Origin of the sequence: Streptosporangium sp. NBC_01639 (assembly GCF_045209755.1) — a bacterium.
Classification (GTDB): Bacteria; Actinomycetota; Actinomycetes; order Streptosporangiales; family Streptosporangiaceae; genus Streptosporangium.
Genome location: NZ_CP109272.1, coordinates 8,424,289 through 8,538,342, shown reverse-complemented (window position 1 = coordinate 8,538,342; position 114,054 = coordinate 8,424,289). Strand labels below are relative to the sequence as shown.

Below are 114,054 nucleotides of genomic sequence, written 5' to 3'. Positions count from 1 at the left end.
CGCCGGGCCCGAACAGGACGACAGGTTCCGGGAGGATGACGGGTTCCGGGAGGATGGGGCGATGACGGAGTTCGACGTGCCGGGTGGCGAGGCCGCGCGCACGGTGGCCGTGTCGGTGCCGGGGCTGATCTCCCTTCACGAGGACGTCGAACTGATCCTGGCGAGCACCGGCAAGCTGCTGCTGCTCGCCGCGGTGGCACGCGGGATCACCGCCGGGAAGCTCGATCCCGCCGAGATCGTGGAAGTGCGGGAGGAGGACCGCTGCGGCGGCTCCGGTCTCCTGGGAGCCCTGTCCGGCCGCCGCTGGACGGTCGGGGATCTCGCCGTACTCATCGCGTCGGTGAGCGACAACACCGCGACCAACGCGCTGCTGCGCCGGCTCGGCCTGGACCGGGTGGCCGAGGACGCCGCCGCGCTCGGCTTCGCGCGGACGCGGATCCTCGACCGGATCCGCGAGCCGCGACTGCCCGCACACCCGCCGGCCTTCGCCGTCGGCACGGCCGGCGAGCTCGCCCGGTTCGCGGCCGGGCTCGACGGCCGGCGGGAGTGGACCCGGCTCATGCTGGACTGGATGGCGCACAACACCGACCGGAGCCTGGTCCCCGCCCTGCTGCCGCACGAGCCGGAGGACCGGGAGGTCCCCGCCTCCGTTCCGCCCGGAAGGGTCTGGGTGGCGAACAAGACCGGCACCGACGCCGGGGTGCGGGCCGACGTCGGGGTGATGATCGGCTCCGGGCGCCGGATCGGCTACGCCGTGCTGGCCAACGGCCCCTGCGGAGACGAGCACGCCCTGGTGGAGAGCGTCCGCCAGGCCGGCCTGGCCATCGGCCACCTGGCCGGCCTGCCTCTCGACCGCTGACCCGGGACACGCCGGCCGACCGTGCCGGCGTGTCCCCCGGCACCTCGACGGCGACGGCTCCGTCCGCGCGGGCACCAACGGCGCCGCTGGAAGCCGGTGCGCACGATGGCGTCGCTCCACTCGACGGCTTCGGGACCGCGGGTCCGATCCCGGGTTCGGCCGGATCGTCGAGGAGTCAGCGCAGGGCGTTGCGGATCTGGGCCGAGGCGTCGCGCAGATAGTCGATGAAGGAGCGCAGCGCCGGGTTGGGATTGGTCGGACGGGTGGCGGCGCCGATCCTGCGGTAGAGGCGGGGCCCGTCCAGCCTGCACACCTGGATGCCCGAGGCCCCCTGCGCGCCGAGGCTGGGCACGAGCGCCACCCCCAGCCCGGCCCTGACCAGTCCGAGCGTGACCTCGTAGTGGTCGCTGCGGCAGCGGATCATCGGGTTGAATCCCTCCAGCGCGCTGGCACGCTCCAGCACCGAGACCGGGGTGTCGGTGCCGTACGTGGTGATCCACGGCTCGCCGGCCAGGTCGGCGAGCCGTACCGGCTGCCGCTGTCCCGCCGGATGGCCCGGCGGCACGACCAGCAGCTGCGGCTCGTCGAACAGGTGGATGACCTCGACCCCCTCTGGCGGCTTCCAGGGATCGAGCGCGTGCTCGAAGACGACCAGGACGTCCAGCGCGCCGCGTTCCAGGTCGGGCAGGAGCTCGTGCGGCTGGCCGAGCACCAGGTCGAGCTCCACGGCGGGGTGGCGGGCGGTGAAAGTCGACAGCGCCAGCGGCAGCAGCCGGTATCCCGCGGAGGCGAAGAAACCGATTCGCAGTTGCCCGGCGTCGGCCCTGGCCTGCGCCAGCAGATCCTTCTCCGCCGCCTCGATGATGTCGAGCACCTCCTGTGCCCGGGTCGCGAGCCGCCGCCCGGCCGCGGTCAGCCGCAGGCTCTGCGCGCCCCGCTCGACCAGGCCCACGCCGGCCTCCTCCTCCAGCTTGGAGAGCTGGTGGGACACGGCGGAGGGCGAGAGCCGCAGGGTTCGAGCGGCTCCCGCGATGCTCCCCGTCCTGAAGATCTCCAGAAGCACCCGCAAGCGTTGGCTGCTCAGCATCGTTCCAGTATCGGCGTCGGCGAAGCGGCCGGAACGCCGGGGGTCACGGAGCCGTTCCCATGGAAGGCGGCGCGGCGACCCGGCATGCTGGAGTCTTATGGACGACAGACGGCTCATCCGAGTCTCCAAATTCCTGTCCAGGCATCTGCGCCACCAGCCCGACCGCATCGGGCTGACGCTCGACCCGGCGGGCTGGACGGAGATCGGCCTGCTGCTGGCCGCCGCCGCGCGGCACGGCTTTCCGATCACCCGCGAGGAGCTCGCCCAGGTGGTCGCCGGCAACGACAAGCAGCGCTTCGCCGTCGAAGACGACCGGATCCGCGCCAACCAGGGCCACTCCGTCGCCGTCGACCTGGATCTCCCCGTGGCCGAGCCGCCCGAATTCCTGTTCCACGGCACGGTGGGTGATCACATCGCGGCGATCCGGGATGCGGGGCTGCGGCCGATGAACCGGCACGCGGTGCATCTGTCCCCCGACCGCGAGACGGCGATCCGGGTGGGCGCACGGCGCGGCAGGCCGGTCATCCTGGTGGTGCGCGCCGGGGACATGCACCGGGCCGGCCACGAATTCCGGATCAGCGCCAACGGCGTCTGGCTCGTCGACCACGTTCCGCCCGCCTCCATCGTCCTTCCCGGTTGACGACCCCGCGCGGCCGGGCGCGGATCAGGGCAGGCGCGGCGGACCGGCCGCGGCACCGGCCACCCGCCCGAACCTCAGGGTGATCATGCCGGCCGAACCCGGCGGCACGGAGTCGTCAAGATTCTGGACGGGTCGGAGGGCGACCATCGCACGGCGGTGCCACGCATCGGTGAAACCACCGGTTCTCCGCAGACCGGCCGGACGGCGGCGCAAACCACGGGACCGCTGTGGACAAGGTCGCCGTCGGGCCTTTTCAGCCGTGACATGTCGGCGTAACACTAGGACATGTCTTCCGCCTCCCCTGTCACCCGGTCGCCGGCGCTGTACGGCCGTGACGCGGAAAAGGACGTCCTTCGGCAGTTGCTCCACGATGCCCGTGGCCGGCGGGGAGGCGCGGCGGTCCTGCTGGGCGGACCGGGGACGGGCAAGAGCGCGATGCTCGGCTTCGCGGTGGACCAGGCGGACGGGTTCGTCGTGCTCAGGACCCGCGGCGTCGAGTCGGAGGCGGGCCTGCCGTACGCCGGACTGCACGGCCTGCTCCGCCCGGTCGTGAACCTGCTGCCCGCGCTGCCACCGGCACAGGCGGAGGTGCTCACCCGAGCGCTGGAGGTGGGGGCGGCCGGGGTCGGGCTGGCTCTGCCCGCAGCGGTTCTCAATCTCCTGGCGGCCGCGGGACAGCCGGTGCTGGTATGCGTCGACGACATCCACCGTCTCGACGTGCCCAGCCGCGAAGCGCTCCTCTTCGTGGCCAGGCGCCTCGCCGATGAACGGATCGTGCTGCTCTTCGGGGCCCACGATGGCGGTGCGGCGCCGGAGGGCATCTCCGGCATCCGGCTCGGGAGCCTCGGCCAGGACGCGTGCAGGCGACTGGTCGACGATCTGGCGCCGGCGGGACTCAGCGAGGAACTGCGGGCGTCGCTGATCGAGATCGCCCGGGGCAATCCGCTCGCCCTCGGCGAACTCGTCGGATCGCTCGACCCGGCGCAGGTGGCCGGCACCGCCGCCCCACCCGGCATGCTGCCGCCAGGCGGGCGGCTGTGGCGCGCGTACGCGGATCAGCTGGCCTGGCTGCCCGAGGAGACCGGGGACATGCTCCTGCTGCTCGCCGCCGACCCCGACCTGGACACGATCACGCTGGTCCGGGCCGCCGATCGGAGGTGCGCCCTCACCATGCTGGAACCGGCGGAGCGGGCGGGCGTCATCGTCCACGGTGCGGAAGACCGCTATGACTTCCGGGAACCGGCCATGCGGCCGGTGGTCTACTTCGAGGCCTCACTCGCCCGCAGGCGTGCGGCCCACCGCCTGCTCGCCGGTGTTCTCGACCACGATCACCAGCGCCTCCGGCGGGCATGGCATCGGGCCGCCGCGCTGGACGGGCCGGGTGAGCAACTGGCCGAGGAGCTGGCCGCGGCGGCCGCCGTCGGTTCCCACGGAGGCTATCCCGCGCCTTCTCTCGCTTTCGAACGGGCCGCCGAGCTCACGTCCCGGGGAGACGTCAAGGCCGCCTGTCTGGCCGCCGCGGCCATCCGCGCCTGGCACGCCGGTCTTCCGCAGCGCGCCAGATCGCTGCTCACCCGCCTGCGCTCCCTCACCGTCTCCGAAGGGGCACGGGGGCAGGCCGAACTGATCCGGGGCAGTCTGGAGTTGCGCAGCGGGAAGACCGACAACGCCCGTGACGAGCTCCTGGCTGCGGCCGGCTGGCTACTCGACCGGGATCGCGGGCAGGCCGTACGCGCGCTCCTGCGCGCGAGTGAAGCCAGTTACCTGGCCGGGGACAACTCCCGCTTCCTTGTCATAGCCCGGCAGGCCGCCGCACTACGCCGTCCGGATGATCCGGCGGCCACCCAGCTGATGTTCGAGTATCTGGCGGGCACCGCGGCGACCTTCCAGGGCCGGCACCGGGAAGCTGCGGATCCGCTGCACCGGGTCCTGCGGCTCGCGCCTTCGGTGCGCGATCCGTCGGTGCTGGTCTGGGCGGGCATCGCCAGTCTGCTGCTCGGTGACGACATCCAGGCCCTGCGGCTGTCCGCCCGCGCAGTGGAGACCGCTCGCGTCCGGCGAGCGGTCTCCACGGTGCCGCAGGTGCTGGAACTCATGATCCAGGCTGAGATCTGGACCGGCCGCTACGCTTCGGTCGCCGCCAACGCGGTGGAGGGACTACGGCTGGCTCAGGAGGCCGGCCAGCTCAACAGCGCGGGCCAGCACCTGGCCTGGCTCGCCCTCACCGCGGCCGTCGAGGGCGACGAAGAGACCTGCCGGATCAGGGCCGGCAGCGCCATCGAACTGGCGGGTGCCCACGGCCTGGGCATCACCGGAGCACTCGGCAACTGGGCACTGGCCCATCTCGATCTCGCGGCGGGACGTCACGCGAGCGCGGCGAAACGGCTGCGGGCGACGGCCCGCGCGGACGGGACGAACGGTCACCTCGTGGTACGGGTCATGGCGACCCCCCATTTCGTCGAGGCCTCCGTACGGACGGGCGAGCACGAGCAGGCACGGGCGGCGTTGCAGGTGCTCGACCGCTGGGTGAGCAGCACCCGCAGTCCCGATCGGCTCGCGTTGGCGGCGCGCTGCCATGCGCTCCTGGCCGCGCCGGGTGAGGCCGAGGAGCGCTTCCGCGACGCGCTGGACCTTCACCAACGGGGTCTCTGCGAGTTCGAGACGGCACGCACCCAACTGCTCTTCGGTAGTGCGCTGCGTCGTAACCGGCGTCCCGGTGCGGCCAGGGAGCACCTGCACGGCGCGCTGGAGACATTCGAGCGGTCCGGCGCGCGGCTCTGGATCGAGCAGGCGCGCGCGGAGCTACGCGGTGCGGGTGAGGCCATCCGGTCGCCTGGCCCCAGGACGGCGGAGAAGCTGACGGCGCAGCAGCTTCAGATCGCGCGGATCGTCGCCGACGGTGCCACCAACCGCGAGGTCGCGGCCCAGCTCTACCTGAGCCCGCGCACCGTCGAGCACCACCTCAGGAACATCTTCACCAAGCTCGACATCCGCTCCCGGGTGGAGTTGGTCCGGCTGCTGTCCTGACCCCCTGCGGCGGCGGTCCGCTCCGGTCACCCGGCTCCCGCCACGGCACCCCGACTGCGCCGGCCGATGGGGTGCCACGGCCCCGGACCGCGCGGAGACGGGTGATTCAACCGATGCGTGAATGACAACGCGATCTGACAATTGCGACTGTCGGTGGTCAGCAGACCATCCGGAGGCCGTCGCCGCATACCTCCCCCCGTATCGGCCGGTCCTCGGTGTGGGTGGCCGCCGAGCTGGTTCCCCTCCTCAGAACTGGAGTACAGCGACGTGCAGTCAGACCCCACCACCCCCCTCCGTCCGCAACCGCGTCCGTCCGGCCCGGCCCGGCGCGCGGGGACGGCCGCCAAGCTGACCCTCGCACTGGTCCTGGGCGGCGCCCTCCTCGCCCCCGCCGCCCAGGCCGCCCCCCTCACCGCTCCCACCGCGCACGTCGCGGCGAACCCGTACGAACGTGGCCCCGCTCCCACCAACGCCAGCATCGAGGCCCTCCGCGGCCCGTTCGCCGTCGCGGAGACGAATGTCTCGTCGCTGCTCGTGACCGGCTTCGGCGGAGGAACGATCTACTATCCGACCACCACCAGTGCGGGGACGTTCGGGGCCGTCGCCATCGCCCCCGGCTACACCGCCGACAAGTCCAGCATGGCCTGGCTGGCCCCCCGGATCGCCTCCCAGGGTTTCGTCGTCTTCAACATCGACACCATCACGCGGAGCGACCAGCCCGCCAGCCGGGGCCGCCAGTTGCTGGCCGCGCTCGACTACCTGGTCGAGGACAGTTCGGCCGCCAACCGGATCGACGCCGGCCGGCTCGGCGTCATGGGTCACTCCATGGGCGGTGGCGGCACGCTGGAGGCGGCCGACGACCGACCGCAGTTGCAGGCGGCGATCCCGCTCACCGGGTGGAACCTCACGAAGAACTGGTCGGGGGTTCAGGTCCCGACCTTGATCGTCGGTGCCGAGAACGACACGATCGCCCCGGTCGCCTCGCACTCCAAGCCGTTCTACAACAGCCTGCCGTCCTCCCTGAACAAGGCCTATCTGGAGCTCGACGGTGCCAGCCATTTCGCGCCCAACATCTCCAACACCACGATCGCCAAGTACAGCATCTCCTGGCTGAAGCGCTTCATCGACGACGACACCCGCTACGAGCAGTTCCTGTGCCCGGCTCCTCAGGGCGACCGGAACATCTCCGAGTATCAGGACACCTGCCCCCACTCCTAGACCGGACGACCCCGGTCCCGTAGGGCAAGCGAGCCTGGGCTCCTCCGGGCCTGCCGGCACCGCGCCGGCAGGCCCCTTGGGCCGCCGGGCACGAGTTTGATCGTCGCGGCGCGGTGATCTGATGGGCAGAGACAGCTCCTCGTGGTTGCGCCGTGCCGCGTCGCTGATCGCCGTGAGTGCTTCTGCTCCTTTCGGCGGGGTCGCGCCGACGCCGTCCGCTGCCGGGTGAGACGGTCCGGCCCTGCCGGTGCTTGCGCCCCGGGTCCGGGTCAGGGCCGGATGAGGACCTTGAGCGCTTCACGCCGGTCCATGGCGCGGTAGGCGCCGGTCACCTCGTCGAGATCCATGGTGAGATCGAAGACCTTGCCCGGCTGCACGGTGCCCTCCAGCACTCCCGGCAGCAGTTCCTCGATGTAGGCGCGGACGGGGGCGGGGCCGCCGGTCAGGGTGATGTTCGGCCCGAACAGGCTGGCGAACCCGACCGGCGCCTCGTCGTACTGCGGCACCCCGACCCGGGAGATCACACCACCGGGACGGACGATGCCGAAGGCCTGCTCGTAGGCGGGCAGGTGCCCGACCGCCTCCAGAACCTTGGCGGCGCCATGGCCGCCGGTGAGCTCACGGACCTCGGCGATGCCCTCCTGGCCGCGTTCGGCGACCACGTCAGTGGCGCCGAACTCGTGGCCCATCGGGCTGCCCTCGGCGGTGGCGGGCATGGCGTGGTACGGGTGCAGGTCCGAACCGCAGACACAGGATCGGACGACCCGCACCAGCGCGTCGGTCGGCTCCTGGAGCACCGGATCGGGGATCTGCTCGATCCGCACGTCACCGGCCCCGTACATGAATGTCGCACGCATATCGCTCCAGCTGAATAAACGTCGAAAGGTTCCCACCCAGACGCTGAGCATCCGGTAAGGGCCGGCCCTTCCGCGCGGCCCGACTCCAGCAAACGGTCTTTTACCGGCCGGCGGGAGTCACTGCCGTTCCAGGTAACGGCAGTACCTGCCTGGCAGCCGATTCGAAGCCATGACCCTTCCCTCCGAATCGCGATCCGCACCTCGGACGGATAGAGGCTGCGCAGGTAGCGGCAGAACGCCCCGCTCGGCCATGCCGAACGGTCTGACTCGGACGCGCCGGCCGGGAACAGACCCCGGCCGGCGCGTCGCCGGCTATGTCACCGGCGATAAGGCGGCGGCCTTACCCAAGGTGCCGGGCGAAGAACCGCAGCGCATCGTCGGTCTCGAACGCGGGGATTCCCCCGTGGTCGCCGGGGTTGGCGTGCAGCGTCTTGTCGGTGGAACCCAGGGCGTCGAACAGCGCCAGGGCCTGGTCTCTGGGCACTCGCGTATCGTCCCATTGGAGCAGGAACTGCACCGGCACGGTGACCCGGGCGGCGGGTGCGGCCAGCCCGTGCACGCCGAGCAGGCCCAGCACCGCGGCGCGGATCCGGGAGTCGGCGGCGAGCAGCGGCACACCGATCCCGCAGCCCATCGACACACCCCAATAGCCGGCCGGGCCGGCGCCCACGTGGTCGAGCTCCTGGACCGCGGTCAGCACGGCCTGCCAGTCGGCGACGGCCCGCCCGGCCAGCAGGTCGTGCATGGCCGCGACCAGCTCGGTCGGATCCTCACCGGCGGCCATACGGGCCCGCATGTCACCCGCGAACCGGATGAACCGCTCATCTTTCGGCCGGTCGCCGTGGTTGGGGGCATCGATCGCGGCGACGGCGAAACACCCTTCGGCGGCGAACCGGTGCGCGCTGGCCAGGACGCCGGGAGCCTTCTTGTGCTGGCCGCCGCCGTGTCCCATCAGGATCAGCGGGCGGGGGCCGGTAGCGCCTTGCGGCGTGAACAGCACACCGGTGATCTCGCCGAGGGTGAAGGACTGTTCGGTGACGCCGTCGGTCGACGTCTGAGAGGTCAAGCTGAAGCGCATAGCGTTTCAAAGCCTTTCGGGGGTGCCTTGTGTCGGCGCTCCCTAGACCATGCACAAGAGGGAGCCCCGATCTGTCATCACAGCGTTGATCGGTCTCACCTCCTCCAGTCGTACTGCTGCACGGCGCCGCTGAAGCTATCACACAGGCCTCGCTGGGCAAACGTTGCCCGACGCGGCACTAGTGTCCCGCGCCGGAAATTTGTCGGCTAAGTCTAAAATGCTGTCATGGCGCGGACGGGACGACCGAAGGCCGAAGTGACGCTGACCGACACCGAGCGGGCGACGCTGGAGCGCTGGGCGCGGCGGGCGAAGTCCTCACAGATGCTGGCGATGCGCTCCAAGATCGTGCTGGCGTGTGCGGACGGCAGAGACAACAAGGAGATCGCCCGGGATCTGCGGGTGCATCGGGACACGGTGTCCAAATGGCGCAACCGGTTCATCACACTGCGATTGCAGGGGCTGGTGGACGAACAGCGCCCGGGCCGGCCACCCTCCATCACGCTGGATCAGGTGGAACAGGTCGTGGTGGCGACGCTGGAGCAGACGCCTCAAAGCGCCACGCACTGGTCGCGGACCTCGATGGCCGAGCGCAGCGGGTTGTCGAAGTCGACGATCGGACGGATCTGGCGCGACTTCGGCCTCAAACCACATCTCTGCGACACCTTCAAGCTGTCGACCGATCCGCTGTTCGTGGAGAAGGTCGTCGACGTCGTCGGCCTCTACCACAACCCGCCCGAGCGAGCGGTAGTGCTGTGCGTGGATGAAAAGAGCCAGATCCAGGCCCTGGACCGTTCGCAACCGGTGCTGCCGATGATGCCCGGCACGCCCGAGCGCCGCACCCATGACTACGCCCGCAGCGGCATCACCAGCTTGTTCGCCGCGTTCAACATCGAAGACGGCACGGTCATCGGCGAACTGCACCGCCGGCACCGGGCCGCCGAATTCAAGAAGTTCCTGACCACGATCGACAAGACGGTCCCGGCCGAGTTGGACATCCACCTGATCTGCGACAACTACGGCATCCACAAGACCCCCGCGATCAGGGCGTGGCTGGCCCGCCGCCCGCGCTTTCACCTGCACTTCACCCCGACCGGATCCTCCTGGATCAATCAGGTCGAGCGCTGGTTCGGCTTCCTGACCGACCAGATGATCCGGCGCGGTGTTCACCAGAGCGTGCAGGCTCTGGAGAAAGACATCCGCGCCTGGATCGCCGACTGGAACACCCATCCCCGGCCGTTCATCTGGACCAAGACCACCGAAGAGATCCTCGAATCACTCGCCCGATATTGCCGACGAATTTCCGGCGCAGGACACTAGTTTCCGCTCACTGGTGTGCCGGCCCGTCGAACCGCGTAGTCGCCGAGTACGGGCTGCAGCAGGTCGAAGCCGCGGCGGGCGGGCTCGGCCACGTGGGTGCGGATTGATTCGTTCTCCTCGCCTGCCAGGATGCGCCGGAGAACATCGGCGAACAGAACACGGTAGACCGTGAGGAGGTGTCCGGCCGCCAGATAGGCGGTGAGGTCACCCTCGTGGGCCCGCGTCTCGTTGGCAAGGGTCCTCGCGAGCGTCTCCTCGGAAACCTCAAGACGGTGATCGGGTTCTCCATCGGATCGATCGGTCGCCAGGATCCTGAACTGATCGGACAGCGCCGTGCCGAACTGTGGAAGATGCTGGCAGCCGGTCAGCTCCGTCCGGCTCATAAAGCGTTTCCGATGGAACGGATCGCCGATGCCGTCGAACTGATCGAGACCCGCCGCAACCTGGGCCGAGTCCTCATACATACGACCTGACGAGCCACCATGCACCACCTCGCCCGGCACCTCCAGCGGGTTCTCGGGCAGGAACGTGCCGAGCATCGGCACCGGGCCCACCGCAACGCCAAACCCGGCTTCGTCGCCGGACGGCGCTTACCGGCCGGAACATCCGGTGCGCTGGCGTCCAGCCGGAAGAACCTCTTGAGCTCCGCCCCCGTCACCTCGGGCCGGAACCGGCGGTAACAGGCCACTTGCTCATCTGACCGGGAATCCACCGGCACGAGCAGGCCCGCCGGCCTGCTCCACCAGGACGAACAGCCGTCGTCATCGAATCGTCGTCAAGATCGCGCTTCTGGCGCCAAAATCCGGACTGATCCTCCCCGGAGGCCCGTACGGCACCGGTGGCACAGCGGCCGTCGGCCACCTGCCTGCTCAGGTCTTCCTCCGTGATCGACAAAAACGGCGGAAGCAATAAGGTTTACGGCCTATGTTGAGGAACGTAAAGGGTCATGACCTTAAGGCCGTTGTGTGGGTTATTGGCCTGCTTAATTTAGCTTTGTTGCTGGTCGGCGGCGGTGCCGTGCTGAGCGGTCATCCCACACCGGTCGCCGGCGGACCCCCGCAGCCCCCCGACCGGCCCGCACCGTCCGCGGTCGCCCTGCCCGAGATCTCGGTGACGCCCACCCCGCCGCCCGAGCCGGTGCGGACGTCCCAGCCCGAACAGACGTTCCTCATGGCCAACGGACGGCGCCAACCCGCGAAGGTGACCGTGCCGAAGGCGGCGAGCGGTCGCTACGCCGTCGTCCCCGGCGGCGCCCGTCCCCCCGCGGGCCGCAAGGGCAAGGTGATCAGATACGTGGTCGAGGTCGAGCGCGGCCTGCCGTTCGACGGGCGCGAGTTCGCCGACGAGGTGCACCGGATCCTCAACGACCGGCGGAGCTGGGGCTTCCGGTTCCAGCGGGTGGCGCGCGGCCCCGTGAAGATCAGGGTGTCGCTGTCCAGCCCGGCGACGACGGACCGGCAGTGCCTGCCCATGATCACCCTGGGCACCCTGTCGTGCTGGAACGGCAGGCGTGCGACCATCAACGCGGTGCGCTGGAACGAGGGCGTGCGCGGCTACGGCCACGATGTGGCCTCCTACCGGGAGTACGTCATCAACCACGAGGTCGGCCACGGCCTCGGCCACGGCCACGTGTCCTGCCCGGGACCGGGCAGGCGGGCCCCGGTGATGCTCCAGCAGACCAAGTCCCTGTACGGCTGCCGCCCCAATGCATGGCCGTCGCCCCGGCGCTGAGACGCTCAGCCGGCGGCGAACCGTTCCGTTTGGCGCAGTGGGACCGGAGCTCGCCGACCGGCTCGCGGACGAGGGCCGGGTTCGCCGTCTCGGCGGTGGTGAGGTGACCCACGCGCCGGATCGCGGAGCTGTGTCGAACTCTCCCATCGCGACCTTGAAACTGAATAGGGTGGAAGATCCACTGGCTCAGGAGGACGAATGGCACGGCACGACGACGAAGAGATCCTGGACAGCCCGACGGGGTGGGTCGCCGAGCACATCCGCACCTACGTCGAGACGGCCGGCCGGAAAGGCCACATCTATCAGGGCGTGCCCACGCTGCTGCTGAGCACCCGGGGACGCAGGTCGGGCACGCTGCGCCGCACCGCATTGATCTACGGCCAGGACAGTGACCGCTACCTCGTGGTGGCCTCCAACGGAGGCTCGGCCGACCACCCCGCCTGGTATCTCAACCTGTCCGCCGACCCCGGCGTCGTCGTCCAGGTCGGCGCGGACACCTTCACCGCACGAGCCCGCTCCGCCACCCCCGAGGAGAAGCCCGAGCTGTGGCGGAAGATGGCGGAGATCTTCCCGACGTACGACAGCTACCAGGCCAAGGCCACCAGGGACATCCCCGTAGTGATCATCGAACGCACCTGACCCTCCCCCTCCCGGCTACGCGGCCGTACGGTGACGTCCCGGCGGACGGGCGCCCGGAACACCTGCCACCACCGAGCCGGACGGCCGGCCCTTCGCCCTGCACGAGTGGGCAGGGCGGGGTCTCAACGGAGGATCACGGTGGAGGGGTGGGAGATCCGGTGGGAACAGGAGGCGGCCAGGGTGCCGCGCGCAGGGGCCGAAGCGGTTGACCTCAGGCGGCGAGGAGGGCCGCGTGCGGAGACGCCGGCGTTGGAGGGGTGCTGCCGGACAGCCGGGTCAGGCGGTGAGGTTGACGTAGTAGCGGGAGTAACCGTTCAGGTCGACCAGGCGCGTGCCGACGCGCCTGGCCGCGGTGCTGCCGATGTTGAGGCAGGAGTCGAAGGCGTTCTGGTAGACGTAGATCGGACCGTAGGGACCGGTCCAGATGGCTCCGTTGGCGGCCTCGGCGTAGAAAGCGGCGTAGCGGTTGCTGGTGTTGAGGACGTGCGCCTCCCCGCCGGGATCGATGGCCCACCAGCCGCGGGTGCCCCACTGGCCGTAGTCACGGCAGCCGTCGGGACTGTAGAACATGATCGCGACCCACACCTTGGAGGTGTAGCGGTTACGGAAGTGCAGCTCCATGGTCTACTCCTCCGGTTCGGTGAACCGCTGGGCCAGCGGCCTGTCGTCGACGGCCTCCTCGGCCAGGGGCGGCAGGTGGTCGTCGGCCCCCGCGGCGACGGCGATGCGATCCGCCGTCCCGAGACGCGCGTCCGCTTCGCCCGTATCGGTCGCTGTCGTTTCCGCGAACGCCACCCGTGGATCGGGGAGACGCTCGGTGCCGTTGTCCGGCATGATGCTCAACTCCATCCCTTGAATGCGTTGAGTAACTGAATGAGAACTTACAGTCAGAGTCAAGGGTTGTAAAGAGATGAGTAAGCAGAACTCGGGAGAGCGGGACTCCGGGGCTTCCCCGCACCATCCAGCCGGGAATGCAGCAAAAAACTCGGCTCCCCGTACTTAAGGTGTCCTTCATGCAAAGTAGCCAGGAGGCGACATGACCCTCCGGTCGGAACTCGTCGGGAATCCGGACATCGTCCGGCTGTCAGCCAGCATGCTCGATCGCCGGGAAAGCGACTGCGGTGACTTCGCCGCGGCCAAGGCCCGCCCGGACGTGCGGCCTCAGGTCTTCGAACGCCGGCGTTTCGCCCCCTGGGAAAGCTTCCCGCTCGGGCTGGTCATGCAGGTGCTGGACGCCGTGGAGTTCGACGGCGCCGACGTGGACGAGGCGGTCGGGCAGGCCGTCGAGGGCAACCGCGACCCGGTGCATCCCGGGGCCGCCCGCTGGATCCTGCATGCCTGCCGTACCTACCTGGAGACGGCCGAGAGCCTGGCTGCGGAGGGGGGCGACCTCCGTCCGGAGCGCCATCCGCGGATCGTCCAGCGGAGCGGTTCGCCGGCGGAGATGCGGGCCCTGACCGCATGGGGCCGCTGGTACGGCTCGCCGGACGGCACCGTGGTGGAGTTCCGCCGGCTGCGGCTGCGGCGTCCGCTGGGCCGGGCCGCCGATCCGGCCACGCTGGCGATGGCCTACGTGGCCGCGGCCGGCGACCGGGCGGTGGGCGGCACCCAGGACCTCTACCGGAGCGTTCCCGTCCCGGTCCGTGAGCCCGCCGCGGACCCGGCACGGGTGCGGGTGGTCGAGGTCGGTCTCACCGACGGCGCCGCGGCGGTGCTCGTGGACACCGCGCCGGAGGACGTGCGGCGCGCCTATCTCGCCTCCGCCCGGCCGGTGGCCACCGGCCTGCTGGCCGGTGGGCACCGGTCACCCGGTGGCGACTGCGCGGACTGCAAGCTCCGCGCCTCGTGCGGCACGCTCCCGAGGACGCCGGGGCTGCTGGGACTGCCTGACCGAGGGACCCACCGGCGTACCTGGTCGATCACGACGGCCCGGCAGTACCAGATCTGCCCGGCGCAGGCGCACATGCGCGACCTCCGGCTGCCCGCCGACGACTCCGAGAGCGCGGCGGTCCGGCGCGGGCTGGTCGTGCACCGGTGGCTGGAGATCACGCACGGCCGTCCCGGGGCGGGCCCGTGCACACCGGAGGGCCTCCCCGACCCCGAGACCGGCGACCTCGCGTGGGCCGGGCCGGCGGTGAGCCGGGACGACTACCGCCAGGCCTGGCCGTACCTGCTCCAGCACCTGCGCGTGTGCCCGCTGGCCGGCGGCGGGGTCACCCATGTCACGCCCGAACCCCGGGTGGCCGCCTACGACTCCGACGCCGACGTCCTGGTCGTCGCCAATCCCGACCTGATCCGCCGGGTGAACGGGCGCCTGGTCTACCGGGAGCAGAAGACCTCCGCGGTGCACCGCGGCATCACCGCCGAGAACGCCCTGGACCTGGTCCCGCAGCTCGCCCTGGCGGTCTGCCTGATCGCGGACGGCGCCTTCGGCGACACCGGCGGGCTGGTCGAGCTGGAGCAGCTCACCCCCGCGTCGGGTGACGTGGTCACTTTCAACGCCGGAGATCCGGAGGTGCTCGCGACCGCTCGGGCCGTCGTGTCCGACCGCGCCCGCGCCTGGCACCGCGACGTCGCCTTCCGCCCGACCCCCGGTCCGTGGTGCCGCGTCTGCCCGATGACGCGCTGGTGCCCGGACGCCGCCGACACCGGCGACGGCGCGACGCTCGTCCTGGACGGCCTGGTGATCGACCCCTCCACCGGTGAGATCCTGCGGGCCTCCGGACGCGTCGGCAGCCGGGCCGAGGCGGTCGCTGAGGCGATCGCCGTCCCTTCGCCGGAGGACGAGCCCGCTTTCTGAGCGGCGCGCGGCACCGCGGGTGTTCACCCGTGCCGTCCCGGGCCGCTGCGGCGCGGCAGGTCGCCGGCACGCTCGGCAGGACGATCGGCGACCGTAAACCGCCGCCGTCGCAGGGCAAAGATTCGGCCCCTGTGGTGCGCGGAATCGTCTCGATCGGGTAGTGCGTCACGAGACGATGTGATCGGTTTGACAGCGCGAGGAGGACATGTGAACGGCGATATCACCCAGAGCAGGGAATGGGCGGCCCTGGCCGCCAACCACGACGCCGTTGCCGGCAGGCACCTGCGGGAGTTGTTCGCCGAGGACCCCGGCCGCGCCGAGCGGATGTCGCTGACCGCCGGCGACCTCTTCCTCGACTACTCCAAGCACCGTGCCACCGCTGAGACCGTCGAACTGCTCGTGGCGCTGGCCGAGCGGGCCGGGCTGCGTGCGCGCATCGACGCGATGTTCGCCGGTGAGCACATCAACGTCAGCGAGGACCGCGCGGTGCTGCACGTCGCGCTGCGCATGCCGGCCGACGCCAAGCTCGTCGTCGACGGCCAGGACGTGGTCGGCGACGTGCACGCGGTGCTGGACAAGATGGGCGAGTTCTCCACCCGGGTGCGCTCAGGCGAGTGGAAGGGCCAGACCGGCCAGGCGATCAAGACGGTCGTCAACATCGGCATCGGCGGCTCCGACCTCGGGCCCGCGATGGCCTACGAGGCGCTGCGCGACTTCGCCGACGCGGGCGTCACCGCCCGGTTCGTCGCCAACATCGACCCCGCCGACATCATGGGCACGCTGAAGGACCTCGACCCGGCCACCACCCTGGTCATCGTCAGCTCCAAGACCTTCACCACGCTCGAGACGCTCACCAACGCCAAGGTCGCCCGCGCCTGGCTGGTCGACGCGCTCGGCGAGGAGGCCGTCGCCAAGCACTTCGTCGCCGTCTCCACCAACGCCGAGAAGGTCGCCGAGTTCGGGATCGACACGGCCAACATGTTCGGCTTCTGGGACTGGGTCGGTGGCCGCTACTCCTATGACGGCGCCATCGGCCTGTCCCTGATGATCGCCATCGGCCCGGAGCGGTTCCATGAGATGCTCGACGGCTTCCACACCGTCGACGAGCACTTCCGCACCGCGCCGTTCGCGGCGAACATGCCGGTGCTGATGGGCCTGCTCGGCATCTGGTACACCGACTTCTTCGACGCCCAGACCCGGGCCGTCCTGCCCTACAGTCAGCGGCTGCACCGCTTCCCGGCCTACCTGCAGCAGCTCACCATGGAGTCCAACGGCAAGTCGGTGCGCGCCGACGGCAGCCCGGTGACCACCCAGACCGGCGAGATCTTCTGGGGCGAGCCGGGCACCAACGGTCAGCACGCCTTCTACCAGCTCCTGCACCAGGGCACCCGGCTGGTGCCGGCCGACTTCCTCGGCTTCGCCGAGCCGCACGAGGACGCGGAGGGCATGCAGGACCTGCTCACCGCCAACCTGCTGGCGCAGACCTCGGCGCTGGCCTTCGGAAAGACCGCCGAGGAGATCGCCGCTGAGGGCACGCCGGAGAGCGTGGTGCCGCACAAGGTGATGCCCGGCAACCGGCCCACCTCCACGATCCTCGCGCCCCGGCTGACCCCCTCGTCGCTCGGTCAGCTGGTCGCGCTGTATGAGCACATCGTCTTCGTCGAGGGCGCCATCTGGGGTGTCGACTCCTTCGACCAGTGGGGGGTGGAGCTCGGCAAGAAGATGGCGATGGACCTGGCCCCCGCCCTCACCTCCGAGCGGCCGCCGGACTCCGCGCCCGACGAGTCGACCGCCGCGCTCGTGCGCAGGTATCGCGAGCTGCGCGGCAGGGCGGTCTAGCGTTCACGGCGGGCGTTCCTGCGGTACGGGATCACCGGGACCGGCGCGCGAAGGGGCCTACTTCCCTCTCGGGCGGTTGTTCCACTTCGGCTTGCGGAACAGGTCGCGGCGTTCCAGGAGATAGACGAGTTTCGAGGCCGCGGTCCTGACCGTCTCCTCGTGCCGGTGCCGCTTCTCGGGGACGACGGCGCTCCAGCGTTCGAGGAGGCGGGCCATCTCGTCGGCGACCTCACCGATCACCCGGTAACGGGTGCTGAAGGCGTAGAGGTCGCCGTGCACCTCGTTGACCAGGTCGTCGTCGACCTGCCGGGTCAGCGGCCTGATCTTCTTGAGGATGTCGGCGTCCATGGCCGGAGTGACCGGGGCCCGGCGCGCGTCGCCCTCGGGGACCATGATGAGCGCCCGGATCCGGGTGACGGCCAGGGCCCGCTCGGGCTGCGGAGTCGAGGGGTGCTCCGCGAGGTCCAGCAGGCGGCGGAGGGTCTCCTGTGTCCTGTCGTCGAACATGGAGACCCGTCCCACCCCTCGCGCATGCCGTAAACGTGCGATCACATGGTATTCGACCAGGCGAGGCCCGTTCACCGTGGCCGGCTCCCATGCGGCGGGACGGGCCCCGGCCGGCGCGGTTCAGCCGGCTTACCGGAGCGGGCGGGGCATGTCGCGCGACGGCCGGACCTGACGCGATCGGCGTTCCGGCCCGTGCCCGTCACCGCACGCGGGCCTGGGATGCCAGTGTGCCCCCGGCAGCGGCCTCCCATCCGGCCACCACCCGCGGGTGGGCGCCCGTGGCGCGCGTCAGCGGCACCCTCACGGTCATGGTGCCGCTCCCGGAGACGGTGACGACCCGGCTGCCCGCCGTACCCCGGTCATCGCGCACGTGCAGGTGGGCCCGGCCGGCGCCCTTGGCGTGCAGGGTCACCTTCACGACGTCCCGGCCGCCTGCGGCGGAGGTGACCGATCCGCGCTGGGACGCCTTCGCCGCAGGACCGCCCGCGAGCGGAAGGCGGAGACGGACCGCCTGCTCCAGCGACTGCGGCGAGTCCAGGCTGGACAGGCCGGTGTCGGGGATCACCGGGTCGGGCGGAGTGGTCGGCCGTCCCGCCGGAGGCCGGTACCCCGGCAGCGTCGCGACTCCCCATCGGTACGGGTCGCCCTGCACACCGCCCCACGTCGACCAGCCGATCCGGGTCTGGCCGGTCTTGTCCTGGGTGTCGGAGTCGTACACCAGGATGTTCATCCCGAGATGCTCGGGATCGACGGCACCCGGTAGGGCCTCCATCGGGACGGCCAGCTCCACCGCGTACCCTCCGGGGAAGACCTTCGAGGCCACCCGCGTGCCCGGAGCGGTCTCCTCGCCAGGGCCCTGCCGGTTGTCGGCGTCCCGCTCGAAGCACGGCGCCCCCTCGGCCGTCACCGGCAGCACCGCGGCCTTGAACGTCGTGGAGGTGTTCTCCGACGTGCCGCGCGGGTCGAAGGTCACCTCGACGGAGTCGGTGCGCCAGTGCCGTTTGCAGTCCGACGCGGGCAGGCGGGTGCCGGCCACGTCGTCCTTCACCTGGACCAGCAGGAACAGCGTGTCGTCCTGCCATGTGATCTTGGCCGTGCCCGAGCAGTCCGCCGCCGACGAGCACGCGGCGCCCTCCCACAGACGGGAGATGTCCAGGGCCGGGCCGGTGTACTCGCCCGCGCCCTCGGCGCCGTCGACGGCCGGCGCCGACGCGGCCTGCGGAATGGACGTCGCCGGGACCAGTTCGAGCGCGGGCCTGCTCACGCTGGACCCGTCCGCGCTGGTGGTGGTGATGGTGTAGGTGTGGTCGCCGCCCTCGTTCGAGGTCTTCAGCGAGACGTCGGAGTTGTCGACGGTGAACGGCACGGTCGTCGAGGCCCCGGCCGCCAGACCGCGGTAGCCCGACTCGGCGCGGTCGGCGGTGAAGCCCCCGGGCAGGTCCAGGCGTACGGTTCCGGACTGGGTGGTGTCACTCACGTTGGTGACCACGACGTCCACCCGGCGGGAGCCGCCGGACGGGAGGGTGAGCACAGGCGGAACCAGGCCGCGCAGCTGCGGCACGTCGAGTTCCGCGGCCCATTTCTCATACTGGCCGACTTGGGGAAGCAGCTGCTGCGTCCCTCGTACGGCCGGGCTGACCTCGACCTGCCTGTCGGTGTAGCCGCGGCCCCGTTCGGTGGTCAGCGTCGCCGCGACGCGTGCCCGGTCGCCCGGGACCGCGCTCCGCGGTGGCGTCACCGTGAACGTCGCCGATCCGGTCCGTCCCGGAGCCGGGCTGCCGAGCTCGCCGGCTCCGCTGACCTGCCAGCCCTCGGGGACGCGCAGGGCCGCAGCCGATCGGCCCAGCGGCTCGCGCGACGGTGCGGTCGCGGTGACCTCGACGGTGAACGGCGTCCCCGGGCGCACGTCGAACGTGCTGGGACGCAGGTCGAGCAGGGTGCCGAGCGGGACGGCGCCGGCTGCCCCGACCAGCGCGCCGTCGAGGATCGCCGTGGGCGCGGCGGCCGCGGCGGTGCCCGGCTCGGGGAACGGCACCCGCGAGTCCGCCTGGGTGAAGAAGTCGCAGCCGAGCTGGGCGGGGTCGGACGGCACGTCGGGGAAGACGGCCCAGCCCTGGGAGGCGTACGCGCGCTGCGCGTCGCGCTCGATGGCCGCCCAGGTTCTGCCCTGGCTCCGGGAAGCGCGCCCGCTCCACACGCCGTACACGTTCTGCGCCGGGTTGCCGGGGCGGAACGTCGAGGCACAGTCGGGGCCGTTCTGGGAGGCGCCGCGCGCCCCGCCGAGGAGCAGGCGGGCGGGCGCGAAGGGGCGCAGCCCTTCACGGGTGATCTGCTCGGGGAACGCCTTGGGGTCGGCCGCCGCGTAGAACGCCTGAACGGCCAGCCGCGCCGCCTGCTGGTGGTTTCCGTGGTTGCCCGGGGAGGGGGCCGGATCCATGGTCAGCAGGACCTCGGGCCGGGTCTGGCGGACGATCCGTACGACCTTTCCGAGGGTGTCGCCTCCCCAGACCTGGTCGGTCAGCGGGGCGCTCACCGTGTAGTAGAAGTCGACGTCGTCGAGGTTGAACACGTCCCGCACGCCGGCCTTGGCGACAGCCGTACGCTCCTCGGCCTCCCGAATCAGGCCGAGTGCCGGGCCTTCCTCCGGCCCGACGGCGTTGCCGCCTCCCTCGCCCCTGGTGACGGTGACGACGCCGGTGGTGACGTCGTGGTCCTCGTTCCACTGTCCGAGCGTCGACAGGCTGAAGGCCTCGTCGTCGGGATGGGCGCCGACGAACAGCACGTCGAGATCGGCGGGAGCCTTCTCGGCCGACGCGGGAAGGGCGGTGGGCACGAGGGCGAGCACGGACGCCAGCAGCAGTGTCAGCAGCAGTGTCAAGGGTGTGCGCATGGAACCTCCGGGAGTTACTCGCGGACCGCCCCCTGGAGCAGTCCGCGGATGAAGTGACGCTGGAGGAACAGATAGAAGATCACAACCGGGGTTGCGACGATGACGGATCCGGCCGCGAGGAGGGTGAAGCCGGAGGTGTGCCGGCCCTGGAAGAAGGCCAGGCCCAGTGGTGCGGTGCGCAGCGACTCGCTGGTCACCATGATCAGTGGGATGAGGAACTCGTTCCACGTCCACATGAAGACCAGGACGATCAGGGTGACGATGGCGGGCCGGGCCGGAGGCACCAGCACCTGCCACAGGATGCGCCAGACCGAGGCGCCGTCGATGCGGGCGGCCTCGACGATGGCGTGGTTGACGGCGCGGAAGTAGGCCCGCATCCAGAAGGTGCCGAACGCCACCGACAGCGCCACCTGCGGCAGCGCGACCGACCAGAACGTGTCGATCATGCCGAGCGTGCGCAGGTCGAAGTAGAGCGGCACCGCGATGGCCTCGCTCGGCATCATGATCCCGAGCAGGAACAGGTAGAACAGCACGGACCGGCCGCGGAAGCGCATGGTGCCGAACGCGTACCCGCTCATGATCGACAACACGACGCTGACGACCACGACGAACAGCGACACCGCCAGGCTGCTCCGCAGGTAGGTGCCGAACCGCCCGATCTCCCACGCCGCCCCGAAGTTGCCCACGTGCAGCCCGGCCACACTGAACCCCTGGCCGGCCGGACCTGCGCCGTCGTCGGGACCGAGCGCGGCCAGCAGGATCGTCAGGATGGGGAACAGCGCGAACGCGGCGAACGCCGTCAGGATCACGTAGTTGGCCAGTCGCTCACCACGTGAGATCACGAGATGCCCCTGTCGGCGAAGCGGTTGATCACGAACGAGATCGCGAAGATGGCGACGGTCAGGGTGACGCCGATCGCCGCCGCCGAGCCGACCTGGCCGAGCCCGAAGGCCCGATGGTAGATCTCGTACGACGGCACCGAGGTCGAGTCACCGGGACCGCCTCGCGTGGTGATGTACACCAGGTCGAACGTCCGCAGCGCGGCGATCACCGTCAGTGTCAGCGCCACCGCGATCTCCCCTCGCACCGAGGGTAGCGTGACCGCGAAGAACTCCCTGAGCGCACTCGCCCCGTCGAGCCGGGCCGCTTCGTACAGCTCCGTCGGGACGCGGCTCATCCCGGCCAGCAGCAGCACGGTCACCAGGCCGGTCTCGAACCACGTGCCGACCACGCCGACCGCGGGCAGCGCGAAGGTGTAGTCGCCCAGCCAGCCCCTCGTGAGCGAGTCGAGCCCGACCGCGCCGAGCAGGTCGTTGAGTGTGCCGTCCGGGGCGTACACGCGCCGCCAGGCGACGGCCACCACGACCATGGCGACCACCTGCGGCAGGAACACCACCGTACGGAAGAAGCCGAGCCCGCGCACCTTCGCGTGGTTGAGTATCGCGGCCAGTGTCAGCCCGATGGCCAGCGGCGCCAGCGCGTAGAACGCCATGAGGACCAGGGCGTGGCCGAACGCGGCCCGCAACCCCTCGTCCGCGACGATCGCGGCGTAGTTGGCCGCTCCCACCCACCGGCCGAGGCTCAGCCCGTCCCAGTCGTACAACGAAAGGTGCACCGCGCGGCCGATCGGATAGAGCAGGAAGGCCGCGTAGACGAGGAAGGCCGGCAGCACGAAGAGATAGGCGACGCGGCGGGGCTCACCGGGAGGATGGCCGATCATTCGTTGCTTTCCGCGAAGGCCTGGTAATCCTTCTCCAGGGTGGCCAGGAACTCCTGCGAAGTCGACTTCTCGGCCAGCAGGTCCTGCACCGCCGCACCCAGCGTGTCGGCGAAGGTCGGGGTGGCGTAGTCCAGGTAGGGAACCAGGCCGTCCTGCTTGGTGGCGGTGCCGAACGCCGTGAACATGTCCTGCTGCGCGCCGGCCTTCACGCTCTGCCGGTCGGTGTCGGCGACCGGCAGGAGGCCGTTGGCGGTGAGCACCTTCATGGCGTCGGCGTCGGCGATGAAGTCGAGGTACGCGGCCGCCGCGTCGGGATTGGGGCTCTTGGCGGTGATGGCGAACGGCAGGCCCGTGCCGCCGGTCGCGACGGGTGCGGCCGCTTCCGTGGTGCCGGGCGGGAGGATGAAGCCCAGGTCCTTGCCCATGGCCTTCTCCAGGTCGGCGATCAGCCAGGTGCCCCCGATCAGGAAGACCCCTTCGCCCTTGCTGAACGCCTGCCACGCCGGGTCGTAGCCTTGGCCGTTGAAGCCCTTGTTGAAGTAGCCCTTGTCGACCCAGTCCACGAGCTGCCCGGCGGCCCTGGTGTTCTCCGGCGTGTTCCACGAGGCGCCCTTGCGGCCGAAGGCCAGCTTGGTGATCTGATCGGCTGGGACGTGTCGTCCCTGCACGGTGCCGAAGACGTGGATGCCCGGCCACTTGTCGAGGTTGCCCAGCTGTATCGGCACCTCGCCGGCGGCCTTGGCCTTGGCCAGCGCGGCCTGGAACTCCTCCCAGGTCTCCGGCGGCCGCAGGCCGAGCTTGGTCAGCTTGGCGGTGTTGTAGAGGATGCCGACGACCTCGCCGGCCTGGGGCAGGCCGTACAGGTTGCCCTCGCCGAAAACCTTGCCGTCGGCGCTGTAGCTCACGTACTGCAGGATCGACCGGGGATAGCGCTTCTTCCACCCGTACGCATCGGCGTAGGCGTCCAGCGGGCGGAGGTGGCCGGCCTTGACGAACGCGCCCATCTGGGGCCGGCCGTTGTTGGCCTGCACCACGTCCGGCGGCTCGTTGCCGCTCAGCGCCAGGCGCAGGGTGGTGTTGAGGTCGTCGAAGGAGCGCGACAGGCGTTTGAGTCTGATGTTGGGGTATTTCGCCTCGAACGCGGCGTTGAGCTGCTTCATCTGGGCGTCCTGCCCGCCGCGCACCTCCTGGTCCCAGATGGTGAGGGTCACGTTGCCGAGGGCCGCGGCGTCGGTGCGCACCGCCGAGGCGCCGGGTTGCGCCGGGGACGCCGCGGGCGGAGCCGCGGATCCGGGCGCGCACGCCGAGGCGGCGAGGGCGACGAGACCGGCGGCGATTGCGGCGCGGGTCCGGGCGTGCCGCGGGTTCCGCAGCCAGACCTTTCGCGTCGAGGCGATCATGGTGTTACTCCTTCCGGGCGGGCACGCGGGTCTTGTCCGGGTCCTCGGTGCCGATGACGGTGGCGCCGGTGACAGTGCCGCCGGCGGCCTTGACCGGTGGCTCCTTCGACCTCGGGGAGGCCGTTCCCAGGTCGGCGTACCGGGCGATGGTGGCCGCCGCCCGGTGCACCGCGCCCATCGGCACGGTGGGGACCAGCCTGTCGAGGAAGGTGTAGCGGCGGGCCAGCGAGTCGGCGTAGGCGCCGGCGTGACCGGCCGCCGCCCGCACCCCGTGCCACCAGTCGGCGATGTCGCCCCACCCCGGCGCGGCCAGCGATCCGCCGAACTGCTGTACCGCCAGCGCCGCGCAGACCTCGGCGAACGCGAGCCGGTCGGCCAGCGGCCAGCCGCAGAGGGTGCCGAGCACGATGCCCGCGCCGAAGACGTCCCCCGCACCGGTCGGATCGAGCGCCGTCACCCGCGGGGCGGGGACGAACGCCTCCTCGCCGGTCATGGAGTCGATGGCCATGGCGCCGTTGGCTCCATCGGTGACCACCGCGAGGGGAACCCGGTCGGCGAGCGTGTACAGCGCGTCGCGGGGGGTGTCGGTGCCGGTGTAGGCCATGGCTTCGACGGCGTTGGGCATGAACGCGTGGCAGACCGAGAGCTGGTCCAGCAGTTCTGGCGACCAGGTGCCCGAGGGATCCCAGCCCACGTCGGCGAAGAGGAGCGCGCCGTTCTGACGTGCCAGCTCGGCCCAGTTGCACGGGTCGGCTCCGCCGAGCGGCTCCTCGGCGGAGAGCGCCAGGATCACGGCCCTGGATCGCGGCGGGGAGCCGATCATCTCCGACGCCGACATGGGAGCGGGGTGGCCGTGGGTCACCATGCTGCGGTCGCGGTCGACGGCCATCGAGACGGTCACCGGTGAGTGCCAGTGCTCGAAGCGCCGCGATTTGGACAGGTCCACCGATTCCTGTTCCGCGAGCGTGCGCCAGCAGAAGTCGCCGTAGTCGTCGTCACTGAACGCGGCGGCCAGCGAGGTGCGCAGCCCGAGCCTGCTGGTCGCGATGGCGAGGTTGGCGATCCCGCCCGGGCACGAGCCCATGCCCTCCGCCCACGCCTCGGTACCCGCGGCGGGCATGGCCGCCAGGCCGGTGAAAACGATGTCGAGGAAGACGGTGCCCGCCAGGAAGACATCGAACTGCGGCCCTTCCGCGGTCCGCTGATCGGCGAGGGGGTCGTATGCCTGAACAGACACAGGGATGAGTCCTTCCTCAACAGACAGGTGTGCGTAATTTTGCATGTTTGGGCTGGCATATCAAGGGTTTTATGCACGCGTATGATTAATTCTGCTCGTTTATGCGTAGAGATGACTGATAGGATCCGGCTGTGCTTCAGCGCCTTCGGCATGCAGAGATCATGCGCCGAGTCCGCCTCTCAGGCGCCACCAGCGTCAGCGACCTCGCCGGACAACTCGGGGTGAGCCCGTCGACCATCCGCCGGGATCTCGAGGTGCTCGACCGCGACGGCACACTGAGGCGCGTGCGCGGGGGCGCGTGCGCCGACGCCGACGCCGACGCCGACCTGCCCTTCGCCGAAGTTGCGGCCCTCGACGAGCAGGACAAGGAGGCCGTGGCCGTCCGCGCCGCACAGCTCGTGCGCGACGGCGACGTGATCCTGCTCGACATCGGCACCACGACGATGCGCCTGGCCCGCCGGCTTCGCGGCCGCCGCGTCACCGTGATCACCTCCAGCCTCGCCGTGTTCGATGTGCTGCGCAGCGATCCCGCGACCGAGCTGCTGCTGCTCGGCGGCCTGGTTCGACGGACCTACCACTCGCTGGTCGGCGTGCTGACCGAGGAGGCGCTGCGCCAGGTGTGCGCCGACCGCGTGTTCCTGGGCACCAGCGGCGTCCGGCCGGACGGCCAGCTTGTCGACAGCACGCTCGCCGAGGTACCGGTGAAGCGCGCCATGATCGCGGCGGCGGGGCAGGTGGTGCTGCTGGCCGACCGGCACAAGTTCCCCGGCACCGGTGCCCTGCGGGTGTGCGGCCCCGAGGACGTCGACGTCATCGTCACGAACGAGGGCGCCGACGAGACGACGCTGCGCAACTGCGCGGCAACGGGCGCGGAGGTGCTGCTCGCGTGAGCGCCGCCCGCACGGCAAGGGCCGGCGAGGAGACCGGGACGGATATCGGGAAAGGGAGGGGGCCGCGATGAAGCTGGCCGTTCTCGGCGGCGGAGGCTTCCGGGTCCCGCTCGTGTACGGCGCGCTCCTGCGCGACACCGCCAAGCCGCGCGTGGAGGAGGTGGTGCTGTACGACGTGTCGGCGGAGCGGCTCACGGCCATCCGCCACGTGCTGGACCAGCTCGCCGCCGGGTACGACCTTCCGCCCGAGGTACGGACCACCACGGACCTGGACAGCGCGCTGCGCGACGCCGACTTCGTCTTCTCGGCGATCCGCGTGGGCGGCCTGGCGGGACGCACCGCGGACGAGCGGGTCGCGCTGGAGTTGGGCCTCCTCGGCCAGGAGACGACCGGGCCCGGCGGCATCGCCTTCGGCCTGCGCACCGTCCCGGTGGCCGTGCGCGTGGCCGAGCGGGTGGCCGCCCTCGCGCCCCGGGCCTGGGTCATCAACTTCACCAATCCGGCCGGCATGATCACCGAGGCCATGCAGGGCGTGCTCGGCGACCGCGTGGTCGGCATCTGCGACTCACCGCTCGGGCTGATCCGGCGGGCCGCCGCCGCCCTCGGGCTCGATCCGGCGCGCGTGTCGCCGGACTATGTGGGGCTGAACCACCTCGGCTGGTTGCGCGGGCTCACCTACCAGGGCCGCGACATGCTGCCCGGCCTGCTCGCCGACGACACCGCGCTGCACCGGATCGAGGAGGCCCGGATCTTCGGCGGCGACTGGGTGCGGACCCTCGGCGCGCTGCCCAACGAGTACCTCTACTACTACTACTTCACCCGCGAATCCGTCGCCGCGATCATGGGCACCGAACACACCCGCGGCGAGTCCCTGCTCGGGCAGCAGGACCGGTTCTACGCCTCCGTCCGGGAGCGGCCCGAACACGCACTCACCGAGTGGGGCAGGGCACGCAGAGAACGCGACGCGACGTACATGGCCGAGACCCGCGACACCACCGAGGCAGGCGAACGCGACGCCGCCGATCTGGAGGCGGGCGGGTACGAGGGCGTCGCACTCGCCCTCATGGCCGCCCTCGCCCGCGGGGAGTCCACCACCATGATCCTCAACGTCCGCAACGGCACCGCGGTGCCCGGCCTGCCCGCGGAGGCGGTCGTCGAGATCCCCTGCGCGGTGGACGGCTCCGGAATCCGGCCGCTGGCCACCCGCCCGCTCCCCGGCCGTTTCCTCGGCCTCGTGGAGCAGGTCAAAGCGGTCGAACAGACGACCATCGCAGCCGCCCTGTCAGGCTCGTCCCGCCTGGCCGTCGAGGCGTTCGCCCTGCACCCCCTGGTCGACTCGGTCGGCACCGCGCGTACGCTGCTCGACGGCTACCGCGCCCGCATCCCGGAGCTGGCCACCGTCTTCCGGTGAAATTGAAGTTCGCCCTACGAACTAGTATGGTCAAGTTCGTAGGGCGAACTAATATATTTCGTGTGACGAATGATATTCGTTGCATTATGAGGGGCGGGGAACCATGGGTCGTACCGTTGCGGTCATCGGTGGAGGTTATGGAGGCGCCGCGGTCGCCAAGGCGCTGGACCAGGACACCGACATCGTTCTCATCGAATCCAAGGACGCTTTCGTCAATTCGTCCGGATCGCTGCGCGCGCTGGTCCGGCCGGACTGGGCGGGCAACATCTTCTTTCCGTACGACAGGCTGCTCCAGCGCGGCAAGGTCATCCGCGAGCGCGTGGTCTCGGTGGACCCCGGCGGTGTCACCCTGGCCTCCGGGGAGCGCGTCGACGCCGACTATCTCGTCCTCGCCTCCGGCTCCAGCTATCCCTATCCGGCCAAGACGGACACCGACTCCTCCGGCGAGGCCCTGGAACGACTCCGCGTCACCCACAAGGAACTCGCGGCGGCCGATCGGGTGCTGCTCGTCGGCGCCGGGCCGGTCGGCCTGGAACTGTCCGGTGAGATCAAGGCGGTCTGGCCGGACAAGCACGTGACCATCGTCGACCCGGCCGAGCGACTGGTCCCCGACTTCCAGCCGGAGCTGCGCGAGGAGCTGCACCGCCAGCTCGACGCGCTGGGCGTGGAGCTGCGGCTGGGCACCGCCCTGAGCACGCAGCCGCCGACCGAGCCGGGCCGGACGGAGACCTTCACCGTCGCCACCACCGACGGCGAGATCTCCGCCGACATCTGGTTCCGCTGCTACGGCGTGAGCGTCAACGGCGACTACCTCGGTGACGGCCTGGTCACCGAACGCACGCCGCAGGGGCACGTCCGGGTGACCGAGACGCTCAACGTCGAGGGGCACGGCCACATCTACGCACTCGGCGACATCACCGACCTGGCCGAGGCCAAGATGGCCAGGAACGCGATGCAGCACGCCGAGATCGTGGCGGAGAACATCATCGCCCAGGTGCGGGGCGAACAGCCCACGGCCGTCTACCGGCCGGCTTCCATCCCCTCCGTCCTGCTCCCGCTCGGGCCCAGCGGCGGCGTCGGCCAGGTGCCCTCCCCCGACGGCCCGGCCATCCTGCCCGCGCGGATGGTCGCCGAGTACAAGGGCACCGACCTGCTCACCGGCCGGTTCTCCGAACTGTTCGGCGTCGCCTGATCCGCACGCCCGTGCGGAACGAGCACCCCGGACCGCACGGGCGCACCAAGGTCTACTCAGCCCCCGTGCGCGGCAGGGGCACCCTCGTCCCACTCCATGAAGACCACCGGCACCTTGTTGTCCAGCACCACCCGGCCGAGCAAATCCGCCAGCCTGCCGCGATCGGCGTCGCCGAGGACCGCCGGGAGCGCCTCGATCCGCCGGCAGGTCTCGGTATAGAACGCGTCGGCGAGCTCACCGCCCTCCGCGGTGAGCGCGACCTGGACGGCCCGCCCGTCCTGCGGGTCCGGCTCCCGCCGTACCAGGCGGCGCTCGGCGGTCCGGTCCACCAGGCCGGTCAGGCTCGACTTCGCCAGCCCCAGCACCCCGCCCAGCTCACTCATGCCGTACGGCTGCACCATCAGCACGCAGAGCAGCTGCCCCTGCTGCGGGGTCAGTCCGTACTCCCGGCTCGTCTCGGCGTACACGGCGTTCACCAGGAACGAGGAGCGCACCAGCGCGGTGACGACCCCCATGCGCCCGTCCACGGCTCTTCCCATTCAACGCCCTCCTCGCGGGACCCCATTCCCTGTGAAATGGAGGGTACCTCAATCACCAAACCATCATATGATTCGTTATGCGAACTATATGATGGGGCATGGCCTTCGGTCGCATCGCGGGAAGGCGAGCCGCCGTAACACTTCAGCGACCTGAGTACATCGAAAAACCCGCCCATACGGGTGAGTCATGATCCTTGGAAAGAGGTGGGATGACGACGCCGGAACGGAAGGCACTGTTCGGAGCCGGGATCGGGACTGCGATCGGTGCCGCGCCGGAGACGCTGCGGCTCGCGGACCGGGCAGATTACGAGGGGCTCGACCTGTTCACGGTCTCCGATCACCCTATTTCGGCGGCCACCTGGACGCCTACTCCATCGTAGGGGTCGCCCTCGGCCGCACCGCGAACATCACGGGGCTCATGAGCGTCACCAACCTGCCGAGCCGGCCGGCGCCGATGCCGGTGCGGACGATCACCGCGCTGCCCGCCCTGTCTGGCGGCCGGCGCGGGCCGGGACCCCGGGGACATCGCCACGATCGTCCCGGCGGTCCGTGCGGCCGTCACCGTATGACGGAGTCTCCCCCTCGCCCGAAAAGGGCACCTCCGCGGCGGGCACCGAGCGGGTCGCCCGCCTGACCTCCGGTTCCGCGGGCGCGCGACGCGCGACCTGAGCGCCCTCCCCGGACAGCCGGCCGAATATTTTAAAGGATCGGATGCCCCGAATTCCAGCCATTGCCGAATCCGGCATCGATCCACCCGTCGAGTCGGTCATTTAATCAAAAGACCGACTTTTCAGCTTTCCACTGAATAAAGTCCGTTATTAGCTGGCGGCTACCGCCCTTCTCGGAAGGGCGGAAGAGTGGACGGAGTGGCTGACGGCCATGGATCCGATCGGTGACGACCTACTCCGCGTCATGGAGCCGAAACTCGGCTACAAGGAACAGCCCGGCCAGCACACCACGTTCGGCCAGTGGTACGCGACCAATGTGGTGAAGGACTCCCAGTACCGGACGGCCCCCTGGTGCGACATGGTCATCGCCTGGGCCGCGGGGAAGGCGGGGGTCGAGGACTTCGTCGGCCAGTTCGCCTGGACCCCCTCCCACGCCCGCTGGTTCGAGGCGCGGGGCGCGTGGTCGAGGAAACCGGAGCCCGGCGCGCTGGTCTTCTTCGACTGGTCCGGCGGCAAGGACATCGGAGGCATCGACCATGTCGGCCTCATCGAGAGAGTCGACGGTGGAACGCTCCACACCATCGAGGGCAATGTCGACGGGATCTGGCTGAAACGCAAGACGCGCGACGAGAGCAAGGTCGTCGGCTACGGGTTGCCGCGCAAGGTCAAGCAGAACCTGGAAAGCGCCGCCACCAAGAACGTGGCGGTCGCGCGGGCGGACGGACCGGGTGAGGCCCGCCCGACGGCCGCCGCGGGCTCCGCAGCCGTTCACCCGGGGCCGACCGTGCCGGAGACCGCACCGGTCGCGGCACTGCTCCTCCTCGTCCTCGGCGCGACGTTCATCCTGGCCCGACGCCGGTCGCGCGCCTCGGCGGCAGGACGGTCCTCTCTCTCACCGGCCGAGCGCACCCCCGCTCCCCCGCCGGGACTGCCACGCGTCCCGGCAACGGGGCGGCACCGCAGGCGGGCCTCCGCCGTGGACTCGAAGGCCGTGGACCCCAAGGCCGCGGACTCGAAGTTGGAAATGAAGTTGGACGCGAAAGAGAACATGCAGGCGGACACCGGGCCGGACGGCGGCGGTCCGCCCGCCGTTCCCGTCTGGAGGCCGGCGCCCAGGCCGGCGGTCCGGCATGTGCGGCGGCGGACGCCCGCGGCGGCCATCGGACGGCCGTGCGGGGACGGAGAGGAGCATGCCCTCCAAAGCGGGGTCGCCGAGCAGGCGCACCATCGCCGCCTTCGGTTCACCGGCGAGGGGGTGCCGGTCGGCGGAGCCGGTCCACCGGAGGCCAGGGCGGGCCGGCGGCCGTACTCGTCCGGGCCCGGGGCACCCACCGAGGACCCGGCTGGACAGCGCCGACTTGATTAATTAGGTAAGGCAAAGCTAAGTTGCCTTGCGACGACATTTCCGAGCGAAGGCAGCACGATGACAGCCGTCAGCGAGCAGACCCTGGTGCGCACCGAGGAGATCCCGGCCTACCGCGCCTTTCACGTGAAGGTCCTGCGGACCGTACGGCTCAGTCCGAGCTTCGTCCGGGTCACCTTCGGCGGCGAGGAACTGTCCGGTTTCGCCGACAACGGCTTCGACCAGCGGATCAAGCTGATCCTGCCGCTGCCCGACGGCGGTTTCACCCCCGTCGGCGACGGGGCCGGCTGGTACCAGCGGTGGCGGGCGTTGCCGCTGGAACTGCGCAACCCGATCCGCACCTACACCGTGCGCGCCGTACGGCCGTGGCAGCATGAGCTCGACATCGACTTCGTGCTGCACGGCGACACCGGCCCCGCCTCCCGCTGGGTGGCGGCGGCCCTCCCCGGTAACCGCGCCGTGGTCATCGGCCCCAACGCGGCTCACCCCGGGCCGACCGGCGGCCAGGAGTGGGCTCCGCCGGCCGGGGTGGCGCACCTGTTGCTGGCCGGCGACGAGACCGCCGTTCCCGCCATCGCCACCATCGCCGAGAGCCTCTCCGGTGACGTGCGGGCCACGGTGCTGCTGGAGGTGCCGGAGGCCGCCGACGCGCTGCCCCTGCGCGTACGGCCGGGCGTGGAGGTCATCTGGCTGCCCCGCGGGAGCGCCCGGCACGGCGACCTGCTCGTCCCGGCCGTGCGCGAGGTCCTCGGCGAGATCACCCCGGCGGGCGGCGCCGCCGTCGGTCCGCTGGAGGACGTCGACGTCGACACCGAGATCCTGTGGGAGGTCCCGCAGGTCACCGACCGTGACGGGCTCTACGCCTGGCTGGCCGGTGAGGCCGGGATGGTCAAGCTGCTCCGCCGTCACCTCGTGCAGGAGGCCGGCGTCGACCGCTCGTCGGTGGCGTTCATGGGCTACTGGCGGCTGGGGCGGTCGGAGGCCGACTGAGCCCGCGTCCTTCCGGCGGGCTCAGCACATGGACTTCCCTCACCCACCGGCGCGAGCGGTAGTCCGGCGTGCTGCGGGTAGTGACCGGTACATGACGGTCAGGGGATTCACCGGACGGGTCGCGGCGTTCTGGGTCCGGGCCCGCCACCGCCACGGCTGGCTGGACCACCTGGTCCGCGCCGGAGTGCGCTACGACCAGGCGGGTGCCGCACGGCTGTCGGCGGCCCTCACCTACTACGCGTTCTTCGCGCTGTTCGCCCTGGGACTGCTGGGCTTCTCGATCATCGGGCACGTTCTGGACACCCCGCAGGTGTTGGACACGGTGCAGAGCTACCTGACCGACACCTTTCCCCGTCTCGACGTCGAGGCCCTGCTCGACGCCAGGAGCACGGCCGGGGCGATCGCCCTCGTCGGCCTGCCGATCACCGGCCTGTTCTGGATGGACACCCTGCGCTCGGCGATCAGGGCGATCTGGCTGATCGAGGAGTATCCGGGGCGCTTCCTGACGCGTCAGCTCATCGACCTGGGCGTGCTGGCCGGGCTCGGGGTGCTGCTGTCGATCTCGCTCGCGGTGATGTTCGCCACGGAGACGCTGCTCAACTGGCTGCTGTTGCACACCGTGGGCGTCGACGACGTCGTGACCCAGTGGTTCCTTTCGGCGGTCGCGTTCGTGCTCGGTCTCGGCGTCAACACCCTGCTCGCGGTCGCCCTGCTGACCGCTCCCCCACGGCTGCGGCTGCCGCCGCGCCGGGTGCTCGGACCGGCGCTGTTCATCAGCGTCGGCCTGGAAGCCCTCAAGTCCCTCGGCCAGTTCTACCTCCAGCTCACCGCGGCCAATCCCGCCTACCAGGTCGTGGCCGGTGCCGTCGCGATCCTCGTCTTCCTCAAGATCCTCAATCAGCTCGTCCTGTTCGCCGCCGCGCTCACCGCCACCAGCACCAAGGGGGACATCGTCGACCTCGCCGTGCGCCGTACGGCGTCCGCTCCGGCGGCGCTGACATGACCCCTCCCCTTCCGGCCCGCCGGTTTCACGGCGAGGGCGGGCCCTCGCCGTGGCTGCGTCCGGCAGGCGCCCGCGCGGTCGCCGGGGTGATGGCCGAGGTGTCGGCCATCGGACCGTATTTCGCCGTCTCGACAGAGGCCGGGGAGACTGCCGGCCCGGACTGGCGCCCGCTCACCGCGCTCCACTCCGACATCGGTGCCCTCCGCGCCTGGACCGGCCGCGTCGGGAGGCGGCTGGGCACCGGCGAGACCCGGGTCGCCGCCTCGATCCTGTTCCAGGGGCTGGCCGCCCGGTTCTGGTCACCGGTCGTCGGTGCGGTCGCCGCCCGCGGACTGCTCCCGGACCTGGATCCGGCACGCGTCCGCTGGCTGCCCGCCGCGAGCGGCCCGCTCCCGCTGCGGGCGGCCCGCCCGACCGGCTGGGAGATCACCGATCCGGACCGGGCCGCCGCACCGGTCTACCGCGCCGTGGTGACCGAGCTCCTCGAACCGCTGGCGCTGGCGGTCCAGGAGGTCACCGGGATCGCGCCGCGGCTGCTGTGGGGCAACGCGGCCTCCGCGCTGGCCGGAATCCTGCCGGCCGTCGCCCCCGAGCGACCGGATCTCGTCGCCCCGGCGGCCTCGCTCATCCGCGGGCTGCTGGCCCTCGGGGTGCTGGAGGGGTCCGGCGACCTGGCCGAACCGGCCCCGGACCACCACTTCTTCGTCCGGCGCAGCTGCTGCCTCTACTACCGGCTGCCCGCCGGCGGCATGTGCGGAGACTGCGTGCTGCTGCCCCCCGAGGTCCGCCACGGCCAGTGGGCGCAGGCCCTGCGACAGGCCGAGACGGGCCCGTTCATGGAGCGCTGACCACGCCCGGAGCCTTGCATTGGTGATGATGATAGATAGTCCGAATGTCAGGACAAAGTCTTGACCGCCCAGCTTCCGGTCAACTAGAACTGGAGGCATCCGGACGAGGAGTCACCATGCGTGTGGGCTTGCTGGGCCTTGGTCGTATAGGCGCGTTTCACGCTGCCACCCTCTCCGCTCTCGCCGACGAACTCGTCGTCTCCGACACCGACCAGAGCCGGGCGGAGGAGGTGGCCGGACGACTCAAGGCCCGGGTCGGAGACCCCTTCGACGCGGACGCGGTGGTGATCGCGACTCCGACGTCCACCCACGCGGAGTTGCTGGTGCGGGCCTGCGACCTGAGGGTGCCGGCCTTCTGTGAGAAGCCCGCGGCGCCCGGCACGGCGGAGACCATACGGGTCGCCGACGCCGCCGAGCGGAGCGGGACGGTCGTGCACATCGGCTTCCAGCGCCGCTTCGACGCCGGCTACACGGCCGCGCGTGAGGCGCTGCGGGGCGGTGAGCTCGGCGAGCTGCACCGGGTGCACATGATCACCGCTGATCCGGCGCCCCCGGCCCCCGGCTACATCCCGCTGTCCGGCGGCATCTTCCGGGACTGCCACATCCACGACTTCGACATCCTGCGCTGGGTCACCGGCCGCGAGGTGCACACCGTCTACGCGACCGGCTCCAACCGGGGCGAGGCGTTCTTCGCCGAGGCCGGCGACGTCGACAACAGCGCCGCGCTGCTGACCCTGGACGACGGCACGCTGGTCACTCTGCAGGGCTCCCGCTACAACGGCGCCGGCTACGACGTGCGGATGGAGCTGGCGGGCACCCTGCGGACCCAGGCGGTCGGCCTCGACCCGCGCACGCCGCTCACCAGCGCCGAGGGCCTGCAGCCGCCGGGTGAGCCGTGGCCGGACTTCCAGGCCAGGTTCGAGGCCGCCTACGTCACGGAGATGAGCGCATTCCTGGAAGCGGCGCGGGGCGAGCGCGAGAGTCCCTGCACGGTCCAGGACGCCCTGGCCGCTCTCTACATCGCCGAGGCGGCGGACCTGTCCCGCCGCGACCACCGCCCGGTCCGTCTCCTGGAGGTGACCAAGTGAGGATCGCCGCGGCACCCGTCTCCTGGGGCGTGCGCGAGGAGCCGAGCCGGGGACACCCGATGCCCCGGGAAAGAGCGCCGGCCGAGATGGCGGAGGCGGTGGTCGTCCTGTCGGGTGAATCCTCGAGGGGAGAGACCGCACATGCGTGAGGAGGACCACCGCCGACTGCTCGACGACCGGGCCCGGCATCCGGAGCGGGTGGCCGAGGCGGCCGCCGCGCGCGGGCGCAGGCCGCTGCCGGCCGGCCGCGACCAGTTGCTGATCATCGCGGCCGACCACCCGGCGCGCGGCGCGCTCGGCGTCGGTGACCGCCCGATGGCCATGGAGAGCCGCGTCGGCCTGCTCGACCGGCTGACGACCGCCCTGGCCAGGCCTGGCGTGGACGGGCTGCTCGCCACCCCCGACATCGTCGAGGACCTGCTGCTGCTCGGCGCGCTGGAGGGCAAGCTCGTCATCGGATCGATGAACCGGGGCGGCGTGCAGGGCTCGACGTTCGAGTTCGACGACCGCTTCACCGCCTACGACCCCGACTCGATCGCGGCGATGCGCTTCGACGGCGGCAAGATGCTGTGCCGGATCGCGCTGGAGGACCCCGCGACCCCCGCCACTCTGGCGAGCTGCGGGCACGCCGTCACCCGGCTGGCCGGGCACGGCCTGATGGCGATGGTCGAGCCGTTCTGGTCACGGCGGGTGAACGGGACGGTCACCCACGACCTGTCCCCGGAAGGGATGATCCACGCCATCAGCGTCGGCCAGGGACTCGGCGCGACCTCCGCCCGCACCTGGTTGAAGATTCCGGTGATCGAGGACATGGAGCGGGTCATGGCGGCCACCACGCTGCCGACTCTGCTGCTCGGCGGCGATCCCTCCCAGGCGCCCGACCGGGTCTTCGACTCCTGGGGCAAGGCGCTGCGACTGCCCGGTGTGCGGGGCCTGGTCGTCGGCCGATCCCTGCTCTACCCGCCCGGCGACGACGTGGCGGCGTCCGTGGACACCGCGGTGAGCTTGCTGGAGACCTCGTGACGCACATCCCCCGCGGTGCCGCCGCCTCCTCTCGGTGGGCGGTGAGGACCGCTCCGGAGCCGGCCGGGTCGATCCCCGGCGACCCGCACAAACTCTGGCGGGCCATCGACCCCGGCCGGTGCCGCGTGGCGTACGGCTGCTCCTGCGGACGAACGGCGGGCCGACGGCGTTCCCGGCACCGACACGGCCACCGTGTGCGCGGCCTCGTCACTCGGCACGTCGAACTCCGTCATCGCCCCACCCTCCCGACGCTGACGACCGTGACGGGGTCAGACATTGCCGAGCACGCGGGTGACACGGATCTCGATCACGACACGCTTCGGGTTCTCACGGGGCTGCCGGTAACGCTCGGTGTAACGGCGTTCGGCGTCGGCGACCGACCCGGGGTCCTCGCGGATCACCGCGCGTCCCTCCAGGGTCGACCAGCGGCGCCCGTCCACCTGGCAGACGGCGACCGCGGCGCCCTCCTGCCCGGCGGCGCGTATGAGACTCACCTTGTTCGAGCCGCCCGAGGTGATCACCCGGGCGATCCCGGAGCCGGCGTCCAGCGTCACCCCCACCGGGACGACATGGGGTGTGCCGTCGGCCCGCACCGTGGTGAGCGTGGCCAGGTGACGCTCCCGCCAGAACGTGTGGAACCCTTCTCCGAGATCCTTCATCGCCCGCGTCTCCCCCGTTGTCCTGTCGTGGCTGTCGACCTGCTCCCCGCCCTGGAGGACGGGGATTCCCGTGCCGCTCGTGCGGCGGCCCGCAGCGCGCCGCGAGCTGTGGAACGGAGTGCGCAACGGGCGACATGCTAGCCGGGAGCGGGGTCCGGGGAAGATCCGCCTTCCCCGGACCCCGCTCCCGGCGGCGGTTCAGCCGCCCGCGTTGTAGATCACCTGGTCGGGGCGGACCCGCACCGTGATGCGCTGCTCGTCCGGCTGCCGGTAGGGGTAGCTGTCCACGCCGAGGTATTTGTGCGCCAGGCGGTCGATGACCGTGTCAGCGCCCTCCAGCTCCAGCTCCGCGACGCCGGAGACGCTGACCAGGTGGAAGGCGTCCTTGGGATCCAGGACGCTCACCGACACACGGGGGTCGTTGCGCAGGTGGCGCTCCTTGGCACGGCCGACCGCCGTGTTGAAGACGACGTCGTCTCCGTCGACGTCCACCCAGACGACGGTGCTGTGCAGCGAGCCGTCCGGCCGGATGGTCGTCACCCAGGCGTGAACCGGCCGGCTGAGCAGTTCCTTGGCGTCTTCGTTCAGTTTTCCCACAGTGGCCTCCGCAATCGACGACATGCCTACGGATCCATCGAACATCATGTCCGGCCGCGGAACGACAGCAGGGTCGCCCGGGTGGCGGCCCAGTCGCGTCCGGGCCTGCCCGGCTCCGTGAGGGCCCATCCTGCCTTGGCACTCCTGCCTGGGCGCCCGACGACCGGCCGAGGTGAGCTGCGGCTCCTCGCCCGTCACGGCCGGGGCGCCCACCGTCGCCTCACGCGCCGGGGGCGCTCGTTTCGAGCAGGTGCCCCTCGGACAGCCGCAGCCAGCGGTCCACCCCGATCTCGGCGAGGAACCGCTCGTCGTGACTGACCACCACGAAGGCGCCCTCGTATGACTGCAGGGCGCCTTCGAGCTGGGCGACGCTGACCAGGTCGAGGTTGTTGGTCGGTTCGTCCAGCAGCAGCAGCTGGGGCGCCGGTTCGGCGCACAGGACGCAGGCCAGGGTGGCGCGCAGCCGCTCGCCGCCGGACAGCACCCCGACCGGGAGGTGAACGCGGGAGCCCCGGAACAGGAAGCGGGCGAGCAGGTTCATCCGCTGCGCCTCCGGCATCCCGGGCGCGAAGACGGCCAGGTTCTCCGCCACGGTGCGGTCGAGGTCCAGCAGGTCCAGCCGCTGGGACAGGTAGGCGACCCGGCCGTCGGCCCGCTTGGTCCCGCCGCCCTCCGGCTCCAGCTCACCGTTGATCACCCGCAGCAGAGTGGACTTGCCGGCTCCGTTGGGGCCGGTCAGCGCGATCCGCTCGGGCCCACGGATCGCCAGGTCGGCGCCCTCCCCGGCGAAGAGGGCCCGCTCGCCGTAGCGGACCTGCATCCTCCTCCCGAGGAAGACCATGCGTCCGGCCGGGACGTTGGTTCCGGGCAGTTCCAGTGCGATCTTCTGCTCGTCGCGCAGGGCGCGGCCCGCCTCGTCGAGCCGGGCCTTGGCCTCGCCGACCCGCCCGGCGTGCGTCTCGTCCGACTTTCCCGCCGACTCCTGGGCGCGCCGCTTCAGCGTCCCGGCGAAGATCTTCGGCAGGCCGGCGTTCTTGAGGTTGCGGGCGGCGTTGCCGGCCCGGCGCTCGGCCCGCTCGCGGGCCTGCTGCATCTCCCGCTTCTCCCGCTTGACCTCCTGCTCGGCGTTGCGGATGTTCTTCTCGGCGACCTCCCGCGCGGCGCGCACGGCCTCCTCGTACGCGGTGAAGTTCCCGCCGTAGGAGCGGATCTCGCCCCGGTCGAGCTCGGCGATGCGGTCCATGCGGTCGAGCAGTGCCCGGTCGTGGCTGACCAGCAGCAGGCAGCCGTTCCAGTCCTCGAGCACGCCGTAGAGCTTGTGGCGTGCTTCGAGGTCGAGGTTGTTGGTCGGTTCGTCGAGCAGCAGGACGTCGGGCCGTTTCAGCAGCTGTGCCGCCAGGCCGAGGGAGACGACCTGGCCGCCGCTGAGGGTACGCAGGCTCCGGGTGAGGGAGACGTCCCCGAGGCCGAGGCGGTCCAGCTGGGCACGGGTGCGCTCCTCGATGTCCCAGTCGTTGCCGATCGTGGTGAAGTGCTCCTCGCTCGCGTCTCCGGACTCGATGGCGTCCAATGCCCTGATCACCGGGGCGATCCCCAGAACCTCGGCCACGGTCAGGGCACCGGCGAGCGGCAGCGTCTGCGGCAGGTAGCCCGGCACCCCCTCTACCGTGACCGAACCGGCGGCCGGGCGGATCTCTCCGGCGATCAGTCTGAGCAGCGTGCTCTTGCCGGCACCGTTGGGCGCCACCAGGCCGGTGTGTCCCGCCGGGACGGTGAACGAGAGGTCCTCGAACACCGGGGTGTCGTCGGGCCAGGAGAAGGACAGGTTCGAAACAACGATCAGGGCGTCGGACATCGAATCGCTTCCGCGTTCGGCCGGCACGGCGAAGGCCGCCCGGAGAAATGGTCAGGACACGAGGACATCGCCGATCGGCGGTCACGCGAGATGCGCGTCACCGATGGTGATGGGATCCGGGATCACCCGGAGATGTCGTCGTCGCCTGCCATGTCGTACTCCGTTTTCCGCCATTGATGCCCGATCACGTTACCAGCCGAGAACCCTGCGTTCGTTGACGCGCCGCCGCGGATCGGTCCGCCCTCCCCGTCGGCGCCGCCCATGAAGAGGGCGGACCGGGCCCGGTGGCAGCGGGCCGGCCCGCTGGAGGCCGGGTGATCATCAGGTTCCGGTCCGGTGATATAACGCCTGAAACACCTCTAAAATACTGAGCTTCCTGATACTTACGTGGCTTGGGAGACATGAAGTGACAACGCTCAGCCGACGGAACCTCCTCAGGGCAAGCGCCGGCCTCGTACCCGCCGTCGCGCTGGGCGCCCGCCCCGCTCAAGCCGCGCCCCTGCCGGTCGTGACCACCTCGGGGATCGCTCCGGCGGCGCTGGCCGGATTCGACAATGTCATGAAGACCTACGTGAAGGAACGCAACATCTCCTGCGCGCAGCTTGCGATCGCCAAGAAGGGCAAGATCCTGCTGGCCCGCGGGTACACCTATTCGGACGGGTCGCGGGCGATCCCCTCGGTGACCCCGACCTCGCTGTTCCGCATCGCCAGCCTGAGCAAGCACATCACCGCCGCCGCGATCATGCGCCTGGTCCAGGACGGCAAGCTCAGCCTGTCCACGCCGGTCACCACGCTGCTGGGCCTGTCCGCGACGGCCGACCCCAGGCTGAAGCAGGTGACCGTGCTCCGCCTGATACACCACCTGGGCGGCTGGGACCGCGACAAGTCCAAGGACCCGCTCTGGCTGGACCACACGATCTCCGCCTCGCTGGACGTCCCGCTGCCGATCAGCCAGGACGACATCGTCCGCTACGTCACCGCCCGGCCGCTCGACCACGACCCCGGCACGAAGATGGTCTACAGCAACTACGGCTACCTGCTCCTCGGCAAGATCATCGAGAAGGTCTCGGGGATGAGCTACGAGTCCTACGTCAAGCAGAAGCTCCTGGCGCCCGTCGGCGTCACCCGGATGCGGATAGGCCGCAGCCTCAGGTCGGAGGCCGCGTCGACCGAGGTCATTTACTCCTCGCAGTACACCCAGAAGTCGGTGGTGGACGACTCCGGCAGCACGGTGCCCTACCCGTACGGCGGTTTCAGCATGCCCAACCAGGGGGCCAACGGCGGCTGGCTGGCCTCCGCCGTCGACCTCGTCAGGTTCTCCCGCGTCTTCGACGCCGCGGGCCCGGTGCTCAACGCGGCGTCGATCACGAAGATTCTCGCCAAGCCGGAGATCGGCATCAGCGCGGACGGCTCGTGGTACGGCGGCGGCTGGTACGTACGCCAGGTCACCGGGAACCTCAACACCTGGCACGCCGGCGGGATGCCGGGCACCTACACCTACCTCGCGCGACTGCAGAACGGCTTCACCTACGCGGCCCTGTTCAACCGGCGGGAGGAGCAGGGCACTCTCGACTACGACGTGCTGAGCCCTCTGATGAACGCCCAGATCGGCAAGGTCACCACTTGGCCGACGACCGACCTCACCTCGAAGTACTTCTGACCGGGGCGGCCGAGGCGACCGGCGGAGCAGACCGCTGGAGACCGCGGAGGCACACCGGGTCCGGTCTCCGTCGGGGGGTCACCCCGACGGAGAGGCCCGGGGGGCCGTGGAGGCCTTCGCCGCGGGAGGGGACGGCTCGCCGCGCTCGGCCGCGGCCGCCACGTTGTGCGGCATCCGGCCGAAGATCAGGCTGTGGAAGGGTGCGATCGACCACCAGTAGAGGTGCCCGGCCAGCCCCCGGGGATGGAAGATCGCCCGCTGGTGGTACACCGTCCGGTCCCGGTCACGGCACACGCTCAGTTCCAGCCAGGCCAGGCCGGGCAGGCGCATCTCCGCGCGCAGCCGGAGCAGGTGGCCGGGCTCGACCTCCTCGACCCGCCAGAAGTCGACCGAGTCGCCCACCCGGAGCCGTCGCGGGTCGCGGCGGCCCCGGCGCAGGCCCACTCCTCCGACGAGGCGGTCGAGGAAGCCCCGGGCATGCCAGGCGCCGGGCAGGGAGTACCAGCCGTTCTCACCGCCGATCGACTCGATCACCGCCCATACGGCCTGCGGAGGCGCTTCGACGCGGCGGGTCCGGCTGTCGACGTAGAGGCTGCCGCCGGCCCAGTCGGGGTCGGTGGGCAGCGGATCGCTCGGCGCGCCGGGCGTCGAGGCGGACGACCAGCGAGTGACGACCTTCGCCTCCTTGATCTGCTGCAGGGCCAGCGCGACGGCCTCCCGAAACCCGATCAGGCCCTCGGGCGGGTCGGGGAGATGACCGGCGACGTCGTGCTCACCGCAGACGGTCTCGCTACGCAGTGACTCCACCAGCGGACGGGCGATGCCGGCGGGGACGGGGGTCACCAGCCCCACCCAGTGGCTCGACAGGCCGGGGCTGAGCATCGGGACCGGAATGATCACCCGCCGGGGCAGCCCGGCGACCTCGGCGTAGCCGCGCATCATGTCGGCGTAGGTCAGCACGTCCGGGCCGCCGATGTCGAAGGAGCGGTTCACCTCCCCTTCGATGGCCGCCCCGCCCACGAGGTATCGCAGGACATCGCGGATCGCGATGGGCTGCGTCCGGGTGCGCACCCAGCGCGGCGTCGTCATCACCGGCAGCCGCTCGGTGAGATAGCGCAGCATCTCGAAGGAGACCGAGCCTGATCCGATGATGACGGCCGCTCGCAGCACCACGGCCGGCACCTCGCCGCGGAGGAAGATCTCCTCCACTTCGGCGCGGGAGCGCATGTGCGGCGAGAGCTCCTGGTGCGGAGCGAGACCGCCGAGGTAGACGATACGACGCACCCCCGCGTCCCTGGCCGCCGCGGCGAAGGTCGTGGCCGCGCGGCGATCGGCCGCGGCGAAGTCCGCTCCCCCTCCCATCGTGTGGATGAGGTAGTAGGCCACGTCGACGCCGTCGAGCGCCTTCCTCGTCTGACCGGGGTCGGTGGCGTCCGCCTCGGCGGTCTCCACCCGCGAGGCCCACGGCTGGTCACGCAGCCGGCTCACCGAGCGCACCATGCACCGCACCTCGTGGCCGGCGGCGAGCAGCTCGGGCACCAGCCGCCCGCCGATGTATCCCGTCGCTCCGGTAACGAGGCATCTCATGCCTCTATGTTCGTACGGCGCCGCGAGGAGGTTGCGCGGCCCCCCGCCCTACGACCTGCCCGCCAGCTCCTCGCGGATGCCGACGAGGATCTCCCGGGTGCGCGACGCCGGCTCGGCCTCGATGCACAGGCGTTCCATCACCTCGAGGTAGCGATCCACGTCGTCACGCTTGTCGAGGTAGACCGCACTGGTGAGCTGCTCCATGTAGACCACATCGGGCAGGTCGGGCTGGGAGAACCGCAGGATGCTGAAGGGGCCGCCGGCCGCCGCGTGGCCGCCGACGCTGAAGGGCACGATCTGGACGGTCACGTTGGGCAGGTCGAGCTGCTGGAGGATGTGGTCGATCTGGTCGCACATCACCTCGGGCCCGCCGAGCGGACGGCGCAGCACCGCCTCGTCCAGAACCGCCCACAGCCGGGGCGGCTCCTCGGCGCGCAGCATCCGCTGGCGTGCCATCCGCAGCCGTACTCGCCGCTCCACCTCCTCGTCGGGGGCGGAGGGGAACCCCAGCCGGACGACGGCTCGCGCATAGCCTTCGCTCTGGAGCAGGCCCGGCACGAACTGGACCTCGTAGTTGCGGATGACGGTGGCCGACTCCTCCAGGCCCACGTAGGTCTCGAACCAGCTCGGCAGGATGTCGTTGTAGTTGTGCCACCATCCGGTGACGTTGGCCCGCTGGACGAGGGCCAGCAGTGCCTGCCGGTCGTCCTCGTCCGTCACGCCGTACAGCGTGAGCAGGTCGGCCACGTCCCTGACCCGGAAGCCGACCCTGCCGAGCTCCATCCGGCTGATCTTGGAGTGCGAGGCTCGGATGGCGTATCCGGCCGCCTCCAGGGTGATGTGGCGCTGCTCCCGGAGCCGGCGGAGCTGCGCGCCCAACACGATCCTCAGCACCGTCGAACTGCCTCGGGGTAGAGCCAGGGGGGTGGGCAGGACCGGCTCTCCTCCGGCGTGAGGTGTGATCATCTTCAGTCCTTCGAGCGCGGAACGCGAGCCCCCGCCCACTCTTTGTGGCCGTCGCGAGCTTTTACGGTACCCCCGTCACGCCTTTACGGCCATATAGAACTTTATTCTTCAATCAATTTGGGCGGCCAGATCGTCGAACTGCCCGTTTTTGACGCCCTGGACGAAGGCGCTGAGTTCGAGGCGGGTATAGATCAGCGCGGGCCCCTCGGGGTCTCGCGAGTTGCGCACCGCGATCTCGCCACCCGGCAACTCGGCCAACTCGACACAGTTACCGCTGGGGTTGCTGAAGTCGCTCTTGCGCCAGCCGAGCCCACCCAGCAGGGCCGCCGGCATGCCGCTGTACAGCTGATCCATCCTCACCTCTCATCGATCAAGGAGGGAAACACCATGTCCATCATAGAGCTTTGTGCAGATGCACGTGCATCTGTACTTGCGTATGCACATCGTCCCGGGCAAAATGACTGGACAGATCGCCTCATTTCGCGATAATTTCCCGCCTCCTCAAGGTCGCCGATGACTGGTCACCAAAGCCACTACAGCCGAGCCACACCCATCCGGGCAGAGCCCGACGGATGGGAACGGTGGCTGTCCATGCTCGACTGCGTGCTTCCACCCGGAGGACTGCCGCCCTGGACCGGCGACGACAGCCATATCGAGCACCTCCAGCTGGCGGCACGGAGCCTGCGCCACGATCCCCGTGCCGCGCGGACCGCCCGCGACTTCACCTCCACCGCGCTGTACGGGTGGGAGCTGGCCCCGCTGGTCGACGACACCGGCGTGGTCGTCTCCGAACTGGTGACCAACGCCGTGCGCCACGGCATCCACGGCGGAGGTGGCCTCGGTCCCGTCCAGACCATCAGGGTCGTCCTCTGCCACACCGGGAACTCGCTGCTGTGCGTGGTCACCGATCCCAGCGATCAGGGGCCCAGCCTGCGCGAACCCGACGACGAGGCCGAGAGCGGCCGCGGGCTGCAGCTCGTACAAGGGATCAGTCAGATGTGGGGCTGGGCCCCGCTGCGGAGCCGCGGCAAGGCCGTATGGGCGACATTCGTCCTCCCCTCCAGGACGGCCCGCCATCTGGAGGCGTGCCACTGAGACCCCGGACTCCGGCAAAGAAGCGATGTCTCGCAGAAAACATCCCGCTTTCATAAAAAAGTTAATATTGTCCTATTTTGTTATACTTTGGCCGTAAATAACGACTGCGAGCGGAATAATTGCCGCATTTTCCTCATTGCTCGTAGCTTGCCATCTACCCATGGACGCCATGCTTCTTTAGTCTCACAGGCAACCAAGGAGAGATGCAGACATGAGCGACGCGGCCCCACGGCCACCGGCACACCTGGACACGAGCGTGCCGAACGTCGCCCGGATGAACAACTATTTTCTGGGCGGCAAGGACAACTTCGCGGCCGACCGCCAGGCCGCCGAGGAGGTGCTCGCCATCGCCCCGGAGATCAGGACGATCGCGAAGGAGAGCCAGGCCTTTCTGGGCCGGGCGGTGCGCCATCTCATCGAGCAGGGCATCACGCAGTTCCTCGCCATCGCGCCGGGGCTTCCCACCCGGTGCAACGTCCACCAGGTCGCCCAGGCCGTCGAGCCCGCCGCCCGTGTGGTCTACGCCGACGACGACCCGGTGGTGCTGTCGCACGCCCAGGCCCTTCTCGCCACGGATCCCCGCATCACCGTGGTCAGGGGCGACGTGCTCCATCCCCGCGAGCTGCTCGCCGAGCCGGAACTACGACGAATCCTCGACCCGGAACAGCCGATCGCCGTCGTGATCCCCACCGCGCTGCACTACATCCCGGACGAGGACGACCCGTTCAAGAGCGTGGCCCTGCTGCGCGACGCGTTACCGGTCGGCAGCTATCTCGCCCTCGCCCATGTCGTCTTCGACACGCGCCCCGAGACGGCCGGCCCCCTCGTCGACATCTACCGGAGGATCCTCAGCCGGAGCGAGGACGCCTCACGCACGCGCCGGCAGGTACTGCGCTTCTTCGACGGGCTGGAGCTCGTCGAACCCGGCCTGGTGTACGTCCGCCAGTGGCGACCCGACAACCCGCTGGCCGCCCACCGCCCCGAGAAGGCGTGGAGCGTGGCCGGGGTCGCCCGCAAGACCGACGGCTAGTGTCCTGAGCAATCCGTTTTCGCCGACGCGTCGAGGCTTTCGAGGGCCTCACCGGCTGTCCTGATCCGTCCTGTCCGGTCCACGCGGAAAGCTGGGGATCGGCGTTCCCGCTCGGATACCGGCCTCAGGTCCGTTGCCTCCCCGATGCGCCGAGCGCGAACGGCGTGCCCTGCGGACCGGCGACCGGCCGGATGCCGGCGGACCGGGTCAGTCGCGGGCCGTCCGGGCAGCCATGTCGAGGACGAGCCGCGCGGTGGTGTCGAGGTGTTCCGAGGCGATCGGGCGGCCGAACACGAGCGCCTGATAATAGAGGGGGCCGAGCAGCATGTTCAGCAGGGAGTCCACGGTCCGCTCATCCGCTTGGCAGCCGGTGTGGCGTTCGAGGATGATGCGCAGCCCCCTCAGGTCCCGCTCCCGCTGGTCACGCAGGAATCCCTCACGGAGTGCCCGGGCGGTGGCCTGGTCGACTTGGGCGTGGCCGATGAGCGCCTGCAGGACCTGGCCCGCCGGCTCCTCGAAGAAGCCGACGATCCGGCGCAGCTGTTGTCCCAGTTCTTCGTCCGCGGGGGCTGAGCCGATCTGCCAGGCCAAGGCGTCGTGAGCGTCGCCGGCGAGGGTGTCCAGGAGGATGTCGACCTTGGATTTCCACCAACGGTAGATGGTCTGCTTGGCGACGCCGGCCCGGACGGCGATGCCCTCGATGGTCACGCCGTTGAATCCCTGTTCCACCAGAAGGTCGTCGGCGGCGTTGAGCACCGCAAGCCTGATGCTCTCGCTGCGCTTGGGGCCCGTCCGGCTCACGACGGCCGGCCGCTCCACGGCGGGCTCGGCATCACGGTCGATGGGGATGGCCGCCGTCCTCTCGGGTTCCTTCTGGCAGATCGATTCTGCCACAGCGGGGCGTATGCTCCCGAGCGCGCTCAGCGTGCCTTCCGGGTGAGGACCAGGCTGAACAGCACAGTGAGGGCCAACGCGGCCACCACGGCGCTGAAGATCTCCCCGGCCGGGCGCAGGCTCGACACATGGATCAGCACGCCCACACCGAGGGCGGGCACCGCGAGCATCGTGTACAGGATGGCGAAGAAGGTCGACACCGACGCACCGCGGAACTGGGGAACGCTACGGGTGGTGATGCTCGCGATGCCGTACCCGATGGCGATGCCGGTGGACAGGCCGTTGACGGCGGCCCCGACCAGCAGCGGGACGAGCGAGGCCGAGGCCAGGGCGACGGCGATCAGCCCGGCGGCCATGATCAGGCCAAGGCAGGCGGCGGGCAGGGCGACGGCGGCCTTGAGGGCGCGGTTCAGCAGCTGGCCCAGGGCCGTGCACGCGAACGCGATGAAGACCACCAGCCCAGTGAGCGAGTGACTCGACTGGTGCAGCAGCGCGCCCAGGAACAGGCCCGTGACCGCGGTCAGGACGCCCAGGACGGCGAAGCCCGCCCCCGCCGTGAACGCCGAACGCAGGAAGTCCGCCCGGATCTCCCCCGGAATGTGCAGCGGCTGCAACTGCATGGTGAAGCCGGAGCGGTGCGCGGCGCTCTCCCGGATCGTCGTCACGCCGAGCAGAGCCAGAACCGCGAGGACGCCGATGACAACCCACGGGGTGCGCAGCGGAGCGGGCGCCAGGTCGGCCAGGACCCCGGCGAGCAGGGTGCCGCAGGCCAGGCCGCCCATGTTGGCGAACAACGCCACGGTGGCGGGGCGGACCCGCGAGTTCGGTGCGATCAGTTCGGCGAGAGCGGCCGTGGCGGCGCCCGTGACCAGCGCCGCCGACAACCCCGACACCACACGAGCGAAGAGGAGCATCGCGACATTCTGCGTGACAAAGAAGATCGCAGCCGCGGCCACTGACAGCGCAGCCGCGATCATCAGGGTGGGCCGCCGGCCAATCTGGTCCGACAACCGCCCGAACACCAGCAGACCGGCGACGACTCCGAGGGCGTACACGGCGAAGATCACTGTGACGGTGAAGGGTGAGAACCCGAAGGCCTCCCCGTAGAGCGGATACAGCGGCGTCGGCATGGTCGTCCCCGCCATGGTGGTCCAGAAGGCGAAGGCCACCGCGGCCGAGGTCAGGCGGGCACGGCGCCCGCGCACCGCGGCGCCCCCGCCCGCGGCGTTGTCGATGGTGGGATTTTTCATGAATTGACCTCTTCACGGTGAGAGTCCGAGCTCGTTGGCAACCAAAGAATAGACTAGACGTTGCGTCTATTCAAAAGTGCGGGCGCGGCGGCCTCTGCCGGCGATGCGGCGATCGGAGGTCAGGGATCGGGGATCGGGGATCGGGGATCGGGGATCGGGGATCGGGGATCGGGGATCGGGGATCGGGGATCGGGGGAAACTAGCAGGACACCAGCAGGCCGTCGCGCTCGACGGCCTCCAGGGAGAGCGTCTTGTAACCGACCTCGTCGAACAGGACGGTGACCCGGTCGGCCTCCCTGCTCATGACCACCCCCGCGCCCCAGCTGCTGTGCCGTACCTTGGCGTGCATCGAGAAGGGCCCGTCGGCCTCCGGCGGGGCGGACAGGCCTGCCCGGCAGGTGTCGCAGCCGCCGCAGGTGCGCTCGTACGGCTCTCCGAAGTACTCCAGCAGGAACCGGCGGCGGCAGCCGGTGGTCTCGGCGTAGCCGCGCATCATGTCGATGCGGGACTCGTCGATGCGGCGACGGGTGTCGTCGAGTTCGACGGCCCGTGCCGTGGCCTCCTCCGGCGCGGGCCCCCCGGAGGGACAGCGCACGTCTCCCTGCTCGGTGACCTCGACCGCGCCGGCCCGTTCCAGGAGGTTCACCAGCCGGGTCAGCCTGGTGGAGCTGACGTCCAGTACGGCACGGAGTTCGGCGACCGGAACGGTCCCTCCGTGCTCGTGGAGCAGCGTGGTGCCGCGCAGCAGGAGCTCCTCGTCGGCCCGGCCCCCGGCGAAGAACCTGCGGAGCCCGAGGTCCTCCGGACGGTAGAAGAGCACCGCCGAGGCCGGGGCCTGGTCCCGGCCGGCGCGGCCGATCTCCTGGTAGTAGGAGTCGGGTGACTCCGGCGGGGCGGCGTGCAGCACGAACCGCACGTCCGGCTTGTCGATGCCCATCCCGAACGCCGAGGTCGCCACGACGACGTCGAGGCCGTCGTCGCGGAACAGCTCGTGGACGCGGTGCCGGTCGGCGGCCTTCATCCCGGCGTGATAGGGCTCGGCCCTGCGTCCGGCCTCCCGCAGCGCGTCGGCGTACTCCTCGGCGGCACGGCGGGTGGCGACGTAGACGAGGCCGAGCCCGGAACGGGACGCCGCGTCCTCCACCAGGGCTCGCCGCAGATCGTCCTGGCCGACGAAACGGCGGACTTCCAGATCGAGATTGGGCCGGTCGAAGCCCCGCACGACCTGACGGACGTCTCTCAGACCCAGGGCGGCGACGATCTCCTCGCGGACCGACGGGGTCGCCGTGGCGGTCAGCGCCACCACCGGCGGATGGCCGAGCCGTTCGATGACCTGTCCCAGGCGCAGGTAGTCCGGCCGGAAGTCGTGGCCCCACGCGGACACGCAGTGGGCCTCGTCGATGGCGATCAGCGACGGACGCGCGGCACACAGCCGCTCGACCGTCTCCGGTTTGGCGAGCTGCTCGGGAGAGAGGAAGACGAACTCGGTCGCGCCCGCCCGCACCGCCTCGAGAGAGGCGGTGGCACCGGACTGCGCGGAGTTCACCGCTACGGCCCCGCCGGCGTCGGCATCCTGCAGTCCGGCCACCTGGTCGCGCTGGAGTGCGATCAGCGGTGAGACGACCACCGTCGGCCCGTCAAGCAGCAGGGCCGGCACCTGGTAGACGGCCGACTTGCCGCTGCCGGTCGGCATGACCACGAGCGCGTCACCGCCGCCCAGCAGATGGCGCATGGCCTCCAGCTGCCCGGGCCGCAGATCCCGCCATCCGAAGACCTCACGTGCCACCGCCCTCAGCCTCCGGGTCCGCAGCCCGAGCCTGTCCTTGATCCCCATGCCGTCCGCCTTCTCCTCGTGTCCCCCGCCCGTTACCCCTGGACGGGCGCGGTACTCGTTCTCGAGGAGAAGGCGAGGTCAGGGAGACTCCGTGGAACCGCTCAACTCGGTGACGCCCCGGCTTCGGGCAGCAGGACCGAGTCGACGAGGTAGACGGTGGCGTTGGAGGTCTGAAGGTTGCCGCAGAGGATCTTGGCGTCGTTGACGGTGTAGTCCTCGCCGGAACCCGTGACGGTCAGCGTGCCGCCGCCCAGCGTGGTCAGCGTTCCCCCGGCCAGGTCGGACTGGGACTTCCTGCCCTCGACGACATGGTTCTGGAGAACCTTGGTCAGTTGCTCCTTGTCCGCCAGTACCTTGTCGAGGGCTTCCTTCGGAAGCTTGGCGAACGCCTCGTTGGTGGGCGCGAACACCGTGATGTCCTTGGCGGAGTTCAGCGTTTCGGCCAGCCCCGCCTGCTCGACGGCCTTGGCCAGCGTGGACAGTTCGGGGTTGTCGGAAAGCGCGGTGCCGACCGGCTCCGTGGCCATGGTGCTGGGGCTGCCCGGTCCGGAGGTGGGCAGGGAGGCGCAGCCGGGACCGAACGGCTGGGTCGCTCCGGGGGCCTCGGAGGTCATGTCGGTCGGAGACTCGGAGGTCATGTCGGTGGGCACGGGCGTAGGAGAAAGCCGGAGGAGGGAACTCGTGGTCGTCGCCTGGGCGGCGACCGGTACCGCGGTCAGGGCCAGCACGGTCAGAGCCGAGGCGAGAAGAGACTTCTTCTTCACAGTGATCTCCTTGGGTGGACGGATGAGACCTCGGGGATCCGTCGGCCGGGTCCTGAGAAACTCATCGATCTTTCCGTAGATCAATGCCCCCAATGTCACGTTAAATGCCCCATGAGGTGACTCTTGACCACATATCTCCCTACGTAACGACCGACCCCACCGAACTCAGAGGTGGCTTTCTGTCAGTCCAGCCCGGTCAGATCGGCCAGAACGGCGTCGGCCGCGCGTCGGCCGGAGACCAGGGCACCCTGCTGGGAACCGGTGTCCCGGTGATCGCCGCACACGTAGCGGCCGGGCGCGAAGCGAACCGGGCGGCGCAGCAGGAAGGGCGGTGTCATCGCGGGCAGCGCGGCCTCGATCGGGTAGGTCGCCAGGTGCTGCCAGGAGGAGGTGTCCGTCGCGTAGATCTGGGCCAGCCGCGACCGGACCGATGGCTCGTCGGCGTCCGAGAGGGCGCCCAGCAGGGAGGTGGAGATCAGGGCGCGGCCGTCCGAGGAGTAGGTGGGCGCGACGTCGGTGAGAACCAGGGTGTCGGTGACCAGGCCCTCGGCGTCGACGATCTGCGTGGGTTCCCCCAGCGGGGAACGGGGGGCGGCGTGGTAGAAGGTGGTGACCGCGCGCATCTCCGGGATTCCCAACCCGGGGTAGAGGGCGGCGGCCGTACCCGGATCGGTGGCCACGACCACCGCGCGGCCCGGAACCGTCCCCCCGGCGGCGAGCCGGACCCCCTCCGCCGTCACCTCGGCGACCGGGGTGCCGAGCGACAGCGCCCCCACCGGAAGCCGGGCGGCGAGCTGGCGGGGAATCTCCCCCATGCCGAGCGCGGGCAGCCCGACCGTGCCCCGGACGAAGGACCGCCAGAGCAGGTGGAAGAACCGGCTGGAGGTCTGGAGGTCCCGTTCGAGCAGGACGCCGGACAGGAAAGGGCGGAACAGCTTGTCGATCATCCTGGGCGAGATGCCCCAGTGCCGGAGCTCCTCCTGCGTGGTGCGTTCGGTGCCACCGCGCAGCAACTCGGCGGGGAAGGCGATGTCACGTGCGGTCAGCGCGGCCAGGGAGACCTTGTCGCGGAGCGATCCCACATCGGCCAGCACACCGCTGAGCGCGTGCTCGGGATGCCGCCAGGGCAGCATGAAACGCTCCCGCCGGCCACCGTCGAAGACGATCAGCCCCGAGGCGATCGCGCGCAGGTCCAGGGCGCGGACGTCGAGGACCCGCCCGGCCTCCGGATAGGCGGTGTTGAACACCTGAAACCCCCGGTCGAGCCGGAAGCCGTCCACGATCTCGGTGCGCACCCGGCCGCCCACCTCCCCCGCGGCCTCGACGACCCGGACCGGCACCCCGGCGGAGTGCAGCCGGACCGCACACGACAGGCCGGCCAGCCCGGCACCCACGACGACCACGGTGTCCGACATGACACATCCCCCTTGCGTTCACGGCGACGGTCCGCCGCGACGGGCGGCGACCTGGAGTGACAAGATCCGCCACCTTCGTCTTCGGGTGACGGGCCGCCGGGGGTTGCGTCCGTGGTCAAGTCTGCCGTACGCCTACACCGGCTTCACGGTGATCTCCCCGCCGAGCTGGAACCCGCCGGTCAGTTCGAGGTCGTCGCCGCTCCAGAAACGGCCGGGGTCGTACCAGTTCGGCCGGCGGCCACCGGGGAGCAGCCCCATCGCCTCGTAGGTGACGGCCACGACCTCCGCGCAGTAGGCGCTCTCCAGAGCGCTCTCCTCAGCTCCTCTCTTCAGGATCTTCGGGACCCGGCCGCGGACCCAGCGCCCGGCGAGCCGCGCCGTGGACGGGAACGGGGTGCCGTCCAGGCGGGCGACGGTGCGCAGGACCGCGTCCTCCATCTCCCTGGTGGCCTGGGGTTCGAGCTGGCGCAGCCAGCCCCGCTGGCCGTACCTGGTGGCCCACACACCGACCGCGTCGCGCAGGTCGTGGAGCTGGACCCCGCGCTGGTGCGTCCCGGACCACAGGTCGGGCAGCGAGCGGCCGAGCTCCGCGTGCCACATCATCGGCGGCATGTCGTCGAGGACGACGGACATGCCGACGTGGTTGACGGGACTGTTGGTCACGGTCTGGATGGCCCGGTCGGGCGCGGTGCGACCGCGGAACAGCCACACGTCACCGGTGCGGGTCAGATCGACTGCCTCGTCGAGGCTGATGCTCTTGCCGGACATCTCTGTACCTTAGGCACATGCGATGGTGGAAGATACTGGGACTGGCAGGTGTCGCGGGTGTGGCGGCGACCGGAGTGGTGATCGCCCGAGCGGAGCGGCGGCGGCAGGCCTACACTCCGGACGAGATCCGGACCCGGCTCCGCGCCCGTCTCGACGAGGCCACGGAGGACGACCGGAAGACGATCGGCCCGGCCGGCTGATCCGTACGGCGCTCCCGCGCGGCCGGGGCCGGACAGGGATGCCCGCCCGGTGAGCGTCCTGACCGTCGACCGGACGATCTGCGGGCGCCCGGCGGCGGGGCGGACCCTGGCCGGGGGCGCTCACGGAGTCTCCGCGCGCGTCCCCACCGCCGGATCCCACCCGGCGGGCAGCAGGTCGGGGACCGGGCAGGTGCCCGTCACCGGCAGGAACTCACCCCGCTCCGCCGAGGCGGCGACGGACAGCATCACCTCCAGGACGTGCAGGCCCAGCTCACCGGTGGCCCGGTGCGGCCGCCCCGCGCGGATGGCCTGGGCCATGTCGAGCACGCCCAGGCCCCGGCCCGTGGTGGTCCCCTCCGCGGGGACACCGACCCAGTCGTCGGCGAGGGCCCGGCGCAGACGCACCCGGCCGTCGAAGGCGTTGGGGTCGGGCAGCTCCATGGTCGCCTCCGTCCCGGTGATCTCGATGAACCCCGAGCGCCGCAGCGGCGAGTCGAAGCTGAACACCATGGTGGCGGCCTGGCCCGCGGCGAACTCCAGGAGAGCGGTGGTGTGCGTGGGGACCTCGACGGGGAACCGGGTCCCGGCCCTGGGACCCGAGCCGATGACCCGCTCCTCCCGCGCCCGGCGGGCGACCGCGGCGACCCGCCGGACCGGGCCGAACAGCGTCGCCAGGGCGGTCAGGTAGTAGGGCCCCATGTCGAACAGCGGTCCGGCGCCCCGCTGGAACAGGAACTCCGGGCTGTGGTGCCAGGACTCGGGGCCGGGAGACTGCAGCAGCGTCAGGGCGGTCAGCGGGGTGCCGATGGCGCCGTCGGCGATGAGCCGGGCCGCGGTCTGCAGTCCCGCGCCCAGGAAGGTGTCGGGGGCACAGCCGACGCGCACTCCCGCCACGGCGGCGGCCTCGATCACCTCGGCACCGGACTCGGCGTCCAGCGCGAACGGCTTCTCGTTGTAGACATGACGTCCGGCCTGGACCGCGGCGGCGGCCACCGCCGCGTGCGCGGCCGGGATCGTGAGGTTGACGACCAGCTCCACGTCAGGATGGGCGATCACCTCCGCCGGAGCGCCGGCCACCGGTACGCCGTACCGCTCCGCCACCTCCCGGGCACGGGCGACGTCGAGGTCCGCGCACGCCACCACCCGCAGATCGGGGAAGGCGGTGAGATTGCGCAGATACTCGTGGCTGATGGTGCCGCAGCCGACGACGGCCACCCCGACCGGAGCCGTCACGGGCTCACCCGCCCGGTCTCGACGAGGCCGGTCAGGTAGGCGTGGCTGTCGGCCAGCGCCTCGACCATGTCGGTGGCGCAGTGGTCCAGCTCCACGATCCGCACCGCGCCGGGCGCGGCGGCCAGGGCGTCCGGGATCGGGACCTCGCCCGCGCCCACCGCCGTCATGGGGCCCTCCTTCGTCGCGGGTCCGTCCTTGACGTGCAGGTAGCCGACCCGTCCGCCCAGACGTGTCAGCAGCGCGGACGGGTCGGCCCCGCCGGTCGCGGCCCAGTAGACGTCGACCTCCAAGAACACCTCGGGCGCCAGCAGTTCCTCCAGCGCCTCCAGCGCGGGACGGCCGTCCACCTGCTGCTCCAGCTCCCACCAGTGATTGTGGTATCCCAGCCGCAGGCCGTGGTCGGCCGCCTCGCGGGCCGCCTCGTTGAGGGCTCGGGCCGCCCGCTCGAGGCCGGCCCGATCGGCGAACCACTCCACGGGGGCGGACGGCACGATGACCGCGTCCGCTCCGACCCGCACCGCCGCGGCCAGCGCCACCCCCCGCTGCTCGCCGAGCAGTGGGGCGTGCACGCTGCACACCCGCAGACCGGTCTCCTCCAGATCCGCGGCGAGCCCGTCGGGGTCCAGGTGCGCATCGTAGGGTTCGACCGCGCCGTAACCGATCTCGGCGATGCGGCGCAGCACGGCACGGCGGTCGACCGCGGCCTGCTCGCGCACGGAGTACAGCTGGACGGCAAGAGGGTTCAACGGATACCTCCAGGAGAGAGACCTCCGAGGCCCGGTCATGTCCGACGACCTCTTCGGCTGGAGATCACAATTCGGTCGATGAGATCGTAAGTCGCCATTGGTCCCAAAGTCACCCTCTGCTGGGGAGTTTGTTTAGACACCTGTGCATACTGCCCGCCAGCGGGCCGTCGCCGCCGGCTCGCCCGGCGGAGCAGGGCAGGATGGGCGCTGTGTTCTGCCGGTTTGAGGGTAGATATCCAGCCTTGGTGACATGAGGAGACAGCGATGACGCACGACCGCGCGGGACAGCCCGCCCAGCCGTCCGACCTGGTTGACGTGGCCCGCCTGGTGACCGCCTACTACGCCCTGCGCCCCGACCCCGGGGAGGTCGGCCAGCGGGTGGCGTTCGGGACGTCGGGCCATCGGGGCTCGGCGCTGAACACCGCGTTCAACGAGGATCACATCCTCGCGACCAGCCAGGCCATCGTGGAGTACCGGGCGGCGCAGGGGGTGGACGGCCCGCTGTTCCTCGGTGCCGACACCCACGCTCTCTCGGAGCCCGCGCGGGTGTCGGCGCTGGAGGTGTTCGCCGCCAACGGGGTGCGGGTCCTGATCGACAGCCGCGACGGCTACACCCCGACACCGGCGGTCTCGCATGCGATCCTCGTGCACAACCGCGGGCGCGCGGCGGGGCAGGCCGACGGCGTGGTGGTGACCCCCTCGCACAACCCGCCCGGCGACGGCGGCTTCAAGTACAACCCGCCGAACGGCGGACCGGCCGACACCGACGCCACCTCCTGGATCCAGGACCGGGCCAACGCGCTGATCGCGGGCGGGCTCAAGGAGGTCAGACGGCTCCCCTACGCCAGGGCGCTGGCCGCCGACACGACCGGCCGACATGATTTTCTCGGCGCCTACGTGGACGACCTGCCGTCGGTGCTGGACATCGACGCGATCAGGGAGGCGGGCGTGCGCATCGGCGCCGATCCGCTGGGTGGGGCGAGCGTGGCCTACTGGGGGGAGATCGCCGACCGGCACCGGCTGGACCTGACGGTGGTCAACCCGCTGACCGACCCGACGTGGCGGTTCATGACGCTGGACTGGGACGGCAAGATCCGGATGGACTGCTCGTCGCCGTACGCCATGGCCTCCCTCATCGCGAACCGTGACGCGTTCGACGTCTCCACGGGCAACGACGCCGATTCCGACCGGCACGGCGTCGTCACTCCCGACGGGGGTCTGCTGAACCCCAACCACTATCTCGCCGTGGCGATCTCCTACCTCTACGCCCACCGTCCGGACTGGCCGGCCGGCGCCGGGATCGGCAAGACGCTGGTGAGCAGCGGCATGATCGACCGAGTGGCCGCCGACCTGGGCAGGCGGCTGATGGAGGTGCCCGTCGGGTTCAAGTGGTTCGTTTCGGGACTGCTGGACGGATCACTCGGTTTCGGCGGTGAGGAGAGCGCGGGGGCGTCGTTCCTGCGCCGCGACGGCTCGGTGTGGACCACCGACAAGGACGGGATCATCCTGGCGCTGCTGGCCTCGGAGATCATCGCGACCACCGGTCGTTCACCGAGTGAGCACTACGCGGACCTGACCGCCAGGTTCGGCGATCCGGCCTATGCCCGGGTCGACGCCCCCGCGACCCGGGAGCAGAAGGCGGTGCTCGCCAGGCTCTCGGCGGAACAGGTCACCGCCGAGACCCTCGCCGGGGAGCCGATCCGGCAGGTGCTCACCTCGGCGCCCGGCAACGGCGCCGCCCTCGGCGGGGTCAAGGTCAGTACCGACAGCGCGTGGTTCGCCGCCCGCCCCTCCGGTACGGAGGACGTGTACAAGATCTACGCCGAGTCCTTCAAGGGGCCCGAGCACCTCACCGAGGTGCAGGAGGCGGCCAGGGAGCTGGTGTCGGAGTCGCTCAAGTGACCGGAGGGGCACCGCCGGGCGGCGACCCCGTCAGGTGAACATCCGCCGGACGGCGGGCGCGACCGTCCGGCTCAGGTGAACATCCGCCAGACGGCGGGCATGACCGTCCAGCGGTGCCGGGCCGTCGGACCGCTCAGCTCGCCGTCGGCGTTCACCGGCACCGGCTCGCCCGTCACCGTCATCTCCCGTCCTCGGTCGGTGACGACGTCGCGTAGGTCGGGATGGGTCCCCCTGCGCAGCCGCAGGGCGTACAGGAGCCTGTCCATCGGCCCCGTCGTCAGCGCGACGACGACGTCCACCTTGCCGTCGTCGGGCCTGGCGCCCGGGGTCAGCGGGGTGCCTCCGCCGATGGTGACGCCGTTGCCGACGCCGACCATGAGCACCGGGCGCCCATCGGCCAGTGACCGGCCGTCGACGGTCACGCTCAGCCGCCAGCCGGGGCTCCACACGCCCGCCAGCAGCCCGCCGACGCCGTAGGCGAGCCGCCCGAGCGCGGGTTTGAGCGGTGTGGCGCGCCTGGAGGCCTCCGCCCCGATACCGAGGTGTACCGCGTTGACGACGACCTCACCCTCGTCGTCGACCAGGAGGTCGAGTGGCTGGGGCCGTCCGGCGAGCACGATGCGGGCCGCCACCTCGGGGTCCAGTGGAATGCCCAAGCCCCGGGCGAAGTCGTTGCCGGTGCCGAGCGGGACGAGCCCCACGGTGCGGGTGCCCAGCTCGCCGCGCCGGTGGAGGGCGGAGACCACCACATGGAGCGACCCGTCACCGCCCAGGACGACGACGTCCCGGCCGGGATGGGCGTCGAGCATCTCATCGAGGTCCTTCTGGCCGGCGGGCGCCTCGATCACGTCGGCGCTACCGCGCAACGTCTCCATGGCCGCGGTTCTGGCGGCGTCGTCCGCACCGCCCGCCCCTTCGTTGTAGATCGCCAGCAACTCCGCCATCGCGCTCCTCCAACTGATCGCCTCACCGGTCCCTTCCCCCGGAAGAGGCGATCACGCGGAGCTCATTCCCGTCTCCATCTGCGGATGCCCACCCAGAGACCGGCTCCGCCGCCGAACACGAAGGCCAGGATGTGCACCGCGGAGATCGTCGTGTCGGTGAGGTAGCCGTTGCCGCCGACGAGTATCGCCATGATGATCATGGTCAGCAGGCAGATGCCCACCCCCGCGGCGAAACCGATCCCGCACGCGCGCAGCAGCCGTGCCGGCGCGCTGGGGCGCCTGCGTACCGAGATCAGCGCGGACGCCAGCCGCTCGGCGACCAGGGTGGGATCGTCGTCGACCTGGCCGGCGGCCAGCTGGGTCGGCTCCCTGCCCCGTCCGGGCTCGCCGAAGCAAATCCACTGGTGGCCGTCAAGGAAGACCGTCGCCTCTCCCGACCCGGGGAAGGTCAGCCGGAGGAAGGGGGTGCCCTCGGGGAACTCCCCGCGCCCGTGGCGGATGACCGGTGCGTGCTCGTCGAGTGCCACGCCCAGCGCCCGCAGCGCCCGTTCCTCCTTCACGTCACCCACGGCGTCCTCCCCTTCTCTCTTCGTACGGCGCCGCGGAGCGGTTGCGACGGGGGCGGCGCCGGGGCGGAGCGTCCTCCGCCGGACCGTCAGCCCTCTCCGAGGACCGGCCCCGGCCCGCCTCCGGGCCGCACGCCCAGAGCGGGTGCCAGTTCCGCGAGCTGGGCGACGCCCCCGTGCAGGTCGGAGGGGAGCGGCTGGATCGCGACGTGATCCGCCCCGGCGTCCAGATGGGCGCTGATCCGCCTGGCGACGGCCTCCACGTCCCCCCAGGCGACGATCGCGTCCACCAGCCGGTCACTGCCTCCGCCGACGAAGTCGTCGTCCTCGTAGCCGAGGTGGCGCAGGTTGTTGACGTAGTTCGGCAACCTCAGGTAGCCGGCCATGTGCTCGCGGGCGATCTCCCGTGCTCTCGCCGGATCGCGCTCCAGGACGACGGCCTGCTCGGGGGCGAGGATCGGGCCCGGCCCGAGGGTCTTGCGGGCGAGCACGGTGTGCTCCGGCGGCACGAAGTAGGGGTGGGCGCCGTCGGCCTTGTCCCGGGCGAGCTCCAGCATCCGGGGCCGCAGCGCGGCGAGCAGCGTGGGCGTGGGCGGGTCGTCGGCGAACGGCAGGTCGCGTGCGGCGGTGTCCATCGCGTCGAGATAGGCGCTCATCGCGGCGAGGGGACGCGTGTAGTCGTGACCGCGCTGGGAGACGAGGGGCGCGTGGCTGACCCCGATGCCCAGGGCGAACCGCCCGGGGTAGGCCTCGCCGAGAGCCCTTCCCCCAGCTGCCATGGCGGTCGCGTCCCGCACCCAGATGTTGGCGATACCGGTCGCGACCGAGATGTGATTCGTGGCCGCGAGCAGGATTCCCGCGGCGCCGAGCGCCTCTCTGGTCCCCTGCGCCTCGCCGAACCACAGCGTGTCGTAGCCGAGGTGCTCGATCTCGGTCGCGGCCCGCCGGATGTCCAGGACCGGAGCCCTGCCGAACAGGGGATGCCATACGCCGATCCGTCCGATGCCCATCGCTGTCTCCGATCAAGCTTGACCGTACTGTTCGATTCCGATCGGGCAGGAGGCGTTCTCCTGCCCGCGTCGTCGCGGGGCCCGTTCTCCGGAGAGCGGGACCGCCACCACTGCGATCGCCGGACGGACCTCGGCCGATGATCAGGTGGTGGCCGGGACCGCTCCGGCGGCCTTCCGCACCGCGGACTTCGCCAGGGACGGCGCGCACAGTCCGTCCAGCACCGAGTGGAGCCGGTCGCGGAACTCCGGGTCGATGATCCTGCCGTCGGAGTCGAACTGGCTCAGGGCCGGAGACACGACCAGGTCCGTTCCGTAGACGACCGCGCCGGCGGCGCCGAGCGCGCGGCGCAGCTCGGTCTGCGTCCACATCGCCTCGTGGGCGTGCAGGCAGGCGGTCACCACCGCCACCGGCTTGCCCACGAGGACCGCGCCGCCGCGCCGGGAGGCCATCCAGTTCAGCGCGTGGCCGAGCTGGGGCGGCAGAACGCTGTACGCCGGGGCCACGATCAGCATGCCGTCCGCCGCGGAGAGGGTGTGGCACAGTTCATCCACCCGCTGGGGAAGCGGCCCGTCCCGGAAGGGGGACACCCGGTCGAGCCCGTCCCAGGTCTCGAAGTCCACCGACGCCGGCAGCTCCCGGGCCGACGCCTCCAGCAGCCTCCGGACGTACGAACCCGGACGGAGGCTGCCCGCCATTCCAATGATCTTCATCCCCGACCCCATCCCCGTCGCGCCCATGCGACAGTACGAGCGATTGGGAGGACCTCGCCGGCCCGGTCACGCTGACGCGGCCTCCGGCGGCACAGCTCCCCCAGCTATCCGACACGACCGCTGGACGGAGTCGCGACGGGCCGCCGCGGAGTCACCCCGTCCCTCACGAGCGATGAGACACCGGGGCCGCCCTCGCCATGGCGAAGCCGCCGCCGGGTTTCACGCTCCATCACACCCGGCACCTGCCCTACGGAATGGGAAATGAACGCGTCTGCACACATTTCTCCCTCAAAGTTGGCCGATTTCTCCGCCAAGCACCACCGGATGCCGGTGACCGCGCCCCGGCCTCCGCGCCGCGCGCCGGGAATCCGCCGCACGACCCCTCCGGGCCCTCGCCGGCCGGGCGTCCATGACAGCCGGACAGGGCGACTGGGATGACAGGGTGCGACCGGCCACCGCTACGGGTGACCGTCCGTCAATCCCGTTCTTCACAGAAGAAAGTTTCAATCATGTTTCCTCAGTGCGCTACACGGGCGGTAACGTGAGCGCACTCACACCACATGACCGGTATCGACTCCCCTGTCCGGTCAGGCGGTCACCGAAAGGGCTTTCATGAGTGTTCACGCCACGCCACGCCAGGCCGTGTCCGGCATCTCGTCGCCGTACCGCTGGGTGATCCTCCTCCTGTGCTGGGCGTCGTTCACGATGACCTCGGTCGACCGCTCGACCTGGGGCCCCGCCTCGGCGTCGATCGGCGAGGCGCTGGGGGTCTCCCTGGCGGGCCTGGGCGTCTTCGCGACGGCCTACTACATCGGCTACGTCGTCTCCAACGCCGGGGGCGGCTTCCTCACCGACTGGCTCGGGGCGAGGAACATCCTGGCCGGATCGCTGTTCGTGGCCGGCGGCTTCATGGTGCTGTTCGGATCGAGCCCCTCGGCCGGCGTCGGCATCGCCTTCCAGGCACTGATCGGCCTGTTCGCCGGGGCGGACTACGCCGCGGGCGTCAAGCTCATCACGGTGTGGTTCACCTCCGAGGGCCGGGGACTGGCCATGGGCGTTTTCATGACCGCCACCTCGCTGGGCACCGTGATCGCCAATGCCGTGGTGCCCCGGCTCATCCAGTGGCAGAGCTGGGAGACCTCCTACCACTTCTTCGGCGCGGCCTCGATGGTGCTGGCCGTCGCCTGTCTCCTCCTCATCCGCAACGGCGACGCCGGCGCCCGGAGCGAGGCCGGGCCGCAGAAGCCGGACCTGCGCCCCCTGATGGGCAACCGCGATCTGCTCCTGCTCGGCCTGGCCGGTTTCGGCGGCCTGTGGGGCACCTACGGCTTCATCACCTGGTCGAACACCCTGATGGTGAAGGGCAACGGCATCGACCCGGTGACCGCCGGAACCGTCGTGGTGGTCTTCGGTATCGTGGCCGTCGTCAGCAAGCCGCTGATCGGGCTGGTGACCGACCTGATCGGCAAGGGCCGCAGGATCCCCACCGTGGTCGTGCTGGCGTTCTTCGTCGTCACGTTGCTGGTCTTCGGCAGCATGACCACGGCGACCCAGTTCCTCATCGTGGCGCCCTTCCTCGGACTCGGCGCCTACATCTACAGCCCGCTCATGGTCGCGATGATCCCCGACCTGTCCGGGCAGCGGCTGGCCGGCTCCGCGGCGGGCGCCACCAACGCGGTCTGGCAGCTCGGCAGCGTCATCGTGCCCGTCGTCATCGGCGCGGTCTTCCAGACGACGGGTTCCTTCTACGCGGCATTCGTCACTCTCGCGATCGGCCCCCTCGTCGGCGCGATCCTCATGTTCTTCGTCCGCGAGCCAGGAAAGGCGGCATGATCCAGATGACCGAGCACTACGACGTGATCGTCGCGGGTGGTGGATCCGGCGGAGTCGCCGCCGCGGTCGGCGCGGCCCGCGCCGGAGCGCGCACCCTCCTCGTCGAGCGCGGTCCGTGCCTGGGCGGTGCGGCCACCCTGCGCAACGTCCTCACCTACTGCGGCCTGTACACCCGGGCGGAGCCGTACACGCAGGTGGTGTACGGCGTGGCCGAGGAGGTCCTGGCCGGCCTGCGCGCCGAGGGCGCCGTCACCGAGCCGCAGAAGTTCACCGCCGTGGCCGTCGTCTTCGACCCCGAGACCGCCAAGCGGGTGCTCGACGACCTGTGCGTCGGCGCGGGCGCGGAGCCCCGGCTGCACAGCATGCTGCTGGGTGCCCGCCGGGAGGACGACCGCATCGTGTCGGCTCAGATCGCCGACCATTCGGGGGTGCACGAGATCACCGCTGCAGCCTTCGTGGACGCCACCGGCGAGGCCGATCTCGCCGCCCGCGCCGGCGCCGGGGTCCGTTACGGCAACGACGGCAAGGTCCAGAACGGGTCGCTCGGTGTCCGCTTCGGCGGCGTTCCCGCCGACGCCCGGGTCACCAGGGACACGGTCCGGGAGGCCGTCCGCGCCGCCAAGGCCCGCGGCGCCGGTCCGCTCCTCGCCGAGCAGGGCCTGATCGCCCGCCTCCCGATCTCCGGCGACGTGATCGCCTACCTGGTCGACGAGGCCTACGACGCCCGCGACGCGAGCGACACCAGCCGGGCCGAGATCTCCGCGCGAGAGCAGTCCCGGGCCTATCTTGAGGTGATCCGGTCGCTCCCGGGTTGCTCGGGCACCCACATCGTCAGCACCGGTCCGGAGCTGGGCACCAGGGAGTCCCGGCATGTCGTCGCCCAGTACCGGATGTCGGAGTCCGACGTGCTGGGCGGCGGCCGGTTCGACGACGCCGTCGCACTGGGCGCGTGGCCGGTGGAGTACCACCCGGGCCCGGGGGTGCCCTCCGAGTGGAGGTTCATCGAGGGCGACGGCTACTACGAGATCCCCTTCGGCGCGATATGCAGCGCCGACACCGGCAACCTGTTCGCCGCGGGACGCACCATCGACGGCGACAGGGCGGCCGGCGGCTCCCTGCGGGTCATGGGCACCGCGTTCGCGACGGGTCACGCCGCGGGGATCGCCGCCGCCGGAGTCGCCGACCAGGGCAAGACCGACGCATCGGCCGTACGGGCCGAACTGGCCCGCCAGGACGCCTTCCTGCCCTGACCCGGGTGCCGCGCACGGCACCCGGACGCGAACGGGCGCGGCCACCCCTGGTGGCCGCGCCCGTTTCCCGCTCTCCCGATCAGAGCCCGTAAAGCCAGTCGGTGTATCTGTGGTCGGCCAGGTCGCGGGTCCGCATCAGCTCGTTCCGCAGTGTCCTGCCCAGCCCGTCGACGTGCCAGATGTCGCCCCAGACGCGGGCGGTGGCCTGCACCCGCGCGGTACGCGGAACGCGGATCTCCTGGTAGGCGGCGAGGGCGTCGTCCCACGAACCGGCGTGCTTGACGGACTGCTCGGCCAGCACCTGGGCGTCCTCCAGGGCCTGGCAGGCGCCCTGGGCGAGATACTGCAGCATCGGGTGGGCGGCGTCGCCGACCAGCGCGAGCCGTCCGTCGACCCACGAGGTGGCCGGTGCCCGGTCGAGCATGTTCCAGTGCCGGTCGCGCCACAGATGCGACAGGGCACCCCGGACCTGGTCGCAGCACCGCTCGAAGGCGGCGTCCAGGTCTCCGGGGCCGCGGAAGACGGCGACCTGGTTGAGCATCTCCCCCTGCCGCAGCGGATACTGCACGAGATGACAGTCCGGGCCGAGCCAGGCGACGACCTCGTCCGGGTTGATGTCGACCCCTCCAGCGGGAAACGTCCCCCTATGAGCGACAAATCCTGATTCAACTGGAGCGTCGGTGACGATCTTCGCCCGCAGCCGGGACTGCAGTCCGTCGGCGCCCAGGACCACGTCGCCCTCGTGCACCGAACCGTCGACGCAGAAGACACGTGCGCCCGGTCCCACGGTCTCCACCCGCTCGACGCTGACGCCCTTGACCAGGTCCACGCCCTCGCGCTCACAGGCTCGGAGCAGGATGCGGTGCAGATCGCTGCGGTGGGCGACGACGTAGGGACCGTGATATCGGCGCTGGAACTCCGGGCCCAGATCCAGATGGGTGAGCTCCTCGGCACTGACCGCGTCCCGGAAGACCAGCCGCCCGGGCAGCACCCCCGTCTCGACGACCTCGTCCAGCAGGCCCCACCCGGCGAGCACCCGGGTGGCGTTGGGGCCGAGTTGCAGCCCGGCCCCCACCTCGCCGAACTCCTCGGCCCGTTCGAGCAGGCGGACGCCCCGGCCCGCCCTGGCCTGGGTGTACGCCGCGGCCAGCCCGCCGATCCCGCCGCCGACGACGAGCACCTCGACACGCTTCATGTTCATCCTTTCCAGAGCCCTAGAGCCAGCGGCCGGGGGCGGGCAGCGACGCCTCGGGGGCCTCGCCGCGCCCGGTCAGCCACGCCGCGATCCGGGCGGCCGATCCGGTGACGTGCGGCCCGGAGGCGTCCGCACCCCAGGTCCGGTCCCGGTCGTGGGGCGCGAGGGTGAACGACGGCTCCTGCCCTCGTCGCAGCCGGGTCTGTGTCACGTCGGTCAGCAGCGCGTCCACGAAACCGGGCGGGAAGTCGTCGAAACGCGCGCCCGTACCGAGGTCGACGGCGTGCACCCACACCTCGCGGGCGCGCATCCACGGGATCTCCGTGGCGGGGACGGTCCGCCCCTGGGCGGTGACGACCTGCGCCCGCCACTGGAGGTCCGACAGCCCGTCCAGCGCCGACCTCAGCTCCCCCGCCGTCTCCGCGACGAGTTCGCGCAGTACGGCGGGCCCGAGTGCGGCCCCCGCCTCGATCTCGGCGGCGCGGGCCTCGGGCCCCTCGTACATCGGGGTCTCCTCCCCCGTCCGCGCCCAGTGGACGAGCCGGGTCAGGGCCCTGGCGTTGTAGGCGACGTGGGCGGCCAGATGGCGGCCGGTCCAGCCCGGCAGCCGGGAGGGCGCGTCCAGGTCGGCGGTGTCGAGGGCGGCGGTGAACAGCGCCGTGCCCTCCTCCGTCCAGGGGTCAGCCATCGGCGCGTGCCGTGTTCGCCAGCTCGCCGATCCCGGCGATGCGGGTCACCAGCCTGCTCCCGTCACCCAGGTACCGCTGCGGAGTGCGGGCATGACCCACCCCGCCGGGGGTCCCGGTGGCGATCACGTCACCGGGACGCAGGGTGAGGATCTCCGACAGATAGGCGATCAGCTCGGCGGGCCCGAAGACCAGATCGGCGGTGTCGGCCTGCTGAACGGTCTCCCCGTCGACCTCGCAGGAGAGCGCGAGTCCCTCGCCCAGCTCGTCCGGAGTGACCAGGACCGGGCCGAACGGCGTCGTGGCCTCGAAGGTCTTGCCCTGCAGCCACTGGAGGGTGCGGTACTGGTAGTCGCGAGCCGTCACGTCGTTGAGGATCGAGTAACCGGCGATCGCGGCCCGTGCCTGCTCGGGGCTCGCGTGCCGTACCGTGTCTCCGATCACGACGGCCAGCTCGGCCTCCCAGTCCATGGCCTGGGAGACGGCGGGGAGCACGATGTCGTCGTAGGGGCCGACCAGTGCCTCGGGGAACTTGGCGAAGATCGTGGGGTACTGCGGGAGTTCACGGCCCATCTCCAGGATGTGCGCCCGGTAGTTCAGCCCGACACACAGGATCTTGCCCGGCCGCGGGACGACCGGCGCGTAGTCCGCCGTGGCCGCCGGGTGCGAGGCGCCCCCGCCGGAGGCGGCCAGCTCCCGCCAGCCGGGCAGGGCGAGCAGCTCGCCGACGTCGGCGGCGTCCAACTCCACCGCGTGGTCGCCCTCGACGCGTACCGCCGTCGTGCGGCCGGGCAGGCGCAGCGTTGCGAGCTTCACTCGGTCTCCTCCTTGAACTGGTGCAGTGCCTCGAAGATGGGGGTGTCGCTGAACCGGAACAGATCGAAGCGCGAATCGGCCTGGATGGTCAGCGCCGACCACGACGGCACCACGGCGAGGTCTCCACGGGTGAGCCGCCGTTCGACCCCGTCCAGGACGAACACGCCGTCGCCGTCGAACACCTGGTAGACCGAGGAGCCGACCTCGCGCCGGGTCCGGGTCCGGGTGCCGGGCCGGAGCCGGTGGAACTCGGCCCGGATGGTCGGCATGACGTCGCCGCCGGTGGTGGGGTTGGTGTAGCGGACCGCGGCGTGGCCGGGCTCGACGGTCGCGGCGTGGCCCTCGTCCTCCAGCGCCAGTTGCTCGTCGAGCGCGCGGTCGGTGTGCTCCCAGCGGTAGGCGGCGATCGGCGAGTGCGGCCGGGCCCCCAGCCCGGACAGCGGCCGGAGGCCCGGATGCGCCCAGAGCCGTTCGGAACGGGACACCGACGGCGTTCCGGTGTCGGTGACCTGCTCTGGCCCGAACTCGAAGAACGAGCTGTCGGTGTAGTGGACGAACGGGATGTCGAGCCCGTCGATCCAGGCCATCGGCTTGTCGGTGGTGTTGTGGTGGCCGTGGAAGTGCCAGCCCGGGGTCAGCAGGAAGTCACCGCGTCGCATGGCCACGGGGTCGCCGTCCACGACCGTCCAGACCCCTTCGCCCTCCACCACGAAGCGGAAGGCGTTCTGGGTGTGCCGGTGCTCGGGAGCGACCTCGCGCGGGCCGAGGTACTGGATCGCCGCCCACAGCGTCGGGGTCGCGTACGGCCGGCCCTCCAGGCCCGGGTTGGCCAGGGCTATCGCGCGACGCTCTCCGCCACGGCCCACGGGCACCAGGTCGCCGGCGCGCCGGGCGAGCGGGTAGAGCCGCTTCCACTCCCACACGTGCGGCCTGGCCTGGGGGCGGGGATGCACCGGCATGAGGTCGCCCACCTGGGTCCACAGCGGGAGCAGATGCTCGGCGTCGAAGTCGGCGTACAGCCGCTGGAGCGCCGCCTCTTCAGTTGGGTTCATGGCGACCAAGCTATAAACAGATTCTTTATGGTGCACTATCATTCTTCTGTGAAGAACAAGCCGGTATATGCCCTCGGCTCCGTCGACAACGTGCTGCTCCTGCTGCACATGCTGCGCGACCAGGGGAAGCTCAAGGTCACCGATGTCGCCAAGGAGCTGGGCATCGCCCGGTCCACCGCCCACCGGCTGCTCGCCATGCTGGTCTACCGGGACTTCGCCGTACAGGACGACAACCACACCTACCTTCCCGGGCCGTTCCTGTCCTCGGCCGGCGGCGACCTCGGGGGCTCAGCTCTCAGAAAGCTCCGCGAGCTCGCCCGGCCGCACATGGAGACGCTGTGCGGAAGGGTCCAGGAGACCGTCAACCTCATGGTCCGCGTCGGCACGGAGGTGCGGTTCCTGTCCAGCGTGGAGTCGTCGCAGATCCTGCACGTCGGCGACCGGCGGGGCACGATCCTGCCCGCCCATCATGCGTCGGGCGGCAAGGTCCTGCTGTCCGAGCTGCCCGACGAGCGGATCCGGGAGCTCTATCCGGACCTGTCCGACGCCGAGCGGGCCGGACTGACGCGTGATCTCGACGACATCCGCGCCCGTGGATACGGCCTCAACATCGAGGAGACCGAGCAGGGGGTCTCGGCGATCGGCGCCGCCGTGCACAACGGGCAGGGCGGCGCGATCGCGGCGCTGTCGATCGCGATCCCGTCGGCCAGGTTCGGCCCCGACCGGATCGGTCCCTTCGCCCGCGAACTCCACCGCGCCGTCCTGGAGACCGAGCGCGCCCTCGCGGACTTCCCGGACCTCTGACGCCCCCGCCGGGCCGCCGAGCGGCCTGTGCGAGCAGGACGAGGTCGGCCTTCGACTATGGCATGTCCTGGTTCAAGGGCCAGAACACGGGCACCGGCCAGTGCCTCCGGCTGCGTCGCGTGAGGCACGTTCGGTCGCGAGGGCGTCGAGGTGACGTGCGATGGCGGCGGTCAACGACTCGGCTGTGTGGATGTCCGGACGCATGGCTGCATGCACCGCGAGACCGTCCAGCAAGGCGTGCAGGCGTTCGGCCTCGGCTGGTATGTCGGTCGGAGCCAGGCCTGCTGCCGACAGATCGGTGACCATCGCTTCACAACCGGCCCGCAGGGCGTCGTATCCCTCATCGCGAAGGCTCCCAAGCACAGGGTCGACCATGGCCCGGGATGTGAAGGCCAACCAGACTTCGTTCTCCGCCCGCCGTTCGTCGTCGAGCGGGAGCAGTTCGGTCAGCACGCTCTGCGCTCTTCGCCGGGGGTCGGCCTCGGGCTCCAGTCCGGCGAGGCGGGACTCGATCCGGTTGATGACCGTACGGAACGCGAACACCATGAGCTCGGACTGGCTTGCGAAGTAGTGCCGCAGCGAGCCCATCGACAGTCCCGCCTCACGGGCGACGTTGCGGACCGAGGCTTGCTCCAGACCGTCGCGGCGCATCACCCGCAGTACGGCCTCGGCCAGCAGCAGCCGACGCTCTGCTGGATCCACCACTTTGGGCACTGCCCTTTTATAGCACAGTCATGTTAGTCTGCCGGTTGTTAGCACAGTCGTATTACGAAACTCCGGAGCCAGACGGTGACGTTTTCCCGTACGACCGACGTCCAGCCACGCCCGCCCCGGAGCGGCCTGACCGTGCTGCTTCACAATCGCAGCGTCCAACTCGCCGCAATCGGCTGGCTCGGCGGCAACGTGGTGGTCCTTGCCGTGGCGGGTGACGCACTCCCGTTCGACTGGCCGGCCGCTGCGACCCAAACGCCGGCCGGCAGCCTGATGGACGCCAACCTGGCCCTGGTCGAGGTGCTCCTGCTCACCGTGCTGACGTTCCGGCTCACCCGCAGGCGAACGCCGCCCAACCTGGCCGACCGCGCGCCGGAACGCTCGGTGGCCGCCCGCGAGACTCTGCTCCTGCTGCTGTATGGGGCCGGCGGGCTGGGGCTGGGCCTCCTCCTTGGCCGGCTCGCCGGATGGCACCCGTTCGGGCTGCACCTCGCCGGCTCGATCTACGGAACGCACGAACATGTCAGCCCCACCGAGTCCATCGCGTGGGCGGCCTACAACCTCCTTGTCTACGCGGTGGTTCCGCTCCTGTTCTTCCGGCGGCGCTACTCCGCCGAGGCGCTCAACCTCCACTCGAACAACCGCCGGGCCGACACCGCTCTCATCGGCGCGGTCCTCCTGATCGAGTCGCTCGTCCAGATCACCGTGCTCGATCCGGGAATCTTCGAGCTGACCACCGGTCAACTCCTGCTCGGAGTTCCCCTGACCTTCACGGTCTACTTCGCCGGCGCGGTGCTACCCGCCATGGTTTTCATCTACGCGATCCTGGTGCCTCGCTTTCTGCGACTCACCGGATCGACCGCGACCACGGTGATCCTGGGCGGGCTCACCTATACGGCGCTCCATATCTGGGACGCGTGGACGGTGTTCACCTCGCCGGGCAACGCCGCCCTGTCGGTCGTCTTCCTGCTGCTGACCTACTTCGCGCCGGGAATGTTCAAGACGGTTCTCACGGTGCGGACCGGCAACGCATGGGTTCATGTCTGGGGCTACCACGCATTGGCGCCGCACACCCTCATCGACGCGCCACACATGGTCCACGTCTTCCATCTCAGATGAAGGCCCACCCTCAGATGAAGGCTCACCGGCCACCGCGCCGCCACGGCGAATCATCGGCTCAGGACGTTGCCGAGCGGATTCGACGGCCGGCGACCTCGCTCGCACATCCCGTATCAGTCGACTGTCATCAACCACGGGTAAGGAACCACGCATGCGGAAAATCATCGCCTCCACATACACCACGCTCGACGGATACATCGACGACCCACACCTGTGGTCCATGCAGCACAACAGCCCGGACGCAATGGAGTACGCGCTGAAGCTCACCCTGGGTTGCGACGCGCTGCTGCTGGGCCGCGTCACCTACCTGGGCATGGCCGAGGCCTGGCCCGGCATGGGCGGCAACCCCTACGGCGACCACGTCAACAGCATCGCCAAGTATGCGGTCTCCGCCACCTTGGACGAGACCGCAAACTGGAACAACTCGGCGATCATTCCGGGTGGCGATCTCATCGCCGAGGTCACCAGGCTCAAGTCCCAGCCCGGCCACGACATTCTCACCTGGGGCTGCGGCCGGCTCACCGACGACCTCGCCAAGCACGGGCTGCTCGACGAGTACCGCATCTGGATCTACCCCGTGATCAAGGGCGAAGGCGAACCCCTTTTCCGGCCCGAGAGCGCCACCCCTGTGCAGCTCACCGATACGACGTCATTCGCCTCTGGTGTCGTCGTCCTCACCTACCGCGCCACCGCCTGACGAACACCGCCCCGCACGACAACCACCGGCGATCTCCCGGGAGCGATGACACCGCTCCCGGGAGATCCCGCTTCAACTCGGCGACGAACTCCCCGGTCACCTTGGTGTCGGCACGGGCTGCCCCGCTTGCCGGCGCCGATCGATCGGCGCCACGGGTCCGTCCGAGCGGGGTCACCCCCCGCAGGTCTCCCGTGGGCGGGTCACCAGTGCACGCGACGGCCCTGGCTCGGCGGGCTCTGCCGGTTGGCCCGGTCTACGGCGGTCACGTAGTAGTAGGCGCCCTTGGCGCCCGCCGGATCGGTCCAGCGCGTGTGCCGGCCGGCGGGGACGACCGCGACCAGGTTGCGGGCGTCCGCGAAGTCCTCAGACCTGGCGGGCCTGTCGAGCCGGTAGATCGCGTACTGGAACGGCGTGTCCCTGCCGGTGGCGACGATGTGCAACTCAGTGCCGCCGTTCCCCCGATGCGCCGAGGCGAGCACCGGACGGCGCGGCGGATGGCCGTCGGCGAGCCTGGGCAGCAGTGGGCCGAGGGCCGGGCGGGTGTAGTGGTCGGTCACCGTGGTGGTGACCGATCCGAGCCGGTCCTCGCGGACGTCGTTGGCGTTGTACCAGATGTCGCCGCCGACCTCGGGGTGGTTCCGGTTCAGAGCCAGGTGGTCGGTGAGCTCGCTCGGCCGGAACCACTCGGCGGGCTGCCCGGCGGCCCCCGCCTTGTAGGCGGCCTGGCCGATCCAGAGCTGCGTGCCGGTGCCCGCCGCCACGGCGGACCACCAGGGGATCAGCTTGGCGTAGTCGGCGTTCGACTGGCCGATGTACCAGTAGATCTGCGGTGCGATGTAGTCCAGCCAGCCCTTCTTGACCCAGCCCCGGGTGTCGGCGTGCAGGCTGTCGTAGGACTGGCCGCCGCTCGTCTCCGAGCCGAGGGGGTCGGTGGCCTTGTTGCGCCAGATGCCGGAGGGGCTGATGCCCCAGGCGATCTCGGGCTTGGCCCGCCGGACCCGCTGCTGCATCTCCTGCACGAGCAGGTCCACGTTGTTGCGCCGCCAGGCCGCGAGGTCGGGGAAGCCCTGACCGTGCTGGGCGAAGGCGGCGCTGTCGTCGAAGGCGGCGGTGTTGACCGGGTAGAAGTAGTCGTCGAAGTGCAGGCCGTCGATGTCGTACCTGGTCACCGCGTCCATCATGGCGTCCTGCACGAACGCCCGCACTTCGGGCATGCCCGGGTTGTAGTAGAGCTTGCCGCCGTAGGGGATGACCCAGTCGGGGTGCTTCCTGCCCGGGTGGTCCGGGTGCAGCTTGGCCGGGTCCGGCTGCATCGACACGCGGTAGGGGTTGAACCACGCGTGGAAGGCCAGGCCTCGCTTGTGCGTCTCCTCGACCAGGAAGGCCAGCGGGTCGTAGCCGGGGTCCTGTCCCTGGGTGCCGGTCAGATACTGCGACCAGGGCTCGAACGGCGAGGGCCAGAAGGCGTCGGCGGTCGGCCGGATCTGCACGAACACCGCGTTCAGCTTGCGGGCCTGTGCCAGGTCGAGCCAGGCGAGGTATTCGGCCTTCTGCTGGTCGGCGGTCAGCCCGGTCTTCGACGGCCAGTTGATGTTGACGACCGAGGCGATCCACATGCCGCGCATCTGGCGCAGCGGCGGCACGTATCCGGCGGGGGCCAGGGAGGAGGCGAAGGCCGGCAGGGGTACGGCGGTCGCGGCGGCGGCGAGGGCGAGGCCGCGCAGGACGGTGCGGCGAGTGGGTGAGCTCATACGGACTCCAAGGGGGGTGTTGCGCCTCTGACCGTCCCGGCGACTCCGACCACGGGCCGGGAGCCGCGGGTCAGGTGCCGTCGAGCGGACATCGGGCCGGTCAGGAGGGGTCACGGGGGTCTCGACGGCGAGAATGGCAGAAATTTACTTTCGAAGCAATGATGATGAAAGAAAGTGTCATTGATGTGTAACCTGCCCGGAGACGTCTCCGGCGAGAAGGTGCCACCAATGTCCCACAGCAGCCCCCATCTGGACCGGCTGGCCATGACCGTGCTCCAGCCCGGATTCGACGGCACCGCACCACCCGACTGGCTGCGCCGGGCGCTGGCCGACGGACTCGGCGGTGCCGTGCTGTTCGCCCGCAACCTCACGGACCGGGCGCAGACGGCCGAGCTCGTCGCCGGGCTCCGGCGGGAGAACCCCGCCGTGGTGGTCGCGGTGGACGAGGAGGGCGGGGCGGTCACCCGGCTGGAGGCCAGGACGGGCAGTTCCTGGCCGGGCAACCGGGCGCTCGGCGTGGCCGACGACACCGGACGGACCGAACGGGTCGCCCGCGAGATCGGCCTGCTGCTCGCCGCCGCCGACATCACCCTGGACTACGCCCCCGTGGTGGACGTCAACGCCAACCCGGCCAACCCGGTGATCGGCATCCGCTCCTTCGGCCCCGACCCCGACCTCGTGTCCCGGCAGGGCGTGGCCTGGATCGCCGGCCTGCAGAGCACCGGGGTGGCGGCCTGCGCCAAACACTTCCCCGGCCACGGCGACACCGTCACCGACTCCCATCACGCCCTGCCGACCGTGCACGCCTCCCCGGAGCTCCTCCGGGAGCGCGACCTGCCGCCGTTCCACGCGGCGGTGCGGGCCGGCGTCCAGGCCGTGATGTGCGGTCACCTGCTGGTGCCCTCGCTCGACCCGGACAGCCCGGCCACGCTGAGCAGGCCGATCCTGACCGGCCTGCTCCGCGAGGAGCTGGGCTTCGACGGGCTGCTGGTCACCGACGCGATCGAGATGGGCGCCGTCGCCGCGCTGCACCCGCCGGGCGAGATCGCCGTCCGCGCGCTGGCCGCCGGGGTGGACGCGATCTGCGTCGGTACGTCCTCCCCCGGCGGGGAGAGCGTCTACGCGCTGCGCGACGCGATCGTGACGGCCATCCTGGAGGGGAGGCTGCCCGAGGAGCGCCTCGCCCAGGCGGCGGCACGCGTGCTGACCCTGGCCGCCTGGCACGCGGAGCACCCCGCACGGAAGGCGGAGCCGTCGCGGGACACCGAGGAAGGCGCGGAGCTCGGCATGGAGGCCGCACGCGCCGCCATGCGCGTGGTCGTCGCGGCCGACCACCCCGCGTCCCCGTCCGGGCACGAGCGAGGCGGCCGGCCCGCCGGGCACGCCCCGCGTGTCCCCGCGCCGTCCTCCCCCGCGATCTCGCGGCCACCGCTGGTCGTCGACATCGCCCCGCGGCTGAACCTGGCGATCGGCCCCGGTGTCCCCACCGGTCTGATCGGCGCCCTGACCGAACTGCTGCCCGGCACCGCCGGGCAGACCGTCACCGCCGAGACGGCCAGGCTTCCCGACATCTCCGACGACGGACGCCCGCTCGTCCTGGTGGTGCACGACGCCGGCCGCCACACCTGGGTCCGGGACCTGCTGGCGCAGGCCGTACGGCTGCGCCCCGACGCGATCGTGGTCGAGACCGGGATGCCGGGCGAGCCCACCGGAGCGATCTACCTCGCCACCCACGGTATTTCCAGGGTTTCGGCCCGCGCTGTCGCACTATGGCTGGTCGGCGGCCAATAAACTTCCTCCTGACAGAAGAGGTGCGAATGAACGATCACGATGGCCCCACCCCCGGGAACCTGGTGGCCACGGTGCGGGCCGTCCTGCCCTCGCTCACCCCCGCAGCGCAGGCCATCGCCCGTCTCATCCTCGAAGACCCGGCGATGGTGGCCCGCAGCACCATCACCGAGTTCAGCGCGGTCTCCGGGACGAGTGAGGCCACGATCGTGCGCACCGCCAGGGCTCTGGGCTTCGCCGGCTACTCCCAGCTGCGTTTCGCCCTGGCCGCGGCGGTGGCCCGGGAGGAGCCCGAACGGCTCGTCCCCGGCGACCTGGGGCCCGACGACCCGCTCACCGACGTGATCGCGAAGGTGACCCGGGCCGAGTCCGAGGCGCTGGCCGACACCGCGGCCCAGCTCAACCCCGACCGGCTGGGCACGGTGGTGGAGGCCATGGTCGCCGCCCGCCGGGTGGACGTCTACGGAGTCGGCGCCTCCGGCGTGGTGGCGGTCGACATGGCGCAGAAGCTGATGCGGATCGGCCGGCCCGGTCACGCCTTCGCCGACGCCCATCTCGCGCTGACCAGCGCGGCACTGATGGGGCAGGGCGACGTCGCGGTCGGGGTGAGCTGCACCGGCGAGACCCCCGACGTGATCGCGCCCATGCAGCTCGCGCACAAGGGGGGCGCGACCACGGTGGCGATCACCAACAACCCTCGCTCCTCGCTCGCCGAGCTCGCCGACCACGTCCTGGTCTCGGCCGGCCGGGAGACCGCGTTCCGTCCCGGCGCACTGGCCAGCCGGATCAGTCAGCTCCTGATCGTCGACTGCATCTTCGTCGGCATCGCCCAGCGCACGTTCGAGACCTCGCAGGCGGCGGTGCGCGCCACCCGGAGCGCGCTCGACGAGTACATGGCCGACACCCGCCGCCGGAACAAGTAGGCCGCCGGCCCCGGGCCAGGGCGGAGCGACGGGTTCAGCGGGTGCGCCGCAGCGCCCCGCGGGACCTGCTCCGCCGGCCCGATGCCGGATGGCCCTCCTCGTCCGGCACCGCCAGGACGAGGAGGGCCCACTCGGCCCGGTGCACGCGAGGATCAGCGCATCGCGTAGGCGCGGATCACCTCCTGCGAGAGGGTGTTCCCCTTGACATCGGTCGCCTTGAGCCGCAGCGAGACGAACTCGGACGCGGGCCGGTCCAGCGTGGCCTCGTAGGCCCTGCCGTCCTTGCCCTCCTTGCCGTCCTTCGCCCGCAGGCGGGTGGAGTGCCAGGTGGCGCCGTCGTCGTAGGAGACCTCCAGCGACGCCTCCTTCACCGCGCTCTGCGCCGAGCCCTCCTGCTGGTAGAGGGAGACGCCGAGCTTGGCGGACCGGGCCCGGTTCTTCAGATCCGTCGGGGCGTCGAACCCGGCCAGCAGCAGCGGGATCACCGTGGTGCCCGCGTCCGCGGCGCGCTCCGAGCCGAACGTCCACACGGCCCGGGTGCGCGTGGACAGCTTCGCCCAGGCGGCCTCGTTGCGCACGTCGTACTCGATCCGGTAGGAGGACTTCTCCGCCGGGACGTCCACGGCGCCCGAGGGCAGGTACTCCGTCTGCTCAAGCAGCGTGTCGCCCTGGTAGAGGCGGAAGTCGGTCTTCATGCCGTTCGCGAAACTGCTGGTGTAGGTGTCGCCGTAGTTGCGGTCGGCGTCCACGAACCCCTGCATGGAGAGACGCAGCCTGTCGCCCTCCCGGCGCAGCGGGTTGCGCGGGTTGATGCCGGGCAGCAGCGGCTGCTTGAACCAGGTGCGGCTGATCCGCTCCCCCGCCTTGTAGGGACGGAACTCCGGTGCGGACAGAGCCACGCGCGGGGTGTCCGGGTGCGGCCACATGTTGTTGTAGCTGCGCTCGGGGGTCACGGCCGACGCACTCCACCGCAGGTCCGGGTCCGGGGTGAGGTATTCCACCCGGGTACGCGGCGTCTTCGCCATGGGACGGTTCGTGGAGATCGAGGAGGTGTCCCACGGCTCGAACACGAACCGCGCCTCGTTCACCGTCACGTCGTCGGAGAGCTGGCTGTGATAGCCGGTCTCCACCCTGGCCAGCGACTTGGCCCGCACCACCCGGCGCAGTGAGTCCGGCACTCTGCCCTGCTCGCGCAGGAACAGGTCGTAGACGTAGGGGCTGGCGACGATCCCCTTGGCCAGGACGGGCACGGGCAGCCGCCGCAGCCGCTCGACCAGTTTCAGGCCTTCCTCCTGCGTGAGACGCACGGTCGGGACCGTGAGCTTGACGCCGGTCCCGCCGGGGGTGATGTCCGCCCCCGGCCGGTCACTGTAGATCGCCACCATCTTCGCCCCCGCCGCCGCGGCGGCGTTGGCCTGGGTGGACACCGGCACCCCTTCGGTGCGGCGGATGACGGCCAGCTTGCCGCGCAGGTTCCGGGCCTCGATCTCCCCGGCCGTGCCGCGCCCGGCGTCGACCGCCATGAGCAGGGCGGTCCCATCCAGGCGCGGATACTCGGTGGCGAAGTCGCTGAAGTGGACCGGGTCGTAGTATTCGGGGTTCAGCCCGATACCGGGGGTCGTCAGGGTGATCGCGGGTGCCTCCAGCCGCCAGCGGGTGCCGACGGTGAAGATCCCCTTGGTGACCTGCCTGGTGGGCTGGACGAACAGCCGCTCCTCGACCTGCCCGCCCGGCGAGATGTTGGTGCCGCCGCGCAGGGCGGTCCCCTTCTCGCCCGAGCGGTACCACGCGATCTGCGCCGCGGCCCCGGTGTTCCGCTTGGTCACGTGGTCGGGCGTCTCCACCTCGACCTCGACCGCCTTGCGGGCGTCGAGCACGACCTCGGTGTTCTCGGTGATCTTCATCTCGGGGTCGCCGACGAGGCTCTCGTTCAGCGGCTTGCCCGTCGCGGTGCTGTCCTGGGTGGCGGGCATCGTGAAGATGTGGCCGAGCACGGAGTAGGTGCCGGGCGTCACGAGCAGGCAGGTGCCGGTGCCGTACTTCTGGTCGGTGCAGGGCTGGGCCGGGTCGCCGGGCAGCACCCGCCCGACCAGGGTGCCCTCGTCGAGGTTCAGCACGGTGAACCCGCCGCGCGCGGTGCGGCCGTCCCTGGCGATCCCGCGCACCCTCAGCTCGACGCGCCGCTGCGCGACGCTCGCCGTCAGCAGGGTCCGTACCGCGGCGCCGCCGGGGGTGCTCGCTGTCAGCTCCTCCCGCAGGACGCCCGGACCGGCCCCCTTGAGGGTGACCTTCGCCTCGGCCTTGCCCCCGGCGGGCACGGTGACCTTCGCGGGTTCGACGGTGAAGGCGCCGCCGCCGGACAGGTCCAGCTCGACGGGCGCCTGGCCGAGGTTGCGGTAGCTCACCGCGACGCTCCTGTCCTCGCCCTGCGCGAGGCTGCCGAAGTTCACCGATCCCAGCGAGGCCACGACCGTGCCCTTGAGCGCCGAGCCGACGTCGATCCGCCCCGCGCCCTGCGCGTCGACGGGCGTGTCCTGCCCGGGCTTGGCCGTCCCCATCAGCAGTGTCTTCAGCTCGGTCCCGGTTATTCCCGGCCGGGCCTGCCGGAGCAGCGCCGCCGCCCCCGCGACGTGCGGGGTGGCCATCGAGGTGCCCGACATCGCGGTGTACGGCTCGCCGGAGGCGCCGCCACCGGACCTGGCGGCGGAGATCTCCACGCCCGGTGCGGTGACATCGGGCTTGACGGCGAGATCGGCGGCGATCGGGCCTCTGTTGGAGAAGGGGGCCAGCCGGTCTTCACGGTCGACGGCGCCTACGGTCAGCGCCTCGGGGGCGTCGCCGGGTGCCCCGACGCAGCCGTCGCAGCCGTCGTTGCCCGCGGCGACCACGAACAGCGTGCCGTACTGCTGCGACAGCCGCGTCACGGCCGAGGTGAGCGGCCCGCCCGCGTCGCGGCTGCCGAGGCTCATATTGACGATCTCGGCGTGCTTCTCGCCCGCGGCCCACTCCATGCCGTCGATGATCCACGAGAGCCGGCCGGAGCCGTCGCCGCCCAGGACCCGGCCGTTGAGCAGCGTGGCTCCGGGCGCCACTCCCTTGCGGCGCCCCTCGGAGGCGGCACCGGAGCCCGCGATGGTGCTCGCCACATGCGTGCCGTGGCCGTGCGGGTCGCCGGTGGCGTTCTCCCCGGTGAAGTCACGCCGGTCGGCGACCTTCCCGGTGAGGTCGGGGTGCGCGGCGTCGATGCCGGTGTCGAGCACGGCCACGGTCGTACCGGTGCCGTCGAAGCCGGCGGCCCACGCCTCCGGCGCCCCGATCTGCGGCACGCTGTTCTCCAGCGCCGGCTGCACTGTGCGGTCGAGCCAGATCTTCTCCACTCCCGCCAGCGGCCCCGCCGTACGGCCCGCGGCACCGGGATCGCCGGCGGCGGCGAGGCGGGCCAGTTCGGACCCGAACCGCGCGGCCTCTCCGGTGGCCACCGACACCCCGGCGCCGCCGATGCTCTCCAGCGTGCGGAGTTGCTTGACGGCCGGGATCGCGGCCTTCACGGCGTTCCGCGGGTAGGTGAGGATGAGCGGGATCGCGGTGCCGTATCCCTCTTCAGCCAGTGCGCTGACATTGAACAGCGCGGTGTCCAGGCGCTGCGGGACCAGGGCCGCGACATCGTCGGGGATGACGGTCAGCCCGTCCTCCGTCTCCAGCACCTGGAAGGTCGGCACGGAGCCGTCCGCGCGCGGGGCGGGGGTGACCGTCACCGCGTCGTGCTCGCCGTCGACGGCGCGGACCTGCACCTGGTCACCGGTGATCAGCGTGATCCCGTCGCCGGCCGCCCCTCGCGCGAGTCCGGTGACCGGTGCGACGGCGCCGGCCGTCCCGGCGCTCTCCGCGCCCGCACCGGGCACCGAGAGCGCCGAGACGGCCAGCGCCGCGGAGACGGCCATCACCGTCTTCCGCCGCCATCGTCCCGCTCGCCCCAAGCCACCCAGCATCGACGTCCTCCAGGAATTCGGTAAGGGAAGTTATCGAATTCCTAGTGGTCATGATCTGACGCTGTCTATGCATTAAGGGTGGCCGAAATGCGATCTGTCGTGTACCCGCCAAGGCCCGCGTACCGGGGCCGGCCGGGATCACCGGGGTGGAACGTGAGGTCAGACGGCTTCGCTGAGGGTCTGCTCACCTGTGAACTCCAGCAGCCCGGAGAGACCCACTTCCCGGCCGAGACCGCTGGCGCCGAAGCCCCCGAAGGGGACCCGCGGGTTGTTGGGCGCGCCGTTGTTGATCCCGACGATGCCGATCCGGAGGGCGGAGGCGAGCCTCCGGGCGCGGTCGGGCGAAGCACCCCTGCTCGGGAGGCTGGGGCCGGACAGCACGCGGGCGCCTCGCACGTCCGCGTCCGCCACCAGGCGGGCCGCCGCCCAGCATGGGGCGGGCGAGCCGGTCACCGGTGCCGGGAGACGACCTGGGCGGTGGTGCCGGCCACGGGTGGCCAACGTCTGTTCTCCGCAGTTGCGAGGAGAAAACAGTGAATCACTGGCATATTTCCATGGCACCCAGGCGTTGAAGGTGGAATATGCGAATGTATAGTGATTGTCCGTGACGACGTTTCGGATCAGCGAGGCCGCCGCGCTGCTCGGAGTCAGCCCCGACACCGTCCGCCGCTGGGTCGACGTCGGCCGGCTTCCGGCTCACCGGGACGAACACGGCCACCGGACGGTGGCCGGTGCGGATCTGGCCGCGTTCGCGCGCTCCCAGATCGAGACCGAGAACGGCTCGGGGCGTTCTTCGGCGCGCAACCGCTTCCGCGGGATCGTGACCGAAGTGGTCAAGGACGCGGTGATGGCTCAGGTGGAGATCGCCGCCGGGCCGTACCGGGTGGTGTCGCTGATGAGCCGCCAGGCCGCCGACGAGTTGAGCCTGGAGGTGGGGGTGGTGGCGATCGCCGTGATCAAGTCCACCAACGTCGTCGTGGAGATCCCCGACCACACTCGCCCGGTGAGTCAATAAGGAGCCCTTGGTGTTCAGGCGTCTTTCCCGGTGGGCCGTCCCGCTCCCGCTCGCCCTCGCCCTGGCCGTCAGCCTGTCCGGATGCGGAGCCGGCGGTTCGGCCGCCCCCTCCTCGGCCTCCGCTTCCCCGGCTGGTGCGGACACGACGCTGACGGTGTTCGCCGCCGCGTCGTTGACCGGTACGTTCACCGAGCTCGGCAGGATCTTCGAGGCGGCCCACCCGGGCACATCGGTGAAGTTCAACTTCGGCTCCAGCGCCACACTGGCCCAGCAGATCGTCCAGGGGGCCCCGGCCGACGTCTTCGCCGCCGCCAGCCCGGCCACCATGAAGACCGTCACCGACGCCGGGCCGGCCACCGCCCCGGTCACGTTCGTCCGCAACACGTTGCAGATCGCCGTCCCGGCCGACAACCCCGCGCACGTGGACGAGCTGAAGGATCTGACCGACCCGAAGGTCAAGGTCGCCCTGTGCGCCGAGCAGGTGCCGTGCGGAGCGGCGGCGGTCAAGGCGCTGGAGGCGGCCGGCCTGAAGGTCACCCCGGTCACCCTGGAACAGGACGTCAAGGCCACGCTGACCAAGGTCGAGCTCGGTGAGGTCGACGCGGCCCTGGTCTACACGACCGACGTGCTGGCCGCCGCGGGCAAGGTGAAGGGGATCGACTTCCCCGAGGCCGACAAGGCGATCAACGACTACCCGATCGCGGCGCTGTCCGGAGCACCCGCGCCGGAGCCGGCCAAGCAGTTCGTCGACCTGGTCCTCTCCCCTCAGGGCAGGGACGTGCTGACCAAGGCCGGCTTCGAGGCTCCCTGATCCCATGACACCGTCTTCGGCACCGACCGGCCGGGACGGCGCGCGGCGCGGTCCCGGCTCGGCGGGCGGAGTCGCGGGCCGCGTCCCCTGGATCCTGGTCGTGCCCGCCGTACTCGGCATGGCCTTCCTGGTGCTGCCACTGGCCGGGCTGCTGGTCCGCGCCCCCTGGCCCACCCTGCTCGAACGACTGGGCGAGCCGCAGGTGCTGGAAGCGCTACGGCTGTCGCTGGTGACCGCGACCCTGGCCACGCTGGTGTGCCTGCTCCTCGGTGTGCCGCTGGCCTGGCTGCTGGCCCGCGTCGCCTTCCCCGGCCGGCGCCTGGTGCGTGCCCTGGTCACCGTCCCCCTGGTACTGCCCCCGGTGGTGGGCGGCGTCGCGCTCCTGCTCGTGCTGGGCCGGCGTGGCCTGATCGGTCAGTGGCTGGACGCCACCTTCGGCCTCACCTTGCCGTTCACCACCGCCGGGGTCGTGGTCGCCGAGGCCTTCGTCGCCATGCCGTTCCTGGTCATCAGCGTCGAAGGCGCGCTGCGCGCAGCCGACCTGCGCTTCGAGGAGGCCGCCGCCACTCTGGGAGCCTCCCGCTGGATCATCTTCCGCCGCGTCACGCTACCCCTGGTCGCCCCGGGCATCACGGCCGGAGCCGTGCTGTGCTGGGCCCGCGCGCTGGGCGAGTTCGGGGCCACCATCACCTTCGCCGGTAATTTCCCCGGCCAGACCCAGACCATGCCGCTGGCGGTCTATCTCGCGCTGGAGAGCGAACCCGAGGCGGCCATCGTGCTCAGCCTCGTGCTGCTGGCCGTCTCCGTCGTCATCCTGGCCAGCCTGCGCGCCAGATGGACGGAGATTCGATGACCCTGCACGCCCACCTCGTCGTCACCCGGCCCGGTTTCCGGCTGGACCTCGACCTCGAAGTCCCCGCGGGGCAGGTCGTCGCGCTGCTCGGCCCCAACGGCGCGGGCAAGACCACCGCGCTGCGCGCCCTGGCCGGCCTCACCGCCCTGTCGGACGGCCACATCACCCTGGACGGCCGGCCGCTGCACGCGCTCGCCACCGAGCGCCGCCCGATCGGCGTGGTCTTCCAGGAATACCTGCTGTTCCCGCATCTGTCGACCATGGAGAACGTCGCCTTCGGGCCCCGCTGCCACGGTGCGTCCAGAGCCGACGCCCGCCGTACGGCCACCGCGTGGCTGCAGCGCGTCGGCCTGGCCGACCACGTGGCCTCCAAGCCCCGGCAGTTGTCGGGCGGCCAGGCCCAGCGTGTCGCCCTGGCGCGGGCGCTGGCCGTGGAGCCGCGGCTGCTGCTGCTGGACGAGCCCCTGGCCGCACTGGACGCCCACACCCGCTTGGAGATCCGTTCCCGGCTCCGCCGCCATCTGGCCGACTTCGACGGCGCCACCGTCCTGGTCACCCACGACCCGCTGGACGCCATGGTGCTCGCCGACCGGCTGGTGGTCATCGAGGACGGCGCCGTCGTCCAGCAGGGCACCCCCGCCGAGGTGGCCCGCCGCCCGCGTACCGACTACGTCGCCCGCCTGGTCGGCCTCAACCTCTACCGCGGCATCGCCGCCGACCGGCGGGTGACCGTCGGCGACGTGATCTTCAGCGTCGCCGACCACCTCGACGGCCCCGCGTTCGTCGCCTTCTCCCCCGCTGCGGTCGCCCTGTACCGCACCCGCCCGGACGGCACCCCGCGCAACCTGTGGCGGGCCAGGATCGAGGGCATAGAACGGCATGGCGACAACGTCCGCGTCCATCTGGACGGGCCGATCACCGCCTCGGCCGATGTCACCCCCGCGGCCGTGGCCGACCTCGACCTGACCTCCGGCCAGCAGGTCTGGGCGTCGGTCAAGGCCACCGAGACCCACGCCTACCCCGCCTGACCTTCCTCGTGCGGGGGTTCCCCGCTCAAGGAGGTTCGACGAGCAGCCATCCGCCCCGCAGCGCCATCCGCCTCGGCGGTCCCTGCCGCGGCGTGCTCCCCACCTCGACCAGGGCATCAGCCACGCACCGGAAGGAATCGGTCAGCGCGGCATCGCCGGTGAGCACCTGATCTCACCGAAGGTAACCAGATGGTCACTTCATGGGGACGGCAGTCAACCCGAGTGGCGATTGTTCCTGGAGTGCCGGTTGGTGAGCATTGGGCTTCGTTTCCTCGTCCGCACACGACCAACTGGAAGGACGGACTCATGGCAAGCAGGTTCCAGCGGAGCAAGATCGCCGGAGTGTTCGACGCCATGGACGCCGACGGTGACGGTTTCCTGCAGAGACCGGACTTCGCGGCGCTGGCCGCGCGATGGGCCGCGATCCAGGGCGCGGCGCCCGGTTCGGCGGCCCACACCCGGCTGACCTCGATCATGATGGGCTGGTGGACCACCCTGCTGGCCGCCTCCGACCTCGATCGCGACGACCGGGTCACACTGGAGGAGGTCCTGCTGATCGTCGACCGGTTGGGGGAGAACTCCGAGGCGGTCATCGGGACCGCCGAGGCGATGTTCGAAGCCGTCGACAAGAACGGCGACGGGCGGATCTCCCCAGCCGAATACCACCAGCTCATCGAGGCGTGGAACGGCTGCGCCACCGACACCGACGAGATCTTCCCACTCCTCGACCTCAACGACGACGGCTACCTCTCCAGGGAGGAGTTCACCCGGCTCTGGACGGAGTTCTGGGCCGGCGACGACCCGGACGCGCCCGGCACCTGGGTCTTCGGCCGCTTCGACCCACCCGTACTGCACGGCCGCTGAGACGCCGGTCCGGCTCTGTTCCGCTACGCCTCAGAGACCGATGATCTGTACGCGGCCATCGCACAACCTGGCCACGTCGTCGACATCCGAGGTCATTATCGCCACCGGACCAGGCTGGCGCAGTGCGACCTCCGCGACGGTCGCGTCGATCGCGTACTTGTGGCCGTGCAGGCCCGTGGCTCTGAGCAGTTCCGCCGATGCTTTAGCCGCCTCCTCGGTCACCGGTTCGACCTTGACCCGAGACAACGTCCAGCGCAGCCGGGGCATGTTCACTCTCGCATGGCTCACTTCGACGATGGTGTTGGCGCTGACGACGAGATCGGCCGCCGTTTCGTGGAACACCTGCAACATGGCGAGAAACGTACGATCTTGGGCAACCCAGGCGGACAGGCCCTGAGAGTCCAGAACGACGGTCTCGAAACGCTCGGTCACGCGACGCCCGTCTGCCTGGTGGAGCCGGTGGCACCAAAGATCTTGGATCGGGCCTCGGACAACTCCTCCTCAGCGAAGGCCCCGTGGTCCTCCTGGTGGCGCCGGAGGTCCTCACCAATTAGCTGATGCCGGATCTGACGGGCCACCGCCTCGGCGACATAGCCGGAGATGTTGTCTGTCAACTTCCTGAGTTCGGTCACCTGCTCGGTGGGGAGAGTGACCGTGATACGCGTGGTGGCGGACATGAGACGAGCATACGGCGGTATGCGCCATCTGGCGGTTGATTGACCTCAACAGGTGACTCAGGCGGCGGCGAAAAGTCGCCCGTCGTCCGCAACCGGTGGATCGAGACGTCTCAGCACAGTCTCAGCGCCGCGGCAGCGACGGCGTGCCGCAGGTCGCGGATGCCCGCCCGGCCGCGGAGCGGGTGGACGTTGTTGGTCAGCAGGACGACCGTCAGCGCCCGGCCGGGATCGACGACGAGCGAGGTGCCGGTGAAGCCGGAGTGGCCGTAGGCGGAGGTCAGCGGCCCCACGATGGCCGGGTCGCCGATCCTCACCCCCAGCCCCTGCCGGAAGGCCGCACCTGTGACGCCCTGGTCGCGGGTCATCTCCGCCACGGTGTCCGGACGCAGGATGGGCCCGCCTCCGGTGCGCAGCGCCTCGGCGAAACGCAGCACCTCGTCGGCCGTGGAGAAGATTCCGGCGTGCCCGGCGACCCCGCCCAGACCGTGGGCGGTCTCGTCGTGGACCTCGCCCCGCACGCATCCGGGGCCCGCGCGTTCGGGTTTGTCCTCGGTGGCGGCGATCCGGGACCGCAGCGACGGCGCGGGCCGGTATCCGGTGTCGGTCAGGGCGAGCGGCCCGGTGACCCGGGCGCGGAGCAACTCGTCCAGGGGGGCTTCCCCGGCGATCTCCGCCACCCGGCCGGCGGTGATCATGCCGACGTCGGAGTAGACGTGGCGCTCACCGAACGGGTGCAGCGGCGGCGTCGAGAGGATCCGCTCCAGCCGGGCGGCGAACACCTCGGGCCCGTCTCCGAGGAGTTCCTCGTGGGCGCGGCGGCCGGCCGGCAGGCCCGCCGCGTGGGTGAGCAGATGCCGCAGGGTGACCCCGGTGGGAGCGCCGGGCAGCCAGGTCGCGACGGGGGCGTCCAGGCCGAGGCGGCCCTCTTCGACGAGCGACAGGATGACGGCCGTCGTGTAGAGCTTGGTGAGCGAGGCGAGGTCGAAGATCGAGTCTCGGTGAACGGCCGGCCGGTCGGCCAGGAGCGCCTCGGAGGAGTCCACGTACCGGACGAGCTCTCCGTGCGCCGCGGCGGCGACCGTGCCACCGTCCACGGCGACCACGGCGACCGCCGCCGAGCACACCCGCGGCACGGCGTCCGCGAGAAGTGCGGCGAGCACGGCGGAGCCGTCGGAGGCGCCGTGCCCGCCCGCGCCTTCGGACGTACGCCCGACCGTCCCCTCCGACGCGACGCGCCCGCCTGCGCCGCCCGGCGATCCGGCGGACCTGTCCTCCAGGCCCGGCTCGCCGTGCCTGACGCGTCCTTCGCCGCGGTCAGGCACCCTGAGCCTCTTCCGCGGCGAGCGCGGACTCCAGCCGGTCGCCGTGCTCCCGGAGCAGGACCCGGGCGTCATCCGGGTCGAGGCCGCGCTCGATCATCAGCACCGCGACCTTCACGTGCCACCCGGCCGCCTCCAGCGCGGGCCGGGCGATGGAGAGGTCCGCGCCGGTGATGTCGCCGACCATCCGGGTGGCCCGGTCGGCGAGCTTGGAGTTCGCCGCCGACATCTCGATCATCGTGTTGCCGTAGGTCCGGCCCAGCCTGACCATCGCGATCGTGGAGATCATGTTCAGGACCAGTTTCTGCGCGGTCCCCGCCTTGAGCCTGGTCGATCCGGTCACCACCTCCGGGCCGACGATCACCTCGAGCGGGTGCAGTGCCGCGGCGGAGAGCGGAGCCCCGGCGTTGCACGACAGTGCCACGGTGAGGGCGTCGCGGCGGCCCGCCTCGCCGAGCGCGCCGAGCACGAACGGCGCCCGGCCGCTGGCGGAGACACCGACCACCGAGTCGAGCGCGCCCACCTGCCGGTCGGCGATCGCCTGTGCCCCGGCGGCGTCGTCGTCCTCCGCGCCCTCGACCGAGCGGGTGAGCGCGGGCACGCCACCCGCGATGATGCCCTGCACCAGCTCGGGGTCGGTACCGAAGGTCGGCGGACACTCGGAGGCGTCCAGTACGGCCAGCCGGCCCGACGTCCCCGCGCCCACGTAGAACAGCCGCCCTCCGGCCCGCATCCGGGCGACGATCGCGTCGACCGCGGCCGAGATCGCCGGTATGGCCACGGCTATCGCCGAGGGCACGGTGGCGTCGGCCGCGTTCATCAGCCGGGCTACCTGCTCGGTCGGGAGCCGGTCGATCTGACCGTAGCGCGGATCACTCTGCTCGGTGGACAGCTCGGCCAATGGATCAATCATGACGCCCCATGTCGCTAATTTTCACCAGAGTCTTCTATTTTGCAAATTATCTTCCAAGAATGGAGCCATGTCACTCATGCACACCGGAATCGAACGACTTGTCAGCGACCCCGGTCTCCTCACCGGGAACCGGATAGGCCTCGTCACCAATCCCACCGGCCTCCTTCCCGACCTCACGCCGGGCGCGTCCGCCCTGCTGGCGGCAGGAGTGCCGCTGACCGCGCTGTTCAGCCCCGAGCACGGGGTGCGCGGGGCGGTCCAGGACGGACACGGCGAGCAGACCGGCACCGACCCCGCCACCGCCCTGCCGGTTTTCGACACCTACACCAGGGACGGCGCGGCCCTGGACGAGCTGGTGGAGTCGTCCAAGGTCGACACCCTCGTCTTCGACATCGCCGACATCGGCACGCGGTTCTACACCTACGTCTGGACGATGTACGACCTCATGGCGTCGGCCGCCAGGCTCGGGGTGCGCTTCGCCGTACTGGACCGGCCCAACCCCCTCGGCGGGTCCGTCGCCGAGGGCCCGGTGCTCGACGCGGCGTACGCCAGCTTCGTGGGACGGGCCGCCATCCCGGTGCGGCACGGGCTCACCGCGGGCGAGCTGGCGCTGCACGTCAACCGGTCCCTCGGCGCCGAGCTGCAGGTGATCACCGCCGAGGGCTGGCGGCGCGACATGCCGTTCGCGGACACCGGCCTGCCCTGGGTGATGCCCTCGGTGAACATGCCGACTCCGGACACCGCCCTGGTCTACCCGGGCACCGGCCTGTTCGAGGGCACCAACCTGTCGGAGGGCCGCGGCACGACCCGCCCCTTCGAGCTGATCGGCGCCCCCTACCTCGACGAGCGGTTCGCCGCCGGGCTGAACGCCCTGGACCTGCCGGGTGTGCGGTTCCGTGACACGTGGTTCACGCCGACCTTCCGCAAGCACGCGGGGGTGACCGTGCGGGGCGTGCAGCTCCACGTGCACGACCCGGAGGCGTTCCGGCCGGTGCTGACCGGGGTGTCGATGATCCACCTGGCGCGCTCGCTCCACCCGGGAGAGTTCGATTGGTACCGCAACGAGGACACCGGGCGGCACACCGTGGACCTGCTGTGGGGCTCGGACACGCTGCGCCGCGCCCTGGACGCGGGAGACGACCCGCGCGAGCTGTGCCCGCCCCCCTGTCACCCGGAGGTCTGGACGGGTGGCGAGCCGCTGCTCTACCCCTGACATCCGGTGGTCACCGCAGGCCACGGCGGTACAGCCAGAAGACCCGCTCGGCGCGCGCGCCGACCGCCCGGGAGTAGAAGCGGAGCGGTCCCACCCAGCCGATCTGCGCGCTCGCCTGGCCGGCGGCCCGCTGCTCGGCCAGACAGCGGCGCAGCAGCACCCGGCCGACGCCCAGTCCGCGCGCGGCCGGGGCGGTGCCCATCGGACCGAACCAGGCCGGTCTGGCACCCCACGCGGCGAAGCCGAGGATCTCCCCGTCCCGGACGGCGTAGTGGCAGCCGTCCGCCTGCTCGGCCTCCCACGCCCAGCTGTCGTTCCAGTGCTCCCGGATGAAGGCGAGCAGTGCGGCGCGGTCGTGCGGACCGGCCGCGTGGACACCGACGCCGGCCTCCGCCAGCCGCGCGACGTCGGCGTCGGTGGACAGGTCCACGTCGGCGGAGAGCTCGGCGGTCATGTTCCACGCCACGTTGTAGCGCTCGTAGCCGAGGCTCTCGGCCAGGGCGGCCGCCGGGGTGTAGCGCACGTCGATGCCCGGCCAGGCGTAGCAGGGCGGGTTGCCGGCCAGGCGCGCCTCGGTCGCCCCCTCGGCCCGCAGCCAGTCCTCGGCCGCGGCGACCAGCGCGCGGCCCCGCCCGGTGTCCTGCGCCCGGGGGTGCACGGCGAGCAGGTCGATGTGCCCGACGGACGGGTCGCGGCGCGACATCGAGGCGAACACGCAGCCGGTGAGATCGCCGGTGACCAGAACGTTCCAGCGGCGCTCCGGTGGCGCGGAGAGCCTGGCCACCAGGGCCGGCGCGTCCGGCGCGTCGAAGGTGAGCGCGGCCGAGGCGATCTCGGCGAGCGCCGCCGTGTCGGCCGCGATGGCCTGGCGGATCTCCACCGCGGGCGCTCCCCCGTCCTCTCCTCTTCCCTTCGCGTTCCGGACGTCCGGTGCGGCTGATCCGTCGCTCTGTCCCACGGGTCTCATCCTCGGCTGATCGGCGTGGCGATGACGTTGCGGCGCTCGGGATGGAAGCAGGCGTGCTCCTGGGGGGTGTCGGCCGCGTGGCCGAGCACCGGCGCCTCCGACTCGCAGCGTTCCGTGCGGAACGGGCAGCGCCGCGCGAACAGGCAGCCCGCGTCGTGGTGGCTCTCGTCCAGCGCCTCGGTCGGCACCACCGGCTGCTCGCCCGGGCGTTCCAGGCCGTGCAGCACGGGGATGGCCGACAGCAGCGACTGCGTGTAGGGGTGGACGGGATTGGAGATGATCGTCTCCACATGGCCCCGTTCGACGACCTGTCCCCGGTAGATGACGTAGAGCTCGCCGTCGTCACCGATGTAACGCGCGGTCGCCACGTCGTGGGTGATGAACAGCACGCTCACCCCGAGCCGCTCCCGCAGGTCCTTCAGCAGCGCCAGGATGCCCAGCCGGAGCGAAACGTCGATCATGGAGACGGCCTCGTCGGCGACGAGCATCTCGGGGTCCACGGTGAGCGCGCGGGCGATCACCACGCGCTGGCGCATCCCGCCGGAGAGCTGGTGGGGATAGCGCGGCAGCACATAGTCGGGGTCGAGGCCCACCAGGGCGAGCAGTTCGTGGGCCCGCTCGTCCACCCAGGACCGCGGGCGGCCGGTCTGACGGGCCCGCAGGGTCAGCGGCGCGTCCAGCGTCTGGTGGACCGTGCGCGTCGGGTTGAGCGCCGAGTACGGGTCCTGGTGGATGAGCTGGATCCGGCGGAAGTACGGCTGCCGCCGACGGGGCGTGAGCGACGACATGGGGGTGCCGTCGATGGTGATCTCGCCGGAATCATGGGACTCCAGCCCGGCGATGATCCGCCCCAGCGTGGTCTTGCCGCAGCCGGACTCGCCGATGAACGACGCCGCCCCGCCCTTCTCGATGGCGAAGTCGACGCCGCGCAGCGCCTTCACCTCCCGGCCGGCGAGCACGCTGCCCCGCTGCCTGAAGGTCTTCGTGATGTCCTTACCCGTGATCACGGCTGCTCCCCCCGTACGTCATGTACCCCGGCCGGTCCCCGTGCTCCCACGGTCTCCTGCGCTTCCCCGGCCGCCTGCGGCGCACCGGCGGGGTCCTCCCGCGTTCCGGCACCGGGCTCCGGCGCCGCCGCGGCGGGAGCGTTCCCGTCCCGGTCCGCGGCCTCGACCGCGTGGCAGGCCACGATCGACGTCCCGCGGATGACGACCGGCGGTTCCACCGTCTCGCAGACGTCCATGCGCAGGACGCAGCGGTCCCTGAACACGCATCCCTGGGCCGGGATCGTGCCCAGCGTCGGCGGGCGGCCGGGCAGCGCGCTGGCCTCGTCGATATCGCCCACCAGGCGCGGGATGGCCCGGATCAGGCCCTGGGTGTAGGGGTGGCGGGGCGTGCCCAGCACGTCCATGGTGGGGCCCTGCTCGACCACCTGCCCGCCGTACATGACGGCCAGCCGGTCGGCCACCTCGGCCACCACCCCGAGGTCGTGGGTGATGATCATTGTGGTGAGCCCGCGTTCGGCGTGGACCTCGCGGACGATCCGCAGGATGTTCGCCTGTGTGATCATGTCGAGCGCGGTCGTGGGCTCGTCCAGCACCACCAGGTGGGCGTTGAGCACCAGGGCCAGCATGATGCCGACCCGCTGGCGCATCCCGCCCGACAGCTCGTGCTGGTGGGAGTCGAGGACACGCGCGCCGTCCAGGCCCATCCGGCCGAGCAGCTCTCTGGCGTCCTTGACGAGCCCGCGCAGGTCGTCCACCCCGTGCGAGCGACCCAGGTCGAGCAGTTGCTTGCCGACCGTCTTCAGCGGGTTGAGCGAGTTCTGCGCGGCCTGGAAGACGTAACCGATGTGCCGTCCCCTCGCCTTGCGCAGGTCCTCGCCCCGCAGCCGCACGACGTCGCCGAGACCGTCGATCTCCACGCTGCCCGCGCTGATCCTGCCGGGCGGCTGGACGGCGTTGAGCAGTGACAGCGCCAGCGTGGACTTGCCGGAGCCGGACTCGCCGACCACGCCGGTGATGGTCCCGGGCGGCAGCTCCAGGTCGATCCCGCGGATCGCGGGCAGTTCTCCGGCCTGTGTCCGGTAGACGACGGTCAGGCCGCTGACGCGCACCCCCGGCGTCTTCTTGCCGGGGTTCTTCTCAGGGGTCGCAGACACCCGTCACTCCTCACGCAGGCGGGGGTTGAAGATCTCGTCCATCGCGTCGACGGCGAGCACGATGCCCAGGGTGAGCAGCAGGATCGCCAGCAGCGGCGCGGCGAGGTACGGCAGCGCGGCAGGCGACGACATCGCTCCTCCCCCGAACACGGCGAGGTTGAGCATCACGCCCCAGTTGTTGGCCTCGAACGGCAGGACTCCCAGGAAGAACAGGCCCACCTGCGCGTAGACCGCACCGGTGACGGCGATGAGCATGTTCATCGCGATGAAGGGGGCCATGCTGGGCAGCAGTTCCCTGCCGATGATGTGCGTGGTGGACAGCCCCAGTCCCCGCGCGGCCTCGATGAAGCCGCGCTCGCGCAGCGACAGGGTCTGGGAGCGTACGGCCCGCGCCACGCCGCCCCAGCCCAGCAGGCCGAGCACCAGGCCCATCTCGATCGCGCTGCCGAACTTCCAGATGGTCGACAGCACCAGCAGCAGCGGCAGGCCGGGGATGGTGAGCTTCATGTCGGTGATCCGCATGAGCACCGTGTCCCAGCGCCCGCGCCGGAACCCGGCGAACAGCCCGATCCCGGTGCCGAGCACGACCGTGATGATCGCGGTGATCACCGCGCTCAGCAGCACGTAGCTCGAACCGGTGACGACCAGCGCCAGCACGTCGGTGCCCTCGAAGTCGGTGCCGAACAGATGCTCCCAGCTCGGTGCCGCGTAGAGGTTGGCGGTGTCGCGGGGCAGCGGGTCGGGGTAGAACAGCGGCCCGAAGACGCCCATGAACGCGAACCCCAGGATGATGACCATGCCGGCCATCCGGCTGGGCTTGCGCTTCAACACCCGCCAGACGCCGTGCCAGAAGTTGCGCCGCATGGTGGCGCGGCCGTCGCCCATGGTGATCACCGGCGCTGTCATGTGGTCCCCTCCCCGCTCCGCACCCGCGGGTCGATCACGGTGTAGAACAGGTCGGCCGCGATGTTCGCGACGATGATCGCCGCCGTGATCAGCAGGAACGCCCCGCCCATCAGGGCGTAGTCACGGTTGGTGATGCTGTCGATGAGCATCAGCCCCAGACCGGGGTAGTTGAAGATCCGCTCGATGAAGATCGCGCCGCCGAACAGCATGCCCAATGAGAGGGCCAGGATCGTGAACAGCGGCAGGATCGCGTTGCGCGCCACGTAGCGGAAGATGAACCCGCGTTTGAGTCCGCGCAGCTCGGCGGCCAGGATGAAGTCGTCACCGAGGACGGTGACCACGCTCGACTTCATCGCCAGGATCCAGCCTCCGTAACCGGCGAGCGCGTAGGTGAGCACCGGCAGCATGGCGTGTTCGACGAGCGAGCCGATGTATCCGGCGTTGAAGCCCGGCTCGAACATGATGTCGGCCGTACCTCCTTGGGGCAGGATCGGCCACAGGGTGGTGAAGACGGCGCCCAGCAGCAGCGCGAGCACGTACTGGGGGACGCCGTGCAGGAGCGATCCGGAGATCGCGAGGATGTCGCCGAGCTTCCCCGAGCGTCTGATGGCGGCGTAGACCCCCATGATGACGCCGATCAGGAAGCTCAGCAGGGTGCCCGCGAGCACCGGCAGGATGGTCCACTTGGCGGCCGAGAACAGCACGGTCGACACGCCCACGCCCGGCACGGTCAGCGACTGGCCCAGGTCGAGGCGGACCAGGCCGGACATGTAGTCGACGTACTGCTGCCACAGGCTGCCGGTGGGTGCGAAGCCGAACAGGACCTCGACGGCCCGCTGCGCAGCCTCGGGCGACATGCCCTGCTCGACCATTTTCTCGTATCTGGCCGCCATGGGGTCGCCGGGGACGCTTCTGATCACGAAGAAGCTGACCGTGGTGACAATCAAGATCATGACAAGCCCGCGGGCCAGGTGACCCGCGAGCCGTCGCGCGAACGCCGTCATGTACTACTACTTCTTCTTGACCATGCCGAGCTGGATCCACACGCCGGCGGGCTGGCGGAGCAGGTCGCTGTCGTTCTCGGGGAAGCCGGTGAAGTGGTTGGTGTTCACGAACTGGGTGTTGACGTAGTCCCAGAGCTGGATCACCGGCAGGTCCTGGTTGGCCGCCTTGGCGAGCTGGCCGACGATGGTCTTCTGCTCGTCCTCGGCGGCGGAGTTCAGCTTGGCGGTGAGCTCACCCGGGTTGACCTTGGCGCCGTCGACCTCGATGGTCTCCGGGCCGCCCATCCAGTTGCCGCCCTTGCCGGCCTCGGCGTGCTTGACCTTGCCGCCGAGGATCGCCCAGCCGTTGGAGGCGCCGTAGAGCCGCTGGTAGATGTTGTACGGCGCGGGGCCGAGCGCGATCAGCCAGAACCCGACGTCGTACTTGCCCTCCGCGATCTCCTTCAGGTAGAGCGGGTAGTCGGCGACGGTGAGGACCTCGGCGTCGACCCCGGCGGCGGTGAGCTGGCTGGTGACGGCCTTGGCGCCGGAGACCCAGTCGGAGAACGGGGTGGGGACGTTGATGGTGAACTTCCACGGTGTGCCGTCGGGCAGCGTCCACTTGCCGCCCTCCTTCTTCAGGCCGGCCTTCTTGAACTCCTCCTCGGCCTTGGCCGGGTCGAGCTTGTACGGCTCCAGCTCGCCGAGCTCGGCGCCGAGCCACTCGGCGGCGGGCTTCTGGTGGATGCCGGTGGTGGTGACGGCCGGGGTGCCGCCCTCCGGCGAGGCGATCGTGGTGACCTCGTCGCGGTTGATCAGGTAGGCCAGCCCCCGCCGCACGTGCACGTTGTCGTAGGGCTTCTTCGCCTGGTTGAACGCCAGGCCCAGCGAGACCGGTGAGAAGCCCTTGACGACGGCATTGCCCGGTGTGGCGCCGATGCGCTTCATCACGTCGGCGGGCACCGCGGTGAACGGCGCGCTGTCGAGCTTGCCGGCGATGAGGTAGTTCCAGATCTGCTCGTTGCCGGTGGAGTTGAGCATCTTGACCTGGTCGGGCCCGACGTTCGCGGCGTTGTAGAAGTTCTTGTTCTTGACCAGCAGCGCCTCGCCGGGGTTCATCCGCTCCAGCGCGAACGGGCCCGCGGAGACGTCCTTGGGCGGCGCGAAGGCGAGGACCTTCTCCGACAGCGCGGTGATCTCGGCGCGGGCGCTCTCGGCGTCGGCTCCGTCGCCGCGGGCGGCCTTCAGCTTGTCCCAGAAGTCGGCGGGCAGCACGCTGCTCCAGACGTGCTGGGGGACGATGAAGCTGTCCATCACGCCGCGCACGAACGTGACGCTGGGGTTCTTCATGTCCTGGCTGATCTTGACGGTCTTGTCGTCGACCACCTCGACCTCGGAGGCGGCGCCGGCCGCGCCCGGGTCGATCGCGAAGGCGGTGCTGCCCTGCGTGTAGGCCAGGGCGATGGAGAACTTCACGTCCTCAGCGGTGACCGGCTTGCCGTCGGACCACTTGTTGTCCGGCTGCAGGTGCAGTGTGATCGAGGAGTTGTCCGGCGCGATCTCCCAGCTCGCAGCGATGCCCGGGTAGAACTGGTTCGGGTCGGTCAGGTGGTTCTTGGACCAGGCGATCCGCATGGCGTTGTAGCCCCAGAAGGCGTTGCCCTTGGGGCTCCACGGGTTGATCGGGCCGTTGACGTCCAGGCTCGGCTTGTTGGCGTCGATCGTGGTGTAGAGACCGCCGCCACCTCCGCTGCCGCCCGCGGCGGGCTTGTCTTCGGTGCCGCCGCTGCACGCCGTGACGGTGGCAAGGCCGAGCAACGCCACTACAGCTGCTAGTCGCTTCATGAACCGCTCCGTTGGGGGTCTTTCGAGGCCGGGAAGCCGGGGTTGACCGGACCCTACGGGCGGCGTGTGACCTGCGTCAATAATCTCCAAGCGTTGTGAGAATCCTGTAACTTTTCTTCATTGTTCACCTGCCGGCCACCCGCCGGCCAGGGCGGGAGAAGGCCCTCATCGGGACTGCACGATACGATCAGGGGCCTGGGCCGACGTACACCGCACTGCGCCGGCACGGCCCACCGTCGAAGGACGACCGTTGTGGAAATGAAGCTCGAGGTGGTGCAGGTCCCCGTCTCCGACGTGGACCGCGCGAGGGACTTCTACCGCGAGCGGAGACGCCAGACCCGTTGGAGTCGACTCCCGCCGGGACCGTAGGGTGTCGGGATCAGGGCTGATCCCGACACCTTCACGTCGCCCCGGAGGTACGGCGAAGGCAGGATGACCGAGGTTTCGCAGGCCCGCTCGGGCCCGTCGGGTGGGTGGCCGTAGCCTTGCGTTCATGATCGAACGGGTGAAGGTCGCGGTGGTCGGTGTCGGTAACAACGTGTCCGCGCTGGTCCAGGGGATAGCGCTGTACCGAGCCTCGGGGAGTGTGGCCGGGATCCGCCGGCCGGTGCTGGAGGGGCTGGGCGTCGGCGATGTTGACTTCGTGGCGGCCTTCGCCACCTCGCCGGAGAAGATCGGGCGGGACCTGTCGGAGGTGATCTTCTTGCCGCCCAACAACTATCCGCGGATCACCGGCGAGCTGCCGCTCTCCGGTGTCACGGTGTGCCAGGGCATCACCGACACCGCCGACGGCACCGAGGTGGATCGGGTGGCCGGGGAGCTCACCGGAGCAGAGGTCGTGCTTTATGCCGCTCCCAGTGGCCGACCGGAGACAGCGCGCGCCTACGCGGAGGCGGCGTTGCGGGCGGGAGCGGCGTTCATCAACACCACCTCCGACCCGGTGGCCCGCGACCCGCAGCTGCTGGACCGCTATGTCACGGCTGGACTGCCGCTGCTGGGCGACGACCTGACCAGCCAGTTCGGCACCTCGGTCGTGCATCACGCCCTGCTGCGGCTGCTGGAGGAGCGCGGGCTCTCCCTCACCAGCTCCTATCAGGTCAATCTGGGAGGCACCGAGGACTTCCGCAACCTGGTCGAGAACGGCGACACCAAGATGCGGTCCAAGCTCAACGCCCTCGCCTCGGAGAGCGAAGCGCCCGACCGAGTGCAGGTCGCTCCGCTGGGATACCTGCCGCACCTGAAGTCGCACAAGGTGGCGCACATCAACATCGAGGCACAGGCCTGGGGCGAGACCACGGTGTCCCTGGATGTGAAGTTGAAGGTGCACGACCCCAGTGGCGCCGCCGGAGTCAACATCGACCTGATCCGCATGGCGGCCAACGCGTTGCGGCAGCACCGTGGCGGCTACCTCGATGAGGCCGCGTCACTGCTCAAGTCCCCTCCCGGTGCCGCCGTCTGATCCGAGGTTGTCAGCTCTTCGTCGTCGCGGGTGTCGGGATTGCGCAGGTCGCGGATGGCACCGGGGCGATGTCGATCCCGGATCAAGGGCGAAGAGTTGTAGAACAGCCGCCTGGCGGCTGGGGACACATTCGGGAGCGGAGGGCCTGTTCGGCAGGAGGCCGGTGGCGCCATCTGTCAGAAGGGGCCGGTTCGCCCGCTCGATGACTGACGCTGTGACAACCGCGGTCCCGGCGCACTGGGTGAGCCCAACCTGAGCCGGAACCAGAGCCGACATACCTCGGGCCGACTGCGATTCGGGCCCCTACGGAGCACATGGACCGCACACCCGCGCCCGGCTCGCCTGATCCGACGCCACAATCGCCTTCACCGCCGGCGGTGAGCTGCGGGAACCGGCTTAGCCTACGTTTTCGTTCCGCCGCACTCTGACCCCCGCCACCCGGGGACGGCCGCCGGTGCCGGCCGGGCGCCCCTCCAGGACCCGGCCGGCACCGGCAGGCGACGACCACTCTCCGTGATGAACACGAGCTCAACCACAACCGAATAGGCGACAGTTGATTACTCGAGGTCGCCAGAGTGGCACCCCTACGGCGCCACCGTGGCCTCGATCCGCTCGATGTACTTCGCGATCTCCGGGCCGGCCTCGGCAACTTTCAGGTAGCCGATCACGCACCCGCGCGGCGCCGTCATGCCGGTACCTTGTCCAGGAAACCGCATACGTCCTGGATCCGGCCCGACTCGTCCGTCACCAGGACGTCGAATCCGATCACCGGCGGTTCGGCTCCCTCCGGGCCCAGGCCCCAGCGGAATCGCACCTGGCGATGGTGGGCGTCGGCTTCACCGACCTGAGTGAACACCCACCCTGGAAACTGCGCCTGGACGCCATCGACGATCGCCGTGATCCCGTCGTGGCCGGAGACCTCGGCCATCGGATCGGTGTAGGTCGCCTCGGGCGACCAATGCTCGGAGATCAACCTTGCCCGCTCGTCGCCGGTTGCGTTCCAGGTGGCCAGGTACTGCTGGACGATATCCTTCATGATCATTTTCTCCCGTTCGTCTCAATCGGTCGATGCCCGAAATCCTGGCCCGGGATCGGTCATCCGAGCCATGACCTCACAGGTCATGGCCACCTGGACACGACCCCCTAGACTCGCGAACATGAGCGTTGCAGTCGAAGCCTCGTCGATCGGTGCGCTGTTGCGGACCTGGCGCGAACGGCGCCGGTTCAGTCAGCAGGAGCTGTCCAACCGATCGCGGGTCTCCACCCGGCACCTCAGCCGGGTGGAGACCGGCAAGGCGCACCCGACACCGGAGATGATCATGCACCTCTCCGACAACCTGGATGTGCCGCTGCGGGATCGCAATCGACTCCTGTTGGCCGGCGGCTACGCACCACGCTATCAAGATCGTCAATTGGACGACGTATCGATCGCGGTGGTGATGGACGGCCTGCGCCGACTCCTCGACGCCCACCTGCCGTACCCCGCGCTGCTGTTGGATGATCACTGGGACATCGTCGACGCCAACGCTGCCGTTGATCAGCTGCTGACCGGTTGCGCACCGGAGTTGCTGGAACCGCCGATCAATGTGGTCCGCGTCTGTCTGCATCCGGACGGGCTGGCCGGCCGGATCGGCAATCGCGAGGAGTGGGGCGGCCATCTGCTGCAGCAGGTGAGCCACCGGGCCGAGCGCACCCATGATCAGCGCCATCGCGAGCTTGCCGCGGAGATCGCCGGATACCTCGACAAATCCGATGTCGCCACCCCCCTGACGGGACCGGTGGTCATCCTCGAAATCGATGTCGACGGCGACCCGCTCCGGTTCTTCAGCACCTCCGCCACCCTCAGCGCCGCCACCGATGCCACCCTGGAAGGGCTGCATCTGGAGACGTTCCTGCCGGCCGACGACGAGACCCGACGCCGGTTCGATAAGCGGTAGACCATGCCAGAAGAGTCCCGCCGCAGACCTGGCTCGCGGCCTCGGCAGGCCGTTCATCGATGACTCAGCGCCTGCTGACGTTGGCGCGAGCAGGCTGGTGACTTCGGTGATCACCTCCGCCGCCGAGAACACGATCTTCTCGGGAGTCGGGTGACCTGCGCAGCTCAGCTCAGCTTGGGACGGGGGACACGTTCGGGAGAAGACCCCCGGCTCGACCCGGCCGACGACTGAAAGTTACACCGCCACCGCCGCCTTCCCCGCAGGTCAACCGGCAGACCGGGCCGCCCGCGGGGAAGGCGGCTTCCCGGCCGGGACGCAGGTGCCTAGCATCGGCCCCGACGACGGCGGGAGTGGACGATGCGCAGAGGCAGTTCGATTCTGGCGGTTCTGACGGCGGTGACCGCGACCCTGGCATTCCTGCTGGCAGGTACCGCGGTGCCGGCACAGGCCGCGACCATCAAGATCATGGCACTCGGAGACTCGATCACCGGCTCACCCGGATGCTGGCGGGCTCTCCTGTGGAACCGGCTCCACGACGCCGGGTACACCGACATCGACTTCGTCGGGACACTGCCGCCGCAGGGCTGCGGCGTCACCCACGACGGGGACAACGAGGGCCACGGCGGGGCGCTGGTCACCAACGTGGCCGACCAGAACCAGCTCCCCGGATGGCTCGCGGCGACCCACCCTGACATCGTGATGATGCACTTCGGCACCAACGACGCCTGGAGCAACCGCCCCACCGCGACCATCCTGGCCGCCTACGGCAAGCTGGTGGACCAGATGCGGGCCGACAACCCCGCGATGAAGGTGCTGGTCGCCCAGATCATCCCGATGAACCCCAGCACCTGCGGTGAGTGCGGGCAGCGGGTGTCGGCACTCAACGCCGCGATCCCCGGCTGGGCGGCGGCCAAGAGCACCGCGAGCTCGCCCGTCGTCGTGGTCGACCAGTGGACGGGCTTCAGCACCGCGGCCGACACCTACGACGGCGTGCACCCCAACGCGTCGGGCGACCAGAAGATGGCCGGCCGCTGGTTCCCCGCGCTGACCGCGCTGCTCGGCGCGGGCCCCACCACCTCCCCGACCCCGACCGTCTCCCCGACTCCCACCCCGACCCCGACGGTGACGCCTCCGGCCGGCGGCTGCGCGGCCACCTACACGACCGTCAACTCCTGGCAGGGCGGCTTCCAGGGCGAGGTGGCCGTCAAGAACACCGGCACCTCCCCCCGCACCGGCTGGACGGTGAGCTGGACGTTCGCCGACCGGCAGATCAGCCAGTCGTGGAACGCGGCGGTCACCCAGACGGGATCCGCCGTGAGCGCCGGGAACGCCGCCTGGAACGGCTCCCTGGCTCCCGGCGCGACGGCGGTCTTCGGGTTCATCGCCTCCGGGAACGGCTCCCCCGCACCCGTGCTGTCCTGCACGGCAGGCTGAGGGATGTGCGGTGGATCCTCGCCGCGGCGAGGATCCACCGCACATGTCCCGGCACCCGGTGAGACTTCGAGCCCGCAGGTCAGAGGGTCACCGGCAGTGACGCCAGGCGCCAGGTGCCCGGGTCGGGGATCCGCCCCGTGGCCGGTGAGCCGGGGGCGAGCGCCAGGTCGGGGAACCGGCGCAGCAGCGCGGTGAGCGCGATCTCGGTCTGCGCCCGGGCCAGCGCGGCTCCGAGACAGAAGTGCGGCCCGTGGGCGTATCCGAGGTGTCCCGACGCTCCCGCGTCGCGGCCGATGTCGAACCGCTCGGGGTCGGCGAACGCGCGCGGGTCGCGGTTGGCGGAGACGATGGCGGCGGTGACGGGTTCGCCTTTGCGGATCGGCACGCCGTACATCTCGACGTCTTCTCGCGGGTGACGGGGAATGGTCAGCAGTTGCGGCCCGCACCAGCGGGTCAGCTCCTCGACGGCGCGGGGCATGAGGCCGGTGTCCGCACGCAGCGCGGCGAGCTGACCGGGGTGGCGGAGCAGGGTTTCGACGGCGTTGGCGATGAGGTTCGTCGGCGTCTGCCCGGCGAGCACCAGGTTCCAGACCAGGGTGACCATCTCGGTGTCGCTGAGCCGGCCCTCGTCGCCGGCCTGGCTGCGGATGAGGTCGGAGATCAGGTCGTCGCCGGGCTCGGCCCTCCGGGCTGCGACCGCAGCCTTGGCGCCCTCCATGATGCCGGGTATCGCGTCGGCGAACGCCTGGCCCCAGCCGGCCGCCACCGCGGCGCCGTACTCCCGCCAGCGTGGCCGGTCGGACTCGGGAATGCCGACCAGCTCGCAGATCACCTCGATCGGCAGCGGCCGCGCGAAGTGCGCCAGCAGATCCACCGCGCCGTCCTCGGCGTGATCGGCCAGGCCGTCGAGCAGGTTCTCGACGATCGGCTCGATCCGCGGCCGGAAGTCGACGGCGCGGCGCGCGGTGAACGCGGGCGACACCAGCCTGCGCAGCCGCGCGTGCTCCGGGCCTTCCATTTCCTGCATGGTCCGCATGTAGGCCAGGCAGTGCTCGGGGATGCCGGGGGGCCGCATGAAGCTGTCGGCGCTGAGCTCGAACCGCGGGTCGCTCAGCATCGCCCTGGCGTCCTCGTGTCGCGTCAGAACCCACATCGGGCGCATGCCGGGGGCCAGCAGCCGCGCCAGCGGCGAGCGCTCCCTGACCCGTCCGTACGCGGCGGCGGGGTCGCTGAGCACGTCGATGTCGGTCAGGTCGATCTCGGGAACGCCGCCGGCATCCGGTCTGACGTCGGTCATGAATGCTCCAGATTTCAGATGTTCAGATCAGATGTTCTCATCATATGTACGGTTCCGAGTATCTTTGCTCGGGCAGAACGGGCAACGCCGGAACGAGGGGGACGATGAGCCGGCTCACCAGGGCGGAGATGCAGGAGCGCAACCGGGGCAAGGTGCTGGCCGCGGCCAGGGAGGAGTTCACCGAACGGGGCTTCCGTGACGCGAAGATCGACAGCATCGCCGAGCGCGCCGAGCTCACCCGCGGCGCGGTCTACTCCAACTTCCCCGGCAAACGGGCTCTCTACTTCGCCGTCCTGGCCGACCTCGCCGAGCGCGCCCCCGAGCCGCCGCACCCGGAGCCGGGCCGCACCGCCCGCGAGGCGCTCAGCGCGTTCGCCCGCGCCTGGGTCACCCGGCTCCCTCTCGCCACCGCCGAACCGCACGACCCGGCCCAGCTCGGCATGGACCTGATGTCCGAGGTCATCGTCGAGGAACGGACCCGGCTGCCGTTCGCACAGCTGATGAGGTTCGACGCGCTCCTGCTCGGCCTGGCCCTGGAGGGGTTGCGCCCGCCCGAGCCGCCGGCCGGCCGCCTGGTGTGCGTGGCCGAGGCCGTGCTCACGACCCTGCACGGCGCGAGCCAGATGGCCGCCGCCGCACCCGGCTTCATCGAGCCCTTCACCATCGTCAGCGTCTGCGAGCAGCTCGCGGACCTCGATCTGGGCGACGTGTGGCAGCCCCCGCACATCCCGTACATTCCGCGGGCGCGGCCCGCCGACGAGCCCTGGTCCCCGCCGTCCGCCGTGGACGTCATCCGCGGTGTACCCGCGCGGCTCGCGGGCGACGGTGTGGTGGCGATCCTCGGCCTGCACCGGCTTGAGGCCGCCGAGGAGGCGGTACGGGCCGCACCGCCCGAGGCCACGGTCACCGCCGTCCTGGTCACCGGCGACTCCGACGAGCTGGCCCCGCTGGCCCGGCTGGCCATCGCCGAACTCCGCAGCTGCCTGCGTCAGGCTTTCCCGCCGTCGGCATGGCCGCGCCTGCAGGTGGTGTACGACGAGTCCGGCGTCCTCGCCGCGGCGGCCGGCGTGCCCGCCGTCAGCGACGGGACCGAGGCCGCCGTCCGCATCGAGGCGGGCCGGATCGTCGCCCGCGCCGACGGCCGCGGCGCCTGCCACGCGGCCGCGTCGGCCGGTTAGGCAGTATCGGCCGATCAGGCTTGGGCACCACCGGTGCGACCCCGCCGGTGGGCGGCGCCCCGCCCGTGGGCTTTCGTCGCGTCCCAGCGGGCGATTCCGGGGGAGCACCGTGGTCAGCGTGTCCGGGTTGAAGTCGGGCTCGCCGCCGAGCTGCACGATGCGCTGGGCGAGCCGGTCGGCGTGCTCCTGCTCCTCCGCAGCGTGCTCCAGGAACTCCGCCGCCACCGGCTCGGCGTAGATCCCGCTGGCGGTGTAGTAGTGCCGCTTTTGACCTGCTCGCCGCCTTGAAGGGCAGGGATTCCCGTGCCGCTCACGCGGCAGCTCGCGGCGCACCACGAGCTGTGGAACGGGGTGCTTGACGCTTCACAGACCCGGGCGACCCCGAGTCTCCACATCCTGAGACGACCGGCCCGGCCGCCTGTCCTTTGGTCTTGATGCATTTTGCGGCGTTCACGTCGGCATGCTCGGTATACCCGCAGGTGGCGCAACGGAAGAGGGCTTGGCTCTTGCGGCTCTTCGCGTCCACCTTCCCGCAGGCTGGGGCCGAGCACGTCTGGGAGGTGTAGGCAGTAGGGACCTTACCGATGACGCTGCCGGTATAGCGCGCCTTGGACCGCAACGCGACCTCCAGCCCATACCAGCCCTTATCCAAGATCGCCTTGTTGAGGCCAGACTTTTGAGCGACTCGCGAACCCGGCTCCTCGATCGTGCCGGACGCCGAGGCAGTCATGCCACGGACGCCCAACTCCTCCAAGACGATGTGCCCGTAGCCGCGGGTGAGCCGGTGCGCGGCCTGGGCGTTGAAGTCCGCCCGGCGCCACCGAACCCGCCGCATTATCTTCGCCACCGCACCGGCCACCGCCTTGCGCCGGGCCGAGCCCTTCTTCGCACGGGCCAACCGACGTTGCAGCCGCAGACACCGCTGCACCTCACCGGCCGACAGGTAGCCCAGATCAGCCTTGCGGTCGGCCTTTTCCTGCTTCGGGGGCACCGGTGAGGACACGCCGGACTCGCCGGCATGGCGGCGGTCGAAAAACTCCCCGTCGGAGGTGACGGCAGCCGTCACCACCCCCCGGTCCACCCCCGCCACCTGGTCGGAGCGTGCATGCCCATCCATGGGAGGGATACCGTCGTCGACCAGGAACGAGATGAACCAGTGTTTACCGTCGCGCGAGATGGTCGCGGACTTCACCTTCTCGCCCAGCGGGCGCGACAAGCGGAACCTCGCCCACCCGAACTTGGGCAAGAACACGCGCCCCCACTTGCGGTTGATCTTCTCGACCGGGATGTGCTTGGCGGTCGGGAACCGAAACGACGGCGTCCACTTCGTCTTGCTCTTCCAGTGGACCTTCCAGGTGCCGTGCCTGCGGCACGCCTCGTCCAGATCCTTGAGCGTCTGCTGGATGACCTGGGCGGGAGCGTCGGCCAGCCAGGTGAACTCGCCTTTGGCGTCGACGAGTTGCCTGCACTGCTCGACGTAGCCGATGAACCCGCCCCGGCGCCGATAGGCGCGACGCTGGTCCAGGCCGGTGTTCCACACCGACCGACAGATCCCGGCCACCCGCTCGGCGAGCAGCTTCTGCCCGAAGTCCAACTCCAGCCGGTACTTACGCCCCGTCAGCATGCGAAACACCTCCTTTGCCGCACCTGTCACTCGCATCTCACCGACCCGAACACATTAGCGTCTGGCCTATGACGCAGGGAGCCGAATCCCGGCCCGGTAGACATGTGGTTTCCGCGATGCATGCCCATCTGGTCTTCGTGACCAGATAACGCGGGAGCGTCGTCGATGACGCGATGCAGCGCCGCTGCGAAGAAATCATGATCGAGGTGTGCGACGGCTTCGAGGCCGAGCTATAAGAGCGGAGAAAGGAATAGGAATGACCGCCAAAGGGATCTGCATCGTCGGAGCCGGGATTTCGGGACTCACGCTGGTGCTCCGCCTGCAGCAGCTCAGCCTGGACGTCACCCTCTACACCGAGAGTTCCGCCGACGAGATGAGACGCGGCCGGCTGCCCAGCACCGTCGCCCAGATGAAATCCACCCGTGCCAGGAAAAGGACGCTGGGCAGCGAGCAATTCGCCGCGGCCGGCAGTCTGGTGGACGCCGCGAAGATCTCCATCAAGGGCGAGCCTCCTCTGGAGTTCCGCGGCATCCTGGACTCCCCCTTCCACGCGATCGACTTCCGTCTCCTCATCCCCGGCGGACCTCTTCGTCAACCTGTTCAACGATCCGGTCACCGCCTGGGCCGTGTTCTCCGACCCGGCGCGCGTCGACGCCCTGCTGGCCTCCGGCGCGCAGGACCCGGTGCCGTCGGCGCCGTAGACCTGCCGTCGCGGAAGCGCGGAAAAGAACCGGAAGAAGGCCTTCAGCCGGTCACTGGTTCGTAAAGACGCTGCTTGGGTAGCCGGGTTCCCGATATGGGAACCGCGACGAAAGTGCCGCAGACACGGAGCATGAGCGGCGAGGAGCTCTCGGCCGACCACGCGTGGACGGCCCTGCGCAAGTACGGCGGCTGGCGTCTCGCCCGCGACTCGTTCGCCAGATTCAGATACGGCGACGGACTGACCAACTCGCGGGCGCTGGCCTTTCAGATATGTCTGTCCATCATCCCGGGCGCCATCGCACTGGTCGGTCTGAGCTCGGTGCTCAACCAGAAGCAGCTCGGCCGGGTGCTCGAACTGACCCTCGGCCTGATCACGCCCGGAGCGGGGGTGGAGGCGGTCAGGGACGTGCTCGCCGACAGCCACCGGCAGGCGGGCCAGGCCGGGGGCACCCTCGCTCTGTGGCTCGGCCTGATCACCGCGCTGGTCTCGCTGACCAGTGCCATGGCCCAGGTGGAGCGTGGGGCGAACCGCATCTACGGCGTCGAACGCGACCGCCCTTTTCACCGCAAGTACGGCAAGGCGCTGTTGATGGCGGTCACCGCCGGCGCCTTCATGACTGTGGGGTTCGTCCTGATGGTCGGTGGCGGGGCGATCGGACGGGCCCTCGCCAGGGTCTACGGCTGGCACGGCGGCGCGCTGCAGGCGTTCACGCTGACCCGCTGGCCGATCGGATTCCTGCTGGCGCTGCTGTCGGCCTCGGTGCTGTTTCGTGCCTCTCCCCGGCGCAGGCAGCCGGGGCACACCTGGCTGGCGTTCGGCGCCCTGGTCTCTCTCGCCCTGTGGATGCTGTTCACCCTGCTACTGGCCTTCTACACCGAGCGCAGCGGCACCTTCGGCGCCACCTACGGCCCGCTGACCGCCGTCATGGCCCTGCTGCTGTGGTCGTTTCTCAGCTCGATGGCGCTCTTTTTCGGACTGGCCTTCGCCGCGCAACTGGAGGCGTGCCGCGCCGGGGTCACGGGACCGGTCAAGCCGGACCCGGGGCCCACTCCGGAGGAGGAGCGGGAGCCGCTGGTGGGAGCCGTCGGCACCGCGGTCGCCGAGACCGCACACGGGCTGGTGCGGCTCTGGCGCCGGCGACGGGCGCGGAGACGGGGAGACCGGCCCGCCGAACCCACGGCCGGCGACGGTGACGGTCGGCGATCCGGTAACGGCCCGTGATCGGTGACGGCCCGTGATCGGTGACGGCCGGTTCCGGCGCCGGCCGCCCATGCCCCGGGCCCGTGCGCAGCGGTGGCCGCCGCCGGAACCGGCCGGGTTCTTCCGTTTTTACGGATGGTCCGGCAGACGGCATGCTTTCGGTATGAGCTACCGCGTATGCGTTGTCTGCATGGGGAACATCTGCCGCTCCCCGATGGCCGAGGTCGTGCTGAGGAAGGCGCTCGCCGATCATGGGCTGGACGGGGTCGTCACGGTCGACAGCGCGGGCACCGGCGGCTGGCACCAGGGTCACCCGATGGACGAGCGAGCCTCTGCGACGCTGGCCGAGAACGGCTACGACGGCTCCTCGCACCGGGCCAGGCAGTTCCTGGCCAACTGGTTCGGGCAGGTGGACCTGGTGCTGGCGATGGACGAGGAGAACCTGCGGGCCCTGCGCCGGCTGGCTCCGCCCGGATCGGATGTGCGGCTGTTCCGCTCGTTCGACCCGGACGCGCCTGTCGGCGCCGAGGTGCCCGACCCCTACTACGGCGACCGTGAGGGGTTCGCCGACGTGCTGACGATGGTCAGGGCCGCGTCCGACGGGCTGGCCAAGCACCTGTCGGAGACGCTGTCCCGCTGAGATCCGCCCGTGGCATGACCGGAGGCGGCCCCGCCCGGACCCCCACGCGTGCTCGCCGGGATCCCGCGCGGCCCCGCCGGGCCCCCGCGTGTGCTCGCCGGGCGCCTCTCTCCGCCACTTCCGGTACGGCTATGCGCATTCGGCGGGCCGTACCCTCACATGGCTGGATAACGTGCCTCATGCCCCCGAACATGAGCCGCGTCTACCAGGCGGTCCTCCGCGACAAGTCCGCGCCGATCTCTCTCCGGCTCCGCCGTACCTTCGGGGACTGGCTCGTCGCCAAGGGGCTTCCCGCGCCGGAGGCGGGCAAGCCGTCGCAGGAGTTCGAGGCGGACGGCACCAGGGTCCGCATGGACCGTAAAGCCGACTGCGGCCGGTACGTCCTGGAGGAGCCCCGCGGGGAGGGGAGGCTCCGTACCCAGGTCACCTACGCGGAGTCGGTGCCCGGGATGACGGGCTGGGTGGTCGTCAGGGTCGAGGAGGACGGGGAGACGGACGGCTGGCATGCCCCGGGCTTCGTCCAGCCGTACCTGCGCACCGCGCGGATCACCGACGGAGCGGTGCATCTGACGGACACCGCGGACGCGATCGACGAGGACGACGTCCACCGGCTGGTCGGGTTGCTCTCCCAGCGCGACCGCCGGGTTCCCGTGGTCGTCGTGTCGGTGGTCCCCCACGATCCGCAGGGCGCCAGGGCGAGGGCCGAGCGGCTGTCCGGTGCGGTCGCCGGGGTCGGCGTGGTCGTGCGCTTCGCCGATCTGCACGCCCAGGACCGCTTCAACGAGGCGATGGGCCCCAGACTCGGTGTGTTCGGCGGGGGTGTCCGCACCTACGTGGCGTCCTTCGAACCGGCCACCGAGAGCTACCCCGACCGGCACCGTCCCATGGGCGGGCCGATGATCCGCAGGCAGGGGGATCGGGCTCTCGCACTGGTGGCGGGCGGCACGGTCGGCGAGACCTGCCGGCGTCCCCTGCCCGACGACGTCCAACGCGCCTATCGGATCGTCTCCAGGATCCTGGCGGGCAAGGCCCAGGCCGGTGACATCGCCGAGGCGATGGCACCGAGGCCGGTGCCGGCCGACTCCGACCAGAGCGAGCGGCTGCGCCGCTGGATGCTCGCGATGAACGGACGTTCCGAGCCCCTCACCATGCCTCCCGCCGCACCGGCCACGGCGTCCGGGGAGAGGGTTCCGGAGGGAGACGTCCGCATCGCGCCCGTCGTCGTACCGGAACCCGCGACGACCACGCCGTCCCCCCGGCCCGAGCAGCTCTCCTTCGACGTGGAGGGCCTCGCCCGTACGGTCGCCGACGTCGTGGCCAGGGAGCTGCGCGGGGAACTGGAGGCGGCGCTCGACCTGGCGGCGGCGTCGGCGGGGAAGGGTTCGGAGAACGGGGAGATGCTGCGCCGGATGCGCACCCTCGGCGCGCATGTCGAAGGGCTGCGCGACCTGATAGCCGTACGGCAGGGCGGCGATCCGCTCCTGGCCGAGGCGGAGGACGAGAGCGACCGGCTGGCGGGCGAGATCGACCGGCTCCGTGCCGAGCACGAGATCCTCCAGGAGGAGTACGCCGAGGCCGTCGCCGCTGCCCGCAAGCTCGAAGAGCGGGTCCGCTGGCTGGAGACCAGGCTCGCCGAAGCCGGACAGCCCGCCTTCGGACTGTCCTCCGGCGAGCCCCCCTTCGAGCCGACAAGCCTGATGGACGCCCTGAACCTGGCCCGGGAGACCCTCGTCCGCGTGGAGATCGGCGACACGGACGCGGAGGCTACGAAACTCGACCTCGCCTATCCCACACTCGCGCGGGCCTGGGCGTCCAAGACCTGGGACGCCCTGCGCGCACTCGACGCGTTCGCACAGGCCAGGTCGGTGGGCGAGTTCGCCGGAGGGTTCTTCGACTGGTGCCGGAGCTCCGCCGGGCTCACCATCCCCGCGGGGATGATCGCCATGAGCGAGTCCCGGACGGTGACCACGAACGGCAAGTACAGCGCGCGGCGGACCTTCCCGGTCCCCGAGGCGGTACATCCTTCCGGCAAGGTGCTGATGGAGGCACACATCAAGATCCGCAAAGGCGGCTATCCGGCGCCGCGGATCCATTTCCACGACGACTCCGGCGGCAGCACGGGCAAGATCTGGGTCGGCCACGTCGGGGACCATCTTCCCAACACCCATACCAACTGACCCGCCGCCCGAAGTCGCGCCGGCATCTGCTGCGTGTTCATGATCGGTGTGATCTCGGCTGCCCCATCCCGCTGCTGCCGGACCTGGCACCGGCCGAGCACGAGAAGCGGCAGGCGTATCCCGAGGCCGTGGAGCAGGCCCATGCCGAATTCGCCACGCTGCAGGCGAGCACCTGATCGGCACGGCCAACCGGCCGTGTCGTCGCCGGCCGGCGATATCCGCATACCGCCAACGGCGGTTCCACCGTTCCTCGACCCCGGACTCATACCGGGGTCGACCCGGAGCCGTGGTCGCGGCGACCGGTAGCATCAGGCCTCATGCTCGACAAGCCTCGCGTCCTCGCCGTGCAGAACTGGGCGAACGGTGGTCCTGGACGGTTCGGTGAGTGGCTGGCGGACGCCGGGCTCGCCGTGGAGGTCGTCACCGCGTTCGACGGCTCTCCCCTCCCCGCACGGCTCTCGCACGACGCGCTGCTCGTGCTCGGCGGCGGCTACCTGCCCGACGACGACGAGAAGGCGCCGTGGCTCCCCGCCACGCGGGCCCTGATCGCCGAGGCCCTGGCCGGTTCGGTGCCCCTGTTCGGCATCTGCCTCGGCGGGCAGATGCTCGCCTCGGTGGCCGGAGGCAAGGTGCTGGGCGACGCGGGAGCACCCGAGCACGGCAGCACGCCCATCATGATCAGGGCCGAGGCGGCGGGCGACCCACTCTTCCACGACCTGCCGGACGTCGTCCCCGCGATCGAGCACCACGTCGACGCGATCACCGACCTGCCCGGCGGCGCCGTCTGGCTCGCGGAGACCGAAAGGTGCCCCTACCAGGCGTTCCGGGTGGGTCAGCAGGCCTGGGGCGTGCAGTTCCACCCCGAGATCATCCCTGAGTGGATCCGGCGGTGGGACGCCGACCGGCTCCGCGAGCAGGGGTTCGACCCAGGTGAGCTGTACGCGGCGGCACTGGCTGACGAGCCGCTCTCCGCACCGGCCTGGCGCGAGGTGGCCCTGCGGTTCGCGGCGCTCGTCCGGGACCGCCGCGCCGGGCACTGAGGCCTACGAGGAGCGTAAGAGGTCCAGGGCACGGGCGGTGATGTCGCCGTAGGCGGTGGTCGCGTGGATGTCGAGCTGGGCGGCGGCGCCTTCGGTGTTCTTGAGCGCGTTGTGGATCCGGCCGTAGGAGGTGCCGGCGTCCAGAGAGGCGGAGACTCCGGCGGCGGCTCCCCGCCTCACTCCGGCGCCGCACCGGTCTGATCCACGTGCGATCACTGCGCGACGAACCCGCAGGACAGCTCACCGATATTTCGCCCCTGGCCGTAACCATAGGAGTTCAGGGCAACCAAGTAGGAGAAAACACACCGCATACGGCAATATGCCGACTATTGATCTTTTTTTCTAAAGATCTGAAACTTTACTTCTGTGATGACGTATCGAGCGGGCCGGAAGTGGCGGCCTGCCGCCATCGGTCGGATTGCCGCAGCGGCTCTCCTCCTCATCCTGGCCGGCGCCGTCGTACCCACACCGGCGGCGGGGGCGGGGGCGGGGATAAAGGATCTCGCCGCCTGTTCCACCGCCCCGGCGACTCCCAAGCGCCAGCTCCGTGCCATGTGGATCGCCAGCGTCGCCAACATCGACTGGCCGAGCAAGGCCGGCTTGGGTGTGTCGGCGCAGCAGGCCGAGTTCCGCTCCTGGCTGGACCTCGCAGCCCAGAAGAACATGAACGCCGTCGTCGTACAGATCAGGCCGACGGCCGACGCGTTCTGGCCGTCGCCCTACGAGCCGTGGTCGCAGTGGCTGACCGGCACCCAGGGGACCAACCCCGGCTACGACCCGCTGGCGTTCATGGTCAGCGAGGCGCATGCCCGCAACATCGAGTTCCACGCGTGGTTCAACCCGTACCGGATCGCCAATCACGACGATGCCACCCGGCTGGTGGCCGGCCACCCGGCCCGGCAGAATCCCGGCTGGCGATTCGCCTACGGCGGCAAGCTCTACTACAACCCGGGGATACCGGCGGTCCGCGACTTCATCGAAGACGCCATCATGGACGCGGTCACCCGTTACGACCTCGACGGCGTGCACCTTGACGACTACTTCTACCCGTATCCGGTCAGTGGCCAGACGATTCCGGACGCCTCCGCCTACGCCCAGTACGGCGCCGGTTTCGGCAACGTCCACGACTGGCGGCGTAACAACGTCAACCTGCTGGTGAAAGAGCTGGACCAGCTGATCCACACGGCCAGGTCATGGGTCAGTTTCGGCGTCAGCCCGTTCGGCATCTGGCGCAACGCCGCCACCGATCCGCTCGGCTCGCGGACCTCCGGCATGCAGTCCTATGACGCCGTCTACGCCGACACCCGGCTCTGGGCGAAGCAGGGCTGGATCGACTACATCGCCCCACAGATCTACTGGCACATCGGGTACTCCGTCGCCGACTACGCGGTGCTCACCGCCTGGTGGTCCTCCGTGGTCAAGGACACCGACGTCCAACTGCTCATCGGACAGGCCGCCTACCGGGCCGGAGCGGCCGGCGAGGATCCGGCCTGGCAGCAACCCGGCGAGCTCACCGACCACCTCTACGGCAACCGGCAGCACCCGGAGATCGTCGGCGACATCTTCTTCAGTGCCAAGGACGTCCGGGCCAACCGGATCGACGGCATCTCCCGGCTGGTGACCGACCACTACTCCAGGCCCGCCCTGATACCGGTCCGCGGCACCGCGGCCGCGCCCACCAGTCCGTCGATCACCTCGGCGGCCCGCGTCTCCAACGGGATCTCGCTGTCGTGGCAACGTGACGGCTCAAGCAGCCCGACCTCGTACGCGGTCTATCGGGTCGACGGTTTCCCGGCCATGGACCCGTGCTTCTTCGCCGACGCCCGCAACCTGCTCAAAACCACCCGGGGAACGTCCTTCACCGACACCACCGCCACGGCCACGGGCACCTACACCTACTACCTGACGGCTCTGGACAGGGCGCAGCGCGAAAGCGGGCCGAGCACCGGCCGGGTGGTGACGGGAACCGGCCCGTTCAGCGTCGTCGTCGACAACGGCGACGCCGGCTTCACCGCCGGGTCCAACTGGGGCACGTCGAGCTTCTCATCGCAACTCCACGGAACCGACTACCGGTTCGCCGATCCCGTCACGGCGAGCGACCTGGCATGGTTCAGAGCCGAGATCCCCGCCACCGGAAGCTACCGCGTCGAAGTCTGGTATCCGGCGAACTCCGGCTACAACAGCGCGACGCCGTTCATCGTGGCGACCGGCGGCGGCAACCAGGTCGTCAACGTCGATCAGCGCGTCAACGGCGGCCAGTGGCGCGGCCTCGGCACGTTCACCCTCTCGGCCGGCACCCGCAACGTCGTCGGGGTGAGTCGCTGGACGTCCACCAGCGGCTACGTCATCGCCGACGCCGTCCGCATCACGAAACTCTAAGAAGAACATCCCGAGGAACCCGTAAACGCTCCCAACCGTAAAACCTGTCCGTCCCTGACCGGAACACGGGGTACTTACGCAGACGAAAGGGGCTGAGACAAGGGTTTATCCCCTTTTCCGGAGAACCCTTCCAGAGGCAAGCTGGTTATCTCGCTAAAGAACTTCGCCGTTTCAGCGAGGATGGGGGAACAGATCATGTGTCAACATCAGCCTTCGTGTCCGGCCTCGGACGCACCCGATCATGAGGCGGCCCGTCTTGTGGCCTTCCACCCCGAACAGGGATGGGGACTGCTCTGCAACGGTGTGGTGCTTTTCGATGACAGCGGCGAGCTTCTGCCCGACGGACGCAGCATCCCCGCGTACGGCGACCCCTGCCGACGCGCGGCGTGAAGGTGGCGTAAAAGCCCGTCAACCGGTTGGAAGCTTCGGCTGATGCCCCGCAGGCCGGTGGTGAGCACGGTATGACCGGCGGCGGGCAGGTCGACCGGCGGCGTGCTCACACCATGCAGGGCCGGCGGCGGGCAAGTCGGCCGGCGGGGCAGGTCGGCCGGCGGTGTGCTCACGCCGTGCAGAGCCGGCCCCGGCCGAACCGCGCAACGCCCTCACCGGCGGTGTGCCAGGCCAGACTTTGCATAATCATGCAGCACAATGCATAATTCTCCTATGTCCAAGGTTCTCACCTCCCTGCCCGCCGGCGAGCGCGTCGGCATCGCCTTCTCGGGCGGCCTCGACACCTCGGTCGCGGTCGCGTGGATGCGCGACAAGGGTGCCGTCCCGTGCACCTACACCGCCGACATCGGCCAGTACGACGAGCCCGACATCGCCTCGGTGCCCGGTCGCGCACTGGCGTACGGTGCCGAGATCGCGCGGCTGGTCGACTGCCGCACGGCGCTGGTAGAGGAGGGCCTCGCCGCGCTCACCTGCGGTGCGTTCCACATCCGCTCGGCCGGGCGCCCCTACTTCAACACCACGCCGCTCGGTCGTGCCGTCACGGGGACCCTGCTGGTCCGGGCGATGGTCGAGGACGACGTGCAGATCTGGGGCGACGGCTCGACGTTCAAGGGCAACGACATCGAGCGGTTCTACCGGTACGGCCTGCTCGCCAACCCCCACCTGCGCATCTACAAGCCCTGGCTCGACGCGGACTTCGTGTCCGAGCTCGGCGGTCGCAAGGAGATGTCGGAGTGGCTGCTCGCCCACCGGCTGCCCTACCGCGACAGCACCGAGAAGGCCTACTCGACCGACGCCAACATCTGGGGCGCCACCCACGAGGCCAAGACCCTGGAGCACCTCGACACCGGCATCGAGACCGTGGACCCGATCATGGGCGTGCGGTTCTGGGATCCCGCGGTCGAGATCCTCACCGAGGACGTGACGATCGGCTTCGACCAGGGCCGCCCGGTGACGATCAACGGCAAGGAGTTCGCCACCCCGGTCGACCTGGTGATGGAGGCGAACGCGATCGGCGGACGGCACGGCATGGGCATGTCGGACCAGATCGAGAACCGGGTGATCGAGGCCAAGAGTCGCGGCATCTACGAGGCGCCCGGGATGGCGTTGCTGCACGCGGCGTACGAACGGCTGGTCAACGCGATCCACAACGAGGACACCCTGGCGAACTACCACAACGAGGGGCGGCGCCTCGGCCGGCTGATGTACGAGGGCCGCTGGCTCGACCCGCAGGCGCTGATGCTGCGAGAGTCGCTGCAGCGCTGGGTCGGCACGGCGGTCATCGGCGAGGTGACGCTGCGGCTGCGGCGCGGCGAGGACTACTCGATCATGGATACCTCAGGCCCGGCTTTCAGCTACCACCCGGACAAGCTGTCGATGGAGCGCACCGAGGACTCGGCGTTCGGTCCGGTGGACCGGATCGGCCAGCTCACCATGCGCAACCTCGACATCGCCGACTCGCGCGCCAAGCTTGAGCAGTACGCCAGCCTCGGCATGGTCGGCACCATCCACCCCGCGCTCATCAGTGCCGCCCCGGCGGCCTCGACCGAACTGATCGGCGCGATGCCGCAGGGCGGTGCCGAGGCCATCGCCTCACGCGGCGAGGTCTCCGGCGACGACGAGATGCTCGACCGCGCCGCCATGGAGTTCGGCACCGACTGACCGGCTCGTCGGGCCGGGAGTCCCGGTCCGCCCAGGCGCCCCGCCCCGGGTCGGCATCGGCCGTGCCTCGGACCGCGTGGACGACCGACGAACCGACCCACCTCGATCATGATCGAGGTGGGTCGTCTTCGGGATTACCGGGCCGTCATGACGACAGCCAGCCTTGAAAGACCTTCGACGGTGGCGTTCGAGACCCCGGTGACCTCGGCGAGCGAGGGACCGCGCCCGGCGAGGCTCTCCAGAACCGCTTCAAATGGTCCATTGAGCTGTGAGGGCGAGTCGCTTCCGACAGCCACTCTCACATCGTCTCGGTGCCCTGAAATCTCGTACACACCATCAGGGCTGCCCGTGAGATGGAAGGACACCTGGGGGGTGTCGCCGAACACCGTGGCGACGCCTCCGGCGATCAGCAGGCTGTAGAGGGCGACGAGACTCTGAACGGTGGCATCCGGCGGTTCACCCGCCCCGAGGGTCTCCGCCATGTCGCGCTCATGAAGCCAGGCATCCCACATTATGTGCAGAGACTGCACATGCCACAGGATCTCACGGCCTGCAGCGCTGCGTTCCAGGGCGGCGCCGCCCTCGTCGATGCGGGCACCGAGGATGTCGTGCTCTTCTTCAATGACTCTCAGGAGCGACTCGACCGTCTGCTCCGGAGACTGACCAGCGGAGTCCTGGAGCCACAGGACGGGAGTCGAGACAGGATTGAACGGTCCGAATCTGTCGAAGCGGGTGGGCTCCGGCCGTTTGGCGAGCTGGGTGACGTGATACTCCGCCACGTCGACAATGTGGCGGACGACTTCGTGAACAGACCACTGCGGGCAGCGCGTCGGAGCCGCCCAGTCAGCCGGCGTAAGCTCGGCAAGACGACCCACGAGCCTCTTACGGTGCATGTACAGCGCTTCGTGCAGCGCCTCTGGGCCGCAACTCAGGCCCGTCTTCTCCGTCAGTATCAGTCGGCTCGAATCAACGACCATAGAGAGACCCCAATCGTTTCCTTGGTGGTGCGCAGATTACCCGTCCAGATTTGCGTTTGTCGAGGATTTTTTTGGACATCTGTTCATTGAATATGTCGCTCCCGAAAGTCCGCCGAATGGCCCGCGCATCGCCATTGGGCTATGTCCTCATTCCTTGGCGTACGTTTCCAGTCCGTTGTTC

General features: G+C 70.5%; 104 protein-coding genes and 2 pseudogenes (1 of these 106 only partly in view). 51 read left to right on the top strand and 55 right to left on the bottom strand.

Translation table 11 applies throughout. From position 1 onward, the window contains the following. A protein-coding gene (locus OHA77_RS38765) for a serine hydrolase (RefSeq protein WP_406314226.1) crosses the window boundary here: on the top strand, window positions 1-859 show its 3' portion. The gene continues 50 nt to the left of window position 1, outside the view; only the last 859 of its 909 coding nucleotides appear in the window; its start codon lies off the left edge, out of view; the stop codon is at window positions 857-859. 175 nt (window positions 860-1,034) lie between these two features. Here the strand turns inward: OHA77_RS38765 and OHA77_RS38760 are convergent, their stop codons facing one another. Further along, window positions 1,035-1,946 carry a LysR family transcriptional regulator gene (locus tag OHA77_RS38760; protein ID WP_406314225.1) on the bottom strand — a complete coding sequence of 304 codons (912 nt, stop codon included), beginning with the start codon at window positions 1,944-1,946 and terminating at the stop codon, window positions 1,035-1,037. A 97-nt stretch (window positions 1,947-2,043) separates the two neighbouring features. Between OHA77_RS38760 and OHA77_RS38755 the strand changes: the two genes are divergently transcribed. The 3 genes from OHA77_RS38755 (at window position 2,044) to OHA77_RS38745 (ending at window position 6,831) form a co-directional block, all read left to right on the top strand. After that, window positions 2,044-2,586, top strand: a complete 543-nt coding sequence (locus OHA77_RS38755) for an RNA 2'-phosphotransferase (protein WP_406314223.1) — start codon at window positions 2,044-2,046, stop codon at window positions 2,584-2,586. Between the two features lie 285 nt (window positions 2,587-2,871). Continuing rightward, window positions 2,872-5,613, top strand: coding sequence for a LuxR C-terminal-related transcriptional regulator (locus OHA77_RS38750; protein ID WP_406314221.1), 2,742 nt, complete (start codon window positions 2,872-2,874; stop codon window positions 5,611-5,613). 267 nt (window positions 5,614-5,880) lie between these two features. Beyond that, on the top strand, window positions 5,881-6,831 hold the full coding sequence (locus tag OHA77_RS38745; RefSeq protein WP_406314219.1) for an alpha/beta hydrolase family protein: 951 nt from the start codon (window positions 5,881-5,883) through the stop codon (window positions 6,829-6,831). 269 nt (window positions 6,832-7,100) lie between these two features. Here the strand turns inward: OHA77_RS38745 and OHA77_RS38740 are convergent, their stop codons facing one another. After that, a complete protein-coding gene (locus OHA77_RS38740; protein WP_406314217.1) occupies window positions 7,101-7,688 on the bottom strand; it encodes a zinc-binding dehydrogenase in 588 nt (195 codons plus the stop codon). Window positions 7,689-8,028: 340 nt separating this feature from the next. Continuing rightward, window positions 8,029-8,754 (bottom strand): dienelactone hydrolase family protein, encoded by a 726-nt coding sequence (locus OHA77_RS38735; RefSeq protein ID WP_406314216.1) that lies wholly within the window; start codon window positions 8,752-8,754, stop codon window positions 8,029-8,031. 237 nt (window positions 8,755-8,991) lie between these two features. Between OHA77_RS38735 and OHA77_RS38730 the strand changes: the two genes are divergently transcribed. From OHA77_RS38730 to OHA77_RS38715, 4 genes are all read left to right on the top strand, one after another. Next, window positions 8,992-10,083, top strand: a complete 1,092-nt coding sequence (locus OHA77_RS38730; protein ID WP_406313722.1) for an IS630 family transposase — start codon at window positions 8,992-8,994, stop codon at window positions 10,081-10,083. A 176-nt stretch (window positions 10,084-10,259) separates the two neighbouring features. Next, on the top strand, window positions 10,260-10,556 hold the full coding sequence (locus OHA77_RS38725; RefSeq protein WP_406314214.1) for a zinc-binding dehydrogenase: 297 nt from the start codon (window positions 10,260-10,262) through the stop codon (window positions 10,554-10,556). A gap of 520 nt (window positions 10,557-11,076) precedes the next feature. Next, on the top strand, window positions 11,077-11,814 hold the full coding sequence (locus OHA77_RS38720) for a DUF3152 domain-containing protein (protein ID WP_326823207.1): 738 nt from the start codon (window positions 11,077-11,079) through the stop codon (window positions 11,812-11,814). A 198-nt stretch (window positions 11,815-12,012) separates the two neighbouring features. After that, entirely contained in the window at window positions 12,013-12,453 is a 441-nt protein-coding gene (locus tag OHA77_RS38715) for a nitroreductase family deazaflavin-dependent oxidoreductase (RefSeq protein WP_406314212.1), read from the top strand. A 276-nt stretch (window positions 12,454-12,729) separates the two neighbouring features. On the opposite strand, the gene OHA77_RS38710 is transcribed toward OHA77_RS38715, so the two are convergent. Further along, window positions 12,730-13,074: a DUF1036 domain-containing protein gene (locus tag OHA77_RS38710; protein WP_326823209.1), complete on the bottom strand. Its 345-nt coding sequence runs from the start codon at window positions 13,072-13,074 to the stop codon at window positions 12,730-12,732. Window positions 13,075-13,077: 3 nt separating this feature from the next. After that, entirely contained in the window at window positions 13,078-13,296 is a 219-nt protein-coding gene (locus tag OHA77_RS38705; protein ID WP_406314210.1) for a hypothetical protein, read from the bottom strand. A 193-nt stretch (window positions 13,297-13,489) separates the two neighbouring features. Between OHA77_RS38705 and OHA77_RS38700 the strand changes: the two genes are divergently transcribed. Both OHA77_RS38700 and pgi read left to right on the top strand, forming a co-directional pair. After that, window positions 13,490-15,253 (top strand): PD-(D/E)XK nuclease family protein, encoded by a 1,764-nt coding sequence (locus OHA77_RS38700; RefSeq protein WP_406314208.1) that lies wholly within the window; start codon window positions 13,490-13,492, stop codon window positions 15,251-15,253. 207 nt (window positions 15,254-15,460) lie between these two features. Beyond that, the gene (pgi, locus tag OHA77_RS38695) at window positions 15,461-17,092 is read left to right on the top strand and encodes a glucose-6-phosphate isomerase (protein ID WP_406314206.1); all 1,632 of its coding nucleotides are present in this window, start codon (window positions 15,461-15,463) and stop codon (window positions 17,090-17,092) included. Window positions 17,093-17,149: 57 nt separating this feature from the next. Here the strand turns inward: pgi and OHA77_RS38690 are convergent, their stop codons facing one another. The 6 genes from OHA77_RS38690 to OHA77_RS38665 form a co-directional block, all read right to left on the bottom strand. Then, window positions 17,150-17,674 carry a hypothetical protein gene (locus OHA77_RS38690; protein WP_406314205.1) on the bottom strand — a complete coding sequence of 175 codons (525 nt, stop codon included), beginning with the start codon at window positions 17,672-17,674 and terminating at the stop codon, window positions 17,150-17,152. A 124-nt stretch (window positions 17,675-17,798) separates the two neighbouring features. Next, the gene (locus OHA77_RS38685; RefSeq protein ID WP_406314203.1) at window positions 17,799-20,489 is read right to left on the bottom strand and encodes a sugar-binding protein; all 2,691 of its coding nucleotides are present in this window, start codon (window positions 20,487-20,489) and stop codon (window positions 17,799-17,801) included. A gap of 14 nt (window positions 20,490-20,503) precedes the next feature. Beyond that, entirely contained in the window at window positions 20,504-21,331 is an 828-nt protein-coding gene (locus OHA77_RS38680) for a carbohydrate ABC transporter permease (protein WP_406314201.1), read from the bottom strand. Beyond that, window positions 21,328-22,209 (bottom strand): carbohydrate ABC transporter permease, encoded by an 882-nt coding sequence (locus tag OHA77_RS38675; protein WP_406314200.1) that lies wholly within the window; start codon window positions 22,207-22,209, stop codon window positions 21,328-21,330. The genes OHA77_RS38680 and OHA77_RS38675 overlap by 4 nt, the downstream gene beginning before the upstream one ends. Next, complete coding sequence (locus tag OHA77_RS38670) at window positions 22,206-23,609, bottom strand: extracellular solute-binding protein (RefSeq protein ID WP_406314198.1); 1,404 nt, start codon at window positions 23,607-23,609, stop codon at window positions 22,206-22,208. Before OHA77_RS38670 ends, OHA77_RS38675 begins: the two co-directional genes overlap by 4 nt. Before the next feature lie 4 nt (window positions 23,610-23,613). Next, a complete protein-coding gene (locus OHA77_RS38665) occupies window positions 23,614-24,846 on the bottom strand; it encodes a PfkB family carbohydrate kinase (RefSeq protein ID WP_406314196.1) in 1,233 nt (410 codons plus the stop codon). A 161-nt stretch (window positions 24,847-25,007) separates the two neighbouring features. Here OHA77_RS38665 and OHA77_RS38660 point away from each other — a divergent pair, with 161 nt between their 5' ends. The 3 genes from OHA77_RS38660 (at window position 25,008) to OHA77_RS38650 (ending at window position 28,339) form a co-directional block, all read left to right on the top strand. After that, entirely contained in the window at window positions 25,008-25,736 is a 729-nt protein-coding gene (locus OHA77_RS38660; protein WP_406314194.1) for a DeoR/GlpR family DNA-binding transcription regulator, read from the top strand. Window positions 25,737-25,803: 67 nt separating this feature from the next. After that, window positions 25,804-27,147 carry a 6-phospho-beta-glucosidase gene (locus tag OHA77_RS38655; protein ID WP_406314192.1) on the top strand — a complete coding sequence of 448 codons (1,344 nt, stop codon included), beginning with the start codon at window positions 25,804-25,806 and terminating at the stop codon, window positions 27,145-27,147. A 103-nt stretch (window positions 27,148-27,250) separates the two neighbouring features. Beyond that, a complete protein-coding gene (locus OHA77_RS38650) occupies window positions 27,251-28,339 on the top strand; it encodes an NAD(P)/FAD-dependent oxidoreductase (RefSeq protein WP_406314190.1) in 1,089 nt (362 codons plus the stop codon). A 56-nt stretch (window positions 28,340-28,395) separates the two neighbouring features. Here the strand turns inward: OHA77_RS38650 and OHA77_RS38645 are convergent, their stop codons facing one another. Further along, window positions 28,396-28,878 carry a MarR family winged helix-turn-helix transcriptional regulator gene (locus OHA77_RS38645; RefSeq protein ID WP_326823222.1) on the bottom strand — a complete coding sequence of 161 codons (483 nt, stop codon included), beginning with the start codon at window positions 28,876-28,878 and terminating at the stop codon, window positions 28,396-28,398. A 209-nt stretch (window positions 28,879-29,087) separates the two neighbouring features. Here OHA77_RS38645 and OHA77_RS38640 point away from each other — a divergent pair, with 209 nt between their 5' ends. The 7 genes from OHA77_RS38640 (at window position 29,088) to OHA77_RS38610 (ending at window position 35,861) form a co-directional block, all read left to right on the top strand. Beyond that, the gene (locus tag OHA77_RS38640; protein WP_406314188.1) at window positions 29,088-29,258 is read left to right on the top strand and encodes a hypothetical protein; all 171 of its coding nucleotides are present in this window, start codon (window positions 29,088-29,090) and stop codon (window positions 29,256-29,258) included. 499 nt (window positions 29,259-29,757) lie between these two features. Beyond that, window positions 29,758-30,912, top strand: a complete 1,155-nt coding sequence (locus OHA77_RS38635; protein WP_406314187.1) for a CHAP domain-containing protein — start codon at window positions 29,758-29,760, stop codon at window positions 30,910-30,912. A gap of 57 nt (window positions 30,913-30,969) precedes the next feature. Beyond that, the gene (locus OHA77_RS38630) at window positions 30,970-31,899 is read left to right on the top strand and encodes a siderophore-interacting protein (RefSeq protein WP_406314186.1); all 930 of its coding nucleotides are present in this window, start codon (window positions 30,970-30,972) and stop codon (window positions 31,897-31,899) included. Between the two features lie 91 nt (window positions 31,900-31,990). Continuing rightward, window positions 31,991-32,902, top strand: coding sequence for a YihY/virulence factor BrkB family protein (locus OHA77_RS38625; protein ID WP_406314184.1), 912 nt, complete (start codon window positions 31,991-31,993; stop codon window positions 32,900-32,902). Further along, window positions 32,899-33,750, top strand: a complete 852-nt coding sequence (locus tag OHA77_RS38620) for a (2Fe-2S)-binding protein (protein WP_406314182.1) — start codon at window positions 32,899-32,901, stop codon at window positions 33,748-33,750. The genes OHA77_RS38625 and OHA77_RS38620 overlap by 4 nt, the downstream gene beginning before the upstream one ends. 116 nt (window positions 33,751-33,866) lie before the next feature. Next, on the top strand, window positions 33,867-34,838 hold the full coding sequence (locus OHA77_RS38615) for a Gfo/Idh/MocA family oxidoreductase (RefSeq protein ID WP_406314181.1): 972 nt from the start codon (window positions 33,867-33,869) through the stop codon (window positions 34,836-34,838). A gap of 141 nt (window positions 34,839-34,979) precedes the next feature. Then, window positions 34,980-35,861: a deoxyribose-phosphate aldolase gene (locus OHA77_RS38610; protein WP_406314180.1), complete on the top strand. Its 882-nt coding sequence runs from the start codon at window positions 34,980-34,982 to the stop codon at window positions 35,859-35,861. A 269-nt stretch (window positions 35,862-36,130) separates the two neighbouring features. Here the strand turns inward: OHA77_RS38610 and OHA77_RS38605 are convergent, their stop codons facing one another. From OHA77_RS38605 to abc-f, 3 genes are all read right to left on the bottom strand, one after another. Beyond that, a complete protein-coding gene (locus OHA77_RS38605; protein WP_406314179.1) occupies window positions 36,131-36,646 on the bottom strand; it encodes a pyridoxamine 5'-phosphate oxidase family protein in 516 nt (171 codons plus the stop codon). Between the two features lie 72 nt (window positions 36,647-36,718). Further along, window positions 36,719-37,117, bottom strand: coding sequence for a PPOX class F420-dependent oxidoreductase (locus OHA77_RS38600; RefSeq protein WP_326823230.1), 399 nt, complete (start codon window positions 37,115-37,117; stop codon window positions 36,719-36,721). Window positions 37,118-37,337: 220 nt separating this feature from the next. After that, window positions 37,338-38,972: a ribosomal protection-like ABC-F family protein gene (abc-f, locus tag OHA77_RS38595; protein ID WP_406314177.1), complete on the bottom strand. Its 1,635-nt coding sequence runs from the start codon at window positions 38,970-38,972 to the stop codon at window positions 37,338-37,340. Window positions 38,973-39,378: 406 nt separating this feature from the next. Between abc-f and OHA77_RS38590 the strand changes: the two genes are divergently transcribed. Continuing rightward, a complete protein-coding gene (locus tag OHA77_RS38590) occupies window positions 39,379-40,632 on the top strand; it encodes a serine hydrolase domain-containing protein (protein ID WP_326823232.1) in 1,254 nt (417 codons plus the stop codon). A 78-nt stretch (window positions 40,633-40,710) separates the two neighbouring features. On the opposite strand, the gene OHA77_RS38585 is transcribed toward OHA77_RS38590, so the two are convergent. From OHA77_RS38585 to OHA77_RS38575, 3 genes are all read right to left on the bottom strand, one after another. Then, window positions 40,711-42,219, bottom strand: a complete 1,509-nt coding sequence (locus OHA77_RS38585; protein WP_406314175.1) for an SDR family oxidoreductase — start codon at window positions 42,217-42,219, stop codon at window positions 40,711-40,713. Window positions 42,220-42,267: 48 nt separating this feature from the next. Continuing rightward, window positions 42,268-43,185, bottom strand: a complete 918-nt coding sequence (locus OHA77_RS38580; RefSeq protein ID WP_406314173.1) for a helix-turn-helix domain-containing protein — start codon at window positions 43,183-43,185, stop codon at window positions 42,268-42,270. A gap of 108 nt (window positions 43,186-43,293) precedes the next feature. Beyond that, window positions 43,294-43,539: a DUF397 domain-containing protein gene (locus OHA77_RS38575; protein ID WP_406314171.1), complete on the bottom strand. Its 246-nt coding sequence runs from the start codon at window positions 43,537-43,539 to the stop codon at window positions 43,294-43,296. Between the two features lie 159 nt (window positions 43,540-43,698). Here OHA77_RS38575 and OHA77_RS38570 point away from each other — a divergent pair, with 159 nt between their 5' ends. Further along, on the top strand, window positions 43,699-44,280 hold the full coding sequence (locus OHA77_RS38570; RefSeq protein WP_406314169.1) for an ATP-binding protein: 582 nt from the start codon (window positions 43,699-43,701) through the stop codon (window positions 44,278-44,280). 211 nt (window positions 44,281-44,491) lie between these two features. Beyond that, complete coding sequence (locus OHA77_RS38565) at window positions 44,492-45,310, top strand: SAM-dependent methyltransferase (protein WP_406314167.1); 819 nt, start codon at window positions 44,492-44,494, stop codon at window positions 45,308-45,310. 207 nt (window positions 45,311-45,517) lie between these two features. On the opposite strand, the gene OHA77_RS38560 is transcribed toward OHA77_RS38565, so the two are convergent. The 6 genes from OHA77_RS38560 to OHA77_RS38535 all read right to left on the bottom strand — a co-directional run bounded on the left by OHA77_RS38560 (window position 45,518) and on the right by OHA77_RS38535 (window position 52,235). Then, window positions 45,518-46,204, bottom strand: a complete 687-nt coding sequence (locus tag OHA77_RS38560; RefSeq protein WP_406314165.1) for a TetR/AcrR family transcriptional regulator — start codon at window positions 46,202-46,204, stop codon at window positions 45,518-45,520. 26 nt (window positions 46,205-46,230) lie between these two features. Next, the gene (locus tag OHA77_RS38555; RefSeq protein WP_406314163.1) at window positions 46,231-47,454 is read right to left on the bottom strand and encodes an MFS transporter; all 1,224 of its coding nucleotides are present in this window, start codon (window positions 47,452-47,454) and stop codon (window positions 46,231-46,233) included. 199 nt (window positions 47,455-47,653) lie between these two features. Beyond that, window positions 47,654-49,288 carry a RecQ family ATP-dependent DNA helicase gene (locus OHA77_RS38550; RefSeq protein ID WP_406314161.1) on the bottom strand — a complete coding sequence of 545 codons (1,635 nt, stop codon included), beginning with the start codon at window positions 49,286-49,288 and terminating at the stop codon, window positions 47,654-47,656. A gap of 101 nt (window positions 49,289-49,389) precedes the next feature. Beyond that, window positions 49,390-50,052: a fasciclin domain-containing protein gene (locus OHA77_RS38545; protein WP_406314159.1), complete on the bottom strand. Its 663-nt coding sequence runs from the start codon at window positions 50,050-50,052 to the stop codon at window positions 49,390-49,392. 182 nt (window positions 50,053-50,234) lie between these two features. Continuing rightward, a complete protein-coding gene (locus tag OHA77_RS38540; RefSeq protein ID WP_406314158.1) occupies window positions 50,235-51,467 on the bottom strand; it encodes an NAD(P)/FAD-dependent oxidoreductase in 1,233 nt (410 codons plus the stop codon). Window positions 51,468-51,599: 132 nt separating this feature from the next. Beyond that, the gene (locus OHA77_RS38535) at window positions 51,600-52,235 is read right to left on the bottom strand and encodes a hypothetical protein (protein ID WP_326823241.1); all 636 of its coding nucleotides are present in this window, start codon (window positions 52,233-52,235) and stop codon (window positions 51,600-51,602) included. Window positions 52,236-52,252: 17 nt separating this feature from the next. On the opposite strand from OHA77_RS38535, the gene OHA77_RS38530 reads away from it, so the two are divergent. Further along, window positions 52,253-52,435 carry a hypothetical protein gene (locus OHA77_RS38530; protein ID WP_406314156.1) on the top strand — a complete coding sequence of 61 codons (183 nt, stop codon included), beginning with the start codon at window positions 52,253-52,255 and terminating at the stop codon, window positions 52,433-52,435. 120 nt (window positions 52,436-52,555) lie between these two features. Here the strand turns inward: OHA77_RS38530 and OHA77_RS38525 are convergent, their stop codons facing one another. Both OHA77_RS38525 and OHA77_RS38520 read right to left on the bottom strand, forming a co-directional pair. After that, window positions 52,556-53,668 (bottom strand): Gfo/Idh/MocA family protein, encoded by a 1,113-nt coding sequence (locus tag OHA77_RS38525; RefSeq protein WP_406314154.1) that lies wholly within the window; start codon window positions 53,666-53,668, stop codon window positions 52,556-52,558. Further along, entirely contained in the window at window positions 53,665-54,414 is a 750-nt protein-coding gene (locus tag OHA77_RS38520) for a sugar phosphate isomerase/epimerase (protein ID WP_326823244.1), read from the bottom strand. Before OHA77_RS38520 ends, OHA77_RS38525 begins: the two co-directional genes overlap by 4 nt. Before the next feature lie 264 nt (window positions 54,415-54,678). Between OHA77_RS38520 and pgm the strand changes: the two genes are divergently transcribed. Further along, a complete protein-coding gene (gene pgm / locus OHA77_RS38515) occupies window positions 54,679-56,316 on the top strand; it encodes a phosphoglucomutase (alpha-D-glucose-1,6-bisphosphate-dependent) (RefSeq protein WP_406314152.1) in 1,638 nt (545 codons plus the stop codon). A 71-nt stretch (window positions 56,317-56,387) separates the two neighbouring features. Here the strand turns inward: pgm and OHA77_RS38510 are convergent, their stop codons facing one another. From OHA77_RS38510 to OHA77_RS38495, 4 genes are all read right to left on the bottom strand, one after another. After that, entirely contained in the window at window positions 56,388-57,260 is an 873-nt protein-coding gene (locus OHA77_RS38510) for a diacylglycerol/lipid kinase family protein (protein ID WP_406314151.1), read from the bottom strand. Between the two features lie 62 nt (window positions 57,261-57,322). Next, window positions 57,323-57,829: a hypothetical protein gene (locus OHA77_RS38505; RefSeq protein ID WP_406314149.1), complete on the bottom strand. Its 507-nt coding sequence runs from the start codon at window positions 57,827-57,829 to the stop codon at window positions 57,323-57,325. Between the two features lie 86 nt (window positions 57,830-57,915). Continuing rightward, window positions 57,916-58,836, bottom strand: a complete 921-nt coding sequence (locus OHA77_RS38500; protein WP_406314147.1) for an LLM class F420-dependent oxidoreductase — start codon at window positions 58,834-58,836, stop codon at window positions 57,916-57,918. Between the two features lie 141 nt (window positions 58,837-58,977). Continuing rightward, window positions 58,978-59,547, bottom strand: coding sequence for an NADPH-dependent FMN reductase (locus tag OHA77_RS38495; RefSeq protein ID WP_406314145.1), 570 nt, complete (start codon window positions 59,545-59,547; stop codon window positions 58,978-58,980). A 612-nt stretch (window positions 59,548-60,159) separates the two neighbouring features. Between OHA77_RS38495 and OHA77_RS38490 the strand changes: the two genes are divergently transcribed. Then, window positions 60,160-61,380, top strand: a complete 1,221-nt coding sequence (locus OHA77_RS38490; RefSeq protein WP_406314144.1) for a nitrate/nitrite transporter — start codon at window positions 60,160-60,162, stop codon at window positions 61,378-61,380. After that, a complete protein-coding gene (locus OHA77_RS38485) occupies window positions 61,377-62,630 on the top strand; it encodes an FAD-dependent oxidoreductase (RefSeq protein ID WP_406314142.1) in 1,254 nt (417 codons plus the stop codon). The genes OHA77_RS38490 and OHA77_RS38485 overlap by 4 nt, the downstream gene beginning before the upstream one ends. A 79-nt stretch (window positions 62,631-62,709) precedes the next feature. Here OHA77_RS38485 and OHA77_RS38480 read toward each other — a convergent pair whose 3' ends face one another. From OHA77_RS38480 to OHA77_RS38465, 4 genes are read right to left on the bottom strand one after another with little or no spacing between them, the layout of a single operon-like run. Beyond that, a complete protein-coding gene (locus tag OHA77_RS38480; protein ID WP_406314141.1) occupies window positions 62,710-63,825 on the bottom strand; it encodes an FAD-dependent monooxygenase in 1,116 nt (371 codons plus the stop codon). 19 nt (window positions 63,826-63,844) lie between these two features. Beyond that, the gene (locus tag OHA77_RS38475; RefSeq protein ID WP_326823253.1) at window positions 63,845-64,513 is read right to left on the bottom strand and encodes a maleylpyruvate isomerase family mycothiol-dependent enzyme; all 669 of its coding nucleotides are present in this window, start codon (window positions 64,511-64,513) and stop codon (window positions 63,845-63,847) included. Next, window positions 64,506-65,327: a fumarylacetoacetate hydrolase family protein gene (locus OHA77_RS38470; RefSeq protein WP_406314139.1), complete on the bottom strand. Its 822-nt coding sequence runs from the start codon at window positions 65,325-65,327 to the stop codon at window positions 64,506-64,508. Before OHA77_RS38470 ends, OHA77_RS38475 begins: the two co-directional genes overlap by 8 nt. Further along, window positions 65,324-66,379: a cupin domain-containing protein gene (locus OHA77_RS38465; RefSeq protein WP_406314137.1), complete on the bottom strand. Its 1,056-nt coding sequence runs from the start codon at window positions 66,377-66,379 to the stop codon at window positions 65,324-65,326. Before OHA77_RS38465 ends, OHA77_RS38470 begins: the two co-directional genes overlap by 4 nt. 48 nt (window positions 66,380-66,427) lie before the next feature. On the opposite strand from OHA77_RS38465, the gene OHA77_RS38460 reads away from it, so the two are divergent. Next, window positions 66,428-67,183 (top strand): IclR family transcriptional regulator, encoded by a 756-nt coding sequence (locus OHA77_RS38460; RefSeq protein ID WP_406314135.1) that lies wholly within the window; start codon window positions 66,428-66,430, stop codon window positions 67,181-67,183. A 72-nt stretch (window positions 67,184-67,255) separates the two neighbouring features. On the opposite strand, the gene OHA77_RS38455 is transcribed toward OHA77_RS38460, so the two are convergent. Further along, window positions 67,256-67,897, bottom strand: coding sequence for a TetR/AcrR family transcriptional regulator (locus OHA77_RS38455; RefSeq protein WP_406314133.1), 642 nt, complete (start codon window positions 67,895-67,897; stop codon window positions 67,256-67,258). Between the two features lie 75 nt (window positions 67,898-67,972). Here OHA77_RS38455 and OHA77_RS38450 point away from each other — a divergent pair, with 75 nt between their 5' ends. Together OHA77_RS38450 and OHA77_RS38445 are read left to right on the top strand one after the other, a co-directional pair. Next, on the top strand, window positions 67,973-69,013 hold the full coding sequence (locus OHA77_RS38450; protein ID WP_406314132.1) for a hypothetical protein: 1,041 nt from the start codon (window positions 67,973-67,975) through the stop codon (window positions 69,011-69,013). 151 nt (window positions 69,014-69,164) lie between these two features. Then, window positions 69,165-69,710 (top strand): dihydrofolate reductase family protein, encoded by a 546-nt coding sequence (locus OHA77_RS38445; RefSeq protein WP_406314130.1) that lies wholly within the window; start codon window positions 69,165-69,167, stop codon window positions 69,708-69,710. A gap of 200 nt (window positions 69,711-69,910) precedes the next feature. Here the strand turns inward: OHA77_RS38445 and OHA77_RS38440 are convergent, their stop codons facing one another. Beyond that, complete coding sequence (locus OHA77_RS38440; protein WP_406314128.1) at window positions 69,911-71,461, bottom strand: glycoside hydrolase family 10 protein; 1,551 nt, start codon at window positions 71,459-71,461, stop codon at window positions 69,911-69,913. 228 nt (window positions 71,462-71,689) lie between these two features. Between OHA77_RS38440 and OHA77_RS38435 the strand changes: the two genes are divergently transcribed. Together OHA77_RS38435 and OHA77_RS38430 are read left to right on the top strand one after the other, a co-directional pair. Beyond that, complete coding sequence (locus tag OHA77_RS38435) at window positions 71,690-73,252, top strand: glycoside hydrolase family 3 protein (RefSeq protein ID WP_406314126.1); 1,563 nt, start codon at window positions 71,690-71,692, stop codon at window positions 73,250-73,252. Window positions 73,253-73,278: 26 nt separating this feature from the next. After that, window positions 73,279-74,172 carry a MurR/RpiR family transcriptional regulator gene (locus OHA77_RS38430; protein ID WP_406314124.1) on the top strand — a complete coding sequence of 298 codons (894 nt, stop codon included), beginning with the start codon at window positions 73,279-73,281 and terminating at the stop codon, window positions 74,170-74,172. A gap of 152 nt (window positions 74,173-74,324) precedes the next feature. On the opposite strand, the gene OHA77_RS38425 is transcribed toward OHA77_RS38430, so the two are convergent. Together OHA77_RS38425 and OHA77_RS38420 are read right to left on the bottom strand one after the other, a co-directional pair. Continuing rightward, on the bottom strand, window positions 74,325-78,113 hold the full coding sequence (locus tag OHA77_RS38425) for a S8 family peptidase (protein WP_406314123.1): 3,789 nt from the start codon (window positions 78,111-78,113) through the stop codon (window positions 74,325-74,327). 207 nt (window positions 78,114-78,320) lie between these two features. Beyond that, window positions 78,321-78,614, bottom strand: a complete 294-nt coding sequence (locus OHA77_RS38420; protein ID WP_406314121.1) for an aldehyde dehydrogenase family protein — start codon at window positions 78,612-78,614, stop codon at window positions 78,321-78,323. A gap of 151 nt (window positions 78,615-78,765) precedes the next feature. On the opposite strand from OHA77_RS38420, the gene OHA77_RS38415 reads away from it, so the two are divergent. From OHA77_RS38415 to OHA77_RS38400, 4 genes are read left to right on the top strand one after another with little or no spacing between them, the layout of a single operon-like run. Then, window positions 78,766-79,176, top strand: a complete 411-nt coding sequence (locus OHA77_RS38415; RefSeq protein ID WP_406314120.1) for a molybdopterin-binding protein — start codon at window positions 78,766-78,768, stop codon at window positions 79,174-79,176. Window positions 79,177-79,186: 10 nt separating this feature from the next. After that, complete coding sequence (gene modA / locus OHA77_RS38410; RefSeq protein WP_406314118.1) at window positions 79,187-79,987, top strand: molybdate ABC transporter substrate-binding protein; 801 nt, start codon at window positions 79,187-79,189, stop codon at window positions 79,985-79,987. Between the two features lie 4 nt (window positions 79,988-79,991). After that, the gene (locus OHA77_RS38405; RefSeq protein WP_406314116.1) at window positions 79,992-80,840 is read left to right on the top strand and encodes an ABC transporter permease; all 849 of its coding nucleotides are present in this window, start codon (window positions 79,992-79,994) and stop codon (window positions 80,838-80,840) included. Further along, complete coding sequence (locus OHA77_RS38400) at window positions 80,837-81,868, top strand: ABC transporter ATP-binding protein (RefSeq protein ID WP_406314114.1); 1,032 nt, start codon at window positions 80,837-80,839, stop codon at window positions 81,866-81,868. Before OHA77_RS38405 ends, OHA77_RS38400 begins: the two co-directional genes overlap by 4 nt. 25 nt (window positions 81,869-81,893) lie before the next feature. On the opposite strand, the gene OHA77_RS38395 is transcribed toward OHA77_RS38400, so the two are convergent. Further along, window positions 81,894-82,034 (bottom strand): hypothetical protein, encoded by a 141-nt coding sequence (locus OHA77_RS38395; protein ID WP_406314112.1) that lies wholly within the window; start codon window positions 82,032-82,034, stop codon window positions 81,894-81,896. 140 nt (window positions 82,035-82,174) lie between these two features. On the opposite strand from OHA77_RS38395, the gene OHA77_RS38390 reads away from it, so the two are divergent. Further along, on the top strand, window positions 82,175-82,732 hold the full coding sequence (locus OHA77_RS38390; protein WP_406314111.1) for an EF-hand domain-containing protein: 558 nt from the start codon (window positions 82,175-82,177) through the stop codon (window positions 82,730-82,732). A 30-nt stretch (window positions 82,733-82,762) separates the two neighbouring features. Here the strand turns inward: OHA77_RS38390 and OHA77_RS38385 are convergent, their stop codons facing one another. From OHA77_RS38385 to murQ, 4 genes are all read right to left on the bottom strand, one after another. Beyond that, the gene (locus OHA77_RS38385) at window positions 82,763-83,164 is read right to left on the bottom strand and encodes a PIN domain-containing protein (RefSeq protein WP_406314110.1); all 402 of its coding nucleotides are present in this window, start codon (window positions 83,162-83,164) and stop codon (window positions 82,763-82,765) included. Then, window positions 83,161-83,409: a hypothetical protein gene (locus OHA77_RS38380; protein ID WP_406314108.1), complete on the bottom strand. Its 249-nt coding sequence runs from the start codon at window positions 83,407-83,409 to the stop codon at window positions 83,161-83,163. The genes OHA77_RS38385 and OHA77_RS38380 overlap by 4 nt, the downstream gene beginning before the upstream one ends. A gap of 110 nt (window positions 83,410-83,519) precedes the next feature. Further along, a complete protein-coding gene (locus OHA77_RS38375) occupies window positions 83,520-84,731 on the bottom strand; it encodes a serine hydrolase domain-containing protein (protein ID WP_406314106.1) in 1,212 nt (403 codons plus the stop codon). Then, window positions 84,724-85,641: an N-acetylmuramic acid 6-phosphate etherase gene (murQ, locus tag OHA77_RS38370; protein ID WP_406314104.1), complete on the bottom strand. Its 918-nt coding sequence runs from the start codon at window positions 85,639-85,641 to the stop codon at window positions 84,724-84,726. Before murQ ends, OHA77_RS38375 begins: the two co-directional genes overlap by 8 nt. A gap of 76 nt (window positions 85,642-85,717) precedes the next feature. Here murQ and OHA77_RS38365 point away from each other — a divergent pair, with 76 nt between their 5' ends. After that, window positions 85,718-86,854 carry an exo-beta-N-acetylmuramidase NamZ domain-containing protein gene (locus tag OHA77_RS38365; RefSeq protein WP_406314102.1) on the top strand — a complete coding sequence of 379 codons (1,137 nt, stop codon included), beginning with the start codon at window positions 85,718-85,720 and terminating at the stop codon, window positions 86,852-86,854. A gap of 10 nt (window positions 86,855-86,864) precedes the next feature. Here OHA77_RS38365 and OHA77_RS38360 read toward each other — a convergent pair whose 3' ends face one another. From OHA77_RS38360 to OHA77_RS38335, 6 genes are all read right to left on the bottom strand, one after another. Then, complete coding sequence (locus tag OHA77_RS38360) at window positions 86,865-87,734, bottom strand: GNAT family N-acetyltransferase (protein ID WP_406314101.1); 870 nt, start codon at window positions 87,732-87,734, stop codon at window positions 86,865-86,867. Window positions 87,735-87,817: 83 nt separating this feature from the next. Continuing rightward, window positions 87,818-88,828 (bottom strand): ABC transporter ATP-binding protein, encoded by a 1,011-nt coding sequence (locus OHA77_RS38355; RefSeq protein WP_326823283.1) that lies wholly within the window; start codon window positions 88,826-88,828, stop codon window positions 87,818-87,820. After that, complete coding sequence (locus OHA77_RS38350) at window positions 88,825-89,982, bottom strand: ABC transporter ATP-binding protein (RefSeq protein WP_406314098.1); 1,158 nt, start codon at window positions 89,980-89,982, stop codon at window positions 88,825-88,827. The genes OHA77_RS38355 and OHA77_RS38350 overlap by 4 nt, the downstream gene beginning before the upstream one ends. Window positions 89,983-89,985: 3 nt before the next feature. After that, window positions 89,986-90,888: an ABC transporter permease gene (locus OHA77_RS38345; RefSeq protein ID WP_406314097.1), complete on the bottom strand. Its 903-nt coding sequence runs from the start codon at window positions 90,886-90,888 to the stop codon at window positions 89,986-89,988. Beyond that, window positions 90,885-91,892, bottom strand: a complete 1,008-nt coding sequence (locus OHA77_RS38340) for an ABC transporter permease (RefSeq protein ID WP_406314096.1) — start codon at window positions 91,890-91,892, stop codon at window positions 90,885-90,887. Before OHA77_RS38340 ends, OHA77_RS38345 begins: the two co-directional genes overlap by 4 nt. 6 nt (window positions 91,893-91,898) lie before the next feature. Further along, entirely contained in the window at window positions 91,899-93,716 is a 1,818-nt protein-coding gene (locus tag OHA77_RS38335) for an ABC transporter substrate-binding protein (RefSeq protein WP_406314094.1), read from the bottom strand. A 493-nt stretch (window positions 93,717-94,209) separates the two neighbouring features. Here OHA77_RS38335 and OHA77_RS38330 point away from each other — a divergent pair, with 493 nt between their 5' ends. Next, window positions 94,210-95,175, top strand: a complete 966-nt coding sequence (locus tag OHA77_RS38330) for a hypothetical protein (RefSeq protein WP_406314092.1) — start codon at window positions 94,210-94,212, stop codon at window positions 95,173-95,175. 685 nt (window positions 95,176-95,860) lie between these two features. Here OHA77_RS38330 and OHA77_RS38325 read toward each other — a convergent pair. Next, window positions 95,861-96,211 carry a nuclear transport factor 2 family protein gene (locus OHA77_RS38325; RefSeq protein WP_406314090.1) on the bottom strand — a complete coding sequence of 117 codons (351 nt, stop codon included), beginning with the start codon at window positions 96,209-96,211 and terminating at the stop codon, window positions 95,861-95,863. 121 nt (window positions 96,212-96,332) lie between these two features. On the opposite strand from OHA77_RS38325, the gene OHA77_RS38320 reads away from it, so the two are divergent. Next, a complete protein-coding gene (locus OHA77_RS38320; RefSeq protein ID WP_406314088.1) occupies window positions 96,333-97,112 on the top strand; it encodes a helix-turn-helix domain-containing protein in 780 nt (259 codons plus the stop codon). Window positions 97,113-97,469: 357 nt separating this feature from the next. Next, window positions 97,470-98,546, top strand: a complete 1,077-nt coding sequence (locus OHA77_RS38315) for a cellulose binding domain-containing protein (protein WP_406314086.1) — start codon at window positions 97,470-97,472, stop codon at window positions 98,544-98,546. A 79-nt stretch (window positions 98,547-98,625) separates the two neighbouring features. On the opposite strand, the gene OHA77_RS38310 is transcribed toward OHA77_RS38315, so the two are convergent. Continuing rightward, window positions 98,626-99,843 carry a cytochrome P450 gene (locus OHA77_RS38310; protein WP_406314084.1) on the bottom strand — a complete coding sequence of 406 codons (1,218 nt, stop codon included), beginning with the start codon at window positions 99,841-99,843 and terminating at the stop codon, window positions 98,626-98,628. A gap of 104 nt (window positions 99,844-99,947) precedes the next feature. Between OHA77_RS38310 and OHA77_RS38305 the strand changes: the two genes are divergently transcribed. Next, window positions 99,948-101,021: a TetR/AcrR family transcriptional regulator gene (locus OHA77_RS38305; RefSeq protein ID WP_406314082.1), complete on the top strand. Its 1,074-nt coding sequence runs from the start codon at window positions 99,948-99,950 to the stop codon at window positions 101,019-101,021. Window positions 101,022-101,180: 159 nt separating this feature from the next. On the opposite strand, the pseudogene OHA77_RS38300 reads toward OHA77_RS38305, so the two are convergent. Together OHA77_RS38300 and OHA77_RS38295 are read right to left on the bottom strand one after the other, a co-directional pair. Then, a pseudogene (locus tag OHA77_RS38300) lies at window positions 101,181-101,246 on the bottom strand (bacterioferritin); the annotation flags it as partial. An 85-nt stretch (window positions 101,247-101,331) separates the two neighbouring features. After that, on the bottom strand, window positions 101,332-102,645 hold the full coding sequence (locus OHA77_RS38295; protein ID WP_406314080.1) for an RNA-guided endonuclease InsQ/TnpB family protein: 1,314 nt from the start codon (window positions 102,643-102,645) through the stop codon (window positions 101,332-101,334). Between the two features lie 68 nt (window positions 102,646-102,713). Between OHA77_RS38295 and OHA77_RS38290 the strand changes: the two are divergent. The 6 genes and pseudogenes from OHA77_RS38290 to OHA77_RS38265 form a co-directional block, all read left to right on the top strand. Continuing rightward, a pseudogene (locus tag OHA77_RS38290) lies at window positions 102,714-102,878 on the top strand (transposase); the annotation flags it as partial. A 23-nt stretch (window positions 102,879-102,901) separates the two neighbouring features. Next, window positions 102,902-103,411 carry a hypothetical protein gene (locus OHA77_RS38285; protein ID WP_406314078.1) on the top strand — a complete coding sequence of 170 codons (510 nt, stop codon included), beginning with the start codon at window positions 102,902-102,904 and terminating at the stop codon, window positions 103,409-103,411. A gap of 66 nt (window positions 103,412-103,477) precedes the next feature. Then, complete coding sequence (locus OHA77_RS38280) at window positions 103,478-104,569, top strand: YihY/virulence factor BrkB family protein (protein WP_406314076.1); 1,092 nt, start codon at window positions 103,478-103,480, stop codon at window positions 104,567-104,569. Window positions 104,570-104,711: 142 nt separating this feature from the next. After that, a complete protein-coding gene (locus OHA77_RS38275) occupies window positions 104,712-105,188 on the top strand; it encodes a low molecular weight protein-tyrosine-phosphatase (RefSeq protein WP_406314074.1) in 477 nt (158 codons plus the stop codon). A gap of 179 nt (window positions 105,189-105,367) precedes the next feature. Then, window positions 105,368-107,365 (top strand): hypothetical protein, encoded by a 1,998-nt coding sequence (locus tag OHA77_RS38270; protein ID WP_406314072.1) that lies wholly within the window; start codon window positions 105,368-105,370, stop codon window positions 107,363-107,365. Between the two features lie 317 nt (window positions 107,366-107,682). Next, window positions 107,683-108,405: a type 1 glutamine amidotransferase gene (locus OHA77_RS38265; RefSeq protein WP_406314070.1), complete on the top strand. Its 723-nt coding sequence runs from the start codon at window positions 107,683-107,685 to the stop codon at window positions 108,403-108,405. 3 nt (window positions 108,406-108,408) lie between these two features. On the opposite strand, the gene OHA77_RS38260 is transcribed toward OHA77_RS38265, so the two are convergent. Beyond that, window positions 108,409-108,585: a hypothetical protein gene (locus OHA77_RS38260; protein ID WP_406319978.1), complete on the bottom strand. Its 177-nt coding sequence runs from the start codon at window positions 108,583-108,585 to the stop codon at window positions 108,409-108,411. Window positions 108,586-108,774: 189 nt separating this feature from the next. Between OHA77_RS38260 and OHA77_RS38255 the strand changes: the two genes are divergently transcribed. From OHA77_RS38255 to argG, 3 genes are all read left to right on the top strand, one after another. Continuing rightward, window positions 108,775-110,784 (top strand): family 10 glycosylhydrolase, encoded by a 2,010-nt coding sequence (locus OHA77_RS38255; RefSeq protein WP_406314068.1) that lies wholly within the window; start codon window positions 108,775-108,777, stop codon window positions 110,782-110,784. A gap of 195 nt (window positions 110,785-110,979) precedes the next feature. Continuing rightward, on the top strand, window positions 110,980-111,174 hold the full coding sequence (locus OHA77_RS38250; protein ID WP_406314066.1) for a DUF5999 family protein: 195 nt from the start codon (window positions 110,980-110,982) through the stop codon (window positions 111,172-111,174). A 273-nt stretch (window positions 111,175-111,447) separates the two neighbouring features. Next, on the top strand, window positions 111,448-112,896 hold the full coding sequence (gene argG / locus OHA77_RS38245) for an argininosuccinate synthase (RefSeq protein WP_406314064.1): 1,449 nt from the start codon (window positions 111,448-111,450) through the stop codon (window positions 112,894-112,896). A 134-nt stretch (window positions 112,897-113,030) separates the two neighbouring features. On the opposite strand, the gene OHA77_RS38240 is transcribed toward argG, so the two are convergent. Then, window positions 113,031-113,873, bottom strand: coding sequence for a maleylpyruvate isomerase family mycothiol-dependent enzyme (locus OHA77_RS38240; RefSeq protein WP_406314062.1), 843 nt, complete (start codon window positions 113,871-113,873; stop codon window positions 113,031-113,033). Between the last annotated feature and the right edge of the window lie 181 nt (window positions 113,874-114,054).

Coding starts and splice junctions, on each gene's coding strand:
- OHA77_RS38575 (WP_406314171.1), bottom strand. CDS start 43,539: ATGGATCAGCTGTACAGCGGCATGCCGGCGGCCCTGCTGGGTGGGCTC.
- OHA77_RS38495 (WP_406314145.1), bottom strand. CDS start 59,547: ATGAAGATCATTGGAATGGCGGGCAGCCTCCGTCCGGGTTCGTACGTC.
- OHA77_RS38250 (WP_406314066.1), top strand. CDS start 110,980: ATGTGTCAACATCAGCCTTCGTGTCCGGCCTCGGACGCACCCGATCAT.
- OHA77_RS38295 (WP_406314080.1), bottom strand. CDS start 102,645: ATGCTGACGGGGCGTAAGTACCGGCTGGAGTTGGACTTCGGGCAGAAG.
- OHA77_RS38615 (WP_406314181.1), top strand. CDS start 33,867: ATGCGTGTGGGCTTGCTGGGCCTTGGTCGTATAGGCGCGTTTCACGCT.
- OHA77_RS38405 (WP_406314116.1), top strand. CDS start 79,992: ATGACACCGTCTTCGGCACCGACCGGCCGGGACGGCGCGCGGCGCGGT.
- OHA77_RS38345 (WP_406314097.1), bottom strand. CDS start 90,888: ATGACAGCGCCGGTGATCACCATGGGCGACGGCCGCGCCACCATGCGG.
- OHA77_RS38320 (WP_406314088.1), top strand. CDS start 96,333: ATGAGCGTTGCAGTCGAAGCCTCGTCGATCGGTGCGCTGTTGCGGACC.
- OHA77_RS38480 (WP_406314141.1), bottom strand. CDS start 63,825: ATGAAGCGTGTCGAGGTGCTCGTCGTCGGCGGCGGGATCGGCGGGCTG.
- OHA77_RS38580 (WP_406314173.1), bottom strand. CDS start 43,185: ATGATCACACCTCACGCCGGAGGAGAGCCGGTCCTGCCCACCCCCCTG.
- OHA77_RS38715 (WP_406314212.1), top strand. CDS start 12,013: ATGGCACGGCACGACGACGAAGAGATCCTGGACAGCCCGACGGGGTGG.
- OHA77_RS38585 (WP_406314175.1), bottom strand. CDS start 42,219: ATGAGATGCCTCGTTACCGGAGCGACGGGATACATCGGCGGGCGGCTG.
- OHA77_RS38755 (WP_406314223.1), top strand. CDS start 2,044: ATGGACGACAGACGGCTCATCCGAGTCTCCAAATTCCTGTCCAGGCAT.
- OHA77_RS38365 (WP_406314102.1), top strand. CDS start 85,718: ATGCACACCGGAATCGAACGACTTGTCAGCGACCCCGGTCTCCTCACC.
- OHA77_RS38490 (WP_406314144.1), top strand. CDS start 60,160: ATGAGTGTTCACGCCACGCCACGCCAGGCCGTGTCCGGCATCTCGTCG.
- OHA77_RS38325 (WP_406314090.1), bottom strand. CDS start 96,211: ATGAAGGATATCGTCCAGCAGTACCTGGCCACCTGGAACGCAACCGGC.
- OHA77_RS38630 (WP_406314186.1), top strand. CDS start 30,970: ATGACAGCCGTCAGCGAGCAGACCCTGGTGCGCACCGAGGAGATCCCG.
- OHA77_RS38400 (WP_406314114.1), top strand. CDS start 80,837: ATGACCCTGCACGCCCACCTCGTCGTCACCCGGCCCGGTTTCCGGCTG.
- OHA77_RS38270 (WP_406314072.1), top strand. CDS start 105,368: ATGCCCCCGAACATGAGCCGCGTCTACCAGGCGGTCCTCCGCGACAAG.
- OHA77_RS38475 (WP_326823253.1), bottom strand. CDS start 64,513: ATGGCTGACCCCTGGACGGAGGAGGGCACGGCGCTGTTCACCGCCGCC.
- OHA77_RS38540 (WP_406314158.1), bottom strand. CDS start 51,467: ATGTCGGACACCGTGGTCGTCGTGGGTGCCGGGCTGGCCGGCCTGTCG.
- OHA77_RS38750 (WP_406314221.1), top strand. CDS start 2,872: ATGTCTTCCGCCTCCCCTGTCACCCGGTCGCCGGCGCTGTACGGCCGT.
- OHA77_RS38310 (WP_406314084.1), bottom strand. CDS start 99,843: ATGACCGACGTCAGACCGGATGCCGGCGGCGTTCCCGAGATCGACCTG.
- OHA77_RS38330 (WP_406314092.1), top strand. CDS start 94,210: ATGATCGAACGGGTGAAGGTCGCGGTGGTCGGTGTCGGTAACAACGTG.
- OHA77_RS38500 (WP_406314147.1), bottom strand. CDS start 58,836: ATGGGCATCGGACGGATCGGCGTATGGCATCCCCTGTTCGGCAGGGCT.
- OHA77_RS38265 (WP_406314070.1), top strand. CDS start 107,683: ATGCTCGACAAGCCTCGCGTCCTCGCCGTGCAGAACTGGGCGAACGGT.
- OHA77_RS38305 (WP_406314082.1), top strand. CDS start 99,948: ATGAGCCGGCTCACCAGGGCGGAGATGCAGGAGCGCAACCGGGGCAAG.
- OHA77_RS38660 (WP_406314194.1), top strand. CDS start 25,008: ATGCGCCGAGTCCGCCTCTCAGGCGCCACCAGCGTCAGCGACCTCGCC.
- OHA77_RS38710 (WP_326823209.1), bottom strand. CDS start 13,074: ATGGAGCTGCACTTCCGTAACCGCTACACCTCCAAGGTGTGGGTCGCG.
- OHA77_RS38430 (WP_406314124.1), top strand. CDS start 73,279: ATGAACGATCACGATGGCCCCACCCCCGGGAACCTGGTGGCCACGGTG.
- OHA77_RS38620 (WP_406314182.1), top strand. CDS start 32,899: ATGACCCCTCCCCTTCCGGCCCGCCGGTTTCACGGCGAGGGCGGGCCC.
- OHA77_RS38465 (WP_406314137.1), bottom strand. CDS start 66,379: ATGAACCCAACTGAAGAGGCGGCGCTCCAGCGGCTGTACGCCGACTTC.
- OHA77_RS38650 (WP_406314190.1), top strand. CDS start 27,251: ATGGGTCGTACCGTTGCGGTCATCGGTGGAGGTTATGGAGGCGCCGCG.
- OHA77_RS38740 (WP_406314217.1), bottom strand. CDS start 7,688: ATGCGTGCGACATTCATGTACGGGGCCGGTGACGTGCGGATCGAGCAG.
- OHA77_RS38645 (WP_326823222.1), bottom strand. CDS start 28,878: ATGGGAAGAGCCGTGGACGGGCGCATGGGGGTCGTCACCGCGCTGGTG.
- OHA77_RS38440 (WP_406314128.1), bottom strand. CDS start 71,461: ATGAGCTCACCCACTCGCCGCACCGTCCTGCGCGGCCTCGCCCTCGCC.
- OHA77_RS38340 (WP_406314096.1), bottom strand. CDS start 91,892: ATGACGGCGTTCGCGCGACGGCTCGCGGGTCACCTGGCCCGCGGGCTT.
- OHA77_RS38685 (WP_406314203.1), bottom strand. CDS start 20,489: ATGCGCACACCCTTGACACTGCTGCTGACACTGCTGCTGGCGTCCGTG.
- OHA77_RS38625 (WP_406314184.1), top strand. CDS start 31,991: ATGACGGTCAGGGGATTCACCGGACGGGTCGCGGCGTTCTGGGTCCGG.
- OHA77_RS38675 (WP_406314200.1), bottom strand. CDS start 22,209: ATGATCGGCCATCCTCCCGGTGAGCCCCGCCGCGTCGCCTATCTCTTC.
- abc-f (WP_406314177.1), bottom strand. CDS start 38,972: ATGTCCGACGCCCTGATCGTTGTTTCGAACCTGTCCTTCTCCTGGCCC.
- murQ (WP_406314104.1), bottom strand. CDS start 85,641: ATGATTGATCCATTGGCCGAGCTGTCCACCGAGCAGAGTGATCCGCGC.
- OHA77_RS38760 (WP_406314225.1), bottom strand. CDS start 1,946: ATGCTGAGCAGCCAACGCTTGCGGGTGCTTCTGGAGATCTTCAGGACG.
- argG (WP_406314064.1), top strand. CDS start 111,448: ATGTCCAAGGTTCTCACCTCCCTGCCCGCCGGCGAGCGCGTCGGCATC.
- OHA77_RS38565 (WP_406314167.1), top strand. CDS start 44,492: ATGAGCGACGCGGCCCCACGGCCACCGGCACACCTGGACACGAGCGTG.
- OHA77_RS38280 (WP_406314076.1), top strand. CDS start 103,478: ATGAGCGGCGAGGAGCTCTCGGCCGACCACGCGTGGACGGCCCTGCGC.
- OHA77_RS38700 (WP_406314208.1), top strand. CDS start 13,490: ATGACCCTCCGGTCGGAACTCGTCGGGAATCCGGACATCGTCCGGCTG.
- OHA77_RS38670 (WP_406314198.1), bottom strand. CDS start 23,609: ATGATCGCCTCGACGCGAAAGGTCTGGCTGCGGAACCCGCGGCACGCC.
- OHA77_RS38730 (WP_406313722.1), top strand. CDS start 8,992: ATGGCGCGGACGGGACGACCGAAGGCCGAAGTGACGCTGACCGACACC.
- OHA77_RS38380 (WP_406314108.1), bottom strand. CDS start 83,409: ATGTCCGCCACCACGCGTATCACGGTCACTCTCCCCACCGAGCAGGTG.
- OHA77_RS38610 (WP_406314180.1), top strand. CDS start 34,980: ATGCGTGAGGAGGACCACCGCCGACTGCTCGACGACCGGGCCCGGCAT.
- OHA77_RS38255 (WP_406314068.1), top strand. CDS start 108,775: ATGACGTATCGAGCGGGCCGGAAGTGGCGGCCTGCCGCCATCGGTCGG.
- OHA77_RS38655 (WP_406314192.1), top strand. CDS start 25,804: ATGAAGCTGGCCGTTCTCGGCGGCGGAGGCTTCCGGGTCCCGCTCGTG.
- OHA77_RS38240 (WP_406314062.1), bottom strand. CDS start 113,873: ATGGTCGTTGATTCGAGCCGACTGATACTGACGGAGAAGACGGGCCTG.
- OHA77_RS38445 (WP_406314130.1), top strand. CDS start 69,165: ATGCGGAAAATCATCGCCTCCACATACACCACGCTCGACGGATACATC.
- OHA77_RS38390 (WP_406314111.1), top strand. CDS start 82,175: ATGGCAAGCAGGTTCCAGCGGAGCAAGATCGCCGGAGTGTTCGACGCC.
- OHA77_RS38640 (WP_406314188.1), top strand. CDS start 29,088: ATGACGACGCCGGAACGGAAGGCACTGTTCGGAGCCGGGATCGGGACT.
- OHA77_RS38555 (WP_406314163.1), bottom strand. CDS start 47,454: ATGAAAAATCCCACCATCGACAACGCCGCGGGCGGGGGCGCCGCGGTG.
- OHA77_RS38530 (WP_406314156.1), top strand. CDS start 52,253: ATGCGATGGTGGAAGATACTGGGACTGGCAGGTGTCGCGGGTGTGGCG.
- OHA77_RS38425 (WP_406314123.1), bottom strand. CDS start 78,113: ATGGCCGTCTCCGCGGCGCTGGCCGTCTCGGCGCTCTCGGTGCCCGGT.
- OHA77_RS38335 (WP_406314094.1), bottom strand. CDS start 93,716: ATGAAGCGACTAGCAGCTGTAGTGGCGTTGCTCGGCCTTGCCACCGTC.
- OHA77_RS38315 (WP_406314086.1), top strand. CDS start 97,470: ATGCGCAGAGGCAGTTCGATTCTGGCGGTTCTGACGGCGGTGACCGCG.
- pgm (WP_406314152.1), top strand. CDS start 54,679: ATGACGCACGACCGCGCGGGACAGCCCGCCCAGCCGTCCGACCTGGTT.
- OHA77_RS38550 (WP_406314161.1), bottom strand. CDS start 49,288: ATGGGGATCAAGGACAGGCTCGGGCTGCGGACCCGGAGGCTGAGGGCG.
- OHA77_RS38510 (WP_406314151.1), bottom strand. CDS start 57,260: ATGGCGGAGTTGCTGGCGATCTACAACGAAGGGGCGGGCGGTGCGGAC.
- OHA77_RS38635 (WP_406314187.1), top strand. CDS start 29,758: ATGGATCCGATCGGTGACGACCTACTCCGCGTCATGGAGCCGAAACTC.
- OHA77_RS38570 (WP_406314169.1), top strand. CDS start 43,699: ATGACTGGTCACCAAAGCCACTACAGCCGAGCCACACCCATCCGGGCA.
- OHA77_RS38485 (WP_406314142.1), top strand. CDS start 61,377: ATGATCCAGATGACCGAGCACTACGACGTGATCGTCGCGGGTGGTGGA.
- OHA77_RS38275 (WP_406314074.1), top strand. CDS start 104,712: ATGAGCTACCGCGTATGCGTTGTCTGCATGGGGAACATCTGCCGCTCC.
- OHA77_RS38535 (WP_326823241.1), bottom strand. CDS start 52,235: ATGTCCGGCAAGAGCATCAGCCTCGACGAGGCAGTCGATCTGACCCGC.
- OHA77_RS38285 (WP_406314078.1), top strand. CDS start 102,902: ATGACCGCCAAAGGGATCTGCATCGTCGGAGCCGGGATTTCGGGACTC.
- OHA77_RS38435 (WP_406314126.1), top strand. CDS start 71,690: ATGTCCCACAGCAGCCCCCATCTGGACCGGCTGGCCATGACCGTGCTC.